General features: G+C 68.3%; 103 protein-coding genes and 2 pseudogenes (2 of these 105 running past the window's edge). 47 read left to right on the forward strand and 58 right to left on the reverse strand.

All coding sequences use genetic code 11. The features are described 5' to 3' along the window. The 6 genes in view from OIE13_RS19295 to OIE13_RS19320 are tightly spaced (at most 8 nt apart) and all read right to left on the reverse strand, a layout consistent with a single transcriptional unit that may run on beyond the window. Positions 1-978, reverse strand: partial view of a hydantoinase B/oxoprolinase family protein gene (locus OIE13_RS19295; protein ID WP_326637842.1) — the 5' portion only. 699 nt of this gene lie to the left of the window's left edge; the window shows 978 of its 1,677 coding nt (coding positions 1-978); the start codon lies at positions 976-978; the stop codon falls past the left edge of the window. After that, positions 975-3,032, reverse strand: a complete 2,058-nt coding sequence (locus OIE13_RS19300) for a hydantoinase/oxoprolinase family protein (protein ID WP_326637840.1) — start codon at positions 3,030-3,032, stop codon at positions 975-977. The genes OIE13_RS19295 and OIE13_RS19300 overlap by 4 nt, the downstream gene beginning before the upstream one ends. An 8-nt stretch (positions 3,033-3,040) precedes the next feature. After that, positions 3,041-5,245: an ABC transporter ATP-binding protein gene (locus OIE13_RS19305; RefSeq protein WP_326828487.1), complete on the reverse strand. Its 2,205-nt coding sequence runs from the start codon at positions 5,243-5,245 to the stop codon at positions 3,041-3,043. 6 nt (positions 5,246-5,251) lie between these two features. Then, a complete protein-coding gene (locus OIE13_RS19310) occupies positions 5,252-6,103 on the reverse strand; it encodes an ABC transporter permease (RefSeq protein WP_326637836.1) in 852 nt (283 codons plus the stop codon). Continuing rightward, positions 6,103-7,113, reverse strand: coding sequence for an ABC transporter permease (locus tag OIE13_RS19315; RefSeq protein WP_326637834.1), 1,011 nt, complete (start codon positions 7,111-7,113; stop codon positions 6,103-6,105). Before OIE13_RS19315 ends, OIE13_RS19310 begins: the two co-directional genes overlap by 1 nt. Positions 7,114-7,116: 3 nt before the next feature. Then, the gene (locus tag OIE13_RS19320) at positions 7,117-8,793 is read right to left on the reverse strand and encodes an ABC transporter substrate-binding protein (RefSeq protein ID WP_326637832.1); all 1,677 of its coding nucleotides are present in this window, start codon (positions 8,791-8,793) and stop codon (positions 7,117-7,119) included. A 349-nt stretch (positions 8,794-9,142) separates the two neighbouring features. On the opposite strand from OIE13_RS19320, the gene OIE13_RS19325 reads away from it, so the two are divergent. Both OIE13_RS19325 and OIE13_RS19330 read left to right on the forward strand, forming a co-directional pair. Then, positions 9,143-9,514: a hypothetical protein gene (locus OIE13_RS19325; RefSeq protein WP_442811539.1), complete on the forward strand. Its 372-nt coding sequence runs from the start codon at positions 9,143-9,145 to the stop codon at positions 9,512-9,514. A 111-nt stretch (positions 9,515-9,625) separates the two neighbouring features. Next, entirely contained in the window at positions 9,626-10,663 is a 1,038-nt protein-coding gene (locus OIE13_RS19330) for a TerC family protein (RefSeq protein WP_326637830.1), read from the forward strand. A gap of 13 nt (positions 10,664-10,676) precedes the next feature. Here the strand turns inward: OIE13_RS19330 and OIE13_RS19335 are convergent, their stop codons facing one another. Then, positions 10,677-11,405, reverse strand: a complete 729-nt coding sequence (locus OIE13_RS19335) for a maleylpyruvate isomerase family mycothiol-dependent enzyme (protein WP_326637828.1) — start codon at positions 11,403-11,405, stop codon at positions 10,677-10,679. Positions 11,406-11,758: 353 nt separating this feature from the next. On the opposite strand from OIE13_RS19335, the gene OIE13_RS19340 reads away from it, so the two are divergent. Continuing rightward, the gene (locus tag OIE13_RS19340; RefSeq protein WP_326637826.1) at positions 11,759-11,956 is read left to right on the forward strand and encodes a hypothetical protein; all 198 of its coding nucleotides are present in this window, start codon (positions 11,759-11,761) and stop codon (positions 11,954-11,956) included. 484 nt (positions 11,957-12,440) lie between these two features. On the opposite strand, the gene OIE13_RS19345 is transcribed toward OIE13_RS19340, so the two are convergent. Then, the gene (locus OIE13_RS19345) at positions 12,441-13,214 is read right to left on the reverse strand and encodes a helix-turn-helix transcriptional regulator (RefSeq protein WP_326637825.1); all 774 of its coding nucleotides are present in this window, start codon (positions 13,212-13,214) and stop codon (positions 12,441-12,443) included. Positions 13,215-13,481: 267 nt separating this feature from the next. On the opposite strand from OIE13_RS19345, the gene OIE13_RS19350 reads away from it, so the two are divergent. Beyond that, positions 13,482-14,309, forward strand: a complete 828-nt coding sequence (locus OIE13_RS19350) for a hypothetical protein (RefSeq protein WP_326637824.1) — start codon at positions 13,482-13,484, stop codon at positions 14,307-14,309. Between the two features lie 298 nt (positions 14,310-14,607). Next, positions 14,608-14,889: a hypothetical protein gene (locus OIE13_RS19355; RefSeq protein WP_326637822.1), complete on the forward strand. Its 282-nt coding sequence runs from the start codon at positions 14,608-14,610 to the stop codon at positions 14,887-14,889. Between the two features lie 243 nt (positions 14,890-15,132). Here OIE13_RS19355 and OIE13_RS19360 read toward each other — a convergent pair. Both OIE13_RS19360 and OIE13_RS19365 read right to left on the reverse strand, forming a co-directional pair. Beyond that, positions 15,133-15,728: pseudogene (locus OIE13_RS19360) on the reverse strand (hypothetical protein). A 54-nt stretch (positions 15,729-15,782) separates the two neighbouring features. Continuing rightward, complete coding sequence (locus tag OIE13_RS19365) at positions 15,783-17,312, reverse strand: serine/threonine-protein kinase (RefSeq protein ID WP_326828488.1); 1,530 nt, start codon at positions 17,310-17,312, stop codon at positions 15,783-15,785. 249 nt (positions 17,313-17,561) lie between these two features. Here OIE13_RS19365 and tnpB point away from each other — a divergent pair, with 249 nt between their 5' ends. Then, positions 17,562-18,929: an IS607 family element RNA-guided endonuclease TnpB gene (tnpB, locus tag OIE13_RS19370; RefSeq protein WP_326637818.1), complete on the forward strand. Its 1,368-nt coding sequence runs from the start codon at positions 17,562-17,564 to the stop codon at positions 18,927-18,929. A gap of 304 nt (positions 18,930-19,233) precedes the next feature. After that, on the forward strand, positions 19,234-21,195 hold the full coding sequence (locus tag OIE13_RS19375; RefSeq protein WP_326828489.1) for an ATP-binding protein: 1,962 nt from the start codon (positions 19,234-19,236) through the stop codon (positions 21,193-21,195). 26 nt (positions 21,196-21,221) lie between these two features. On the opposite strand, the gene OIE13_RS19380 is transcribed toward OIE13_RS19375, so the two are convergent. The 24 genes from OIE13_RS19380 to fabG form a co-directional block, all read right to left on the reverse strand. Beyond that, entirely contained in the window at positions 21,222-21,353 is a 132-nt protein-coding gene (locus OIE13_RS19380) for a hypothetical protein (protein WP_326828490.1), read from the reverse strand. Next, entirely contained in the window at positions 21,332-21,946 is a 615-nt protein-coding gene (locus OIE13_RS19385) for a hypothetical protein (RefSeq protein ID WP_326828491.1), read from the reverse strand. Before OIE13_RS19385 ends, OIE13_RS19380 begins: the two co-directional genes overlap by 22 nt. A gap of 147 nt (positions 21,947-22,093) precedes the next feature. After that, positions 22,094-22,768, reverse strand: a complete 675-nt coding sequence (locus OIE13_RS19390) for an ArsR/SmtB family transcription factor (protein ID WP_326637812.1) — start codon at positions 22,766-22,768, stop codon at positions 22,094-22,096. A 5-nt stretch (positions 22,769-22,773) separates the two neighbouring features. Then, the gene (locus OIE13_RS19395) at positions 22,774-23,289 is read right to left on the reverse strand and encodes a cupin domain-containing protein (RefSeq protein WP_326828492.1); all 516 of its coding nucleotides are present in this window, start codon (positions 23,287-23,289) and stop codon (positions 22,774-22,776) included. Between the two features lie 406 nt (positions 23,290-23,695). Continuing rightward, positions 23,696-24,337: a protein-L-isoaspartate O-methyltransferase family protein gene (locus OIE13_RS19400; RefSeq protein ID WP_326828493.1), complete on the reverse strand. Its 642-nt coding sequence runs from the start codon at positions 24,335-24,337 to the stop codon at positions 23,696-23,698. Between the two features lie 12 nt (positions 24,338-24,349). After that, a complete protein-coding gene (locus tag OIE13_RS19405) occupies positions 24,350-25,462 on the reverse strand; it encodes a CapA family protein (RefSeq protein WP_326828494.1) in 1,113 nt (370 codons plus the stop codon). A gap of 95 nt (positions 25,463-25,557) precedes the next feature. Then, complete coding sequence (gene rfbA, locus OIE13_RS19410; protein WP_326637805.1) at positions 25,558-26,433, reverse strand: glucose-1-phosphate thymidylyltransferase RfbA; 876 nt, start codon at positions 26,431-26,433, stop codon at positions 25,558-25,560. After that, positions 26,430-27,578 carry an ABC transporter permease gene (locus OIE13_RS19415; RefSeq protein ID WP_326637803.1) on the reverse strand — a complete coding sequence of 383 codons (1,149 nt, stop codon included), beginning with the start codon at positions 27,576-27,578 and terminating at the stop codon, positions 26,430-26,432. The genes rfbA and OIE13_RS19415 overlap by 4 nt, the downstream gene beginning before the upstream one ends. After that, a complete protein-coding gene (locus OIE13_RS19420) occupies positions 27,575-28,753 on the reverse strand; it encodes an ABC transporter permease (protein WP_326637801.1) in 1,179 nt (392 codons plus the stop codon). Before OIE13_RS19420 ends, OIE13_RS19415 begins: the two co-directional genes overlap by 4 nt. 2 nt (positions 28,754-28,755) lie before the next feature. Next, a complete protein-coding gene (locus OIE13_RS19425; protein WP_326637799.1) occupies positions 28,756-29,700 on the reverse strand; it encodes an ABC transporter ATP-binding protein in 945 nt (314 codons plus the stop codon). Continuing rightward, on the reverse strand, positions 29,697-30,833 hold the full coding sequence (locus tag OIE13_RS19430; RefSeq protein ID WP_326828495.1) for a right-handed parallel beta-helix repeat-containing protein: 1,137 nt from the start codon (positions 30,831-30,833) through the stop codon (positions 29,697-29,699). The genes OIE13_RS19425 and OIE13_RS19430 overlap by 4 nt, the downstream gene beginning before the upstream one ends. Then, a complete protein-coding gene (locus OIE13_RS19435) occupies positions 30,833-31,345 on the reverse strand; it encodes a 4'-phosphopantetheinyl transferase superfamily protein (protein ID WP_326637795.1) in 513 nt (170 codons plus the stop codon). Before OIE13_RS19435 ends, OIE13_RS19430 begins: the two co-directional genes overlap by 1 nt. Next, positions 31,342-32,169, reverse strand: a complete 828-nt coding sequence (locus OIE13_RS19440) for an alpha/beta fold hydrolase (protein ID WP_326637793.1) — start codon at positions 32,167-32,169, stop codon at positions 31,342-31,344. The genes OIE13_RS19435 and OIE13_RS19440 overlap by 4 nt, the downstream gene beginning before the upstream one ends. A 13-nt stretch (positions 32,170-32,182) precedes the next feature. Beyond that, positions 32,183-33,031 (reverse strand): ester cyclase, encoded by an 849-nt coding sequence (locus OIE13_RS19445; RefSeq protein ID WP_326828496.1) that lies wholly within the window; start codon positions 33,029-33,031, stop codon positions 32,183-32,185. A gap of 38 nt (positions 33,032-33,069) precedes the next feature. Continuing rightward, positions 33,070-33,501: a phosphopantetheinyl transferase gene (locus tag OIE13_RS19450; RefSeq protein WP_326637790.1), complete on the reverse strand. Its 432-nt coding sequence runs from the start codon at positions 33,499-33,501 to the stop codon at positions 33,070-33,072. Next, complete coding sequence (locus OIE13_RS19455) at positions 33,498-34,403, reverse strand: ACP S-malonyltransferase (protein WP_326637788.1); 906 nt, start codon at positions 34,401-34,403, stop codon at positions 33,498-33,500. The genes OIE13_RS19450 and OIE13_RS19455 overlap by 4 nt, the downstream gene beginning before the upstream one ends. 27 nt (positions 34,404-34,430) lie before the next feature. Next, positions 34,431-35,312: an alpha/beta fold hydrolase gene (locus OIE13_RS19460; RefSeq protein ID WP_326637786.1), complete on the reverse strand. Its 882-nt coding sequence runs from the start codon at positions 35,310-35,312 to the stop codon at positions 34,431-34,433. Further along, positions 35,309-36,550, reverse strand: a complete 1,242-nt coding sequence (locus tag OIE13_RS19465; RefSeq protein WP_326637784.1) for an FAD-dependent oxidoreductase — start codon at positions 36,548-36,550, stop codon at positions 35,309-35,311. The genes OIE13_RS19460 and OIE13_RS19465 overlap by 4 nt, the downstream gene beginning before the upstream one ends. Then, positions 36,547-37,290, reverse strand: coding sequence for a nitroreductase family protein (locus OIE13_RS19470; protein ID WP_326637781.1), 744 nt, complete (start codon positions 37,288-37,290; stop codon positions 36,547-36,549). The genes OIE13_RS19465 and OIE13_RS19470 overlap by 4 nt, the downstream gene beginning before the upstream one ends. Beyond that, positions 37,287-39,563: a beta-ketoacyl-[acyl-carrier-protein] synthase family protein gene (locus OIE13_RS19475; protein ID WP_326637779.1), complete on the reverse strand. Its 2,277-nt coding sequence runs from the start codon at positions 39,561-39,563 to the stop codon at positions 37,287-37,289. The genes OIE13_RS19470 and OIE13_RS19475 overlap by 4 nt, the downstream gene beginning before the upstream one ends. A gap of 28 nt (positions 39,564-39,591) precedes the next feature. Beyond that, positions 39,592-40,656, reverse strand: a complete 1,065-nt coding sequence (locus OIE13_RS19480; RefSeq protein ID WP_326637777.1) for an aminomethyltransferase family protein — start codon at positions 40,654-40,656, stop codon at positions 39,592-39,594. Between the two features lie 3 nt (positions 40,657-40,659). Then, entirely contained in the window at positions 40,660-41,136 is a 477-nt protein-coding gene (fabZ, locus tag OIE13_RS19485; RefSeq protein WP_326637776.1) for a 3-hydroxyacyl-ACP dehydratase FabZ, read from the reverse strand. Next, positions 41,133-41,429: an acyl carrier protein gene (locus OIE13_RS19490; RefSeq protein ID WP_326637773.1), complete on the reverse strand. Its 297-nt coding sequence runs from the start codon at positions 41,427-41,429 to the stop codon at positions 41,133-41,135. Before OIE13_RS19490 ends, fabZ begins: the two co-directional genes overlap by 4 nt. Before the next feature lie 48 nt (positions 41,430-41,477). Further along, positions 41,478-42,206 (reverse strand): 3-oxoacyl-ACP reductase FabG, encoded by a 729-nt coding sequence (gene fabG / locus OIE13_RS19495; protein WP_326637771.1) that lies wholly within the window; start codon positions 42,204-42,206, stop codon positions 41,478-41,480. 179 nt (positions 42,207-42,385) lie between these two features. Here fabG and OIE13_RS19500 point away from each other — a divergent pair, with 179 nt between their 5' ends. After that, the gene (locus OIE13_RS19500; RefSeq protein ID WP_326828497.1) at positions 42,386-43,999 is read left to right on the forward strand and encodes an FAD-dependent monooxygenase; all 1,614 of its coding nucleotides are present in this window, start codon (positions 42,386-42,388) and stop codon (positions 43,997-43,999) included. Here OIE13_RS19500 and OIE13_RS19505 read toward each other — a convergent pair. Together OIE13_RS19505 and OIE13_RS19510 are read right to left on the reverse strand one after the other, a co-directional pair. Further along, positions 43,915-45,501, reverse strand: coding sequence for an AfsR/SARP family transcriptional regulator (locus OIE13_RS19505; RefSeq protein WP_326828498.1), 1,587 nt, complete (start codon positions 45,499-45,501; stop codon positions 43,915-43,917). The genes OIE13_RS19500 and OIE13_RS19505 overlap by 85 nt on opposite strands. Further along, positions 45,501-46,694: a macrolide family glycosyltransferase gene (locus OIE13_RS19510; RefSeq protein WP_326828499.1), complete on the reverse strand. Its 1,194-nt coding sequence runs from the start codon at positions 46,692-46,694 to the stop codon at positions 45,501-45,503. Before OIE13_RS19510 ends, OIE13_RS19505 begins: the two co-directional genes overlap by 1 nt. A gap of 820 nt (positions 46,695-47,514) precedes the next feature. On the opposite strand from OIE13_RS19510, the gene OIE13_RS19515 reads away from it, so the two are divergent. From OIE13_RS19515 to OIE13_RS19545, 7 genes are all read left to right on the forward strand, one after another. Beyond that, positions 47,515-49,239 carry an ABC transporter ATP-binding protein gene (locus OIE13_RS19515; protein WP_326828500.1) on the forward strand — a complete coding sequence of 575 codons (1,725 nt, stop codon included), beginning with the start codon at positions 47,515-47,517 and terminating at the stop codon, positions 49,237-49,239. After that, positions 49,236-50,996: an ABC transporter ATP-binding protein gene (locus OIE13_RS19520; RefSeq protein WP_326637763.1), complete on the forward strand. Its 1,761-nt coding sequence runs from the start codon at positions 49,236-49,238 to the stop codon at positions 50,994-50,996. The genes OIE13_RS19515 and OIE13_RS19520 overlap by 4 nt, the downstream gene beginning before the upstream one ends. Positions 50,997-51,201: 205 nt before the next feature. Next, positions 51,202-52,242 (forward strand): ABC transporter substrate-binding protein, encoded by a 1,041-nt coding sequence (locus OIE13_RS19525; protein ID WP_326637761.1) that lies wholly within the window; start codon positions 51,202-51,204, stop codon positions 52,240-52,242. A gap of 9 nt (positions 52,243-52,251) precedes the next feature. After that, positions 52,252-53,277: a FecCD family ABC transporter permease gene (locus OIE13_RS19530; RefSeq protein WP_326828501.1), complete on the forward strand. Its 1,026-nt coding sequence runs from the start codon at positions 52,252-52,254 to the stop codon at positions 53,275-53,277. A gap of 5 nt (positions 53,278-53,282) precedes the next feature. Next, positions 53,283-54,338, forward strand: coding sequence for a FecCD family ABC transporter permease (locus OIE13_RS19535; protein ID WP_326828502.1), 1,056 nt, complete (start codon positions 53,283-53,285; stop codon positions 54,336-54,338). Continuing rightward, positions 54,335-55,108, forward strand: coding sequence for an ABC transporter ATP-binding protein (locus tag OIE13_RS19540; RefSeq protein ID WP_326637758.1), 774 nt, complete (start codon positions 54,335-54,337; stop codon positions 55,106-55,108). Before OIE13_RS19535 ends, OIE13_RS19540 begins: the two co-directional genes overlap by 4 nt. A 141-nt stretch (positions 55,109-55,249) precedes the next feature. Next, complete coding sequence (locus OIE13_RS19545) at positions 55,250-56,359, forward strand: DegT/DnrJ/EryC1/StrS family aminotransferase (protein WP_326637757.1); 1,110 nt, start codon at positions 55,250-55,252, stop codon at positions 56,357-56,359. Here OIE13_RS19545 and OIE13_RS19550 read toward each other — a convergent pair. The 6 genes from OIE13_RS19550 to OIE13_RS19575 all read right to left on the reverse strand — a co-directional run bounded on the left by OIE13_RS19550 (position 56,325) and on the right by OIE13_RS19575 (position 64,764). Continuing rightward, the gene (locus tag OIE13_RS19550; protein WP_326828503.1) at positions 56,325-58,010 is read right to left on the reverse strand and encodes an NDP-hexose 2,3-dehydratase family protein; all 1,686 of its coding nucleotides are present in this window, start codon (positions 58,008-58,010) and stop codon (positions 56,325-56,327) included. The two genes, OIE13_RS19545 and OIE13_RS19550, sit on opposite strands and share 35 nt — an antisense overlap. 235 nt (positions 58,011-58,245) lie before the next feature. Continuing rightward, a complete protein-coding gene (locus tag OIE13_RS19555) occupies positions 58,246-58,851 on the reverse strand; it encodes a dTDP-4-dehydrorhamnose 3,5-epimerase family protein (RefSeq protein ID WP_326637753.1) in 606 nt (201 codons plus the stop codon). A gap of 159 nt (positions 58,852-59,010) precedes the next feature. Next, positions 59,011-60,027 carry an NAD-dependent epimerase/dehydratase family protein gene (locus OIE13_RS19560; protein ID WP_326637751.1) on the reverse strand — a complete coding sequence of 339 codons (1,017 nt, stop codon included), beginning with the start codon at positions 60,025-60,027 and terminating at the stop codon, positions 59,011-59,013. Then, positions 60,020-61,246, reverse strand: coding sequence for a class I SAM-dependent methyltransferase (locus OIE13_RS19565; protein ID WP_326637750.1), 1,227 nt, complete (start codon positions 61,244-61,246; stop codon positions 60,020-60,022). Before OIE13_RS19565 ends, OIE13_RS19560 begins: the two co-directional genes overlap by 8 nt. 28 nt (positions 61,247-61,274) lie before the next feature. Further along, positions 61,275-64,061: a LuxR C-terminal-related transcriptional regulator gene (locus tag OIE13_RS19570; RefSeq protein WP_326828504.1), complete on the reverse strand. Its 2,787-nt coding sequence runs from the start codon at positions 64,059-64,061 to the stop codon at positions 61,275-61,277. A 538-nt stretch (positions 64,062-64,599) separates the two neighbouring features. Then, positions 64,600-64,764, reverse strand: a complete 165-nt coding sequence (locus OIE13_RS19575; RefSeq protein WP_326828505.1) for a hypothetical protein — start codon at positions 64,762-64,764, stop codon at positions 64,600-64,602. Positions 64,765-64,937: 173 nt separating this feature from the next. Here OIE13_RS19575 and OIE13_RS19580 point away from each other — a divergent pair, with 173 nt between their 5' ends. Both OIE13_RS19580 and OIE13_RS19585 read left to right on the forward strand, forming a co-directional pair. Continuing rightward, positions 64,938-65,840, forward strand: coding sequence for a putative sugar O-methyltransferase (locus OIE13_RS19580; RefSeq protein WP_326637744.1), 903 nt, complete (start codon positions 64,938-64,940; stop codon positions 65,838-65,840). A gap of 356 nt (positions 65,841-66,196) precedes the next feature. Continuing rightward, positions 66,197-68,281: a hypothetical protein gene (locus tag OIE13_RS19585; protein WP_326828506.1), complete on the forward strand. Its 2,085-nt coding sequence runs from the start codon at positions 66,197-66,199 to the stop codon at positions 68,279-68,281. Positions 68,282-68,315: 34 nt separating this feature from the next. On the opposite strand, the gene OIE13_RS19590 is transcribed toward OIE13_RS19585, so the two are convergent. Next, complete coding sequence (locus OIE13_RS19590; RefSeq protein ID WP_326828507.1) at positions 68,316-69,290, reverse strand: GNAT family N-acetyltransferase; 975 nt, start codon at positions 69,288-69,290, stop codon at positions 68,316-68,318. Between the two features lie 334 nt (positions 69,291-69,624). On the opposite strand from OIE13_RS19590, the gene OIE13_RS19595 reads away from it, so the two are divergent. Continuing rightward, entirely contained in the window at positions 69,625-70,947 is a 1,323-nt protein-coding gene (locus tag OIE13_RS19595) for a hypothetical protein (RefSeq protein ID WP_326637740.1), read from the forward strand. Positions 70,948-71,163: 216 nt separating this feature from the next. After that, a complete protein-coding gene (locus OIE13_RS19600; protein WP_326828508.1) occupies positions 71,164-71,793 on the forward strand; it encodes a 3'-5' exonuclease in 630 nt (209 codons plus the stop codon). Positions 71,794-72,075: 282 nt separating this feature from the next. On the opposite strand, the gene OIE13_RS19605 is transcribed toward OIE13_RS19600, so the two are convergent. Then, positions 72,076-72,375, reverse strand: a complete 300-nt coding sequence (locus OIE13_RS19605; protein ID WP_326637736.1) for a nucleoside triphosphate pyrophosphohydrolase — start codon at positions 72,373-72,375, stop codon at positions 72,076-72,078. A 139-nt stretch (positions 72,376-72,514) separates the two neighbouring features. Between OIE13_RS19605 and OIE13_RS19610 the strand changes: the two genes are divergently transcribed. Next, positions 72,515-73,528, forward strand: coding sequence for a hypothetical protein (locus OIE13_RS19610; RefSeq protein WP_326828509.1), 1,014 nt, complete (start codon positions 72,515-72,517; stop codon positions 73,526-73,528). Positions 73,529-73,587: 59 nt separating this feature from the next. Here the strand turns inward: OIE13_RS19610 and OIE13_RS19615 are convergent, their stop codons facing one another. After that, complete coding sequence (locus OIE13_RS19615; RefSeq protein WP_326637732.1) at positions 73,588-74,760, reverse strand: hypothetical protein; 1,173 nt, start codon at positions 74,758-74,760, stop codon at positions 73,588-73,590. A 493-nt stretch (positions 74,761-75,253) separates the two neighbouring features. Here OIE13_RS19615 and OIE13_RS19620 point away from each other — a divergent pair, with 493 nt between their 5' ends. The 7 genes from OIE13_RS19620 to OIE13_RS19650 all read left to right on the forward strand — a co-directional run bounded on the left by OIE13_RS19620 (position 75,254) and on the right by OIE13_RS19650 (position 80,790). After that, positions 75,254-75,754, forward strand: coding sequence for an ATP-binding protein (locus OIE13_RS19620; RefSeq protein ID WP_326637731.1), 501 nt, complete (start codon positions 75,254-75,256; stop codon positions 75,752-75,754). A 460-nt stretch (positions 75,755-76,214) separates the two neighbouring features. Next, positions 76,215-76,502 carry a transposase gene (locus tag OIE13_RS19625; protein ID WP_326828510.1) on the forward strand — a complete coding sequence of 96 codons (288 nt, stop codon included), beginning with the start codon at positions 76,215-76,217 and terminating at the stop codon, positions 76,500-76,502. 47 nt (positions 76,503-76,549) lie between these two features. After that, the gene (locus OIE13_RS19630) at positions 76,550-77,179 is read left to right on the forward strand and encodes an IS3 family transposase (protein ID WP_326828511.1); all 630 of its coding nucleotides are present in this window, start codon (positions 76,550-76,552) and stop codon (positions 77,177-77,179) included. Between the two features lie 84 nt (positions 77,180-77,263). Then, entirely contained in the window at positions 77,264-78,349 is a 1,086-nt protein-coding gene (locus OIE13_RS19635) for a tyrosine-type recombinase/integrase (RefSeq protein WP_326828512.1), read from the forward strand. Continuing rightward, a complete protein-coding gene (locus OIE13_RS19640; RefSeq protein WP_326828513.1) occupies positions 78,324-80,234 on the forward strand; it encodes a tyrosine-type recombinase/integrase in 1,911 nt (636 codons plus the stop codon). The genes OIE13_RS19635 and OIE13_RS19640 overlap by 26 nt, the downstream gene beginning before the upstream one ends. After that, a complete protein-coding gene (locus OIE13_RS19645) occupies positions 80,231-80,530 on the forward strand; it encodes a DUF6262 family protein (RefSeq protein ID WP_326828514.1) in 300 nt (99 codons plus the stop codon). Before OIE13_RS19640 ends, OIE13_RS19645 begins: the two co-directional genes overlap by 4 nt. A 62-nt stretch (positions 80,531-80,592) precedes the next feature. Beyond that, positions 80,593-80,790, forward strand: coding sequence for an IS3 family transposase (locus OIE13_RS19650; protein ID WP_442815983.1), 198 nt, complete (start codon positions 80,593-80,595; stop codon positions 80,788-80,790). A 202-nt stretch (positions 80,791-80,992) separates the two neighbouring features. Here the strand turns inward: OIE13_RS19650 and OIE13_RS19655 are convergent, their stop codons facing one another. Continuing rightward, entirely contained in the window at positions 80,993-82,159 is a 1,167-nt protein-coding gene (locus OIE13_RS19655; RefSeq protein ID WP_326637729.1) for an HNH endonuclease, read from the reverse strand. Positions 82,160-82,348: 189 nt separating this feature from the next. On the opposite strand from OIE13_RS19655, the gene OIE13_RS19660 reads away from it, so the two are divergent. From OIE13_RS19660 to OIE13_RS19680, 5 genes are read left to right on the forward strand one after another with little or no spacing between them, the layout of a single operon-like run. Continuing rightward, a complete protein-coding gene (locus tag OIE13_RS19660) occupies positions 82,349-83,098 on the forward strand; it encodes a class I SAM-dependent DNA methyltransferase (RefSeq protein ID WP_326637727.1) in 750 nt (249 codons plus the stop codon). Continuing rightward, entirely contained in the window at positions 83,095-85,722 is a 2,628-nt protein-coding gene (locus OIE13_RS19665) for an SUMF1/EgtB/PvdO family nonheme iron enzyme (RefSeq protein ID WP_326828515.1), read from the forward strand. The genes OIE13_RS19660 and OIE13_RS19665 overlap by 4 nt, the downstream gene beginning before the upstream one ends. Further along, a complete protein-coding gene (locus OIE13_RS19670) occupies positions 85,722-85,985 on the forward strand; it encodes a hypothetical protein (protein WP_326637723.1) in 264 nt (87 codons plus the stop codon). The genes OIE13_RS19665 and OIE13_RS19670 overlap by 1 nt, the downstream gene beginning before the upstream one ends. Beyond that, positions 85,982-87,199 (forward strand): hypothetical protein, encoded by a 1,218-nt coding sequence (locus OIE13_RS19675; RefSeq protein WP_326828516.1) that lies wholly within the window; start codon positions 85,982-85,984, stop codon positions 87,197-87,199. The genes OIE13_RS19670 and OIE13_RS19675 overlap by 4 nt, the downstream gene beginning before the upstream one ends. Positions 87,200-87,256: 57 nt before the next feature. After that, positions 87,257-88,174, forward strand: a complete 918-nt coding sequence (locus OIE13_RS19680) for a phosphotransferase enzyme family protein (RefSeq protein WP_326637719.1) — start codon at positions 87,257-87,259, stop codon at positions 88,172-88,174. On the opposite strand, the gene OIE13_RS19685 is transcribed toward OIE13_RS19680, so the two are convergent. After that, positions 88,168-89,547 carry a hypothetical protein gene (locus OIE13_RS19685; RefSeq protein WP_326637718.1) on the reverse strand — a complete coding sequence of 460 codons (1,380 nt, stop codon included), beginning with the start codon at positions 89,545-89,547 and terminating at the stop codon, positions 88,168-88,170. The two genes, OIE13_RS19680 and OIE13_RS19685, sit on opposite strands and share 7 nt — an antisense overlap. A gap of 207 nt (positions 89,548-89,754) precedes the next feature. Here OIE13_RS19685 and OIE13_RS19690 point away from each other — a divergent pair, with 207 nt between their 5' ends. After that, a complete protein-coding gene (locus tag OIE13_RS19690; RefSeq protein ID WP_326637717.1) occupies positions 89,755-90,243 on the forward strand; it encodes an ATP-binding protein in 489 nt (162 codons plus the stop codon). Positions 90,244-90,791: 548 nt separating this feature from the next. Here OIE13_RS19690 and OIE13_RS19695 read toward each other — a convergent pair. Both OIE13_RS19695 and OIE13_RS19700 read right to left on the reverse strand, forming a co-directional pair. Beyond that, on the reverse strand, positions 90,792-91,271 hold the full coding sequence (locus OIE13_RS19695) for a pyridoxamine 5'-phosphate oxidase family protein (protein WP_326637715.1): 480 nt from the start codon (positions 91,269-91,271) through the stop codon (positions 90,792-90,794). 2 nt (positions 91,272-91,273) lie between these two features. Beyond that, complete coding sequence (locus tag OIE13_RS19700) at positions 91,274-92,278, reverse strand: hypothetical protein (protein WP_326828517.1); 1,005 nt, start codon at positions 92,276-92,278, stop codon at positions 91,274-91,276. A 588-nt stretch (positions 92,279-92,866) separates the two neighbouring features. On the opposite strand from OIE13_RS19700, the gene OIE13_RS19705 reads away from it, so the two are divergent. Genes OIE13_RS19705 through OIE13_RS19715 form a run of 3 tightly spaced genes read left to right on the forward strand, consistent with a single transcriptional unit; the run spans position 92,867 to position 95,375 of the window. After that, positions 92,867-93,202 (forward strand): hypothetical protein, encoded by a 336-nt coding sequence (locus OIE13_RS19705; RefSeq protein ID WP_326637711.1) that lies wholly within the window; start codon positions 92,867-92,869, stop codon positions 93,200-93,202. Continuing rightward, entirely contained in the window at positions 93,202-94,170 is a 969-nt protein-coding gene (gene tgmB, locus OIE13_RS19710) for an ATP-grasp ribosomal peptide maturase (protein WP_326637709.1), read from the forward strand. The genes OIE13_RS19705 and tgmB overlap by 1 nt, the downstream gene beginning before the upstream one ends. Further along, on the forward strand, positions 94,167-95,375 hold the full coding sequence (locus OIE13_RS19715) for a methyltransferase domain-containing protein (protein WP_326637707.1): 1,209 nt from the start codon (positions 94,167-94,169) through the stop codon (positions 95,373-95,375). The genes tgmB and OIE13_RS19715 overlap by 4 nt, the downstream gene beginning before the upstream one ends. A 52-nt stretch (positions 95,376-95,427) precedes the next feature. Here the strand turns inward: OIE13_RS19715 and OIE13_RS19720 are convergent, their stop codons facing one another. Then, positions 95,428-95,715 carry an HNH endonuclease gene (locus OIE13_RS19720; RefSeq protein WP_326647013.1) on the reverse strand — a complete coding sequence of 96 codons (288 nt, stop codon included), beginning with the start codon at positions 95,713-95,715 and terminating at the stop codon, positions 95,428-95,430. Between the two features lie 164 nt (positions 95,716-95,879). After that, positions 95,880-96,497, reverse strand: coding sequence for a DUF6461 domain-containing protein (locus tag OIE13_RS19725; RefSeq protein ID WP_326637706.1), 618 nt, complete (start codon positions 96,495-96,497; stop codon positions 95,880-95,882). A 165-nt stretch (positions 96,498-96,662) separates the two neighbouring features. Here OIE13_RS19725 and OIE13_RS19730 point away from each other — a divergent pair, with 165 nt between their 5' ends. Continuing rightward, entirely contained in the window at positions 96,663-96,881 is a 219-nt protein-coding gene (locus tag OIE13_RS19730; RefSeq protein ID WP_326637704.1) for a hypothetical protein, read from the forward strand. Positions 96,882-97,153: 272 nt separating this feature from the next. Then, positions 97,154-97,366 carry a hypothetical protein gene (locus OIE13_RS19735; protein ID WP_326828518.1) on the forward strand — a complete coding sequence of 71 codons (213 nt, stop codon included), beginning with the start codon at positions 97,154-97,156 and terminating at the stop codon, positions 97,364-97,366. Between the two features lie 66 nt (positions 97,367-97,432). Here the strand turns inward: OIE13_RS19735 and OIE13_RS19740 are convergent, their stop codons facing one another. Then, positions 97,433-99,154, reverse strand: a complete 1,722-nt coding sequence (locus tag OIE13_RS19740) for an IS1634 family transposase (protein ID WP_326828440.1) — start codon at positions 99,152-99,154, stop codon at positions 97,433-97,435. A 279-nt stretch (positions 99,155-99,433) separates the two neighbouring features. Here OIE13_RS19740 and OIE13_RS19745 point away from each other — a divergent pair, with 279 nt between their 5' ends. From OIE13_RS19745 to OIE13_RS19760, 4 genes are all read left to right on the forward strand, one after another. Then, positions 99,434-100,396, forward strand: coding sequence for a hypothetical protein (locus OIE13_RS19745; protein WP_326828519.1), 963 nt, complete (start codon positions 99,434-99,436; stop codon positions 100,394-100,396). A 255-nt stretch (positions 100,397-100,651) separates the two neighbouring features. Beyond that, complete coding sequence (locus OIE13_RS19750) at positions 100,652-100,957, forward strand: hypothetical protein (RefSeq protein ID WP_326637700.1); 306 nt, start codon at positions 100,652-100,654, stop codon at positions 100,955-100,957. A 23-nt stretch (positions 100,958-100,980) separates the two neighbouring features. After that, the gene (locus tag OIE13_RS19755; protein ID WP_326637698.1) at positions 100,981-101,403 is read left to right on the forward strand and encodes a helix-turn-helix domain-containing protein; all 423 of its coding nucleotides are present in this window, start codon (positions 100,981-100,983) and stop codon (positions 101,401-101,403) included. Beyond that, positions 101,403-101,846: a DUF6941 family protein gene (locus OIE13_RS19760; RefSeq protein WP_326637697.1), complete on the forward strand. Its 444-nt coding sequence runs from the start codon at positions 101,403-101,405 to the stop codon at positions 101,844-101,846. The genes OIE13_RS19755 and OIE13_RS19760 overlap by 1 nt, the downstream gene beginning before the upstream one ends. A 191-nt stretch (positions 101,847-102,037) precedes the next feature. On the opposite strand, the pseudogene OIE13_RS19765 reads toward OIE13_RS19760, so the two are convergent. After that, positions 102,038-102,259: pseudogene (locus tag OIE13_RS19765) on the reverse strand (transposase); the annotation flags it as partial. A gap of 618 nt (positions 102,260-102,877) precedes the next feature. Between OIE13_RS19765 and OIE13_RS19770 the strand changes: the two are divergent. From OIE13_RS19770 to OIE13_RS19780, 3 genes are all read left to right on the forward strand, one after another. Continuing rightward, positions 102,878-104,032 (forward strand): pyridoxal phosphate-dependent aminotransferase, encoded by a 1,155-nt coding sequence (locus tag OIE13_RS19770; protein ID WP_326828520.1) that lies wholly within the window; start codon positions 102,878-102,880, stop codon positions 104,030-104,032. Further along, positions 104,029-104,910: a PhzF family phenazine biosynthesis protein gene (locus OIE13_RS19775; RefSeq protein WP_326828521.1), complete on the forward strand. Its 882-nt coding sequence runs from the start codon at positions 104,029-104,031 to the stop codon at positions 104,908-104,910. The genes OIE13_RS19770 and OIE13_RS19775 overlap by 4 nt, the downstream gene beginning before the upstream one ends. A gap of 92 nt (positions 104,911-105,002) precedes the next feature. Next, complete coding sequence (locus tag OIE13_RS19780) at positions 105,003-106,415, forward strand: aldehyde dehydrogenase family protein (RefSeq protein ID WP_326828522.1); 1,413 nt, start codon at positions 105,003-105,005, stop codon at positions 106,413-106,415. Between the two features lie 110 nt (positions 106,416-106,525). On the opposite strand, the gene OIE13_RS19785 is transcribed toward OIE13_RS19780, so the two are convergent. The 3 genes from OIE13_RS19785 to OIE13_RS19795 form a co-directional block, all read right to left on the reverse strand. Then, complete coding sequence (locus OIE13_RS19785; RefSeq protein WP_326828523.1) at positions 106,526-107,008, reverse strand: hypothetical protein; 483 nt, start codon at positions 107,006-107,008, stop codon at positions 106,526-106,528. A gap of 153 nt (positions 107,009-107,161) precedes the next feature. Next, a complete protein-coding gene (locus OIE13_RS19790) occupies positions 107,162-107,446 on the reverse strand; it encodes a putative quinol monooxygenase (protein WP_326828524.1) in 285 nt (94 codons plus the stop codon). A gap of 165 nt (positions 107,447-107,611) precedes the next feature. After that, positions 107,612-110,059 carry a lamin tail domain-containing protein gene (locus OIE13_RS19795; RefSeq protein WP_326828525.1) on the reverse strand — a complete coding sequence of 816 codons (2,448 nt, stop codon included), beginning with the start codon at positions 110,057-110,059 and terminating at the stop codon, positions 107,612-107,614. Positions 110,060-110,589: 530 nt separating this feature from the next. Between OIE13_RS19795 and OIE13_RS19800 the strand changes: the two genes are divergently transcribed. Next, complete coding sequence (locus OIE13_RS19800) at positions 110,590-111,501, forward strand: helix-turn-helix domain-containing protein (RefSeq protein ID WP_326828526.1); 912 nt, start codon at positions 110,590-110,592, stop codon at positions 111,499-111,501. Positions 111,502-111,691: 190 nt separating this feature from the next. Here the strand turns inward: OIE13_RS19800 and OIE13_RS19805 are convergent, their stop codons facing one another. Continuing rightward, positions 111,692-113,278, reverse strand: a complete 1,587-nt coding sequence (locus OIE13_RS19805) for a plasmid pRiA4b ORF-3 family protein (protein ID WP_326637684.1) — start codon at positions 113,276-113,278, stop codon at positions 111,692-111,694. Positions 113,279-113,908: 630 nt separating this feature from the next. Then, on the reverse strand, positions 113,909-114,871 hold the full coding sequence (locus tag OIE13_RS19810; RefSeq protein ID WP_326828527.1) for a hypothetical protein: 963 nt from the start codon (positions 114,869-114,871) through the stop codon (positions 113,909-113,911). Between the two features lie 433 nt (positions 114,872-115,304). Here OIE13_RS19810 and OIE13_RS19815 point away from each other — a divergent pair, with 433 nt between their 5' ends. Continuing rightward, positions 115,305-115,343, forward strand: the beginning of a protein-coding gene (locus OIE13_RS19815) for an AbrB/MazE/SpoVT family DNA-binding domain-containing protein (RefSeq protein WP_326637681.1). It continues 213 nt past the right edge of the window; 39 of the gene's 252 nt are visible here — the first part of the coding sequence; its start codon is at positions 115,305-115,307; the stop codon falls past the right edge of the window.

Consider the following 115,343-nt stretch of genomic DNA (forward strand, 5'->3'; position numbering starts at 1 on the left):
CGTGCCGGGCTCGGCCCGCACCCGAAGGGGGACGGTCGTGCCGAAGTTGGACGGCTCGTCGGGCGAGGTGAGCGACTTGAGGACGACCTTGCAGATCGCCTCGGTGGCGCCGAACGGCATGTTGATGGGACCGGGCGTGGCCGGTGCGGAACCGTCGAAGTCGACGGTGAACGTGCCGTCGGCGATGGTGACGGTGACCTGCATGCGGACCGGGTCCTCGGTGATGCCGTCGTCGTCGACCCAGTCGACCGCGGTCCACGAGCCCTGCGGCAGTTCGGCGAGGGCGGCACGGGTGCGCGCCTCGCCGTCCTCGATCATCCGCCCGACGGCGGCCTGCACCGTCGGGCGGCCGAACTTCTCCAGGATCTCCAGGAACCGGCGTTCTCCGGTGCGCAACGCGGCGACCTGCGCGTTCAGATCACCGATCACCAGATCCGGCATCCGCGAGTTGAACCGGATCAACTCGATGATCTCCCGGTTCGGCTCACCCCCCGAGAACACCTTCGTCCCGGGAAAGATGATCCCCTCCTGGTGCATGTCCGTGGAATCCAGCACATACCCCGGATCCTTGGCCCCCAGATCCATCCAGTGAGCCCGCACACACAGAAAACCCACCAGCTCCGACCCCAGGAACACCGGCGAGAACAACGTCGCGTCGTAGGAGTGTGCCGCGTTCCAATACGGATAGTTCAGCAGCACCACATCACCCGGACGCAGGTTCTCCCGCCCCACGTACTCCACACCCTTGCGCAGCGAGAAGTCGTTGGCGCCGAGGAAGAAGGTGAGTCCGGTGGCCTCGGCGATCAGCCGCAGGTCGGCGTCGTACATCGACATGCCGAAGTCGTGGACCTCGTAGATGACCGGGTTGAACGACGTACGGATCAGCGTGGCCCGCATCTCCTCCGCCGCGGCGAGCAGGTAGCTGCGCACCACCTCGGCGGTCGCCCCGTCAAGTTTCTCGCCCAGTCGCTCGGTCATGACGACGCCTCCACAATCCTGACCAGCAGATAACCGTGCTCGTCGACCTCGACCCGCTGCCCCGAGGGGACCACGGTGGTCGAGGTGCCCTCGTCGACCAGCGCGGGTCCGTCGAACGCGTCGCCCGGCTCCAGCAGCGCGCGGTCGTAGACGGCGAACGACGCCGTGGCGCGGGTACCGAAGTCGTAGGCGTCCCTGCGGGCGAACAGCGCCCGGCCCGCGTCGCCGTCGCCCGGTGGGCGCACCACCAACTCCGGCCGGTCGGTGCGGCCGACGCCGCGCACCCGCAGATTGAGGATCTGCAGCCGGTTGTCCATGGCGTGGCCGTAGCGCGCCACGTGGGTCTCCTCGAACGCCCGCCTGATCGCGTCCCGGTCGAGGTCGCGGCCGGTGGTGACGATGAGCGAGTGCTCCTGTCCCAGGTAGCGCAGCTCGAACTGGCGCTCCAGGACCATGTGCTCGGCCGCGACCAGCTGCGCCTCCAGGGAGTCGACGGCCTCGGCCTCGATGCCCTTGAAGACCGTCTCCAGCTCGTCGAGGTCGGCGTCGTCCAGGGTGGCCATCACCGTACGGGAGAAGTCGTCGACGATGTCGGCGCTGAGCATGCCCCAGGCGGAGAAACCTGACGGCGCGAACGGCACGATGACCTCGCCGATGCCCATCTCCGCGGCGAGCAGCGGGGCGAGCAGCGGTCCGGCCCCACCGAAGGCGAGCAGTGAGAAACCCCGGGGGTCGTGCCCCCGCTCGACGGTGATCTGCCGGACCGCGCCGACGGTCTTGGCCAGCAGCACGTCGAAGACGCCCGCCGCGGCGGCCTCCGGGCTCAGTCCGAGGGGCCGGGCCACCTGCTCGTCGAGCGCCGCGCGTGCGGCGTCGGCGTGCAGGTCCATCGTCCCGGCCAGGAAACGGCCCGGGTCCACGTAGCCGAGGACCACCGCCGCGTCGGTGACAGTGGGGCGGGTGCCGCCCCGGCCGTAACACACCGGGCCGGGGTCGGCACCCGCGCTGTGCGGACCCACCTTGAGCAATCCCCTCTCCAACCACGCGATCGAGCCCCCTCCGGCCCCTATCGTGCGAATGTCGTAAGTGGGGATCAGCAGCGGAAAGTGCTCCAGCTGCGCCTCGTAGGCGGCCACCGGGGACCCGTGCTCGATCACGCACGCGTCCAGCGAGGTGCCGCCGATGTCGAAGGTGAGAAGATCCCGGCGGCCGAGGGCGGCGGCGAGGTGCGCCGCGCCGACGATGCCGCCCGCCGGGCCCGACAGCACGGTGTGCGTCGGGGAGGTCTTGGCCACGGACGACGTCATGGAGCCGCCGCCGGACCGCATGATCAGGAACCGTCCGCCGAACCCGCGCTCGGCCAGCCCGTGCTCCAGCCTGTCGACGTACCTCTCGAAGATCGGCCGGATGTAGGCGTCGAGGACCGTCGTGCTGGTCCGCTCGTACTCGCGGTACTCCCTGACGATGTCGGTGGAGAGCGAGACCGTCACCTGCGGGTACGCCTCGCGGATGATCCGGGCGGCCTGGCGCTCGTGGGAGGGGTCGAGGAAGGAGTGCAGGAAGCAGACGGCGATCGACACCACGCCCTCCTCCTCGACCAGGACGCGGGCCGCCTCCCTGACGCCCTCGGCGTCGAGTTCCTCGACCACACGGCCCCGATGGTCGAGCCGTCCCCGCACCCCCACGGTGTGGCGGCGCCGCACCAGGCTCTCGGGGCGCTCGTACTGGAAGTCGTACATGTGGTCGGCGGGCACGTTGCCCCGGCCGATCAGGAAGATGTCGCGGAAGCCGTCGTTGGTGATGATCCCCGTCGGCTCGCCGCGCCGTTCCAGGACCGCGTTGAGGCCCAGGGTGGTGCCGTGGATGAACAGCTCCACCTCCGACAGGTCGGTGCCGAGCGCGGTGACCGCGTCGAGCACGCCCTCCCAGGGACGGGCCGGGGTGGTCGAGGCCTTCCTGAAACGCACCTCATGAGTGCGGGTGTTCAGCTCCATCGCGTCGACGAAGGTGCCGCCGATGTCGACGGCCAGACGAATGTGCTTCGGGTCGGGCATTCGGGATGTCACCTTTCGATCAGCGCGGGGATCTCGGCGGCGCGGCGGCAGGCGACCAGGCTCGCGTCGTACGGGCGGAGCTCCTGCTCCTGCTCCCTGCATTCGTCGGTCGCGAAGGGGCAGCGCGGCGCGAGGGCGCAGCCTCCGGCGGCGTCCGCCTCCTGTAGATCCTTGGTCAACTCGACCTGCGGGCCGCCGTAACCGGCGCCGAGGCTGGGGGCGCTGGACAGCAGCGCCCTGGTGTAGGGGTGCCTGGGGTTGCCGAAGACCTCTTCCACCGGCCCCTCCTCGACGATCCGTCCCAGATAGAGCACCACGACGCGGTCGCAGAACCCTCGCACGGTGGCCAGGTCGTGGGAGATGAAGACCGAGCCACGCGAACTGTCGCCGCTCACCTCTGCGATCACCTTCAGGATCTGCGCCTGTACCGTGACGTCAAGTGCCGAGGTCGGCTCGTCGAAGACGATCAGGTCGGGTTCGCCGACGAGCGCGCGGGCGATGCCGACGCGCTGCGCCTGCCCGCCGGACAGCTCGTGCGGGCGCCGCCCCAGGATCGACGGGTCCAGTTCCATCCGCTCCAGGACGCGGGCGACGCGCGAGACGCGCTCCGCGGCGGGCACCCCGGCGGCGAGCAGCGGCTCACCGATCGCGTCCTGTACGGTCCGCCGGGGGCTCAGCGACCCGACGGGGTCCTGGAAGACCAGCTGGGCGCGGGTACGTAGCCGGCGCAGCCGCCTGCCGCGCAGCTCGGACAGGGCGTGCCCGGCCACCTCGACCCTGCCCCGCGAGGGCTGCACCAGGCCGAGCATCAGCCTGGCCAGGGTGCTCTTGCCGCAGCCGCTCTCCCCGACGACGCCCAGGGTCTCGCCCGCGGCGACGCTGAGGCTGACCCCGCGCAGCGCGTGGTGCCCCCCGCCGCCGAAGCGGCTGCGGTAGACGACGTGCGCGTCCTCGATGCGCAGCACCTCCCCGCGCTCCTTCGCGACGTCCCTCGCACCGTCCTTCGCGACGTCCCTCGCACCGTCCTTCGCGACGTCCCTCGCACCGTCCTTCGCGACGTCCCTCGCACCGTCCTTCGCGACGTCCCTCGCACCGTCCTTCGCGACGTCCCTTGCGCCGTCCTCGGCACTGTCCTTCGCACTGTCCTTCGCACTGTCCTTCGCACTGTCCTTCGCACCACTGTCCTTCACGCCGTCCTTCACGCCGGACGGCGCCGTACGGACCGGGGGCACGGGCACCTCGGCGGGGTCGGTGAGGGGACCCGAGCGGGGGTGGAAGCAGGCGACGCTCCAGTCGAGGGCCAGCGGCCCCGCGATGGGGAGGTCCGCCGTGCACAGCCGCGTCGCGTGCGCGCAGCGCGGCGCGAACGGGCAGGAGGACGGCGCCTCGGTCAGCAGCGGCATCGCTCCGGGGGTCGCGGTCACCGGACGCCCGCCGATGTCGGGCACCGAGCGCAGCAGCGCCCGCGTGTAGGGGTGGGCGGGCTCGTCGAGCACCTGCGGGCCGGGGCCGCTCTCCACCACCGTCCCCGCGTAGAGCACCACGACGCGGTCGCAGACCTCGGCGATCGACGCCAGATCGTGGGAGATCAGCAGGACACCGCGCCGCTCGGCGTTCGCGGCGAGCCGGAACCGGTTGAGGATCTCCCTGGTGAGGGTGACGTCCAGCCCGGTGGTGGGCTCGTCCGCGATCAGCAGGCCGGGTGCGCACCCGGTGGCCAGCGAGATCATGACGCGCTGCGCCATGCCTCCGGAGAGCTCGTGCGGGTAGGCGTCCAGGCGACGCCTCGGGCTGCGGATGCCGACCGACTCGAACAGCTCGGCGGCGACCTCCCTGGCCGGAGCCGGGGCCAGCGACCGGTGGGTGACCAGCCGGTCGACGAGCTGGCGGCCGACGGTACGGGTGGGGCTGAGCGCGCCGCGCGGGTTCTGGAAGCAGATCGCGGCGCCGTGCCCGCGGAAGGCCTCCAGCTCGGCGGTGCCCATCGTCAGCACGTCGGCGCCGTCGAACATGACCCGTCCGCTCGTCTGGGAGCCGCCGGGCAGCAGGCCCACGATCGAGCGGGCCACCATGCTCTTGCCGCCGCCGCTCTCGCCGACCAGGCCGACCACCTCACCCGGCTCGACCCTCAGGTTCACCCCGCTCAGCGCGGCGACCCGGCGTCCCGGTCGGCGGATCACGACGGAGAGGTCCTCGATCGACAGGAGTGTCATCGTCTGTCACCTCCTCGTGGAGTCGGCGCGTTCCTGCAGGCCCTCACCGAGGAGGCTGAAGCCCAGGACGCAGATCAGCAGGAAGAGGCCGGGCGGGACCGAGGTCCACCACCGGCCCGCGACGACGTCGCCGGAGCCGAGGCTGATCATGGCGCCCCACTCCGCGGTGGGCACCGGCACGCCGAGTCCCAGAAAGGACAGCCCGGCCAGCGTGAGCATGGCCCAGCCGCAGTTCAGCGGGGCGATGACGCGTACCGGCGTCAGGCTGTTGGGCAGTACGTGCCGCCAGAGCACCCCCCAGAAGGAGGAGCCCGAGGTGCGGGACGCCTCCACGAAGGGCAGCTCCCTGATGGAGCGCACCTCGGCGCGGACCAGCCGGGCGTAGGCGGGCGCGTTCACCAGGGCGATGACCGCGACCAGGTTGGCCGTGCCGCCGCCGAGCAGCGCGGCCACCGCCAGGGCCAGGATGAAGGTGGGGAACGCCTGGAAGACGTCGAGCACCCGCATCAGCACGTCGTCGGCCCAACCGCCCCGGTATCCGGCGACCAGGCCGACGAGGCTGCCCGCGACCACGGCCAGGGCGACCGCGGCGACGGCGATGCCGACGTCGAGCCGGGCGGCGTGCAGGACCCGGCTCCACACGTCCATGCCGTTGAGGTCGGTGCCCAGCAGGTGCGCACCGCCGGGCGGGGTGAGAGAGGCGAGGGGGTCGATCTCCTCTGGGCCCCAGGAGCTCAGCAGCGGCGCGAACACGACGGCCACCGCGACCAGGGCCAGGATGGCGGAGCCCACCGTGATCAGGGACGATGCGAAGCGGCGGTCCGCGCCCGCCTCCCGGACTCCTGAAGCTTCGGCCATCAGATCCTCACTCTCGGGTCGAGGATCGCGTGGACGACGTCGGCGATGAGGAAGACCACCACGTAGAACAGCGCGATCACGAGCACCGACGCCTGAACCACCGGGTAGTCCCGGTAGAGCAGGCCGCGCAGCGCCCACTGCCCGAAGCCCTGCCAGGAGAAGACGTACTCCACGAGGACCGTCGAGCCGATGGAGAAGCCGAACACCAGGGCCGCCAGCGCGGGGAGCCGCACCAGCGTGGCCCGCACCAGGTAGCCGCGGAGCAGCAGCCGGTCCTTCAGGCCGTGCGCGGCGGCGGCCGTGTACGCCTCGGAGGCCAGTACCTCAAGCGCGGAGGCCCGGACGCTGCGCAGCAGCGGCGCGACGATGACGATGACGAGCGTGGCCACCGGCAGCGCGAGGTGCTCCAGTGCGGAGACGAACGCGGGGCCGTTGGCGGTCAGCGCCGCGTCGAGCAGGTCGGCGCCGGTGATCAGGCTCAGCTCGGTGTCGGGATCCACCCGGCCGCTGGGTGCCGGGAACCAGCCCAGCACGCTGTAGCCCACCAGGACCAGCACCAGTCCGAGCCAGAACTCCGGCACCGAGTTGCCGATGAGCGCCGCGACACGGACCGTGTGGTCGCCGAACCGGCCCGCGTTCCTGGCCGACCAGATGCCGAGCACCACCGCCAGCACCAGCGCCACGGCCAGCGCGATCAGCACGAGTTCCATGGTCGGCCCGACCCGCAGGGCCATCTCCGAGCCCACCGGGGCACCGCTCTGGATGGAGGTGCCGAAGTCACCGGTGAACAGTCCCCCGACGTAGTCGAGGAACTGCTGCCACAGGGGCCGGTCCAGCCCGAACCTGGCCCGCGCCGCGGCGGCGTCCGCCTCCGTGGCGTTGGGGCCGAGGATGGTACGGATCGGGTCACCCGGCAGGACTCTGACGAGCAGGAAGGTCAGTACGACCACCCCGAGGAGCACCGGGACGAGCTGGAACAGCCGCCTGAGGACGAACCGGAGGATACGCATGGATCAGGAGGAGATGCTCAGGTAGCGCAGCCGGGCCAGGCCGTCCATCGGCTGGACCCATCCCGCCACCTCTTCCCGGACGGGGAGGTTGAAGTTGGGCTGGCAGATGACGGCCCACGGCACGTCCTCGGCCAGGATCTCCTGCACGCGCAGCCAGAGCTTGGCGCGCTCGGCCGCGTCGACGACGGTGTGGGACTCCTCGAAGATCTTCTCGATCTCGGGGTTGACGTAGTTGGAGTAGTTGAGGCTGGCGCCCTTGGTGAGGCTGGTGCCGAGCATGTACTCCACGTCGTTGACCCAGAGCTGGCCCAGAGTGACCTGCAGGGGGATGTTCTTCTTCTCCCTGCGCTCGGCGAGCGTGGCGGGGTCGAGCGGGGTGAGCTTCAGCTCGATGCCCGCCTTCCTGGCCTCGCTCTGCACGAGTACGGCGATCTGCTGCTGCTCCTCGCTGTCGGTCTGGAAGACCAGCTCGGAGGTGATCGAGGTCTTGCCCGCCGCGGCCAGTGTCTCCTTGGCCTTGGCGACGTCGTAGGCGTAGGGGTAGCCGGTCTCGGAGTAGCCGGGCATGTCCAGCGGGACGACGCTCTTGGCCGCCCGCGCGTCGCCGCCGTAGACGTTGGCGATGATCTGCTCGTACGGCACCGCGTGGGCGAGCGCCCTGCGCACCGCGGGGTCGTCGAAGGGGGCGGTGGTCACCGACATCTGGATGACGAGCTGGTTGTTGCTCGGCGCGGAGATGACCTTGATGCCCTTCGTGGACTTGAGGTCCTTGATGTCGCGCTGGCCGATGCCGAAGGCGACGTCGATGTCGCCGTTCTGCAGCTGCAGGCGCTGGTTTGAGGCCGCGGGCACCACGCTCAGCCTGATCTCCGAGCTCTTGGCGCCGTCGGGGCCGGGGTAGCCGGCGTTGGCGGTGAGCACGATCTCCTGGCCCTGGACCGCCTTCTCCACGTTGAAGTAGCCGCCGGTCGGGGGGTTCTTGGCGAACCACTCCTTGGCCCAGGGGTCGGCGTCGGTGGCGTGCTTCTTCGCCTCCTCGGAGTCGAAGACGTACAGCGAGATGGCCTGGATCTGCCGGGTCAGGGCACTGGGGAAGGCCTGGGTGAACGTCACCGTGTAGTCGTCGACCACCTCGACCTGGTCGGCCTTGGTGAGCCCGATCAGCCGGTAGACGCCGGCGACGTTGGCCTTCGCGGCGAACGCGCGGTCCTTGGACCACTTGACGTCCTTGGCGGTCATCTCGTTGCCACTGGCGAACTTGACGCCCTTGCGCAGCTTGAGGGTCCAGACCTTGTTGTCGGCGTCGGGCTCGAAGGACTCGGCGAAGGTCGGGGCGATGGCCTCGGTGTCGAGGATCTGGCCGTCGCCGACCGAGGTGACCCCGTAGTCGATCATGTAGGGGAAGACGTTCTTGTAGAGCATCAGCGCGGTCAGGTCGAACCCGACGAAGTCCTGGTCCCAGCTGCTCAGGTAGCTGCTCACGGCGATCCGCAGCTTCGAGGCGGCGGGGGTCCCGCCGGGGGCGGTGCTCGCTGCGGGGGTGGCGGATCCGCCGCCCGCCGTGGTGCCCGCGGCGCATCCGGTCGCCAGGAGGAGGGCGACCCCGCTGCCGAGCTGCAGGACCGAGCGGCGGGACAGCGCCGGGGATCCCGGACCGTTGAGACGAGAGAAGCCGGGCACGGCAGTCCTCCAGGGGGCCACGAGGGATAGGCCGCGCGGGGAGCCGTCCACCCGACCTACATGTGGCATTTGTTCTATCAGACATGAGTTTAGTGAACAAGTGACCAATGCCTGTTCACAAACAGAGCCGATGTCCAAAGAAGTCCCAGGACAGCCTAAAGATCACACCTAGCGGCCGTGTTCACCGAATTTCACAAGAACGTCACCCACACGTGACGGCACTCCGTACCGTATCGACAGAATCGCCTCCGCCCGGCGGGCCGGCCCGACCCGGGGCGGCGACAGGACCACTTCGCAGCCGACACCTCGACCAGCGGAAAAGATCTTAGTGCGGTACTACCGCGCCACTATGGCGGCAAAGGAGACCATCAGGGTAACCGTCGATCACGATCCGCTCGATCGCAAGTCCGTCACGTTCTGGATCTTCGTCAACATGGGGGCGCTCGCCGGGATCGTCTTCGCCGGGCGGCTGAACCAGGCCGGCCCGACGGCGGGCAACGGCTTCGAGCTGGACGCCATCGCGGCCGCCTTCATCGGCGGCGCCGCGGTCCAGAGCGGGGTGGGCAAGGCGGTCGGCGGCCTCGTCATGGCTGTGATCAACAACGGCATGTCCCTGATCGGCGCGCCCAGCGAGCGGGTCATGCTCTTCAAGGGCCTGGTCCTGCTCGCCGCCGTGGCCCTGGACATCTGGACCAAACACCGGGCCCGCTCGGCCCGCTGACCCGCGCTCCCTTCACCATCCCGTGTCCGTCGCGTGGGGCGGTAGCCTCCGGGTGTGGATCCCCTTACCTGAGGGTAAGCGAGGATTCTCAACCGGCAGGAGGGTGCACGGGTGGCGATCGATTCGATAGGTGTGTGGATCGCGGTCGTCGCGCTGGTGATCGCGCTGCTCGTCCTCGACTTCGTGGTGGCGGCGCGCCGGCCGCACGCCGTGGGCATCCGCGAGGCCACCGCCTGGAGCGTCTTCTACATCGGCGTGGCCATCGCCTTCGGCCTGGTCCTGTGGTGGCTGGCCGGGTCGACGCTGGCGGCCGAGTACTTCGCCGGGTGGCTGGTGGAGAAGAGCCTCTCCGTCGACAACCTCTTCGTCTTCGTCATCATCATGGCGCGCTTCTCGGTGCCCCCGGAGAACCAGCAGAAGGTGCTGCTCTTCGGGATCGCCACCGCCCTCGTGCTGCGCGCCGTCCTCATCGCGGTCGGCGCGGCGGCCATCAGCCTCTTCTCCTTCACATTCCTGCTCTTCGGCCTGCTGCTGATCTGGACGGCGATCCAGCTCGTCCGGCACCGGAACGAGGAGCCCGACATCGAGAGCAACCCCCTGATCCGCTTCATCTCGAAGGCGCTCCCGGTCACCGAGAACCTGCACGACGGCAAGCTCGTCGTCCGCGAGGACGGAAAGCGGATGGTCACCCCGCTGTTCGTGGTCTTCCTCGCGATCGGAAGCACCGACCTGCTGTTCGCCCTCGACTCCATTCCGGCGGTCTTCGGCGTCACCACGCACCCGCTCATCGTCTTCGCCGCCAACGCCTTCGCGCTGCTGGGGCTGCGTGCCCTGTACTTTCTGATCGAGGGCCTGCTGGAGCGCCTGGTCTACCTGTCGATCGGCCTTGCGGTCATTCTCGGCTTCATCGGCCTGAAGCTCATCCTGGCCTTCCTGCACGAGGACGTCTCCCGGTCCTTCCCCGAGATCCCGACCCCGCTCTCGCTGATAGTGATCTTCCTGGTGCTGCTGGTCACCGTCGTCTTCAGCCTGCGCAGGGTACGCGCCCACCCCGAGGAGCGCGCGCGGGCGGGCACCCCGCACCGGATGCGCCGCAAGGACGGGGACGAGGGCCAGGGCCAGGGGCGACAGGGGCAGAACGACCGCTGAGGCCTCGAAAAGCTCAGGCCAGGCAGCGCAGGGCGGCCCTGAGCCTGCGGTCGAGGGGATGGTCGACGGGGTGGTCGTCCGGCAGGCGGCCGACGGTCGCCGCCACGAACGCCGGGGGCCCCAGTTGCTCGCTCATGTCGTAGGCGTGCACCCAGATCCCGTCGGCGGTCAGCTCGACCTGGACCTTCGCCCCCTGCTCCGCGAGCACGAACGCGCCCACCCTCGCCCGCCACCAGACCCGCTCGTCCTCCTCGTCCTCCGCGACGGGCGCGCCGACGTCGTCGGCGTGGGTGGCGTACTCCGAGTCGTAGTGGAAGGTCTGCGACCCCACCGGGTACGGCCCCGCGAGGGTCGGCAGCAAGGCGTCGCGGCCGAGCTCGCGCATCCGCTCGCGCGTCTCCCCGTTCTCGCGCCGCCACTCCTGGAGCACCTCCTCGACCGGAACGTCACGGCGGCGCTGCACGCACCAGGCGTTGAAGGCATTGAAACCGCCCTCCACTCCCTCGCTCCCGAGCATCGCGACGAACCCGTCGATGTCGTCGTCCAGACAGGCGTGGTTGTACAGCTCCTCCCCCGCCAGGTGCCCGAGCACGTCGCGGACCGACCAGCCCGCCGCCCGCGAGGGACGCCGCCAGCCCTCCGCGTCGAGCCCGGAGAAGAAACGGTCGAGGCGGAGGGCCTCGGTGTCGAATATGTCGAACGGGTTGAGATCCGCCAGCGGATCCTTCGATTCTGCGGTCATACCTCAGCACTACCCGGGAACGACGGGCATCCCCGTCTCGCACTAGGGCGCGTATTTGGTTGTGATCAAGGGATGGTCCGGGTGAGGTCTTTAAACCAGATCATCGCGGCGCGAAGGTGGAGACCGGCGAGGTAGCTCTCAGGAGTCTTGTCATAAGTCGACAAGATCCGCGATGCTGCCCACCTCACCAGCTCGCACAGTTCTGGTCGGCTCGCCGACTCCGTACGTCAGGCGCGTGCCCGGCTCCAGCCGTGGGCGGGCAACAAGCACGTCCGCCGCCTCGACGAGGAACTCCGCTCCCTGGGGATCGTTTCCCGTGGCGAGGGGTGAGCTGAACTGCCAGCCGTCGCTTCATGTCTAAATTGATCAACGGGCTCGATCAGTTCTTCAACTACAAAGACAGCGGGCGGTTCGGGGCCACGTTCGAGCAGCACGTGAACTGGCCGCTTGGTGACGACTCCGACGAGGGCGGCGACGTGCGGCCCTCGGTGGCACGGCTGCGCATCGGGGAAGCCGGCATGCTCAAGACCGCCCCAAGGCCGGGAACGTGACCTTCGAGACCCACGCCGACAGGTGGCTGACGGCGCGGATCACCCTGGCCCCCAGCACCGCCACCGGCTACGCCGTCTCCCTGAAGAACCGCATCAACCCCCCACGTCGGGCACATGCCGTTGAACGCGGTCACCCGGCCGATGGTCAAGGACCTGATTGGAGGGCTGAGCGCGGCCGGGTACGCGCCCGGCACCGTCCACAACACCTACCTGGTGCTGGCCCTAGCCCGGCCAGAAGGCGGTCGGCGACCATTCCTGAGCACCGCTGGTGGAACCCCTCGCGCGGAAGGATCTCGGTGGGTGCGATGTACGCCTGGTTGGGCTCCAGGCAAATCGGTTGCGGCACGGTAGAAAAGTTCGACGAGCGAGAGCCGCACTCCCCGTGCGGCTACCTCTATTGATCACCCGCGATGTCCGGGGTCGTCACGGTCACCTTGTACAAGAAAGGACTTGGGTACAGCGTCGCCCCGGTGGAAACATCCCGTCAAGAACGCTGGAAGAATCCCAGGTTTTGGGCCTTCAGAACAGTGCTGGTGCGATCACGAGTGTCAAACTTCCGATAGATGTGCTGGATGTGCTTGTCCAGCGTCCTTGGTGACATGTCGAGGCGGCGGGCTATCGCAGCCGGGATCAGGTCGCTGCTCAGGAAGCCGAGTACGACGAGTTCTCTCTCCGTGAGCCGGATATCCAGGTCATCGTCAAAAAGACCGGCTGGGTTGAGGGCTCTTGGCCTGCCGGGGGCATCGCTGACCTGAAGTGCATAGATACCAGCGACGATCGGCTGAAGTCGCTGGGCCATAAGCATGTCCCGGGTGGCGAAGTCGCGGCCGGAACGCATGATGGCAATCACGCTGATGCGTAGTGCCGAGACGGCCAGGGGAATGGTGATTACTCGACTGATGCCCGGCACGAGTTGGAGAAAGCGAAGAGCGTCACGATCGTCCGACGAGTCTGAGACGTCGCTCAGCCGTAATGGTGTCGTCTCTTGGCTGCGACGGTAAGCGCCCAAGATCGGATGGTGGATGGCGAGCTCGTGAAACCCCACAGATCCCAGATCAACCGGGGCCGGATTGGTGGCCCAGCGCCGACTGGAGGTGCCCAGCAGGTCGACGGTCCCGGCCCCGACGACATCAGCCTCGAAAAGTTCACGAAGGCATGCGTTCATCGTGACACTGGGAAAGTGCGGTCTCACATCATCTATCGCCAGGGTTACGAACTTCAACAGTCTGCGATAGTCCTCGCCGGACAGTGATGGCACGGCTCTCACCCCCCTCGCCTGACCTTTGCCGGAGTGGGCATAGAATGGGCGATAAGTCAATACTCATTGTTCTCCATGGTCAAGCCGTCTCAAAGCGCCATATTTTGGAGTGCACACTCGCCAAGGAAGCGTACTTCCTACATGGGCCTTATGAACGAAAGCGCGTGACCAACATTCCTGGGCACGGCCTACTTCATGGGTACGCATGTCATCTTACTTGCGTGATTGATGACATTGACAAGCGAGTACATACCCAGAATCGAACGAATGTGGGGGCGGCAGGAAATGGGCGAATACGTGGGTGAACTGATCGGCAGATCACTGGCCACAGGCGAAGTCCTGCGATCGCCGAACAGACTGTACGGCCTCATTATGCAAGGCGACGGCAACCTCGTTCTATACGCTGACGGACAGAATCTCACCACTCCGGTGTGGGCCACGAACACGTGGACGCTCCCCCTATCGCTACGTCCCAACAGAGCTGACATGCAGGGCGATGGCAATCTCGTTCTCTACAACGGCGTGAACTACCCATCATGGGCCTCTGGCACCGATGGCAACCCCGGAGCGCGGCTTGTACTACAGGACGACCGGAACCTGGTGATCTACACCGGCGACGGCCGGCCGGTCTGGGCTTCTGGCACTCATGTAGCGCAGCCTGACACCCCCCAGCCAACGCGCGCCTATGAAGAGCAGTACATCGGCTGGAACAAGTTCGTGCAGACCAAAGCCACCCTGTGGCGCAACGGCCTGCTGACCGTTGAGTCCACTACCCGCAACCGAGTTCCCTGGGGAGCTTTGCGCTGTCGGACCCTGATCGTCGTGCAGGACGCGATGGGCCGGGCAATCTGGGTGAGCAACGAGTTTGCGGACCCAACCCGATGCGGTTGGTTCGATTTCTCCTGCGCCTCGGACGGAGTGGCGACACACACCCAGCAACTGCCCGAGCCGGTAGGCCGATTCGCGGCTTCCGTGGACATTCTTGTTGCCGATGAGGAGTCGTTTGTCGACTTGCGGAACCGGTTCATCGACATCCTCAAGTTGGCGAATCACTTAGCGCCAGAGATCAAGGCACTCATAGGACTTCTGGTTTAGATGCTCTGAAGCAGGCTTCCCCTGTCGCAGGCTATGAGTATCGACAAGGAGGACTGAAGCAATCCAGCCCGCCCCCGAGTCGGCCATGGTACAGCCCATCCAGGCAGTCCGAATCAGTCACATCCTGCTTGGCGTCCTCGATCCGTGCAACACTCGTCGGTCGCCATCCATGGAATGCCCTTCACACCTAGAGTTGGTCCAGTAGCGCTCTATGTGTTCCCGGTAGGCTCCCGCCGCTAGTTGTTGTACAGGTGATTATAACCTGTTTTCTGGAATACCCTAAAAGAAGGGGCTGTTTATGACCGAAGACGAATCACAAGATCGATCACCTCGATCGAAGTTGTCGCCCTTCGAGAGTCGCCTCCTCGAAAATCTAGCCGCGAGCGCCGTCTTCGCCTACCTGGCATGGGCATGGACCAAAGATCCGATCGCACTGATCGTTATCGGTATCGGTTCTGTCATATTCAACTTTTTCGTGTTGCGATTTCTGCCGTCGAACGGGGTTGGCTGCTTGATCTACCTCCTCCTTCTAGGAGGACTCATGATCCTTGCCTACTTCGTAGGCTTCGCCTCCGCTTGATCGGTGAGGTAATCCCGGCAAGCGTAGCGGTGTCATATGAGGCCACCCGACGTAAGAAAGGGATCCACAACTGAGATCGCCGTGGCCTGGTCGGCGTCCAGGTTGCACATGGTGATCGGGGGCCGAACCAGCGGTCGAATTCTGATCGCCGGTTCATCTCACGCCCTCGTCGGACGGGAGTAACTGGCATTCGCCGCCTTCCGCAGCGTGCAGCTTCTCCTCGACGAGTCTTTCCGAATACGGTCAGTGGTCGTAGGCGGTCAGTGAACGGCTGACCGCCTGTCCGGTCTGGAAGTTGTGCCATATCGCGGCGGCCAGGGTGAGCACGCGCTGTGCGATGCGCACGGCCACGCCCCCGGCGGTTCTTCCACCGTGTTGTTCCAGGTCGAGTTGACCTTTGAGGGTGTCGTTCACGGACTCGATGAGCTGGCGCACCTTCTTCAGCATCGGCTCGCCGGCTCCGAACGTTTGACGGTAGGCCGGGACATGCCGCAGGGCACCGGCGTCGAATCGGTGATCCACACCGTGTCGTGCCAGAAGTCGGTGTCCTTGGCGAGCATTCGGATCACCCGCTTGATCTGTGGTAGCGCGGCTCGCAGCCGTTTGTTGTAGCCCGCGTCCTGCGGAAGGAAGGGGAACAGGTGGCGGTAGTGCTCGCGGGCGTGCCGCAGCCGGCGGGCCTCGCTGTGGAAGCCGAGCATCGCCTGCATCACCGCCAGGCACAGCAACTCCGAGTGACTGAGCTTCGGAGGCCGTCCCGGTAGGCGTGCGATACCCGCCCACTCGTCGTCGATCTTCACGTAAAGTGCGGTCACGAGGGTGTCCAGGTTCGTCGTCACAAACGATCGTGGACACCCTCTCTTCGCGCCCGCAGGCATTTGGAAAGACGTGCCCTAGTCATCGTCGTCGTCATCGCTGCTGTGATGACGCGGCCCGGACTCGTAGCCGTCCACCTGGCCGTCCCCCTGGAGGGTGAGCCCCGAGGTTCGAAGGAAGTCGGGGAGCGGCCCCGCCGAGGCGATCCTGCCCTTCCGCTGCGCCTCGCTCAGCTCACGGCCGAGCCTGCGCAGTTCGTCACGGGCCTTCTCGTTCTTGCCCTCCTGGATGTTCCTGGCGAGTTTGACGATCGTCTCGCGGACCTTGCGGGCCGTCTTGGGGTCGATTCCCCTCTGCAGCTCCTGCGCGGTGACCGCCTGTCCCAGGGCCGCCAGGCGCGCCTGCCATCCGCCCGCCGCCGGCGCGGTCCGGCTGGGCACGGGGGCCGGCGCCGCGGACGCGCTCCGCGAGACGGCCGGTGTGGGCGACGCGGGCGCGGACCGCTCCGGGGGCGCCGCCGACGTGATCGCGGATGGCACCGCCGCGGTGCCCTGTCCCACCGGATCCGGCGAGGCCGACGCCCACAGGGCCACCAGCACCGGCACGGTCACCACGCCCAGCAGGATCGCGACGAACATGCCGGGTGGGCTCTCCCGCAGGAACCTCGTCGTCCGCCCCGCCCACGCCCGCACCGGTGAGCCCTCCTGCCCTGCGGGAGCGGGAGGCACCGAGGGCAGCACGGAGGTCGGCGCCGGGGGCCCGGACGCGTGCGGCGCCCGGCGGGGCGCCGCGGCCAGGAGCCCGCGGACGACCTCCGCGCCGGTGGGCCGCGCGCCGGGATCCTTCTCCAGCAGGGCCAGGACGAGTCTCTCCAGCTCCGCGGGGATGCCGGGCCGGTAGCGGCCGGGCGGGTCCGGCCGGGCGCCGACATGCTGGGAGAGCACCTCTGTCGCCGTGCCGACGAACGGGGGGCGCCCGCAGAGCAGCTCGTAGCAGACGCAGCCGAGCGCGTACAGATCGGCGGCCGCGGCTCCGGCCTCACCTCGGATCTGCTCGGGAGACAGGTAGGCGGCCGTGCCGATGACGGTTCCCACCGAGGTCAGTCGCATCGCGGCCTCGGTCGCGACCCTGGCCGTACCGAAGTCGACGACCTTGAGCACGCCGCCCGCGCCCAGATGCAGGTTCGCCGGTTTGACGTCGCGGTGCACGACCCCCGCCTGGTGCGCGGCGTCCAGCCCGAGCGCGACCTGCCCCGCCAGACGGCACGTCTCGGACACGCTCAGCGGTCCGCGCTCGGCCAGCTCGGCGGCGAGATCCCGGCCGGCCAGCAACTCCATCACCAGGTACGGGCGGCCCTCGTGCGCGCCCATGTCGAGCACGGTCACCACGTTGGGGTGGACGATGCGCGCGGCGGTCCTGGCCTCCCTGGCGAACCTCTCGCGCACCGCGGCGTCGGCCACCCGCGGTGACAGGATCTTGACCGCCACCGGCCAGCCAGGGCGCAGGTCGTAACCGCGCCACACCTCGCCCGTACCGCCCCGGCCGATCAGCTCGTCCAGCCGATACCGGCCGGCGAGCACGGCCGCCGTCCCTTCCGAAACGCCCACGATCCCCGCCATCGATTCCGAGCCCGACAATTGGCACACAACTGTAGGGGGCTATGGGCTGCTGATTGCCTCATTTGACCTTCTCTGTCCGGTGGGCTGAGGTGCGGGAGGAGACGGTACGCGCTGTCGGGGTTCGGTCCCGTGCCGGTGGCGGGCTTTCCTGCTGATTGGGGAACTGTCGATCATCCCTGAGAGTAAGCTCACCGTCATCATTCGACAGCGGTGAGTAAATGACGGGAGGGGTGGGTGATGCGGGTTCAGCAGGCCTACCGCTACGCTCTCGACCCCGCTCCGGCCCAGGCCGGTGCGTTGTTCTCGCACGGTGGGGCAGCGCGGTTCGCGTTCAACTGGGCGCTGGGCCTGGTCAAGGCGGCGCTGTCGCAGCGGGAGGCGGAGAAGACCTACGGGGTGCCCACCGAGCTGCTGACCGAGGTTCCCTGGTCGCTGTATGAGCTGCGCAAACTCTGGAACGCGGCCAAGGACACCGTCGCGCCCTGGTGGGCGGAGAACTCCAAGGAGGCCTACAACAGCGGCCTGGAGGCCCTGGCCCGGGCGCTGAGGAACTGGTCGGACTCCCGTAAGGGTAAGCGCAAGGGGAGGAAGATCGGGTTTCCCCGGTTCAGGTCCAAGCACCGCACCGTCCCCGCCTGCCGGTTCACCACCGGCACCATCCGCGTCGAACCCGACCGCCGGCACGTCACGCTGCCACGGCTGGGCACGATCCGCACCTGTGAGTCCACCCGCAAGCTGGCCCGTCATCTGGAGCGGGGCACGGGCCGGGTCCTGTCGGCGACGGTCCGGTTGGAGGGGGGCCGGTGGTTCGTGTCGTTCACCTGCGAGATCGACCGCGCCGAAAGCGCCCTGGCCCGGCCGGAGGCGGTGGTGGGAGTGGATCTGGGGGTCAAGGCGCTGGCGGTGCTGTCCACCGGTGAAGTGGTTGACAACCCCAAACACCACCGAACGGCTCTGAAACGGTTGCGGCGGCTGAACAAGCAGCTGGCCCGCCGGACCGGCCCACGCACCCCAGGTGGCGGCAGGCACGAGCCGTCGGCGCGCTGGCGTAAGACCAAGGCCGCGCTGGGGAAGGCGCACGCGAGGGTGGCCCGGCAGCGGCGCGACGGCCTACACCGGCTGACGAGCAAGCTGGCGGCCGTCTACGGCACGGTCGTGGTCGAGGACCTGAACGTGTCGGGGATGCTCGCCAACCGGCGCCTGTCTCGCGCGGTCGCTGATGTGGGGATGGGTGAGGTGCGCCGTCAGCTCGCCTATAAGACCGGCTGGAGTGGTGGGCGGCTGGTGATGGCGAGCCGCTGGTATCCCAGTAGTAAGACATGTTCGGGTTGTGGTGTGGTGAAAGCCAAGCTCGCCCTGTCCGAACGCACCTACACCTGCGATGGGTGTGATCTGGTCCTGGATCGGGATCTGAACGCCGCCCGTAATCTGGCCGCGCTCGCGGCCGACGTCGCCCAGAGTTGCGGGGAGACGTTAAACGCCCGCCGAGGAGCGGTAGGACCCGGCATTCGTGCCGGGCGCGCACCGGTGAAACGGGAACCCCGGCCACGGGGAACGCCGCTGCGGCAACGCGGGGGCTCGCTGGTCCTCACTGACAAACACTGAGAATCAGCGAACGGGTTGTCGATGTAGCCGTCGACCGTGGTGTGGGTCATGGCGATGATCTTCCGCATGGTTTTCTCCGTGTCGTTCGCGCTGGACAAAACTTGATGGAGCTTGATGGAAACAGGGCTCAGGTGGCGTACGGGCTCCTGGCTCGGGCGTCCCGCAGGGCGCGGGCCCACCAGGCCAGCCGGTCGAGCGTGGTCTTCACCGCGGTGTTGCACTCCGCGGTGGCCTTGGGCCAGGTGCCGACCGGGCCGCCGACGACATCTCCGCGCTGGAGCGGACGGGTTCGGTACGGCTGTTCGTGGCACGCGCGTCCGCCGCGGCCCGGGGGTTCGTCCTCGACGCGGACACCGCCCCGGCGGTCGTGTCGCTGTGCCGCCGGCTGGACGGCATCCCGCTGGCGCTGGAGCTGGCCGCGACGAGGGTCCCCGCCCTCGGGGTACACGGCCTCGTCGCCCGCCTGGACGACCGGTTCAGGCTGCTGGCCACCGGGCACCGGGGCGTCCCGCCGCGCCAGCAGACCCTGACGGCGATGATCGACTGGAGCTGGGAGCTGCTGACCGGCGCCGAGCGCGCCGTCCTGCGCCGGCTCGCCGTGCACGCCGACGGCTGCACCATGGAGGCCGCCGAGGCCGTCTGCGCGGAGGACGACATCCCGTCCGCGGACGTGCTCGACCTGGTGGCGCGGCTGGTGAACCGGTCGCTGGTGGTCATGGTGGACGGTGCCGACGGGCCGCGATACCGGTTGCTGGAGTCGGTGGCGGCGTACTGCGTCGAGCGCCTCCAGCGGGCCGGGGAGTACGAGCGGGTGCGGCGGCGGCACCTGCGCCACTACACCGGCCTCGCCGAGCGGGCCGAGCCGCGCCTCTACGAGGCGGACCAGCGGCGCTGGCTGCGGCGTCTCGACTCCGACGCCGCGAACCTCCGCGCCGCGCTGAACGCGGCCGTCAGGAACGGCGACGCGGACGGCGCGCTGCGCCTCGTCGGCGCGCTGGCCTGGTACTGGTTCCTGCGTGGCCGCCTGACCGAGGCCCACCGATCCCTGACGGCGGCACTGGCCGTCCCCGGCGAACCTCCCGGCGCCGTCCCCCGGGACCATGCGCCGGACACCGCCGGCGGCTCCGGAGGCGTCTCGTTCGCCGCGCTCCGGGCCAAGGCCCTCACCTGGGAGGCCGTGATCGGGTTCCTCCGCGGTGATGTCGCCGTCACCGACCGGGAGAAACTCCGCCGGGCGGCGCTGGAGGCGTACGAGGACGCGGGCGATCCCGGCGGGCGAGCCAGGGCATGGTGGATCCTCGCCTACGCGGGGGTCGACCTCGGCGACCTGTCCACCGCCGGAGAGCTGCTGGACCGGGCACTACCCGCCTTCGAGGCGCTCGGCGACCGATGGGGGACGGCCGCGGCCCTCGCCCTCCGGGCCAAGCTCGCGCACGTACGCGGCGACCTGGACGGGCTCGAACGCGACGGTGAGCGCAGCGCGCGGATCTTCGGCGAGCTCGGGGAGCGCTGGGGGCAACTGGAGGCCGGCGGCTGGCTCGGCGCGCTGGCCGAGATGACCGGTGACCTCGACCGGGCCGAACGGCTGCAGCACGACGGCATGCGCCTGGCCGAGGAGCTCGGACTGTGGACGGAGTTCGCCGGGCGGCTGGGCTGGCTGGGCTGGATCGCGCTGCAGCGCGGCGACTACGCGCGGGCGGCGGAGTCGAGCGAGAGGTCGCTGCGGCTCACCGTGGAGCAGGGCCACCAGGCCGGGCAGACCTTCGCCCGGATGGGACTGGCCTTCGCCGCGCGCAGGGACGGCCGCCTCGACATCGCGGAGACCCACCTGCGCGACGTGCTGGACCGTACCCCGCGCGACGCCGAGGAGCCGCCGCCGTACCTCCCGATGATCGTGACCGAGCTCGGCTTCGTCGCCGAGCAGCGCGGCGACGCGGCGGCGGCCCTCGCTCTGCACCTGCGGGCCCTCGATCTCATCGCCAGGTTCGACGGGACCCGGGAGATGACGGTCGCCGTCTACGGCCTGGCCGGGGCCCTGACCGTCGCCGGACACCACGACCGCGCCGCCCGGCTCCTGGGCGCGGGTGCCGTGGCCCTCGCGTCGAGCTCCGTGCCCCTGACCCCCTTGGAAAGCGGCGACATCGGCCGGATCACCGCGCGGATCCGTGACGCGCTGGGCGAGGAGCGCTTCGCCACCGAATCCGAACGCGGCACCGCGCTCACCCCCGAGCAGATCAGGTCCCTGGCCGTCATATCCGACCCCTGACCGGCCTTCCCGGCCAGGCCCGTACGTCAGAACCCGGTGAGCGAGGGCATCAGATCGGACGATCCCGCACGGAAGATTCTGCCGAGCACGGTCCGTAGCCGCTCCGTCTCGACGGGACTCAGGTTCAGGTCGACGGTCAGGACGGTCTCGGTCTCCATGTTGTCCGCCGCCTCGGGAGTGAGGTGCAGAACGAGGCGCCGATCGTCGAGCACGCAGGCGACAATGCCACCCCCGGTGCCCCGCATACCCTCGCGGGCCACCCAGTAGGGCTGCTCTCTCTCCCCTCTTTCGTGGCCATGAAGAGGAGGTGGTCGCCTCCGGCCTGGGCGCAGCGGACCGTGGCACCGTTCCAGCCGGGAGACGCGGTGGCACGGACCAGGTCGCCGATCGCCAGCACGAGCCGCCCGGCCAGGTCGGCCCGCCACTCCGCCGGCCGGGTCGCGAGAATCGCCATGATCCGCTCGGTGTCCCCGTACGGCGAACTCCAGCGGGAGGTGAAATCCCGGCGGTTCAGCCAGGTCGCCACGGCGGCCGCACCGGTGAGGACCCCGGCCCCGGCGGCGCGGAGCACCTCGGCGTAGTCGTCGAGCCCCTCCCAGGATTCGCGTCGGCCGCGCAGCGTCTTCAGGTATCCCGGAAGAAGGCCGGCGACCTCCTTGCGCGCCTCCTCGTCCAACTCGACGATCCGGGCCGCGACGGCGTGGGCGTCCCGGCGGGCGATGAGTCCGCGGATCTCCTCCCAGGCGGTCATGCGCCGGCCTCTTCGCGGCGGGTGATCCGAGGGAGTTCGCCGGGCGCGGAGACCTCCGTCCCGGTAGTCGACAGAGCAGCCTGCTGCTGCGAACTGAACATGCCGGGAACGGTAGTGATCCACTCCGACAATTCGGCCGCAGGCCCGTTACGTGGCCGTGGCGGAACCGGTCTGCAGTCGTCTCCCCGTGCGTCGCCAGCGGGCGAGCCCGCCGTCCAGCGGGCGCGCTGGAAAGCCGTGGTCGCGGAGCAGGCGCACCGCCTCCGGGGAGACCACGCAGTAGGGGCCGCCGCAGTAGGCCACGATCTCGATGTCCCTGGGCAGCTCGTCCAGACGGTCCCGCAGTTCGGCCAGGGGAATCGACACCGACCCCGGCACATGGCCGCGGGCGTGGTCGGCGGCCGAGCGGACGTCGACGATCACGATGTCGGGGTCGTTGAGACGTCCGGCGAGCTCGTCGGCGGTCACCGCCTCCAGGACCGCGACCTCGCCAAGGTGCTCGGACACCGCCTCCCGCAGATCGGCGAGCCTTTCCGCGGCGAAGTCCTGCAGCTCGCCCAGGAACCGCGAGACCCGCTCGTCGGCCAGCCGGTAGTAGACCCGGGTACCGGCCTTGCGGCTCGTCACCAGGTGAGCCGCGCGCAGCTGCTGCAGCTGGGCCGAGGTGTTCTTCAGCGGAATGTCCGCCTCCTCGGACAGCTGCTCGACGGTGCGCTCTCCCTGGTCGAGCACGTCGAGCAGCCTCAGCCGCACCGGACTGGCCAGCGTCCTGCCGACCCGCGCCAGCTGCCGGTAGATCGGTTCCTCCGGAAACTCCGCCATGGCCGTCAGACCATGTACTGGTCGTGGCGGAGGTAGACGTCCGCCCACTCCGCGTCGCTGAGCCTGCGCCCACTGGCCGCGATCTCGGCGAGCTCCTCGAAGTAGCCCTCGCGGGGTGCCCCCGGTGCGAAGAGCAGCAGCATCGAGGCCGGTTCGCCGGACTCGTTGCGGAAACTGTGCACCCCGCCCTCCGGGACGTACAGGAAGTCTCCCGCCGTCGCGTCGGTCCAGGTCTTCCCGTTGAACAGCCGCACGGTCCCGGAGAGCACGAAGAAGGACTCGGAGATCGTCCGGTGAAAGTGCGGGTCCGGGCCGGACGGCTTCGCTCCCATGTCCCAGCGGTACAGACCGAACTGCCCGTTCGTCGAGGCGCCGGTGGCCAGGTGGTGCACCTCCGTCCCGCCCTCACCGATCACCAGATCCGGCCCCGCGCTCGCCGGCCGGAAGACCCCACTGCTCTCGCCCGCCTCGCCCAGGTAACGAGGCTCCGGGTACGACATCGCGCCCTCCATCTGAACCATTGCAGCTTATATTCTAAAGAACTATAGGATATGGGAAAGATTAAGGACACCCCCGCCACGATGTCCACGGTGAACGGGCACCGGTCAGCGGAGCAGGAGGTTGAGCAAGACCGTCAGGAGGACAGAGAGCAGCACGGAGACGAGGATCATAGCCAGCCATCAAGCACTCACCAGAGCCGGATAACGGACGGCCGCCGGAACGACTCCTGCCCTTCGGCCGGATTCCACAAGCGGACGAGATACAGACCATCCCCGCGGGCGCGGGGCCGACTTGAGTACGCCGATCTCCCAGAGTCGTTCATCGGAACCATCCCCGCGGGCGCCTGCGGGGATGGTCCGTAGTGACAGAGATCAACGGTCGTGGAGGCCGTCCTCCCGATCACCATCCGGGGAGACGGGCACCCGCTCAGGGCGGATAGCCGTACCTTCCATGAAGGCGGACAAAGCTGGCCAGCGTGAGGACCTGCCGACGTTCAAGCCCGGTCACGGTGCGCTGGAACAGGACGACCTCCTCCCGCCCGCCCGGTCCGATGGGCTGTACCAGACGGCCGCCGAGCCGGAGCTGTTCGACCAGCGGCGGGGGGACCTCCGGGAACGCGGCCGACACGACGATGCCGTCGTACGGAGCACGGTCCGGCACGCCGCGGCCGCCGTCTCCGACGAGCAGCTCGACATTGCCGATCCCCTGCCGGGCGAGGTTCCGGCGCGCCTGCCGGACCAGATCCGCCCACAGGTCGACGGTCACCACATCGGCGGCCAGGCGAGCGAGCAGCGCGGTCTGGAAACCGAGGCCGGTGCCGATCTCAAGCACGTGTTCCGTCCCGCCGAGACCGATACCTTCGATCATCCTTGCCGACAGCGAGGGCTGCGTGGTCACCAGTCCGTGCCCGATCGGGATGGGCTCGTCGTGGTAGGCGATCGCGACACGGTCCGCGGGGACGAATCCCGCTCGCGGCGTCGCGCGCACGGCCTCCAGCAGGCGCTCGTCGCGGACGCCCATCGCCCGGACGGCCCGGATGAGGTCTTCGGGAGAGACGCCTGCGGTCATGTCCGACCTCGCCTACGTCCGCCGGAGCGCGAGGGCACCGTCCGGCTCCAGGTCGACTCGTGACCCGAGGTCACGGCCGACCCGGTCGAGAACCGCCTGAAGCCACTCGGAGTCCTCGCTTGAGGCGTGCTGGAGACGCATCTGACGAGCCCGCATGGGCACCATCCGTAAACCGGCCAGCTTTCCCGACTCCGGCTCCACCGACACGAAGTACAGCAGCCGGAGATCGTCTCGGTACTCCTCATAGCCGGTGATGCCCTCGTAGTCGTCGATGAGGTCACCGCAGCCGTACAGGATGAGCCTGCCGCGGTAGACCTCGACGGGCCGGGGATGGTGCGAGGAGTGCCCGTGCACCACGTCGACACCGCCGTCGACCAGGCGGTGCGCGAAGCGTCTCTGCTCTCGGGAGACCTGGTAGCCCCAGTTGGAACCCCAATGGATGGAGACAACCGCGACGTCACCGGGGCGCTTCACCTGCCGCACCCGGCCGGCCACCTCGGCCGCGGCGGCATCCGACAGTTCCGGGACGAAATCGACACCCGCACGATCCGGGGTCGCCGCCCATCCCGGCGGAACGCCGCTGGACTCCGTCCCGCAGGAGAGGATCAGGACCTGCCCGCCGCCTGCGACGGTGACGGTCGCGGGTCGCCGCGCCTCGTCCGCCTCCCGGCCCGCCCCCGCCGCCCGCAGCCTCGCACCGGCCAGAACGCCGAGCGTCTCCCGCAGACCTCGCCGGCCGAAGTCCATGACATGGTTGTTCGCCAGCACGCAGACGTCGGGCCGGGCAACCGCCAGGCAGGGAAGATTATCTGGATTCATCCGGTAATGGACGGCCTTCCCCATGGCGAAATCATCACTCCGGGTGATGCTCGTCTCCAGGTTCACCACCCGGACATCGGGCGCACCCTCTTCCAGCACCCGCAGGGCATCCCCCCATGGCCAGGAGAAGTCGACCGGTTGAGGAATCAGGCCGTTCGCCGCCTCCGCCAGATCAACATATGTCCGGGCGTCCAAGACATGCTGCTCCTGCAGCGTCGGGTCACCGGGGTACGGAAGGATCTGATCGACGCCGCGGCCGAGCATGACGTCACCGCAGAGGAACAACGTCACCGGATCGGTGCGCATACCTCCATGCTAGGCGTGCCCCAATCGCCGGTCGGCGGAGCCCGGTCGAAAACCGTGGCCCCCGGCCGCGGAAGCGGGCGACTTCCGGGAACCGCTCAGATGGAGGCCTCCAGCACCCGGACCAGGTAGCGCCCCTCCTCCGTCACGGGTCCGACGTGGCCGATCAGCTCACGGAGCCCTCGATCGTCGATGTAGCCCATCCGGTAGGCCACCTCTTCCAGGCAGGCGATCTGCACGCCCTGCCGTTTTTCGAGCACCTGCACGAAGACCCCGGCCTCCAGCAGGCTGTCCGGCGTGCCGGTGTCCAGCCAGGCCGTCCCCCGGCCCAGGTTGACCAGCCGGGCGCGGCCCTCGGCGAGGAAACGCCGGTTGAGGTCGGTGATCTCCAGTTCACCCCTCGCCGAAGGGGTCAGCTCGGTGGCGTAACGCAGCGCGATGTTGTCGTAGAGGTAGAGGCCGGTGACGGCGAGGTTGCTCCGGGGCCGGGCCGGTTTCTCCTCGATGTCGACCAGCCGGCCCTCCTCGCCGAGAACCGCCACCCCGTACCGTTCGGGATCGGCGACCGGGTAGCCGAACACCGTGCAGCCGTCGAGCTTGCCGACCTCCTCCCGGAGCACCGAGGGGAGTTCGTGGCCGTAGAAGATGTTGTCACCGAGGATGAGGGCCAGCCGGTCGTCACCCACGAACTCCCCGCCGACGACCAGGGCGTCGGCCAGCCCTCGGGGTACGGCCTGGGCGGCGTAGCTCAGGCGCAGGCCCAGCCGGGAGCCGTCGCCGAGCAGCGCCCGGAACCCCGGCAGATGCTCGGGGGTGCTGATCAGCAGGATCTCCCGGATTCCGGCCAGCATCAGCACCGAGAGCGGGTAGTAGACCATCGGCTTGTTGTAGACCGGCAGCAGGTGCTTGGAGGTGATCGCGGTCAGTGGCCGGAGCCGGGTGCCTGAGCCCCCGGCCAGCACGACACCCTTCATGTGGACGTGCGCATGCGCCTGCGGAACACCACGAGCGAGATGCCCAGCAGGAGCACCGCCATCCCGAGCAGTACGGCCACCTCGACCAGGACCGAACCCAGCCCCTTGCCGGGTTTGGTCAGCGTGATCAGCGCGTCCATCCCCCAGCCGTGCGGAACCAGGTAGCCGATCATGTTCAGAGTCTCGCCGGCCACCTCTCGCGGCCACAGGCAGCCACCCAGCATGCCGAGCACGATGCCCAGCGGAGGTCCGATCGCGGGGGCCTGGGAGGGCGACCGCACCAGGCTGCCGACCAGCACCGCGGCACCGGTGGACACCAGGCAGAACGAGCCGACGACCGCCGCGACGCCCAGCGGGTCCCCCCAGGTCACGCCGAACGCCAGGGTACTCACCACCATGATCAGGCAGGCCTGCGCGATGGCGACGAGGAGCCTGCTCAGCACCTCGCCGAGCAGCACCGAGCGCTCCCGCACCGGCCCGGCGAGGGACCTGCGGATCATGCCCAGCCTGCGGCTCTCGGCCAGTGCCGAGGCGACGGCCATGGAGTTGACGAATGTGAACAGCAGCACGTTGGCGGGCGCGGTGTAGGCGAATCCACGGGGCGTGGAACTCTCCGTACCGCTGGTGCTCACCGCCACCTGGGCCGACTCGGTCTGTGCCTTGCGCACCAGGGCCTCGGCCTCGGCCGGGGACGCGCCCGCCGCCTGGGCCGCCCGCACGGCCTCCAGCACCGCGGCCACCTTGCCTACCGCGACGTCGATGATGCTCCGTGCCGCCAGGCCGCTGCCGTTGGTCTGGGTCATGACCAGCTCCAGCTCGGTGGACCCCGGCGGGATCAGCAGACCGGCCGCGAGAGCACCGGTCCGCACCCCGGAGCGCACCCGCTCCTCGGTCTCCATCCGCTCGATCGCGAGGTCGGGGCTGGTCTCCAGCCGGCGCAGCACGGCCGCCGCGACCGGGTCGGAGTCCTGCGCGACCACCCCGATCGGCATCCGGTCCTGTCCCGACGCGCCTCCGCCCAGCGCCAGCCCGACGAAGGCGATGGTCACGAACGGCATGACCACCATGAAGAACAGGCCCACCTTGTCGCGGGAGTGACGGCGCAGGTTGGCCGCCACCAGGGCTCTGACGGGGCTCGGGCTCAACCGAGTAGTCCTTTCCTGAAGCCGAGGGCGGCGATGCCGCCGGCCACGAGTGCCATCCCGCAGAGTGCGGCGATCGGGGCGGCGACCGCCGCCAGGCCCCCACCGCCACCGGCGAGCTCGGTCAGTCCCGTCGACGTCCAGCCGTTCGGGGTGAACAGCGCCACCTTCTGCAGGAAGTCCGGCAGGTTGTACATCGGCACCAGGCTGCCGCCCAGGAACGCGAAGACGAAGGAGACGCCCATGATCAGCCCGTCGGCCTGGGAGTCGGTCTTCGCCCTGCTGGCCACCAGCATGGTGATCGCGGCGGCGGCCAGCACGTGCGCGGTCCAGAGCGCGAACACCGCGAGCGGATCACCCCAGCTGGACCCGAACAGCAGCACCGAGGAGGCCCAGACGGCGCAGACGCTGACCAGTGCCAGCAGGAAGCCGACCACCCCCTTGCCCACGATCGGGATCCACGGCCGGATGGGCGCGGCACGCATCCGGTTGAGCGTGCCGAGGTTGCGCTCGGTGAGCAGGCTCCTGACCGAGGTGCCCACCACGAAGAAGGCGAAGAGCGCGGCCATGCCGGAGCCGTAGTAGACCGACAGGTCGACCTTCCCGCCCGCCATGGGGTCGCTCTCCAGGGTCAGCGCCGGGCCGCTCGCGCCGTTGCGCTCGACGAACTCCTTGACCTTGTCGGCGGGGACGCCGGCGTCGAGGGACGCCTTGACCGCGAGGGTGCGGGCGTCCACCAGGGCGGAGATCCGGTCGACGATGCTGCTCGCGACCACTCCGGCCAGTGGCGTCTCCGGGGAGGTGAGCACGGTGACCTTCCCCCCTCGTCCGGCGCCGACGTCCTGGCTGAACCCCGGGGGGAACACGATCGCCGCACCGATGTCCCCGTCGTCGAGGGTCTGCTGCGCGTCCTTCTCCGCTTTGAAATCGCGCAGGGTCAGCATGCCGTCGAGTTCCTTGGCCGACAGCACCTCCCGGCGCACGCTGGAGGGGAACTCCCCGCCGTCGAGATCGACGAAGCCCACGGTGGCGCGCAACGGCGGATCGTCTCCGCCGAGGGCGAACCCGAACAGCGAGGCCAGCACGATGGGGGCGAGCAGCGCGGTCAGCACCGCCGTACCGTCCATGAACCTGGCGCGCAGTTCGAGACGGCTCACCACGAAAAGAGCTCTCAGCATCGTCAGTCCCGCAGCTTGTTGCCGGTGAGGTGCAGGAACGCGGCCTCAAGGTCGGGTTCGACGACCTCGACGGCCGTCACGACGGCGATGCCCCGCACCGCGGCGATGAGGGTGGGCAGCAGGTGACTTCCCTCGTTGACGATCAGCCGGATGGACGAGGTACCCGTCCGCACCGCCTCGGTGACCCCCTCCACCTCGCGCAGCTTGCCGGTCGCGACATCCAGGTCGCCGTCGAGGACGAGCTCGACCCGGTCCGCGCTACCGAGGGTGGAGACGAGTTCCTTGCGGGTGCCCTCGGCGATGACCTTGCCGTGGTCGATGATCCCGACGCGCTTGCAGACCCGCTCGACCTCCTCCATGTAGTGCGAGGTGTACAGCAGGCTCATGCCGTCGGCCACCAGTTGCTCGACCCCGTCCAGGATGGCCTTGCGGCTCTGCGGGTCCACCCCGACGGTCGGCTCGTCCAGGATGAGCACCTCGGGCCGGTGCAGCAGGGCGGCACCGATGTTGATCCGGCGCTTCATCCCGCCCGAGTAGGTGTCGATCTTTCCGTCCGCCCGATCCGACAGGCCGACGAAGTCGAGCACCTCGTCGATCCGCTTCGCCAGCTCCCGCCGGGGCAGCCCGTAGAGCCTGCCGAAGAAGCGCAGGTTCTCCCTGCCGGTCAGGTCGGGGTAGAGCGCGATCTCCTGCGGGACGTAACCGATCTTCGCCTTCGCCGCGAGCGGATCGGTCGCGAGATCGTGGCCACAGACCCGTACGCTTCCCGCATCAGGCTGCAGCAGGCCCACCAGCATGGAGATCGCGGTGGTCTTACCCGCCCCGTTGGGACCGAGCAGGCCGTATGCCTCGCCCTTCTCGATGAAGAAGCCGACGTCCTGTACGGCGAGGATGTCGCCGTACCGCTTGCTCAGACCCGCACAGCTCAGGGTGGCCGTGGCCGTCATCGGGTCTCCCCGGCGGCGCAGCCCTCGATCAAGTCGGGCACGGCGGCACAGCCCTCGATCAAGTCGGGCACGGCGGCACAGCCCTCGATCAAGTCGGGCACGGTGGCACAGCCCTCGATCGAGTCGGGCGCGGTGGTGTTCGCCACGTTGTTGGCGAAACCCTGCCGGGTGAAGTCGGCGTCGACCTGGACGTCGAGCGGGGTGTTGCCGGTGATCCGGTTCCAGGAGATGTGGTTGTCCAGGGACTCGTCGCCTCCCCAGTCCTTGGACGATCCCAGGACGAACGCCCCGCCCATGACCGAGGGGCCGCTCGGGTGGTTGTCGTGGATCCGGTTTCCCACCACGGTGACGCGGTGGGCGCCGATCACGGCGAGGCCCACCCCGGAGATCGGCGGGCCCGCGTCGCCGAGGCCGTTCGGGTTGCCCTCCCCGCTGAGCAGCCCGTTGCCGCGGAGCTCGTTCTCCGAGACGAGGCAGTCGTTCACCCCGCCCGGCAGCTCGCCCTCGTAGGTCTGGTTGAGCAGGAGCAGCCCGGCGGAGTTGCCGTGGCAGGTGTTGCGCACCATCCGCGCCTTCGAGGAGTTGTCGACGAAGATCCCGAAGGCGTTGGCGGAGGTCTCGTTCTCCGCGACCAGCGCGTTCGCCTCGGGGCAGAAGCTCAGCGCGATGCCCGCGTACTGGCTCCCCGAGGTCCGGCAGCGCAGCACCTCGACGCCGCCGCACTCGCGGACGTAGATACCCCAGAAGTCGTTGTCCCGCGCCTCGACGTCCTCGACGACGAGGCCCTGGACCGTGTGCGCGTAGACGCCGGATCCGGAGAAACCGTGCACCGCCAGCCCGCGTACGGTGACGTCGCGGATGCCGTCGCCGTGCACGCTGATGCCGCTGACGACGTCTTCCGACGCGTCGTGCAGTTGCGGGATGCCCGCGGCCACCACGTCACCGGGAACCAGCCGGGTCAGCTCCGGCCCCTCACCGACCAGGGTGACCCCGCTGTACCTGATCCACAGGCTCTCGGCGTAGCCGCCCTCCGTCAGGCGGATGGTCGCGCCCGGCCCCGCCTCGTCGAGCGCCCGCTGGATCGACTCTCCGGGTTTGACGAAGGTCTCCCCCTTCGCCTGGACAAGCGACATCACAATGCTCCCTTGGAATCGACGGTCACTATCGCCAGCGCGACGAGCAGTCCCGCGCCGAGGCCCCACCGGGCCGCACCGGCCACCGGGGCGTCGTTCTCCTGCGGCGCCAGCCGGGCCAGGGCTGCGCGGCGGCTGGCGCCCCTGATGGTGTACGACGCGCCCGTGGTCAGCGTCAGCTCGATGGACGCGCCCGTGGTCAGCGTCAGCTCGATGGACGCGCCCAGGGCCGACGCCGCCTCGGCCAGCAGCGGGGCGGCCCACCGCTGCTCCTCGCCCCGCTCCTCGAAGTCGTGCCAGTCGAAGCCGGCCGCCCTGCCGCCCACCGCCTTGATGAAGCTCTCCTTGACCGCGAACGAGGCGGCGTCCGCGAGGGGCGAGCCCGCGTGCAGTTCCCGCTCGGCGGGTGTGGTGACCCGCCTGCCGTAGGCGGCGCCGCCGTCGGAGACGGTCCTGCCGATCCGGTCCGCCTCCACGATGTCCACGCCCACCAGGACCGCGGAACGGGTCACGCGGGCGCCCCGGCCGCTGCGGCCGCCGCGTCGAAGGGTGCCAGGAAGCGGTCGAGGTGGACCGAGTACTCGTCGGCGCGCTCGACCATGGGGATGTGCCCGCACTCCCCGACCAGCACCATCTCGTGCTGCGGGTAGTCGGCGAGGGCCCTCACCCAGGCGCCGGCCGGGGTCATCCGGTCGTACTCCCCCCACACGTACATCGACGGGCAGGTCACCTTGTCCATGGCCGGCAGCACCTTGTAGACGCGGGTGGCCTTGATGCTGCGGGCCATGCTCACCATCGCGGGTGGGTGCCGCAGCAGGGTGGCGGTGTCCTCCAGTTGCTCCTCGGTGAAGAGCGGCTCGCCGTGGAACAGGGCGCCCAGCATGCGGTCGCGGAACTCCTCGCCCGCGGGTTGCACGCTGGCCCTGCGGTCGAAGCTCAGGCCGACGTCGGGGTCGGGGGTCAGCCCCGGGGCCCCGCTCACCACGATGCCGCGCACCCGCTCGGGGAAGCGGCCCGCCAGGTCGATCGCCACCAGGCCGCCGAGGGAGTTGGCGCAGATGATGACGTCCTTGACCCCCACGGCGTCACAGACATCGAGCAGCACGTCCCCAAGTCGTTCGATCGAGCCGACCACCTTGCTGTCGAGCGCGCAGATGGGCTCGTTGGTACGCAGCACCGGCCAGCCCGCGCTCTCCAGCCGCCGGTAGGGATGATCCCAGATCCAGCCTCCGGCGAACAGGGCGGACATGAACACGATCGTTGGCCGGTCGCCGTCGTCAAGCCGGTGCTCGGCGGTGAAGGGGGACCAGGGGCCCGGAGAGGATGGGGTGGACACGATAGAACTCCAGTCACAATAGGGATTCGCGCTCGGGTACCCAGCCGCATCCGCAGGCCGCGCCCTCGTCCGTGGAGAAGACGGTCTCGCAGTCGGGACAGCGAGCGTATTCGCGGACGGCGGCCGGCAGCCAGATGCTGGTGAGCACCCGGGTGCACAGCCCGCCCTTGAAGAAGCGCCGCATCGCCCGCTGGTGGGGCCTGCCGTGCACGGCGCGGACGGACTCCGGGCGGTCGAAGGCGCTCAGGGTGAACTTGCGCCTGCCGATGTCGAAGGTCGAGGCGCCGAGGAATCCCTTCGAGGCGCGCAACGCCTTGACGACCTCCGCGCTGAGCAGGTCGGCCTCGGCCGCCTGCGCGCCGTCGTCGATCTCCAGCCAGGTCAGTGCCAGGGCGCCGGGGCGTGCGGTACGCCCCAGGGTGGTCCGCGAGCTCACCCCGAACTGCCGGCCCTCGTCGGCCTCGGGCACGAACCTCGCCTCGAATCCCAGCGCGGCGGCGACGGCCAGCCGGTCGAAGCACCGCTGGACGCGCACGGTCTCACCATCCCTGACCAGCAGGTCGGTCCCGGTGACGCGGACGGATCGGCCGACGGCGGGCATGGCCAGGTAGGGGGCACGGTGGTCGGCCTCCAGCGTCCAGGAGAGCACGGCCGTCTCCTCGGTGACGGCCAGGTGCTCGATGTGAAACCGCAGGTTGCCGAACCGGGCCAGCACCTCGCCGGCGTGGGCGGCCAGCGCGTCCCCGCTCAGCGGGCCCGCCGTGTCCGGATCGTCGAAGGCGTCCACCGACGCGGCCACGGCCTCGGCGTCCCCGCTCTGCCAGGCCTTCAGGTGGCTTTCCGTGATCTGTCGCATGTCCATGTCAGGCCTCATCGTCAAACCCATCGTCAAACCCATCGTCAAACCCCATCGAGGTGGTCGTCTTCGGGGAGCCGCGCCGAGATCAGCGCGACCGCCAGCGCGTGGGCGGCGGTGTGACTGATGGATATCCGGATCCGCTCCCTGTCCCCCGCCGCGTCGGCGAGGGCACCGCTCAGCCGTACGGCGGGCGGGTGCCCGTGCAGGCAGACGGCACTCCGGGAGCACATCGGGGTGGGCCGGGGCAGCACCTCCGCCTGGCCGAGATGCTCGGCGGTCTCCGCGACGTCCAGCAGGCGCAGCACCGCCCGCTTGGCGGCGAGGCGCCCCGCCCAGTGCTGGAGGGTGCGGCCGGTCCCCGACCGGAGCCGCTCGCCGCGGGTGTAGACCTCCTCCAGCCGCATCTCGCCGAGGAGTTCCTTCGGCCGGGAGAGTCCGGCGAAGGTGACCATGGCGCAGCCCCACCGGCTCACGCGCCCCGCTCCTGGGCCAGCCGGCGCGGCGTTCCGGGGTCGGTCATGCTCAGGCAGCGGGCGCCGACGCCGCGGGACAGCCCGGTGAGCACCTTGCTGTCGCCCACCTCGACGCAGAGGGTGGTCGTGGTGGTCCTCCGCACGGTCTCGGTCCACCGCACCCGCTCGGTGAGCTGGGTGATCAGCGCCTCCCTGATCAGGTCCAGGTCCATCGTGGGTTCGGCGGTGACGTTGGGGACGAGTGGGACGCGGGGAGGCGCCATCGGCGCGGCGCGCACCGCCTCCCGCCAGCCGGGTACGGCCGGGGCCATCAGCGGGGAGTGGAAGGCGTTGCCGACCTGGAGCGGCACGATCTTGCGGGCGCCGCTCGCCAGCTTGCCCAGCCGCTCGATCGCGGGCAGGGCACCGGAGACCACCACGTGGCCCGGCGCGTTCTCCAGTCCCACGACGAGCGGCTCGTCCGCGGTGGCCGCCTCGGCTGCCAGCGCCTCGACCTCCTCGACCGCCAGCCCCATGACCGCGCTCATCCCGCCCGTCACCCCGACCTCGGCCATCAACCGGGAACGGATCTCCACCAGCCGGAGCGTGCCCGCCAGGTCGAGCACGCCGGCCGCGTACAGCGCGCTGAGCTCGCCGACGCTGTGCCCCGCGACCAGGCCGGGTTCGTGCCCGTCGGCGCGCAGCACGGCCAGCGCCGCCAGGTTGCACACGGTCACCGCCGGCTGGGCGTGCTCGGTGGCGACCAGGCGGTCCAGCGGTCCCTTGGCGCAGAGCGGTGAGATCGGCTGCTCAAGCGACTCGTCCGCCTGGGCGAACACCTCCGCGGCCACCGGCTTGCGGCGCAGCCAGGCGCCCATGCCGACGCGGACCGTGCCCTGTCCGGGAAACAGGAACCCGAGCATGAGATCCCCCTTCTCCGACTCCCTCGGCTAGAGCCGCCGCCTGCGGCGGTTGGCCGCCTCGGCCGGCTTCTCGGTGCCCAGGAAGCCGATCAGCAGCTTGTTGACCTGCTCGGGGGCGTCGAGGGGGATCCAGTGGCCGGCGTCCTCGATCCGCTCGTAGCGCCAGGGGCCCTTGACGTACTTGGCGGAGCCGGTCATGCCCTCCTCCATCATGGCCTTGTCACCGGCCGACCAGATGCCCAGCGTGGGGGCGAGCACCGGCGGGAAGGGCCGCTCGGGGCGGAGTTCGGACTCCGGTGAGCGGTTGGCCCGGTACCAGTTCAGGCCGGCGGTCAGCGCGCCCGGGCGGGCGAGGTCGCGCAGGTAGCGGGTGTGGTCGCCGTCGCGGCCCATGATCTGCTTGAACAGCCGCCACCCGTTGCGGCGCAGCAGCGCCTCGCTCACCCCGGGGAACTGGTAGAAGAGCATGTACCAGGAGGCCGCCCGCTGCTCCAGCGTCGGGGTGGAGAACACCCCCGGGTGGCCGACCGACAGCACGGCCAGGTGGTCGACCCTGCGGGGCATCAGGAACGAGTACATCCACGCGATGGCCGCGCCCCAGTCGTGGCCGACCAGGTGCGCCTTGCGGATGCCCAGTGCCAGGGTCAGCTCGACGACGTCGTTGACGATCGTCTGCATGTCGTAGGCTTCGACCTCCTGCGGCTTGCCGGACTCGCCGAACCCTCTCAGGTCCGGTGCGATGACCCGGAAGCCCGCCTCGACCAGCGCCGGGATCTGGTGGCGCCACAGGTAGGAGGAGTCCGGGAATCCGTGCAGCAGGACCACCGGATCGCCCTCGCCCTGGTCGGCGAACGCGATGTCGACGCCGTTGACGTGCAGCGTCCTGTTGACCAACGATTCCATGCTCATGCGGTCTCCCTAAACAGCCGTTCGGCGAAGAACTCACTGAAGCCGAACTCCGGCACATCCTCCGGGGGCACCATGTTCAACAGCCCCGTCACCTGCAGTGCGATGTTCTGCGACATCAACCGGCGGGCGCGCCTGCGCCGCTCGGTGGCCTCGGGCCCGAACTCCGCGTACAGCTTGCCGATGATGGCCGCGCCGAAGTTCAGGCGCTCCATCCGCGCGTTGCGCTCCTTCAGGTAGGGGTCGAAGGCGCCCACCGACCAGTCGTCGTTCTGCAGCAGGATGTCGGCGACGGTCCTGGCGTCGCGCATGCTGCACGACAGGCCGGTGCCCAGCACGGTGTCGCCGTTTCCCGCCTCGTCGCCGATCAGCACGACGCCCTCGGTCAGCGGCGGCCCGTCGGGGATGAGCGTCATCGACGGCCAGATCGCCAGCGGCCCCGCGGGGATCGCCTGGGTCACCATCTTGCCCCGGTCGGGCAGGCAGTTGAGCTCGAAGGCGTTCAGGAAGTTCCGCACCGCGTCGGGCCCGCGGTAGCGGTGCCGGATGCCGGTCGCGAGGTTGAGATAGAGCCGCGCCCGGCCGAAGCCCTGCGGGAACACCATGAACATGACATCGCCCTCGGTGCCCATCGCCTGCACGTCGGAGGGCCAGTCGTCCAGTCCCTCGACCGTCATGCCGCCGCCCCAGTGGTGCACGGAGCCGCTCATCGAGACACCGATCTGCCGGCCGACGATGCCGACCCGCCCGGTGGCGCCGAGCACCATCCTGGTCCTGATCTCGTGCTCGGTGCCGTCGCCCCAGTAGGTGACCCTCGGCTCCGCGCCGGGGGTGACCTTGATCCGGCCCGCGTCCATCACCAGCCTGGCGCCGTGGTCCGCCGCCTGCGCCGCCATCAGCTCGCACACCGTGTGGTGCGGGAACGACTGCGGGCCGCCGATCTCGGGCATCGACCTGGTCATGTCGACGGCCTCGACCTCGTCCGCGGGCACGGCCTCGTCCCAGGTCATCCACTCGCGGATCTCCCAGGCGCCGCCCGCCGCGAAGCAGTCGGCGACACCGAGCAGCTGGGCCTCCCTGACGCCCCAGGGCGCCAGCCACTCGCCGCGCACCAGGTCCTGGTAGACCTTCTGCTTCTCCAGCAAGACGACCGACAGGCCACCCGCGGCCAGCTTGCTGGCCGCGGACGCGCCCGCGATTCCGCCACCGACGACAACGACGTCGGCGTACTCAACGGTCATGCCTGCCACCCCTCCCAATACGTACGTTCTCTGGCTCGGTACCGCTTCGCCGGTCGGAAGTCGGTACCGATCGTGTAGGCGACCGGCACCATGCACACCTGGGTGACCCCGGACGGGATGTTGAGCAGTTCGCCCACCTGCCGCTCGAACGGCACGTGCATGCAGGTGATCGTGCTGCCAAGGCCCCGGCTGCGCAGCGCCAGCTGGAAGGACCAGATCGCCGGGAAGATCGAGCCGTAGAAGGTGCTCGCCCGCATGGCGCCGAGGCGGACGTCGTACCCGCCGTCGTCCGCGGGCTTGGCCGCCACCCGCCGCTCCCACTCGGCGTCGATGGCGGCGATGTCCGGCGGCCGGCCGAGCACGCAGGGGATGACCAGGACGGGCACCCTGGCGATCCCCTCGGCCAGCGCGGTCACCGAGGCGTTGTTCCGCCGCGCCGCCTCGCTGTTCCTTCTGCGGCCGGCACTGGTCCATACGTCGTTGCGGTGGAAGTTCCAGGAGACCCGCATCATCTCGGCGAGCTTCTCCTTGATGGCGGGCTCGGTGACCACCAGCCAGCGCCAGTGCTGCTGGTTGTTGGCGGTCGGGGCTTGGACGGCGACCTCCAGGGCCTCCTCCACCACCTCGCGCGGCACCGGCCGGTCAAGGTCGAGCCGCCGCCGGACGGACCGGGTGGTGGTCAGCAGCCGATCGGTCTCCAGGACGTCGAACGGCGTGCCGGCCTCCTGGTCCGGTCTCATGTCATCGCCCCCAGCAGGACGGCTCCGCGCACCGAGTCGGCCGCCGCGGTCAGCACCAGCGCTTGACCGACCGGTTCCGACAGGTGCGGCTTCCTGACGTAGGACTCCACCCCGCCCGCGTACGGCCGCTCAAGGCCGTGCAGCGCGGGGGCGATCCCGTCGCGGATCGCCAGGGCCGCCACGGCGAGGTTCATCGCGCCCGACGCCGCCTGGCAGTCACCGGTCTGCCCGACCGAGGTGGTGAGCAGGCCGTCCGGCACCAGTTCGAGCAGGACCGACGCCTCGTCGGCGTCGTACCGGCCACCGGTGCCCGCGCCGACGACCAGACCGACCCGCTCCGCGGGCACACCCGCCAGGCTGCGCCTGATCGACTCCCGCTCGCCCTGCTCCCCGGTGCCGGCGTGGCCGCTGCCCAGGATTCGCGCGTACCCGCGTCCCCCGCGTGCGGCGCAGTGCTCGGCCGACTCCACCAGGACGGCCACGGCCGCGGATCCGGGAACGGACCCCGTGCGCTCCCGGTCGTAGGGGGTGACCACCGTGTCTCCGGCGTCCCCGGCGGCCGTCGCCGTCGTCTCGTCCGCCGCCACCACCAGCACCACGTCCGCCTTGCCGGCCTTGATCATCTCGACCGCGCAGTCCAGCGCGATCGAGGCCGAGGCCTCGCCGTTGCAGATCGTGGTGGTCGGGCCGCGCAGTCCCAGGGTCTGGCAGACCGCGCCGCCGGTGGCGTTCAGCACGACGTTGGAGAAGCTCAGCACGGCCGGCTTGTTCGGGTCGACCGCGACGCTCTCGTCGAATCCGCCGGTGCTCTCCACCGAGCCCGCCGCGGTCGCGAAGATCAGCCCGACGTTGTCCAGCGCCGCCCTGGGCAGCTTGATCCCGGCGTCCTCCCAGGCCAGCCGGGAGGCCGCGATCGCCATCCTGGACAGGTGGTTCATGTGCCGCCAGAGCGAGCGGGGCGCGAACGTCCGCCCCTCCAGCGAGGGCGCCCGGCCGGCGGCCTGGCGGCCTTCCGCGATGGCCTCGGCCAGTTCGGCGATCCCGGTGCCCAGCCCGCTGACCGGGCCCAGCCCGCTGATCACGACCGGCCGGTCGGGGAACTCCTCGTACTCGCGCTCGCCACCCGGGACGGTCAGCGCGAGCGCGACGTTGTTGCCGCCGAAGGCGTAGTTGTTGGAGACCACGGTCTCGATCGGCAGCTGCCTGGCCACGTTGGGCACGAAGTCCAGGTCCGTCGTGACCTCGGTGTCGAAGCCGATGGTCGGCGGCGCCATGCCGTGCTGGAGTGCCAGCACGCCGGCGACCGCCTCGACCGCGCCGGCCGCGCCCAGGGTGTGGCCGATGAAGGACTTGATGCTGCTGGTGGGCACCTGCGGCGCGCGGTCACCGAAGACCGCCCGCATCACCTTGACCTCCATCGCGTCGTTGGCCGGCGTCCCGGTGCCGTGACCGCTGACGTAACTCACGTCGCCGGTGCTCATGCCCGCGTCGGCCAGCGCCCGGCGTACCGCGCTCGCGCCGCCTCGCCCGGTGGGGTCGGGCGCGGTCGCGTGGTAGGCGTCCGCGGACAGCCCGTACCCGGCGACCTCGGCCAGTGGGGTCGCCCCCCTGGCCAGCGCCCGGTCCAGCGGTTCGAGCAGCAGGAAGGCCGCGCCCTCGCCGAGGTTGAGACCGTCGGAGCGGCTGTAGGGCGCGCAGGGGCCGGTGCTGAGCGCCTGCAGCCCGGCGAATCCGGCGTAGGTCCCGAACAGCAGCGGGTCTACGCCACCGGCCAGCACCACGTCCGCCTCGCCGGTGAGGATCTTGTCCTTGGCCAGGCCGACGGCGTTGCCGCCGGCCGCGCACGCGGTCGACACCAGGATGCGCGGCCCGCGCATGCCCAGCCGCCCGGCCACCACGTCGCCGGTGCGGTGCATGGGCTGGTAGCGGCCCGCCGCGTCGGGGGTCGCCTGGCACTTGCCGAGCACCAGCCCGAACCGGTCGGCCTCGATGTCGTCCGCCGACAGCCCCGCCTGGCCGATGGCCTGACGTGCCGCGATGAGGGCCAGCTGGGCGGTGCGGTCCAGGGCGGCGTCGGAGTCCGGCAGTTGCCCGGTGATCCACTCCGCGGGGACCTGGCCCGCGTACCTGGCGGTGAACACGGCGAACGCCTCGTCGTCTACCGGGGTGACACCACCCTGGCCGGACATGAGCCGCAGCCAGAACTCGGTCGGGTCACGGCCGATGGCGCAGATGACACCCAGACCGGTGATGACGACGGGGCGCGACGCCATGCTTACTCCTTCTCCGGCGATCAACCGATCAGATGATCGGGATGCTCCAGCTCTTGGGCGTGATGTAGGGGCTGGTCAGCGTGGTGACCTCGGCGTCGCCGATGGTGAACGGCAGGCCCGCCGCGGCGAACTCCGCGTCCACCCGCACCAGGCCGAGCGTGGTGTCCAGCCCGAGGCTGTGCACCGCGTACACCACCTCGCCGATGTCCTGACCGGCGGCCAGGACCCGGGTGCCCGGCTCGGGGATCGACTCGCCACCGCTGAAGCCGAGGGTCCGGCGGCCGACGGGGCCGTTGAACGCCTCCAGCACCGCGTCCCTGCCGATGAACGACTCCTTGGTGATGTCGACGAGCCAGTTGGCGCCGCCCTCGATGATGCCGACCCCGTCGTTCGCCTCGTGACGGATCACCGGCTGCCGGACCTCCAGCATGGCGATCTCCAGCACCTCGTGACCGGCGGGCACCGCCTGCTCCAGCGACTGCCTCCACAGCTCGGCGGCCGACTCGGCGGGCACGATCATCTGGTAGCCGTACTCGCTGGTGAACCCGGTCCGACCGAACACGATGTCCACGCCGTTCCAGGTCGTGTCCGCCACGGCCTCGAACGGCAGCGAGGCCAGCTCGCTGTCGATCAGCCGGCCCACCACGCCCCAGGCGTAGGGGCCCTCCAGACCCAGGATCGTCAGCTCGGCGGAGCGGTCGACGATGTCGACGCCCTCGTCGTTGTGCTTCTGCAGGTGCTCCAGCAGGCGCGGTCCGGCACCGCAGGAGCTCTCCAGGAACATCCCGTTCTCCCGGCCCCACACGACCACCTGGTCGACGATCTGCCCCGACTCGTCCAGGACGAGGCTCATCATGCAGCGCTCGGAGGTCAGGTACTCGACGTCGCGGGCGAGAACCCGCTGCGCGAAGTCGACGGCGCCGTCACCGCTGATCTCGATCAGGCCGAACCCGCTCAGGTCGAGCAGTGCGGCCCGCTCCCTGATGGCCTTGTACTCCTCGGCCGGCGTCGAGAAGCGCAGCGGAACCGTCGCGTCCCGCACCTCGCCGAAGACGGTCTCCTCCGGATGCGCGTTCGCAAGCACGGATTCCATTTCTCACACCTCTCCATGAGTGCTGCCGGCCGCCGGGTCGGCGATCGTGATGATTCCTTCGGCGGCGACGTTTCCGTCCACTCGCGCCGAGACCCGGTACTCCCCGAAGCCTCTGCCGCCCGCGCTTCGCTCCGCGGTCAGGACCAGCTGGTCACCGGGGACGATCCGGCGGCGGAAGCGCATCGACCTGACCCCCGCCAAATAACTGATCTTGCTTGTCCCGGTGAGCGAGAAGACCACTCCGGCGAGCTGGGCCATCGCCTCGATGACCACGACGCCCGGCAGGATCGCCTCGTCGGGGAAATGCCCCTGGAACCAGATCTCGGTCCCGGTGACGTTCTTGATCGCCGTGCCTTTGACGCCCGGCTCGACCTTGTCGACGCGGTCGAGCAGCAGCATCGGCCAGCGATGCGGGATCAGCTCCCTGATCTGGTCGTTGTTCAGGCTGAGCGATTCCCGTGACGACTGGGCAACGGTCATACCGCGGCTGCCGCTCGCAGTTCGGGCTTGATCGTCTCCGCGAGCCGGGACACCGAGCCGAAGACCGCCATCTCGCTGTCGTAGAGGGCCACCCCGAACTCCGCCTCGATGGCGACGTAGAGCTCAAGGATGTCCAGGCTGTCCAGCTCAAGGCCGCGGCCGAACAGGGGCTGGTCGTCGGTGATCCAGTTCGGCTCGATCTCCAGATCCAGCCGGGTCACGATCATCTTCTTGATCTGGTCACACGCCTGCTGACGCTGGGCAGCCCTGGCGCGCAGCTCGTCGATGGTCATCTTTCCTCCGTGCTCGTGCTGTCGAAGCTCGTGCTGTGGATGACAGGCTCACCCCAGGCCGCCGCCGTGGGCGACGATCACCTCGCCGGTGACGTACGACGCCTTCTCCGAGGCGAGGAAGCTCACGATCGACGCGATCTCATCGGGCCGCCCCATCCGGCCTATCCGGATGCGGGACTCGTACTGCTTCCTGATCTGGGCCGGCACGCTGCGGGTCATGTCGGTGGCGACGAACCCGGGTGCCACGATGTTGACCCGGACGCCGTGCGGCGCCGCCTCCTTGGACAGCGCCTTGCTGAAGGCGATGATCGCCCCCTTCGACGCCACGTAGTTCGTCTGGCCGGGGAAACCACCGTCGAGCCCGCTGACCGACGACAGCGTCACGATCGAGCCGCGGCGCTGGTGCTGCATGATCCGGAGGGCCTCCCTGCAGCTCAGGAAGGTGCCTGTGACGTTGACGTCCATCGGCTCGCGGAACTGCTCAAGGCTCATGGCGATGAGATGCCGGTCGCGGGTGATGCCGGCGCTGGTCACCAGCACGTCCAGGCGGCCGTGTTCCGACCGCAGGTCGCGGAAGAGTCGCTGGACCTCCTCCTCCTTGGTGACGTCGGCCCGCACGGCCGTCGCGCTGCCACCCTCCTGCTCGATCTGGGCGACGACGTCCTTGGCGTCCTGTTCGGAGCTCAGGTAGTTGACCACGACGTGAGCGCCTTCCCTGGCCAGATCGAGCGCCACAGCCCGCCCGATTCCGCGCGACCCGCCTGTTACCAGGGCCACGGAGCCTTCGGTAAAGAGCATCCTCGTCTCCAGGGTGTCAGTGGTTCAGTGGTGAGGTGAAATGGAGCCGACCTGTCGTCCGCTTGCAAGGGAAAGGCTACTGAAGGCGGTTTTCACCCCGATATCATCCGGATATCCGGCTATTGACGCTGATGACAGCGGTACGGAACGCTGACGCCATGGACGAGCTCGATGTCGAGGTGTTGATTGTCGGAGGCGGCCCGGTCGGCCTGTCCGCCTCGATCGAGCTTTCGAGGTACGGGATATCCTCACTGCTCGTCGAAAGGCACCAGGGCACCTCCCTATTTCCCAAGGCCCGCCTCATTTCCACCAGGACAATGGAATTGGTCCGGGCGTGGGGAATTCAGGACGAGGTCGAACGCGCGGGACTGCCCCGCGAGGAGACCCTGGCGGTGGGCGTCGGAACGTCGCTGACCGACGACGACTTCCTGCGGGCGGTCGCGCCCCTGCACGAGGACGCCCCGCAGAGCCCGACCTACACCTACATCTGCGCTCAGGACCGTTTCGAGGTGATCCTGCGCGCGCTCGCCGAGGCGCAGCCGGGCGCCGACGTCCGTTTCGACACGACCATGACGGAGATGCGGAAGACCGCCGACGGCGTCGAGGCGGTGGTCGAGTCCGCGGGGGCCCGCCGCCTCGTCCGCGCCCGCTACCTGGTGGCCGCCGACGGCGGCCGGAGCACCACGAGGGACGCGCTCGGCATCGCCATGACCGGTCCTCCCCCGCTGGGCAACATGATCAGCGTCATGTTCGACGCCGACCTGGGGCCGCTGCTCCGCGATCGCCAGGCCGCGCTGTACTTCCTGCTCAGCAACCCGCCGTGCGCGGTGGAGGCGGTGGACAACCGGCGCCGGTGGATGATCCAGACCGGGTACGACCCGGCGCACGGCGGCAGCCCCGACGACTTCACCGAGGAGGTATGCGTCGCGGCGGTGCGGTCCGCGGCGGGCATCCCCGACCTGGCGGTGGACATCGTGGGCATCATGCCCTGGCTCCAGCAGGCCGTGGTCGCCGACGAGTTCCGCAGCGGCCCGGTCTTCCTCGCGGGGGACGCGGCACACGTGGCCACCCCGCAGGGCGGGTTCGGCATGAACTGCGGCATCCAGGACGCGCACAACCTCGGCTGGAAGCTCGCCGCCGTGCTCCGCGGCACCGCGGGGGAGGCGCTGCTCGACACCTACACGCCCGAGCGGCGCCCGATCTCCGACCGTACGGTCACCGAGAGCCTGAACAACGCGCTGATCACCTTCCAGATGATGGAGGGCCGCCTCACCATGCAGGAGTCGATCGACCGGCAGGCGGGCCGGCGCAGCTCGGAGGGCCTGGTGCTCGGCTTCCACTACGACTCCGCCGCCGTCGTCGCGGACGGGACGCCCGCGCCCGAGCCGGCCGACCCCTACCGGACCTACCTGCCGACCGCCCGCCCCGGTCACCGCATGCCCCACGTCTGGCTGTCGCGGCGGGGCGGTCAGGTCTCCACCCTGGACCTGCTGGGCGGCTCGTTCACCCTGATGACGTCCGCGGGCACCGGCTGGGCACAGGCCGCCAAGCAGGCGGCCCAGGACACCGGGGTCGCCGTCACCACCTTGGAGATCTCCGCCGACAACTCGACGGAGCTCACCTCACCGACGTGGGCGGAGGAGTTCGGCGTGGGCACCGCCGGAGCCGTACTCGTCCGCCCCGACGGTCACATCGGCTGGCGCTCCCCCGGCGCGGAGGCGTCGGCGAACGCGCTGACCGACGCCCTGGGCACCATCCTGGCCAGGTCGTAGCCGTCGTGGCCGGCATGGCCGGCATGGCCGGCGAGCTCGTCGAAGGATCCCCGGTAGGACCCCGAGCAGAGCCGCGCCGCCGCCATCCGCAGGGTCAGCGGGCATCCCGAGGAGCTGACCGCGAGCCTGGTCATCGCCTCCTGCCCGGCCTCCATCCTGGCGGTGCCGACCAGCATCACCGCCAGCGCCCTGGACTCCTCGAACCCCAGCGGCCGGACGAACTCCCGGTGTGCGCCCTGGCGGGCCACGAACTCGTCGAGCGGATCCCGGCTCGTGACGATCACCCGGCAGTGCGCGCCGCCCGGCAGCAGGGGGATGACCTGGGCGCTGTCACGGGCGTTGTCCAGCACGACGAGCAGCCGCCGGTGCGCCGTCCTGCTGCGGTACAGGGCCAGCTTCTCGCTGAGATCCTCCGGGATGGCATGGCCGGCCACGCCGAGCGCGCGCAGGAAACGGTCGGCGACGACACCGGGGGCCAAGGCCGCCGCGCCCTCGTCCCCCTGCAGGTCGGCGAAGAGCTGCCCGTCGGGAAACTGAGCGATCCTGCGGTGCGCCCACCGCAGGGCCAGCGCGGTCTTCCCGAAACCGCCCAGTCCCGTCACGACCACCGTTCCCGGACCGGTCGCCTCCGGGGAGAAGCGGAGCGCGTCGTCCAGGACGGCGAGCTCCGCGACGCGCCCGGCGAACGGCAGGGCCTGCGGCGGAAGCTGGGAGGGGACGACGAACTCCTCCGCCCGCCGCGCCACCGGCACCTCCATCAGCGCGGACTCGTCCCGCAGGATCTGGTCGTGCAACCGCCTCAGCTCCGGGCCGGGTTCGAGCCCGACCTGTTCCACCAGGTGTCGCCGGCCCTCCTGGTAGGTCCGCAGTGACTCGGCGCGACGCCCCGAACGGTACTGGGCCAGCATCAGCTGCGCCCGGGCGCGCTCCCTGAGCGGGTGCTCCTCCACCACGGGAACCAGTTCCGCGATCACCTTGAGGTGGTTGCCGAGTTCGAGCTCCAGCTCCAGGCACGCCTCGATCGCCTCCAGCCGCGACTCCCGCAGCCGGGCCGCGTCGTAGCGCATGCTGTGGATGTCCTCGAACGGGGTTCCCCGCCACAGGGAGAGCGCGTCCCGCAGCACGGCGATCGCGCCCTCCCGATCGCCCCCGGCGGCCTGCCGGCGCGCCCGCGCCACGAGGTCGTCGAAGCGGAGCCTGTCGATCTGCTCGGGGGCCGCCCTGAGCAGGTAGCCGGGGCTCGACGTCATGATGTCGTCCGCCCGGTCCCCCAGCGCCCTGCGCAGCCGCGACACGCAGATGGCGATCTGCCCGCGGGCGCTCTGCGGGGCGTGCCCGCCCCACACCGCCTCGATCAGCCGGTCCACCCCGACGACGCGGCCCGCGTTCAGCACCAGGCTGGCCAGGATCGCGCGCTCCCGGGGGCCGCCGATCCGGAGCTCCTCGCCCTTCCTGAACACCCCGAGCGGCCCCATGATCCGAAACTCGAGTGGTTCACCCATCACTTGATCCGCAGCAGGTACTTCTCAAGCTCGTCGGCGGCCCGCAGAGTGCCGCCCGCGGCATGCAGATCCTTCTGCATCTCCCCCGTGCACCGCTGGATGACCTCGCTGCCCGCCACCTCCAGCACCGCCTGGAGCAGCAGTTCCCCGGTGACCTCCTCCGGCGGGATGGCCCGGCCGAGGTTCAGCTCCTCGATCCGCCGGGCGGCCACCGCGTCGATGGACGACGTCGGGACGACCACCATGGGGCAGCCGGAGTGCAGCGCCTCCATCACGGTGCCCATGCCCCCGTGGGTGACGGCCACCGAGGCGTGCTGGAGCACCTTGTGGTGCGGCATCCACCGGTGCGCCTCGATGTTGGGGGGCAGCGGCCCCAGGTCGGCGGGGTCCATCCCGTCCGCGACCGTGATCACCACGTGCCACGGAACGTCGGTGAAGGTCCGTACGCACATCTGGAAGAAGTCCGGATACTCGTTGAAGACCGCGCCGAACGAGACGAGCGCGACCGGAAGCCCACTGGCCGGCGGCTGCCACTCGCCCAGGAAGTTCCGCTCGCCCAGGCACGGCCCCACGAACGCGAACCGCTCGTCGAAGCTGTCACCGACGTACTGGAAGGACCGCGGCATGTTGACGATGCTGAAGTCCTGGATCTCCCACCACAGCTCCGCGGGCGGGACGTCGACCCCGTGCACGCCGGCCAGGGCGCTGATCCGGGCGAACATGTCGTCCACCCAGCCCGGCATGGACTGCTCGGCCCCGTCGGAGTTGTAGATCGCGTTCAGGTACGAGAAGTTCGCGTTCGACGCGAACATCGGGATGAGCTGGGTCGCGGGCCGGTTCCACTTCCTGGCCAGGATGCGCCCGGCGTAGAGGATGGAGGTGTCGTAGACGATCATGTCGGGGAGGTCGTCGGCCGGGTAGGACTCCAGCGCCGCCAGCATGTCCGCGCTCTCGTCGAGCAGGACCGAGAGCAGGTACAGCGGGTCGCGCGCCAGCTCCAGGAAGTCCGAGTCCCGGTACTTCGAGTCGTAGCGCAGCGCGGTGGCGCCGGCCTCCTCCACGATGCCCACCATCATGTCTCCGGTCAGATAGGAGACGCGGTTTCCTCTGCGGACCAGCTCCGTCACCACGGCCAGATTGGGGATCACGTGGCCGTGGTCGGGATGAACCATGAAGAGGAAATGTTTCGCCATCTGGGAGAATCCTATCTCTGGGATGTCCGACCTGATAAGCACTGATTTCGCGGCAAAAAAACTAGCCCGTCGGCGATAAATCAGTCACTGCGATCTGTCGGCAATGCTAGTTAGGGCCAATTTGGGGCAACACCCCTAACCGTCTTCCGCAGGTGCGTCCGCCCGGGATCGCGTTCACAGCGCGAAAACGGAAAAAGAGCGGCACCCTAGCCGGGTCGCCATTCGCCCGCAACGAACGGCGGCGGAGACTGGGGTGCCGAGCGGAGTTTTAGGGGCACCCCTAGCCTCGATGATTGACGAAGAAGGGCATCCATTCCGCCGCCGGCCCGCCGGCCTCCGCGATCCCGGCGCGGACTTCGCGTTCCTCGCATGCTCCACGATCACGGACGGCAAGACGATCGAGTGGGCCGACGGCGAGTGGGCCAACGGCGATCGGGTTCGGCGTACAGCCGGTCATGACATCTTGATCCGATATCGTGCCCCCCGGCCGCGGGATATCTGGCTTGTCGAAATCGACCGGACCCGGCTAGGCTCCCCTAATTAGGATAGGCTAACCTATCCATTCCGGGTGAGCCATCCGCCCATCCGTCCAGAGCCGCCATGAAAGAACCCCCCATGCCCCCGGCGTCCCCAGTCCTACCCACGCACCGTACAGGGTGGCTCCGGGCCTGCCTGGGCATGCCGGTCGCCGCGTGTGCGCCGAGCCTCGCCCTCGGCACCGGGACCGTCGGCTCTCTCCGACAGAACCACCGGTGGGGGTGGTGACCGTGAGCCTGGGCGGAGTCTGTTTCGCATGGCTGCCGGCCGGAAAGGCGCGCGCGTGACCGGGGCGAGCATCCTGCGCAGGACCATGAGGCGTAACGCCGCGCGCCTGAGCGCGGGCACCCTGCTGACCAGCCTGCACCAGGTGTGCGAGGCGAGCGTGCCGATCCTCATCGGTGTGATCGTCGACCGCGCGATCGGCCTGGGCGACACCGGATCGCTGCTGTGGTGGCTGACCGCGCTGGCCGCGCTGTTCACCGTCCTGAGCCTGGCCTACCGCTACGGCGCGCGGACCCTCATGCGCGCCATCGCCCACGAGGCCCATCTGTTGCGCCTGGAGTTCGCCGCGAAGATCATCGACCCGCGCGGTCTGGACACCGACCTGCGCGCGGGCGAACTGCTGACGATCTCCTCCAACGACGCCGACAACACCTCCGAACTCCTGGACTACCTGCCACGCGCGGTCGGGGCGCTGGTCGCGGCAGCGGTGTGCGCCGTGACGCTGCTGCTCATCGACACGCCCCTCGGCGTGGCCGTCCTGGTGGCCACGCCTTTGACACTGCTGGCGCTGCACGTCGGCACGCCGTACATCACCCGGCACGTCGCCGCCCAGCAGGAGCTGGCCGGTCAGGCCGCGGCGCTGGCGACCGACCTGGTCAGCGGCGTGCGACCGCTGCGGGGCATCGGCGCCGAGGCGGCGGCCTCCCAACGGTACGCGCGGATCAGCCGGCTCTCGCTGGCGGCCGCGCTGCGGGCCGGCCGTACCCAGGCGATCTACACGGCCGTCTCCGGCACGGGTGGTGCGCTGCTGGCGTGCGGGGTCGCGGTGCTCGCCGGGTGGTTCGCGTTGCGCGGCCAGATCTCTGCCGGCGAGTTCCTGACGGTGATCGGGCTGGCGCAGTTCCTGATGGAACCCGTGGGCACGCTGACGATGGTGCCCGGCTGGGTGGCCGAGGCGCGCGCCTCGGCCGACCGGGTGGCGCGCGTGGCCGGCGCGCCCGTGCTGCTGCCCGCCGACACCGACCTCAACACCGACATCAACACCGACCTCAATGCCGACCTCAATGCCGACACCGGCGAGGCGGGCCCGCCGGACGGCGGGCCGGGCGGGCTGGAGGTGTCCGGGGTGAGCTACGACGCGCTCGCCGGGCTGAACCTGGTGGCCGGGCCAGGAGAGTTCGTCGGGGTCATGGCCCACCGCCCCGCCGATGCCGACGCGCTGGTGCGGGTGCTGTCCGGGCGGGTGAACCCTGCCGAGTACAGCGGAAGCGTGCGGGTCGGCGGCCGGATCCTCGTCGAACCCCACCATACCGACCTGTTCGAAGGCACCCTCGCCACCAACCTGGCCGTAGGCGGCCGGCCGGGAAACCCCGAGGAGCTCGCGACGGTCCTGGCCGCCTCAGCAGCCGACGACGTGGTCGCCGCCCATCCCGACGGCCTGGAACGCCAGGTGGTGGAGCGGGGGGCGAGCCTGTCGGGCGGCCAGCGCCAGCGAGTGGCCCTGGCCAGGGCACTGCTGGCCCGCCCCCCGATCCTGGTGCTGCACGACCCGACCACGGCCGTGGACGCGGTCACCGAACAGGGCATCGCCTGGGGCCTGCGCTCCCTGCGCCACCCCGAGGGCGGCGGCACCTTCACCACCGTGGTCGTGACCAGCAGTCCCGCCCTGCTCGCCGCCACCGACCGGGTGTTCGTGCTGGACGGCGGCAAGGTGGTCGCCAAGGGATCACACGCCGACCTGGGCGCCACCGACGACGACTACAGGCGGGCGGTACAGCGATGAGCGCGCCACCGGAACGGGACCTGCTGCCGGTGGCGAGCGGCGGCGAGACCTGGCGCTGGTTGCGCGCCCACCTGCGCGAGCGCCGTGGCACGGTGGTCGTGACGCTGCTCGTGGGCGTGCTCGGCGCGACGGCGTCGGTCATCCCCGCGTACGTGATGGGCATCCTCGTCGACCGCGTGCTCGAGCAGTCGGGCAGCACGGTGATCGTCGCGGTCGCCGTGGCCATCGCGCTGTCGGCTCTCGTCGGCGGCGCGGCCACCGGGCTGACGTCCTATCTGGTGGCCAGGCTGGGAGGCCGGATCCTGGCCGTCCTTCGCGAGCGTACGGTCGCCCGCGCCCTCACACTCCCGCTCGCCAGGCTGGAACGCGCGGGCAAGGGCGACCTGCTGTCGCGCGTCAGCGCGGACGCCGCCGAGGTCACCAAGGCCGTCTCCGACGTCGTCCCCGGCGTGATCGCCTCAGTCCTGCTCGGCACCCTGAGCCTGGCCGCGATGGTCGGCCTCGACTGGCGGCTCGGCCTGGCCGGAGCCGTCTCGGTGCCGCTGTACGCGCTGGCGCTGCGCTGGTATCTCCCCCGGGCCGCCCCTTACTACGCGAAACAGCGCACCGCGGTCGCACGCTCGTCACAGCGGCTGGTGGAGAGCATGCAGGGCGTGCGCACGGTCCACGCCTACCGCGTGGAGGAAGGTCACCTGCGCGCCATCGAGGCCGCCTCACACGACTCAAGGGAGGTGTCGGTGGGGGTGCTGGACCTGTTCACCCGTTTCGTGGGCAGGGTCAACAGGGCCGAGTTCTTCGGTCTGACCACCATTCTGGTCGCCGGCTTCCTGCTGGTCCGCGCGGACGCCGTCACCGTCGGCGAGGCCGCCGCCGCGGCCGTGCTGTTCCACCGGCTGTTCAACCCGATCGGCATGTTGCTGTTCGTCTTCGACGAGGTGCAGGCGGCCGGGGCGAGCCTGGCCAGGCTGGTCGGCGTCGTCCAGCTGGAGTCCGACCCGGAACCCGAGGGGGGAGCGTCACCGGCCGACGCCTCACTCGACCTGGTCGACGTACGCTTCGGCTACGACGGCTCCACCGAGGTCCTGCACGGCGTTACCCTGCGCATCCCCGCCGGGGCCCGGGTGGCCCTGGTCGGCTCGACGGGCGCGGGCAAATCGACCCTGGCCGCCATCGCGGCCGGGTCGCTGCGCCCGAGCGGCGGCAGCGTGCTGATCGGCGGGGTCGCGCCCTCCTCGCTGGACACCGCGAGGCTGCGCGGACACGTCGCGATCATCACGCAGGAGACCCACGTCTTCGCCGGCCCCCTCGTCGAGGACCTGCGCCTGGCCCGCCCCGGGGCGACGGCCGAGCAGGTCACCTCGGCGCTGGAGGTGGTCGGGGCGCTGGCCTGGGCACAGGCGTTGCCCGAGGGCCTCGACACCGTGGTCGGGGAGGGCGGCCACGAGGTGTCCCCCGCCCAGGCGCAGCAGCTCGCCCTGGCCCGCCTGGTACTGGCCGACCCGGCCGTCGCCGTACTGGACGAGGCCACCGCGGAGGCGGGCAGCCTGGGCGCGCGCGTGCTGGAGGACTCGGCCGCCGCGGCCACCCGCGGCAGGACCACCCTGATCGTGGCGCACCGCCTGACCCAGGCCGTCTCCGCCGATCGCGTCGTCGTCCTGGAACACGGGCGGATCGTCGAGGAGGGGCCCCACGAACGGCTGGTCGCCGCCGGGGGCCGTTACGCCCACCTCTGGAAGGCCTGGGAGTCGCGCCGGTAGACCCGGCCGTCGCCGTGCTTCTCGACGGCTGATGCGGGCGAACACGCCCCGGGAGACCCATCCGGGGTCACGCCCGGCCCGAACCGCGTGGGCAGAAGGCATCCGGCGGGAAAGGTGAGATCGGCTACACCGCCCAGGGGTTGAAAATTTGGATAGGCTAACCTAACTTGGTAGCAAGTTTACCTTTGCAAGATAGGAACACCGCATGCGCACGTTGCGTCGGGTTCTCGTCGTGGCGGCGTTGGGCCCTGTGCTCATCGGTTGCGGTGCGCAGAACTCCCCGGACACACAGAGCTCCCCGGACACACAGAATTCCCCGAACACACAGCCCTCGTCCTCCAGCTCGTGGTCGTTCACCGACGGCTCCGGTGAGACGGTCAAGACCGACAAGATCCCTACCCGGATCATCGCGCACGCGGGTGAGGCGGCCGCGCTGATGTCATTCGGCATCAAACCGGTCGGCATCTACGCCGACGAGTCGATCAAGACCGACCTCAACCTGAAGAGCCTCGACCTTTCCGGGATCGAGATCCTCGGCCAGGAGTGGGGGAAGATCGACGTGGAAAAGGCGGCCGCGTTGCGGCCGGATCTGATCGTCGCGGACTGGTGGCCGGCGGAGAAGGCGCACAGCGGCCTGGAGGAAGGGGTCGACGAGAAGAGCAAGAAGCTCGCCGAGCTGGCTCCGGTGGTGGGCGTCGCTCAGGGCAAGTCCATCGAGGACCTGGCCGAGGGGTACGAGAGCCTCGCCAAGAGCCTGGGCGCCAAGGTGGACGCTCCCGAGATCGCCGCGAACAAGAAGCGTTTCGAAGAGTCCGTCGAGAAGTTCAAGGCGGCGGTCGCGGGCAAGCCCGGACTGACGGTCCTCGGCATGTCGCCCGCCGACGACAAGCTGTACGTCGCCAACCCCGAGTACGCGCCCGAACTGCTGGACTTCCAGCGCTGGGGCCTGAAGGTGATCAATCCGGCCAAGCCGGACCCGGGTTTCCCGTACTGGGAGAACCTCAGCTGGGAGAACGCCGACAAGTACCAGCCGGACCTGATCTTGTGGGACGGCAGGTCCTTCACGCCCACGGTCAACGCCGAGTGGGGCAAGAAACAGCCCACCTGGTTCAAGATCAAGGCGGCCAAGGCCGGTGCGGTGGCGGCCTGGCCGGCGTACTGGCTGCACACGTTCGGCGATTTCGCCACCGAGGTGGACAAGCTCACCGAAGCGATCAAGGTCGCTGACGAGAACCTCGGCGACTGACCCCTTTTGATGTCCAGCACGCTTTCACTACGGCGGGCCCCGGTCCTCGGGCTCGGGCTCGCCGCGCTCTGCGTCCTGCTCGCCGCGGTGGCGTTCCTCAGCGTGACCCTCGGCTCGCGTGACATCGGGCTGCCCGACGTTCTGCGGGCATTGGGCGGCCTCGACGCCGATGAGTCGATCACCAGTACGGTGACCCTGGAGCTGCGCGTGCCGCGCACGCTCCTGGGCATCCTGGTGGGTGCCGCCCTGGGCCTCGCAGGCGCGATCCTGCAGGGCGTCACGCGCAATCCGCTGGCCGATGCCGGGATCATGGGGATCAACTCCGGCGCGGCCGTCCTCGTGGTCTTCGCGTTCACGGTTCTGGGAATCCGGGGCGTGGGCGTGTACATATGGTTCGCCTTCGCGGGCGCGATCGTCGCGACCCTGCTGGTGTACGCGATCGCGTCGCTGGGCCGCGAAGGTGCCACCCCCGTCAAACTGGCCCTGGCCGGCGCAGCGGTCACCGCCGGCCTCGGCTCCGTCACCTCGGGCATCATCATGACCAACGTCGACGCACTGAACGAGCTGCGTTTCTGGCAGGTCGGGTCGCTCGCCGGCCGGTACGCGCCGATCCTGACCGGGGTCGCGCCGTTCCTGCTCGCGGGCCTGGTCGCGGCACTGTGCCTGGGCAGGGCGCTCAACGGGCTCGCGCTCGGCGAGGACGTCGCGCGAGTGCTCGGCCGGCGGGTCGGCCTCACCAGAGCCGTCGCCTTCGGGGTCGTCGCGATACTCGCCGGCGCGGCCACGGCGGCCTGCGGGCCGATCGTCTTCATCGGACTGGTGGTGCCGCACCTCGCGCGGGTGCTCTGCGGTCCGGACCACCGATGGATCCTGCCGTACTCGATGCTGCTGGCGCCGATCGTGCTGCTGCTGGCCGACGTGCTCGGCCGGGTCGCGGGCGCCCCCGGGGAACTACAGGCCGGCGTGGTCCTCGGGGTGCTCGGCGCGCCGGTCTTCGTCGTGATCGTGCGCTACGGCCGGCTGTCGGAGGTGTGACCGGCATGACCACGGCTCACGACGCCTCCATGACCGTCTCCGACGCCGTCCGCGCCACCCGGCGCCGCCGTACGGCCCGGATCGTGGTGGTGACCTTCGCGTTGGCCGCGACCGTCGCCACCCTGTTCGTGGTGACCATGATGGTGGGCAGTTTCCGTCTCTCCGCCGCCGAGGTGATCGGGTCGTTGCTGGGCACGATCGACGACCCGAGCCTCGACTTCGTCGTCCTGGGCCTGCGGCTCCCGACCGCCGCGACCGCGCTTTCGGTCGGGCTCGCCCTCGGCGCGTCCGGGACGATCTTCCAGCACCTGCTCCGCAATCCCCTCGCCTCACCCGACTTCGTGGGCATCTCCGCCGGCGCCAGTCTGGCCGCGGTCACCGGCATCGTGTTCCTGAACGTCAGCGGAATCGCCATAGCCGGGCTCGCGCTGGGCGGGGCCGTCGTGGCCGCGCTGCTGATGTATCTGCTCGCCTGGCGCGACGGCGTGAGCGGCTACCGCTTCATCCTGATCGGCATCGGCGTGGCGGCCTGCTTCGAGGGCTTCACCGGGTTCGTGCTGACCCGCGCCCAGCTGTTCGAGGCGCGCCAGGCGATTCACTGGCTGACCGGCTCGGTCGGGCAGGCCGGCGACACCGAGCTGCGGCTCCTGCTCGGCGCACTGGTCGTCCTGCTGCCCCTGGCCATGCTGCTGCAACGGCAGCTTCGCGCGCTCGAACTCGGCGACGACGCCGCGCGAGGACTGGGCGTGACCACCGAGCTCGCCCGCGCCGGTCTGCTGGCCACCGCCGTGGTCCTGGTCGCGCTGGCCGTCGCGGCGGCCGGGCCCCTCGTCTTCGTCGCGCTCGTCGCGGGACCGATCGCCAATCGGCTGCTGGGCCCCGCCACCGGCGGCGTGGTCGCCGCGGCCCTGGTGGGGGCGGTGGTCCTGCTGACCGCCGACCTGGTCGCCGTGCATCTGCTGCCGGCAGCGCTGCCCACCGGTGTGGTCACCGGCGCGGTCGGCGCGCCGTACCTGTTGTGGCTGCTCGCCACCACGAACCGACAAGGAGCAGGCGGATGAGCCGTCTTCGCGCCGAAGGCCTGTCCCTGGGCTACGACGATCGAGCTGTCATCACCGATCTCGACGTCTCCATACTCGACGGAAAGATCACCGCGATCGTCGGCGCCAACGCCTGCGGCAAGTCGACGCTGCTGCGCGGCCTGGCCCGGCTCCTCAAGCCACGCCGGGGAGCCGTGTATCTCGACGACAGGACGCTCACCGAACTGAGCACTCTCGACGTGGCCAAGATGCTCGGCCTGCTGCCGCAGACCCCCGTGGCGCCCGACGGCATCACGGTCGCCGACCTGGTCTCCCGCGGCCGCTACCCGCACCAGGGCTGGTTTCGCCGGTGGACCGACCGTGACCATGAGGCGGTGACCCGGGCGCTGGCCGCGACCGACACGGCCGGCCTGCTCGACCGCCCGCTGCGCGCGCTCTCCGGCGGACAGCGGCAGCGGGTCTGGGTCGCCATGGCGCTGGCCCAGGACACCGACCTGCTGCTGCTCGACGAACCCACCACGTTCTTGGACATCAACCATCAGGTGGAGTTGCTACGGCTGTTGCGCAGGCTCAACGCCGAGTCCGGCAAGACCATCGTCGCGGTGCTGCACGACCTCAACCTCGCCTGCCGCTTCTGCGATCACATCATCGCCATGGCCGACGGCGCCGTCGTCGCCGAGGGGCCCCCGACCGCGGTGGTCACCGCCGAACTGGTCGAGAAGGTGTTCGGCCTCTCCTGCCTGATCGTCCCCGACCCGGTCGCCGGAACTCCCATCGTGGTGCCCGCCTAGACCTTGTCAGGAGGCGTTGTACGCCGGGCAGTCGAACTGATCGGCCTTCGGACGCCACCGCCTCACGGCACCGGGGCAGGGGGCTCCCCCCGCTTCTCGTGGATCATTATGCTGGGCCGAGCCTTCGAGAAAGGGACTGCCATGACCACGCGTGTCTGGGACTATCTGCTGGAATACGACAACGAGCAGAAGGACATCATGGACGCCGTCGAGACGGTGTTCCGGTCAGGGCAGCTGGTCCTCGGCGAAAGTGTCCGCTCCTTCGAGGCGGAGTTCGCCGGCTACCACGGGGTGGGGCACTGCGTCGGCGTCGACAACGGCACCAACGCGATCAAGCTGGGGTTGCAGGCCGTGGGGGTCGGCCCCGGCGACGAGGTGATCACGGTCTCCAACACCGCGGCGCCGACGGTGGTCGCGATCGACGCCATCGGCGCGAGGCCGGTCTTCGTGGACGTGCACCCGGAGAACCACCTGATGGACACCGCCCAGGTGGAGGCCGCCGTCACCGAGCGGACCCGGTGCCTGCTGCCGGTCCACCTGTACGGCCAGTGCGTCGAGATGGAGCCGCTGGAGCGGCTCGCGGCCAGGCACGACCTGATGATCTTCGAGGACTGCGCACAGGCGCACGGCGCCCGCCACCACGGGCGCGTCGCGGGATCGATGGGGAAGGCGGCCGGGTTCTCCTTCTACCCGACCAAGGTGCTCGGCGCCTACGGGGACGGCGGCGCGACGCTCACCTCCGACGACGAGGTCGAGCGGAACCTGCGCAGGCTGCGCTACTACGGCATGGAGAAGACCTACTACGTCGTCGAGACCCCCGGCCACAACAGCAGGCTGGACGAGTTGCAGGCCGAGATCCTGCGCCGCAAGCTGGGCCGGCTCGACCGGTACATCGCCGACCGGCGCGCCGTGGCGGCCCGCTACGCCGACGGCCTCGGCGACACCGAACTCGTCCTTCCCGCGCTCGCCGAGGGCAACGACCACGTCTACTACGTCTACGTGGTGCGCCATCCTCGCCGCGACGACATCATCGAGGCGCTGAAGGCGTACGACATCCAGCTGAACATCAGCTACCCGTGGCCGGTCCACACCATGACCGGGTTCGCCCACCTCGGCTACGGCAGGGGCAGCCTGCCCGTCACCGAGAAGCTGGCCGGTGAGATCTTCTCGCTTCCGATGTACCCGTCACTGCCCGGCGACGTCCAGGACAGGGTGATCAGCGCGCTGCGAGAGGTGCTGGCGTCGTTGTAGTCAGGCTGATCAGCCTCGTCAGGCCCGTCAGGCCCGTCAGGCCCGTCAGGCCCGTCAGGCTCGTCAGGCAGAACAGGAGACTGCGCGCCTGGATGTTGAGGTAGAAGCTGTGCCGCAGCAGCTCCCCGAGCTGGGACACGCTCAGCCAGCGGTACTCGGGATGGTCGATCCCGGCGGCCCCGTCGGTGTGCACGATGAGATAGCGGTTGCGGGCGTTGTGGAAGCGCCCGCCCTCCTCCGACAGGATCGTCTCGAACCGGACGCGCTCAGGGCCGGCCTCCAGCACCTCGTCGAGAAAGGGCGGGCGCGCCCCGGCGGGCAGGTGGTCGTAGTTCTCCGGGGTGCACTGCACGGTCGGCCCCAGCTCCACCACGTCGGCGTAGCCCGGCTCGACCCGCGCGTGCACCAGGGCGTGCAGCACCCCGTCGATCTCCCCGACCAGGAACGCGATGACCCCGGTCCCGAAGGGTTCGATCATGGGCTGGTCCCAGCGGCCGACCTCGCGCCCGCCCGCCTCCACGCTCACCCCGACGACGTCGAAGTAGCGGCCGGTCTCGTGGGAGATCAGCTCGTCCGTCCGCCGCCATCCCCGCACCTCGTCGAGGGGGATCAGCCTGACCTGCGGGTCGGTCCTGGTGCGCATGTCGGTGATCCAGCTCAGCACCTCCCCCATGGTGTGCGGACCGGCCTCGCCCGGATCGCAGGAGCGGACGAGCGCGGCACGGAACTCGCCGTCCGCCTCACCCGCCGGCGTCGCGGCCGGTGCCGTGGCCAGCGTCGCGGCCTGTGTCATAGCCAGTGCTGCGGCCGACGCCGCGGCCGGTGTCATAGCCAGTGCTGCGGCCGACGCCGCGGCCGGTGTCATAGCCAGTGCTGCGGCCGGCGCCGTAGCCGGCGCCGTAGCCAGTGCCGTGGCCAGCACCGAGGTCAGCTCGGCTCCTGAGAACGGCATGCAGGCCAGTACGGTCCGCGCGTCCATGTTCACCAGATCCGGCACCGACATCAGAGTGTGCAGCTGGCCGAGGGTCAGCCAGCAGAAGCCGTCGGCGACCTCGATCTCCCCGGCGATCTCGACGACCATGTTCCGGTTGCGTTTCCGGTAGAACCAGGCGCCCTGCTCGGACTGGCGGATGTCCGCGATCACCTCGTGGCCGGAGGTGTCGAGGAAGTAGTCCAGATAGGGGACCGGCCTGCCCCGGTGCACCCGGGTGTAGTTGCTCCGGGTGGCCTGCACGGTGGGAGAGAGCTGCAGGCCGTTGTGGTTGCCCGGTTCGTGCTTGGCCTGCATGAGGCAGTGCAGGACTCCGTCGATCTCCTTGACCAGGATGCCCAGGATGCCGATCTCCGGCTGGTTGATGATCGGCTGTGACCAGTGGGAGACAGGTCGATCGGGAACGTGGACATCCAGGCCCTCGACGCTGAAGAACTTTCCCGTCCGGTGCCGGATGTTGCCGGTGTGCCGCTCCACCTCCCAGCCGGACAGCCCGGTCAACGGGACCTTCCGCACGTTCATGTACGTACGGTTCGCCGCCTCGGACAGCCACCGGTGGAACTCGTCGAGTGTCGCGAACCACCCTCCCGGGGAGAGCACGGATTCCGCGAGCCGCACCTGCAACGGTGAACGAGTCTGCCGCCGGGAGGGTACGGCCATGCTGGCTCCTTTAATACGAATTTTCATCTTCCGATGGCCGCGACTTTTTATGGCCGCGACTTCCTACGGTCACGGCTTTTTATGGCCGCGACTTCCTATGGCTGTGGCTCGGGGCTCCTCCGAGCCCAGAGCAGCTCCCCTGAACCCAGACGGGGCTCCCCTGAGCCCAGAACTGCTCCCCGCCCCTGGGCCCAGAGCCGCCCCCCGGGCCGCGACCGGCTCCCGCACGCCGTCGTCACACCTGCCGGAAGGTGTCCTCGATCCGCAGGCACTCCTTGTGGTCGGGCAGCATGCCGAGCGCCCGCGCCTTCGCCAGCGTGGGCGCCTCCCGGTCCCGCTCCGACTGGATCAGCGCCAGTCCCTCGGGCAGCCGCAGCCCGAGCTCCGGGTCGAAGGCCGAGAGCGCCAACTCGTTCTCCTTCCGGTACCGCTGCGAGAGCAGGTAAGACATCACGGTGTCGTCCTCAAGCGCGACGAAGGCGTGGCCGAGCCCCGGCGGGAGGTACACCGAGCGGAAGCTCTCACCGGTCAGCATCACCTGGTCCCACACGCCGAACGTCGGGGAGCCGACCCGGAGATCGACGACGATGTCCAGTGCGCTCCCCCGTGTGCAGTGCACGTACTTGGCGGTCCCCGGCGGAGCGAGGGTGAAGTGGATCCCGCGGAGCACGCCGCGTACGGAACCGCTCTGGCTGGTCTGCGCGACCGGGAAGAGCGGGTGTCCGACCGCCTCGACGAACGCCGCCTCCTGGAACGGGGAGACGAAGAGACCCCGCTCGTCGGGGAACACCTCGGGAGTGAATTCGAAAGCGCCGGTGACGGCGAGCGCGCGGGATTCCATTACGGCCGCGCCGCCGGGGGGTGTTCGGTCACAGCAGTCACCAATCGGTCGAGGATGACGGACGGTCACGGAGTGCGGTCCAGCATGCTCGGACCGCCGGTGCGGGGTCAACCAGGTAGGGGTCGCCCGCGCGCAAGATAGGGGTCGCCGAGAACCTCGTCAGGGCGGCGGACCGTCCGGCACCCCGTCCTCACAGGTCAGCGAGGAGACGGTGCGCTCCAGCGCCTCGCGGAACGGCACCCGGGCCTGCCATCCGGTGACCGTGTGGAAGGCGACCGGGTCGGCGACGACGCTGTGGAAGTCCATACCGGTGGCGTCCGGCGGCGCCGGCACCGAGACGACCGGGACCGCGGGCGCCCCGGTTCGGGCGGCCACGGTCTCCGCGATGGTCGTGAAGATGTCGCGCACGCTGCGACCGCCGCCGGTACCGATGAGCCAGTGCCGGCCCGCGAGGGAGTCGGCGTGGTCGAGCGCGGCCAGGAAGGCGCCGGCCACGTCCTCGACGTAGAGCAGGTCGCGCTCGGCCGTTCCGTCGTTCCACACGGTCAGCGGCTCACCCGCCAGCGCGCGGCGCGCCATGGTGGTCACCACCCCCCGGTCGGTGGCGGTCGGGGAGACCCGGCCGCCGAACACCGTGCCGAGCCGGAGCGTGACCCCGCGCAGCAGGCCCTCCTTTGTGGCGGCCTTCAGCTCCCGCTCGGCGGCCAGCTTCTGCCGGTCGTAGGCGGTCACCGGGGCGTCCGGTTCGGTGCCGTCGATCCTGGCCTCCGCCCGCGGGCCGACCTGGGAGGTCGATCCGGGGAAGAGGACCACGGGGGGTGGGCCGTCCCGGCGTTCCGCCCGGATGGCCGTGACGATGTCGCGTACCACGCCGACGTTCACCCGCTCCCCCGGCGACTCGTCCTCCGCCGCCCGCCAGGTCCCGCCGCCGCCGGTGTAGAGCAGCAGGTTGATCACCGCGTCCGCACCGGCGATCGCCTCGGCGACCTGACCCGCGACGGTGAGATCCGCGGTACGAACCTCGACCTCGGCCTCAGCCGCGTGGCCCGGGGGGACCACGGCGGGCCTCCGCGCCACCAGCCTCAGCCGGACGTCCCGCCGGACCAGCTCCGCCACCAGGGCGGAGCCCACGAAACCCGAGGCGCCCAGGACCACGACCAGCGGCCGGTCAGACAACGCGCACCTCGGGAACGTAGAGGATCCACTTGCCGCCCGCCTCGCGGAACTCCTTCTCCTTCTCCATGATCTCCTGCGCGTGGTTCCAGGCGAAGAGCAGCGCGTACGCCGGGTAGGGGTCACAGAACGCCTCGGGGCTCCGTACCGGGATGTGCGCCCCCGGTGTGAGCCTGCCCTGCTTGCCCGCGGTCGTGTCACAGACGAAGGGGACCAGCTCCGGGCCGATGCCGCAGTAGTTCGTCACCGTCGCGCTCTTGGCGGTGGCACCGTATCCGACGACCCGCTCACCCCGCTCCCGCAGCTCGCCCAGCAGCGCCGGCAACCGCTCGCGGATGAGCCCGACCCGGGAGGCGAAGCCCTCCAGCGTCGCCGGATCGGTGACCCCGGCCGCGCTCTCCTCGGCCAGCAGGTCGGTCACCGCCTGACTCACCGGTCTCGCCCCCGGACGCGCCAGGGTGTAGCGGACCTCGCCGCCGTGCACGGAGAGCCTCTCCGCGTCGACGAGCTCGAATCCGAATCTCCGCGCCATCTCCTGGACCGAGCGGACCGTGAAGAAGAAGAAGTGCTCGTCGTAGATCTGGTCGAACGACGTGCGCTCCAGGATGTCGGCGAAGTACGGGTCCTCGAACACGAAGATCCCTGCGTGCGCCAGCAGCGTGTCGACCCCGCGGAGGATCGACTCCATGTACGGGATGTGGCACAGGGTGTTGGCGGCGTAGATGACGTCGGCCGGTCCCTCGTCGGCGAGGATGTCGGCGGCGGTCTCCTCCTCGAAGAAGTCCTTGCGCACCTGGACGCCCTTGGCCGCGGCCAGATCCGCCACCCCGCCGGACGGCTCCACCCCCAGGTGGCGGACGCCCGACTCGGCGATCACCTGGAGCATGGTGCCGTCGTTCGAGCCGAGCTCGACGATGAACGGGTCGGGGCCGGTGAACTCGGTGGCCAGGAAACGCTTGGCGACGGCCTGGAAGTGCTCGCGCATGACGGCCGAGCCCGAGGAGAGGTACGGATAGCTCTCGTGGAACATGCGGTCACGCGGCACCTCCTCCATGAGCTGCACCATCGTGCACGATTCACAGATCCCCACGGCGAGGGTGAAGAAGAACTCCCGGTCGAAGTCCTCCGGCGTCACGAACGCGTCGGAGAGAGGCTGCCTTCCGAAATCGAGGAACTCGCGAACCGTGCCCGAGCAGATCCGGCACGACGACGTGACTGGCATAGATGACTCCTGGGATTGGGCGGACTGTTCACTTTGCGATTCCGCGCATGCCCGACTTGGCTCTCGATCCCGCCTCGGGCGGTCCGGCGGACGCCCGCCGGTCGGGGGGCGCGAGTTCCGGAGGCAGATCGGCCCGGCTCTTCACGCCCAGTTTCCGGTAGACGCGGGTCAGATGCTGTTCGACGGTGCTCACCGTGATGTGCAGCGTCCGGCTTATCTCCCGGTTGGTGTGCCCGAGCGCGGCCAGCTCCGCCACCCTGCACTCCGAGTCGCTGAGCGCCAGCGGGTTGCTCTCCTCGGCGGTCTCCCCTGGGTCCGGCAGGACGGGGCCGGTGCTCCAGCTCCGGCTGAGCCGCAGGGGCAGCACGCCGGAGTAGCAGATCGCGGCCTCCCGCATCGCCCGGCAGTTCAGCGGCTGGGCCTCGTCGCTCTCACCGAGTTGCTGGAGGGCCGCGCCCAGATCGGTCAGCGCCCGGGACAGCAGCAGCCGGTCGCCCGCCGTCCGCAGGCAGTCCACCGCCTCGCGCAGCAGCGCGGGGCGCTGCGCGAGCCCGCTGGCGGCGGCCAGGATCAGCAGGGAGATGCCCCGGGTCCGCAGGTCGATGGGTTTCAGCCGGTCGATCTGCTCCCCCACCAGGTCGCGGGCCACCCCCCAGCGGCTGAGCCGGAGATTCGCCTCGGCCAGATCGCTGCGCCAGGGGACCAGCATCGGCCGGTCGAGCTCCCAGTCCTGCATGAGCCTGCCGCAGGTCTGGAAGTCGCTGATCGCGGCGAGCACCCGATCGGTGGCCAGATAGTAGTGACCGCGCGCGTGCAGGTAGAGCAGGCCGATCAGGGTCGCGAACATCTCGTCGGGCACCCGCTGCTGCAGCAGTTCGGCTCCCTCCTGGTACCGCCCCATCGCCGTGTTGGCCAGCAGCAGCGTCGTCCTCGGGTAGCCGATCAGGATGCCCCAGCTCTGCACCTGCATCAGCTCCAGGGCGGCCTGCGCCCTGGCCGCGGCGACCACCACCTCCCCCTGCCGCAGCGCGATATCGGCCCGGACGGCGCCGAGCACGGCCTGCCAGGTGAGCGTGCCGCTGCGGACCGCCTCGTCGATCAGCTCGTCACACCAGTGGATGGCCCGCTCCATCCTGCCCCCGTACATCAGGGTCAGCATGGCGATGGCCACCACCTCCAGGGTGGTCTCGCCGAGCCGGCAGCTCTGCAGGATGTTCTCGGCGCTCACCAGCGCCGCCTCGTTGTCGCCGTGCGTCCAGATCGTGGTCATCCTCCGGGCCTCGTCGCCCCAGGCGGAGGCGGTGTCGAACCTCCCGTGCGGACCCCGCGACGTCCCGTAGAACCACTGGTAGGTGAGGTGGAGCTCGGCGGCGGTCTGGACGTTCAGCAGATCGGGGGTCGCGGTCAGCGCCTCCATCGCCCTCGACGCCGTCTGCACGTCGCCGTTCCACAGCGAGTGCCGCACCACGGCCGCCGCGTCCTGGCCGAACAGGCAGCCCTGCTGCAGGGCCTCCCGCAGCAGCGGCAGATGCAGCGCGGCCGCCGAGGGGTTGACCCGCCACAGCGCCCGGACCAGCACCTTCGTTATCGCCAGACGCTCGCCCTCGTCGCGGACCGAGCGCAGGGCCAGCTCCAGGCACTGCACGGCCACGGCCACCTCGTTGCCGGCCAGCGCCTGCTCGGCCGCGTCCCGCAGCACCCCGGTCGCCCAGTCCTCCGGCGCCCTGTCCGCGGCGACGAAATGCGCCGCGATCTTCGTGGTGGACATCCCTCGCCGGTACAGCAGCCCGGCCGCGCGAACGTGCAGGCACGAACGCTCCTCGGCACCGATGCCGTCCAGCACCGCCGCGGCGGCCACCGGGTGCCGGAACCAGCCGCCGGCCAGCAGGCCCGCCTCGGTCATGGCCTCCACCGCCCGCTCGGCGGCCTTCGGGTTGATCTTCGCCAGGCCGCCGGTCAGCCCGGCGGAGCTCGGCTCCCCCAGGACCGCCAGTGCCCGGGCCACCCCGAGCAGTTCCGGCTCCCACCGGTGCAGACACGCCATCACTGCCTGGGCGTACGCCACCCCGACCGCCGGCCGCGCCGTACCGTCGGCGGCGGTCCTGCCGCCCGGATCGGCGTGGTGATCATCGATCAGGGCGTTGACCAGCATCGGGTTCCCACCGCTCAGCCGGTGGAGTGCGGTGGCGAGAGCCGGATCCACCGGTGCGGGCAGCACCTCGGCGATGTCGCAGGCCGAGAGCGGGGTCAGCCAGATCCGGCGATGGAACCCCCGGGTGACCTCGGCGTAGAAGGACGGGATCGTGGACTGCGGCAGATCCCACTCGTTCATGATCAGCAGAATGCGGGCGGAGCTTATCCTGCGGCACAGATAGAGGAGCAGCCGGAGCGAGAGGCCGTCCACGAGATGGACGGCGTCGACGCCGATGACCACCGGGCGCTCCCTGGACAGCTCCAGCAGGACATCGCCGATCTCGCGGACGACCTCGGCCTCCGCCTGCCGGGTGGCGTCGGTCGTCACGGTGTGCCGCCGGATCAGCCGTGACACCTGGTCCGAGACCTCCGGCGGCAGCCCCGCGCCGTGGAACAACTGGTCGATCATGCCCGCCTGGAGGGTGTTCTCCCCCACGGACCCGGTGGCGCTGAGCAGCAACGCGCCGGAATCGGCCGCGACCCGCGAGAACTCGTGCAGCAACTCGGTCTTCCCGCTCGCCAGCCCCCCGCTGACCAACACCAACCGGCCGTTTCCCGCGCTGCTCTCGGCGAGCAACCCCTTCAAGACATCAAGTACGCTGCGATGCTGCGATGCCAGCATTTACTACATCCTCGTTTAGTCTGGCGACCCGGGTCTTGCACAGCGGCAGAGTGATGCGCGTCCATTTGATGTGAACCACTCCCCCACTTCGTGGAATCTTCAGACGGGGGTCGTTCTCGACGGGGCTGTGGTGGGAGAACGGAGCGGGCGGCCTGCTATTCGTGGAGAACTGGCGGTTTCATCGGGTCCGGCACCACGGAAAACTCGGCGACCCAACGGCAAAAGCATCGACAATCCCGAATTCCTTCACGTTCCGAACCGGTCAGCGAGCGTCTTGTTCAGCGACACCATTCCTAGCTCACCGAGCCCCACCGTGTCAGCGGGCAACCGTGCGTAACCACCCGGTCGGCACCTCGACGACCGGATTCCCACGTCACGGCCAAGCCGATGGTCCGCCCGACACAGGGAGGTTCGTGATCATGAAACGTGATCTTATAGTTGATATGTCACAATCGGATAAATTTATTGACAACAACTCGTGGAACTGTGAGTACATCCCGCCGTCGTACAGGTAACACCCCCGTACCGACCTGGGCGTTCAGCCGCGCCACCGGCAACCCCCTGTCAGGATCGCACCCGCGATCGGCGCCGGAACCGCGATCGGCGCCGGAACCGCGATCAATGTCGGGACCACGGTCGGCACCGGGGCCGCAATCAACACCGGCACCGCGATCGACACCGGCACCGCGATCAGCGTCGACACCGGGATCGGCGAACGCCGCCGCCCGCTCCAGAGAGCCCCGGAACGCCGGGGTTCCCGTCCCCGAGTGAGCCGGGAAGCGATCTAGGCGCGACCACGCTCGGTGCGCGATACTCGTGCGAACGTGGGGTGACGCCCCGCGTAGCGTGAGTCGCCCCCCTGAGAAAGAGCAGAAAATGAGCCATAAATATGGCCAGAGCCCCCAGTGGGCACATATCAACAAGACTAATCTCACACTGGGCGACGCCCCCGATCTGAGCCGTTTCAAATCCAGCCAGATAAACTACAAAATCGCACTCTGGAACCCAGAGGTCAACGGGCAGAGATATCTGAAGACGCTCATCCACAACCTTGGCCGCCAGCTGTCGCCGGAAAACTGGGAGTGCCTGCTCCGGATCCGGAACCGCCAGGTGGGAGAGCCCATCGCGGTCACCCTGAAGGGCGAGTCGATCTGCCTGGACTATCTGCAGGCGGTTCTTGAGCTCGATTTCATGGCACGATCCGTGAAAATGGACGGCGCCCGGATCCTGGAGATCGGCACCGGATACGGCCGGTCCTGCCACACCATCCTGTCGAACCACGATGTCGCGGAATACCTCATCATCGACCTGGAGAACTGCCTGAGGCTCTCCCGTGAGTATCTGCGCACCGTCCTGAGCGGCGAGCAGTTCGAGAAGATCAGGTTCCTGGGGATCGACGAGGTGGACACCCTCTCCGGCGGTGAGCCCTTCGACCTGTGCGTCAACATCGACTCGTTCGCCGAGATGCCCGCGAACACGGTCCGGAACTACCTGTCCCTCATCGACGACATCACCACGCACTTCTACACGAAGAACCCGGTCGGCAAGTACCTGGACCCGGACCTGGACGGACACTACGAGGGGCAGGCCGTGGTCCGGCAGGCCCTCGAATCCGGTCTGCTCCGCGAGATCATCGACATCCACGACAGCGAGGCGGTCCAGGCCCAGTCCAAGCGTTTCGTCGAGGTCTACCGGCCCGGCGACGACTGGCGACTCGTCGCGGACGGCTGGGGAACCCCGTGGAGCCACTACTGGCAGGCCCTGTACGCGAAGTCTTGACATCCTCCCCATCACGAGCGTGGGGACGTTCAGCAGATCGCCCGTGGACAGTGCGGCCGAACTCCTCACTTCCGGGAGACGACGGAAGCGCTGGAGAAAACGGGACGACTGCCTCAGCGGTTCCCCTACCGGCCGCCCGTACCGGCTCCGTTGGATCCCGCGCTGTCAGCGGTGATGGCACGATAGGTCCGTGCGTGCCGAAGGGAACGTGTCCTCAACGACCTCCTGGCCGGCCTGGCCACCGACCCGCACACACCGTCCCGGCGGAAAGGAACGTCCGGGACATGACACGGACAGCGAGAGCGGTCGAGAACGAGCGACTCGACCTGGTCACGGCAACATGAGTACGGGGGTTCATGGTGCGGACGCATTTCGATCCGGATGAGGCCGAGGAGTTCGAGTCGGCGAAGGACCTGCTGGTCCGCCGCTGCCTCGCCTGGGCGGATGAGCACGGCCTGCGGGCCGACGAGGCGATGCTGATGGCGGCCCTGGACGCGCGGCACCGCAGCCGCGACGGGCGGCTGGCCTGCTGGAACGCGCGACAGGTGCGGCGTTTCCTGCTGGAATGGATTCCCCGGCACCTGATGGCCGAGCGGGATGTCCTCGCCACCGCGCCGGAAAGCCTGCTGACGCTCCTGCGCTACCTCGCCGCGTCCGGCCTGCGCGACCCTCGGGGCGCCTCCCCGGCGGAGCTGGAGGCGGCCGTGGCCGAGGCCTCGGCGGAATATCCGGCGGCGCTGGCCGACCCGACCCGGCAGGGCATCGGGAAGTTCTGGGCGCAGACCGCCCTCGACAACGGCATCGTCCTCGACAGTGAAAGGGCCCTGGCCGGATTCCAGCGCGATGTCAACGCGGGCCGGATACAGGTCGACGCCGACGTGCTCGACAAACTTCTCGAGGCCGAGTTCACCGGCGCCGGACCCCACGACGAGCGGGCCTTCCCCCAGAATCCCGTCGCCCTCCCGTCCGCCGCCGAACTCGCCGCCGAGGCCGCCCGGAGCGAGGTCGTACGACAGCTGGCCGCCCTGACCGGCTGGGTGGGGGCGGGCGGGCAGCCCCTCACCAAGACCGGAAACCTGCGGCTGGCCGACGCCCGCGAGCTGGCAGCGCTGCTGGGCACCGGGGAGCAGGATCTGCGGGTACGCAGCTCCGCCGAGATGCCCCGGGTGAGCCTCCTGCTGGCGTGGGCGAAGAAGACCGGCCTGGTGCGAGTGCGCAAGGGCCGCCTGGTCTCGGTGGCCAAGGCCGCCCCCGTCCTGCGTGACCCGGAGGCGCTGTGGCGGCGCGCGTTCGAGGCGGTCTTCGAGCTGGGCCCCGCGATCTGCACGCCCATCTTCGGGTGGTCCGGCTCCTCGATGCTCGTCACGGCGTTCGACCTGCTGCTGCCCGACGTGCTGAACACGATGTACGGCATGCCGATCCCGATGCCCGTGGCCCGGCTGCAGGAGACCGTATGGCTGGCCTGCCAGGAGTACTTCCTGCTCGACTCCGAGGAGGACGACTTCCGTCAGGACCTCTGGCGTCGTGGGGTCGAGAGGGATCTGCTCGCGGTGTTCGACGTCCTTGCCGGCCTCGGTGCCGTCGAGCCGAGCCACGGCGTGCCCGACGAGCTGTACTCCAGCGACCTGCGTCCCGGCGTTCTCGCCGAGTTCGCCGAGTTCGCCGAGCTCACCGAACTCACCGAACTCACCGAACTCACCGAGGACGATCTGCCGTTGCCGCCCGAGGCACGCGCCCGGCTCCTGCCACGCCTGGCGGAGCCCGGCCCGCTGGTGCGGCTGACACCCCTGGGCACCCGAGCCGTACGGGAGCGGCTGCTCGCCGACGGGCGGGACGCCCCGCTGCTCGGGGAGCTGGCGGACGCCACGGCAGGCGAACTGCTGGGGGTGCTCGCCCAGCACTACACCCAGGAGACGGCGGCGGCCGAGCTTGAAGGCTGGCTGGCGGCGCACGGAGGTGACGTCGAGCCGCTTCTGAACGCCATACGCGCCTGCCCCTTCCGTACCCGCGCCTCCGCCATGCTCTCCACCCTGGTGGAGACGCTCCCCGACGGCCGGTCGATGCAGGCGAGGCTCCGACATGATCCGGTGCTGGGGCCCGTCGTCCTGACCGCCCTCCTGGAGGCGGGAAAGCTACACCCCGAGGATCTCAGCACCGACGAGCACTCACTGCTACTCGCCGAGGGGTTGATCCTCCTGCTGGAGCTGGGCGGCCCCGAGGCCGTCATGGGGCAGCTCCGCGAGTCGGCCGGCAGGGACGCGACCGAACTCATCGCGGAGGTGCTGGATTCGGGGCATCCCGCGCGAGCGGCCCTGGAGGAGCTGCGCGCGCTGGTGTACGAGCCGATGCTGGCCCGGAGCGGCCGGCTCCGCCTCGTGCCAAGCCCCGCACCCGGCGCGCGTGGCCGCCCCAGTGGCCGCGGCAGGAAACGCAAGCACTGAGACCCCGGTTGTCACGTCACCGAGACCCCGGTTGTCACGTCACCGCCGGGACCAGCGGGAGCCCGTAGTCGACCGTGCGGTGCGCGATCTCGAACCCGGCGCGGGTGTAGATGCCGAGGGCCCCGGTCGGGTTGTCCGCGTCCACCCCCAGCCCGGCCTTGTCGTACCCCTGCGCGCGGAACTCGCCCAGCGCGTGCGCGAGCAGCGCGCTCGCCACCCCACGCCCCCGCCACTCGCGCAGGGTACCGATGATCTGGATCCACGCCTCGCGGACCCCGGTCGCCTCGGTGTCGGCTTCGAAACAGTGGGTGAGCAGAATGCCCACGCTCTCCCCCGACGCGTCCAGCGCGACGAAGGACCCCTCCGGCCGGAACACCTTCACCCCGACGATGGTGTTCCGCCAGGACTCCGCGGTGTGCCGGACACTCCCCCAGTGGTCGACGAACGAGCGGTTGCGCACCTCCCGGACGGCATCCTCCAGCTCGTCCCGATAGGTGATGATCCGGAGCCCATCCGGCGGTGAGACCTCCGGCAACTCGGCGCCCAGGTCGAGGGTCATCCCGTAGAACCACCGGGCCGGCTCCATCCCGGCCCCGGCGACCAGCGCCCGCAGGCCCTCGTTGCGGGTGTCCACCTCGACATGGAGTTCCAGCGGCTGCCCGGGAAAACGGCGCTCGTGCAGCACCGGGGTGTTGCCGATCGCCCACTCCAGCAGATGACCCCCCAGCCCCCGGCGCCGGTACTCCGGATGGACCCCGCCCCACAGGCTCACCCGATGAACCGGGTCGGCCGCGGCCCGAGCCATGGTCACCCCGTACCCGACCAGCCGGCCGGACTCCCACGCCCCCAGCGTGCCCTCGACGGGATCGAGCAACGGGTTGGCGAGATCCTCGGCGAGGTCGTCCGCGTCGGCTCTCCCCCCGACCTGATCGACCGCATCGATCGCCACCAGCAACTCCGCCCACGCCCCGACGTCGCCCTTGCCCAGCGGAGCCCACTCGAAGGTCATGGTTGTTGAGCGTAGAAGCAGCCCACCTCGCACAGCGACCGGTTTTTCAGCGGCCGACTCAGCTTTCCCCCACGTCGGAGGTGCAGGCCGGTCCCTGACGAGCGAGTGGCCATGCGCCACCGGCTGTGGGCACCCGGCTGCCATCACCCCGCGCACCTGCGCCCTACGGCGCAGCGCACAGTGTGAAGCCGCCGTCACCGGTAACGGCGATCCACTGGGTGATGACGTCTGCGACACCCACGACGGCATCTCGGTTACTTTCCGCCGCGAGACAACGACTCACTGAAATGTCGTGGCGGCCCGGCACACTGGCGTCCGACACGGGAGGTGGGCCATGGCACGGGGCCTGGGCAGGAACGCGGTCCGGCAGTCGCTCGGGCTCAGCGTCTGGGAGATCGAGCTCGCGGCCACGACCGGCCTGCTCCGGCGCCTTCCCGACCGGACCTTCGATCCCGTCTCCGTCAGGGCGGCCGAAGCCGACATCGAGCACTTCCGGCGACTACTCGCCGCGGAGCGCCGCTGCACCATTACCGAGGCGTCGGCCAGGCTCGGCGTCTCTGCCGACCGCTTCAAACGGATCACCGCCGCCGCCGGTCTGGCACCCGTGGCCACCGAGGAGATCCGGAAGTACGGCCGGACCCTCACCGTCCGCTACTACCGTGCCGCTGACGTGGACGCTCTGGCCGACCACGTCCGCGCGGACGCCGAGCTACGCGCCGCTGCGCGGGCGGTCTCCCGCTCCGAGGCCGCCAGGAAGGCCGTTCAGACCCGCAAGCTGAACCTCGCACGCGCCGTCGTGGCCCGCGCGGAGATAGAGACGATCAAGCCCGCCCTCGACGCGGACTGCGTGCGGGTCCTCCTGTGGACCGCTGCGCTGATGGCCGCCGCCGGCGTCTGGCCGGGGCCTCTCAGACCCCTTCAGCGCATGGCGGCCCCCCGTGTCCCACCGCTCACCGAGATCCTGCGCGATGCCCGCCTCTCTCGTACCGAACTGGAGGCGATGCTCGCCGAACTCACCCCGAGATCAGTGGAGCTCATGCGTCTCCTGGTCTCGCCACGGGACGCAGAACGGGAGCTGGGTGTGCCCATTGAGATGGTCCCAGCCGAGCTGCCCCAGTTCGGCGGCCACCTACTGGCTCCCCTCCTCCGCGAGGCGGTCTCCTCATCTCCTCCCTGGCTACTGCGGGCGCGGGCGGAGGTGGAGTTGCAACGAGCCGTCCACACGGAGGAACGGCGTGCCGCCGAAGAAGTCTCCCAGCGGCACCGAGCCGAGCGAGCCGCCGTCGACCAGGCCGCCCGAGTGGCCTCCCGGCTGTCCGACGAGTCTGTGGCCGAGATGTTCGGCATACCCGCCGACGTGATCCGGCGGCTCCGTCCGGCAAGCGGCCGTTGGGCCGCCGACCACGTCGCGGGGCTGCTCCGGAAAACCCCGCCGTGGCTGCGGGACGAGTCCGCGGCCCGGGCGGAGGTCGACCGTCGCCGTCACCGCGCCGAGCGGAAAGCCGCCCGGCGGCTCTCCTGGCGCGACCTCTGGGCTGAGGCACTCGGCATCCCCCTCGACCGGGTCCCCGAGTCGGTCGGACGTCCCACCCGCGCGGCGATCGAAGCCGCCAGGCGAGAGCCACCCCGGTGGACACGCGAGACACCACCCGGGTGAAACGTACCTGGCTCTCCGCTTCATGGCCCGCCGCAGCCGTCCGGAGCGACCGAGAACCGTGGCCACCCGTCGGTGAGGCTCAGGTCCAGCGGTGCGAGGCCGCGCTCTGCAAGGCTACGAGTTAAGCCCCGAGGAGCAGGCGCAACTTAACCAGGCGCGGGACCGGCTCACCGCCGCAGCCCGTCACGAAGACGATTGACGCAGGAGAGCCACACCATGCACGACCAGCCATGGAACACCGCGCCTCTGGTCGCCTTCGACCTTGAGGGCAGCGGCAGCCAGGACCATGAGCACGAGGCGATCCTGGAGGTCGGAGTCGTCCCGCTGGTCGATGGGCGCCCAAATATGCAGAGCGCCTACGACTCGATGGTGAACCCGGGGCGGCGCATCCACCGCCGCCCCTGGTCCTCGCCCGGCCTGACCAACGACGTGCTTGGCCTGGCCCCACCACTGGATGCCATTGAACCGGAGCTGGCCGGCCGACTGAACGGGACGACCATCGTCGGCCACAACGTCAACGTGGACTGGCGGCTGCTGTCACTGCGCTGCCCCGACATCCACCCGGCCTTCCTCGTCGACACGCTCAAACTCGCCCGCCTCATCCACGGAGGCGCTCAGCGGCGATCCTTGACCGCACTCCTCGCTTACTACGAACTCAGCGACGAGGTGACCAAACTGACCGGCGGACAATCGCACCGCGCCCTGTGGGACGCGGTCGGCGCCGGGCTCCTTCTTGGCATGCTCATTCATGAACTGCCCCACGGGGATGCATTGACTGTTGCCGGGCTGCATAACGTGGCGGGTGTGCCCTTGGGCGACGCTGAGCAGACATTGCCGCTGTTCTAGCCACTCCAGTTGATGACCACCGCTTGAACTCGGCTCGGAGGGCCTACGTCGGGGGGAGGTTACCCGCCGGGCGCTGTGCGCTGGCCACGTTACTTTCCGACGAGGCTCTCGGCACCAGGCGTTGGGGGCTCCACGATGCTCGCCACCCAGTCGGCCGAACTGCCGGAAGCACACGACGGCCGCCGCCAGATCCTGCCAAAGCCCCAGTACGGCTAACCACCGCCCCCGGCCCTGACCCTCGCCTGTCTCTCCTGAGACCAGAGGGCCGGCTCGGCGGCACTCTCAGTCGAGGTAGAGCCGTTCGAGGAACGCCCCCCGCCCTGCTCGTTTGGCCTCCGCGACCTTCTCGATGTCCATCCACTCATGCCCGTGGACCTTGGCGATGGCCCGCAGCACTTCGAGCACGTCGGCGATCTCCTCCGCCACCTCGGTCACCGCGGCCTCGCGCAGCTCCGTCGACTCCTCGAACAGCTTCTCCAGCAGAGCCTCGCGGTAGTCCGCCTCCCCGAGGACGGTCACCACCGGCTCCCTGCCCTGCTCCCGAATGATCTCCGGAATCCTGTCCCGCACGAGTTTCCCCATCTCAGAGCACTCCTTCGCGCACGTACGGCTTCCTTCGGAAAACCCAGAGACTACCGGGCTCCTCCGTCGTGCGCGTTCCCCGGCACGAGCAGTGAAAATGGTGTGTATTTCGGCAAATACACACCCAGGGTGACGGCCTATGGATTTCTCTCATTGGGAACAGAGCCCACGCTCCTCGTGGCGCATGGCCGTACTGGTAGGGGCGAACACCCGCACCTACAAGTTCGCCCTCGGCGCCGCGCTCCTGGACGCCGCCGCCGAAGGCCGCTCGGAGATCCTGCTCCGAGACCTGGCGGTGCCGTACGCGATGGGGCTGGTACGGCATCTCGGCCAGGCACCGCAGGTATCCCAGAAGGGCGAACGGGGAGAGAAGGATTTCCTCTCGGTAGCCGAGCGAGAGGCCGCGGAGTCACTCAGGCTCGGAAGCCCCACCGAAGAACTACTGGCGGCGGCTATCGACTCCATGCCCAGGATGGTGATGCGGAAGTTCCACAACCTGCGCGGCGAAGGAGCGGAGGTGCCACATCGCTTCTACGAGGTGACCGGCCGCTCCCACGAACGGGTCGTCCGGCTGAGCAGGGAACTCCGCGACATCGCCCTGTCGGAGCAGGCCACGAGCCTGCGAGGTGAACTGTCAGCCCGCTGGAGCATCGTGGAGACGTCCTTCGCCATCGGGATCGGCCAGAGCCTGATCCGTGAGGGTGTTGTCGTGGACATGACCACCCTGCAGATCACCGACCGGCAGCGACGCCGATCGGTCGCCGGCGTTACGGACGCGGTCATCGGCTTCCAGCGCGGCCTCTGCCTGATCTGCACGGACCCCATCACGCTGGGCATCGACAGCATCGCCGTCGACCACGTGTTTCCCCTCTCGTTCAGGAGGCTCCTTCCCTCCGGCGGCAAGGGGACGGCACCCGACCTGGACGCGATCTGGAACCTGGCTCCCACGCACGCGGGGTGCAACGGCCAGAAGAGCAACCGGCTCCCCACGGAGCAGGAGATGTTCAGACTCGCGGAGCGGAACGAAGCCATCATGCAGTCGCCTCGCCCGCTCAGAAAAACCCTGGAGCTGACCTTGAAGCACAGCGGGTACAAGAGCACGCGACCAGGCGAGTGGCACACTTTCATCCGGCACGTACGCGACCTCCTGTGACCGACCTGGGCCGCAGTTGGCTTCAGTGACGACGGCGACGTGCCGGAGTTCGGGAACGGTCACACTGTCAGAGTGGACAGCCGTTGGTCGAGGTCGCTTCGGCGGGTGTCGTTGGGGAGGCGATCGCGAACAGCGAGCAGTTTGCCGATGTTGCGTTGGGAGGGGGCCTGCTCGATCAGTGGAACCGCCTGGTGGAGTAGGTCACCGGCCTGGTCGGCGTTGCCGAGGTCGTTCTGGACATGGGCACGCCTGATCAGGTAGGTGGCATAGTCTCTGCGTCTGTTCGGGGAGAAACCTTCCTGTGCCTTGTCCAAGTACGACTCCGCACGCCGCAGATTACCCAGATGGAGATAACACGCGCCGACATTGTCGTGGAAAGCTCCTTCGTCGAACCACCCCACCCATGAGGGGTCGTCGTCGCGCGTACCGCGACCGAACTGGGTGTCGGCGATTCCTATGAGGCGATGGGATTCAGTCGTGTCGCCCACGGTCGCGTAAGCCGAGGCCAGACGTACGGCCAGCATGCTGGCGGTACGCGGTGTGACGTCCCCGGCGCTCTCGTAAGCGGTTCGGGCGATGGCTAGGAAATCGGCAAACTTACCGAAGTCGTAGCACTGCAGGGCCATCGACTTGAGGATGTTCGCGCCCGTGGCGCGGTCGCCGGCCGCGTGCGCGGAGTGGACGGCTGCGACCCAGTAGCGCTGAGCCGCGGAATGCAGGCCCGCGTCGAAGGAGGCGAAACCGGCCAGGCGTCCGAGTTCTGCGGCCAGTCCGTGAAGGCGCTGGGCAATAGCCGGGGTGTAGGAGGACTTCTCCAGCACCTCGACGACCATGCCGAGCTCGGCGTCGAGGAGCTTGCGGGCTCGTTGGCCGCCGTAGTTGTCTCCCAGCAGGCGCAGGCGGGGCAGGCCCGCCTCGATCTGGGCCACGAACTCTTCGGTGATCCGGCCACCGCGCAGCACGGACATGAGCTGGGTCGGTTCGACGTTGAGCCAGTCGGTCGCGAACGCCGTCAGGCTCATTCCGGTCAGTTGCATGAAGCCGCGTCGGTCCATCATCGCCTTCTCCAGTGCTTGGTTGAGAGCGAGCATGCTGCCCGCCTGGTCCCAGGAGAAGTCGACGCCGATGGGGTCGCCGACCGGCAACCACTCTGGCCAGGGATGCGTGATGAGCAGCTCCTCGCTGACACCGAGCTCGGCTGCCAGCGCGAGTTGCGTATCACGATCGGGCATAGTGCCCCAATGCTCCCAGCGCCACGCCTTCTCTCTTCTTCGCGCCATATTGCCGACTCGCCTGGCGATTATGGTCACCAGGTCCTGGTAGGTCCATCCGCGTTCGGCGCGGACGTAACTCAAAGGATGAACGAAAACTCCGCCGGGTTGCGGGGGCACTCGTCCGGACATTCGCATCTCCTCCTTTCTTGGACTGTAAATCTGATTAATCCACCTGCACAGGCCGCACTGGACCTCCCATCGGCTTGGACAACCTTGGACAACGAGAATCGTCTGTTCGTGAGGTGAGTGACGGGGTTTTCTTGAGGCCGTCGGGTTCAACCCGCCACCATCACGCTACTCTCTGCAATCACTTCATTACAACCGGATGAGCAGAAAAGACACTCCGCGAACGCACCAATAAGAAGCGCCCCATCCCGCCATGGGTGACCTACCGAAGCCGGTTCCCGTCCGCCGGTGAAACGTCTCCATTTCCCACCCGTTAGGAGCGACGATGCTCACCGAGCACGTTCCCGTCCCGGACCCCGGCGGGCACGGCAGATCTCATGGTCACTTCCGAATGACCGCTTGGTGTCTGCCTCCCACCAGTGCGGCCCGGCGGGCCCGGGAGCTGTTCCGTGACCAGCTGGCCAAGCTGCCCCTGGCCGCCGACGTGCTCGACGAGCTGGAGATCGTGGTCTCCGAGCTGGTCACCAACGCCACCCGCTACGCCCCCGGCCCCTACGAACTGCGCCTGCTGCACGACCACGGCCTGCCCGTCCGCGCCGAAGTCGTCGACGCCGGAGCCGGAACCACCCTCATCGACCACCTGTTGAACCGCCCCCCGCACATCCCCGAACGCATCGACGACCTCGAACTCGGCGGCCGGGGCCTGCGCATCGTCACCGAACTCACCCACGGACGCTGCGGCACCCAATGGACCCGGCTGTGCGGCACCGGCCAACTCGGCACCGGCGTCTGGTTCGACCTCCCCACCCAGCCCCAGCAGCCCTAACCCCCCCAGACCTCCGGGCAGACGGGATCCCCCCGATCCCCGCTCACCCCGGAGCCGGTCCACGCCGACTCCCCCGTGCCAGGCGTGGACCGTACAAAAGGCCGGCGTCCACGGACCTGATCCCACCCTCGTCCGGGACGCCGGCCTCCCCCACCCCAGCCACCACGGAAAGTGACGGTTCCCGTGGCCACACCGGCAAGTCCCAAAGGCCGCCGCCGTCGCGGAGCAGATCTCGTACCTACCGGACCCCAGGCGGCAAGCACGGACAACGCCACCGACCTGGCTCGCGACCTGGAAGCCCGCCACCCCGGCTGGGTCATCCTCTGGCGCCGCTGGGCCCGCCGCTACTGGGCCTTCCCTCGCTGGCTTGCCAATGCCCCCGGACCCATCGTGAGCTTCCCCCCGTAGCACGGCCACCTCACCTGAGTTGACCCTGTGTCGGCTGGGAAGGAAGTGCTTCGTGCCTGCACCTCACCCGATCGAGTTCCGTCAGCGTGCCGTCGAGCTTGCCCGTAAGGGTGATAAACCGGTCTCTGTCCTTGCTAAAGACCTGGGTATCAGCGATTCCTGTCTGCGGAGTTGGATGCGCCAGGCCGACACCGATGACAACGGCGGCGCGAAGCTGACCAGCGCGGAGAAGAAGGAACTCTCCGATCTGCGGCGTCGAACCCGGCAGCTTGAGCTGGAGAATGAGACCCTCAAGCGGGCTGCTGCGTATTTCGCCCGGGAGAACGTGCTCCCAAAATAGGGTACGCGCTGGTCCGTGAACTCGCCGATGATGACTTTCCTGTCGCGGTGGCCTGCCGGGTGTTGAACATTTCCAGATCGGGTTACAAAGACTGGGTTGGCCGGCCGCAGTCTCCACGCGACCAAAGAAACACCGAACTATTGAAGCTGATCCGTGACATCCATAAGACGTCACGTTACAGCTACGGCTCACCGCGGGTCCACGCGGAGCTGACGCTCGGCCTGGACCTGGAGATCAACCGCAAGCACGTCGAACGGCTCATGCGCGAGGCCGGCATCCAGGGCATCTACCGGCGCAAGGGCCGCCGCAACCTCGTCAACGCCGCCACCGAGGAGGATCTGGTCCGCCGGGCCTTCACCGTGGAAGCGCCGGACCGGCTGTGGGTCAGCGACATCACCGAGCACCCCACTGACGAAGGGAAACTGTATTGCGCCGCTGTCATGGACGCCTATTCTCGTCGCATCATCGGCCATTCTATCGACATAAGCCAGACTAGCGCTCTGGTCGTCGACGCGATGGTCATGGCCGTCGCCCGCCGTAACCCGCCCAGCAAGAAGACGGTCCTGCATTCTGACCACGGAACACAGTACACATCGTTCTCGTATGGGAAACGGCTCCGCGATGCTGAACTCCTCGGCTCGATGGGAACCGTCGGAGATTCCCTCTTAACCGGCTAACTCTTGCGTTTCCCCAGGTCAGCGACACGCCGAAGCGTGGTTCTTGCTGGCTTGCTGTGGTCATCGCCGGTACATCTGTTTCTCGTGATCACAGAGTCCGGACTTCGGCTTGAGGAACGAGACGGCGGCTGGGAGCTGGCTGGGCCGACCGCCGCGCGGTTCGTGCTGGTGGATGAGTACCTGGCGCATCTGGCCGACCGGAACTACTCGCCGAAGACAGTCCGTGCCTACGGGTATGACCTGCTGGCGTTCTGCCGGTGGCTCGCCGCCGAGGACCTGCCGTTGCCCGAGGTGACGACGGAGGTGCTGCTGAAGTTCCTGCGGGCCTGCCGGGAGGCGAAGGTCCCCGGCCGTCCCGGTCCGAACGTGGTCGCGTTGTCGGGCCGCCGGATGGATCAGTACGCCGCCACGACGATCAACCGCCGGTTGGCGGCGATCTCGGGGCTGTTCGCGTTCGCCTCGATGCGCGACCCGGAGGCCAAAAACCCGGTCCCGAAGGGCCGGGAGGCCCGCTGGCGGGTGCCCGGTGAGCGGTCGGGGATGCTCGCGCACACGGTCCGCCGGCCGAAGAACCGTTCCTCGCTGCGGCTTCGCGAACCACGCCGCCTGCCCAAGGCGTTGTCTCAGTCCGACGCGGCCGCGCTGTTGGCGAGCTTTCACACCTGGCGGGATAAGGCGATCGCGGGACTGATGCTGTATTGCGGACTGCGCTCTGCCGAGGTGCTCAGCCTGGATGCCGCCGATGCCGACATCGGCGGCCGGTGGCTGAAGGTGGTCGGCAAGGGGGAGCGGGAGCGGCGGGTCCCGCTGGACGCCGACGTCGCCTCGGTGATCCAGGTCTATCTGCTGGCCGAACGCCCCGACTCCGACAACGCCAGACTGTTCCTGGTGGCCAAGGGCCCCAGCCGAGGCAGGCCGCTGACCGCGGCGGGCCTGCGCACGATCTTCCGCTATCACCGCGAGCTCACCGGGATCGTCGGCGGGCACCCACACGCGCTGCGGCACACGTTCGGCACGGCCCTGGCCGAAGCCGGGGTTGATCTCGCGGTGATGCAGGCCCTGCTCGGCCACGCGCACGTCGACACCACCGCCCGTTACATCCATCTGGCTCCCGCCCACGTGAAAGCCGAGTTCGATGCCGCCCGTGACCGCATGCGCGCCCAACCCTGACCAGCAGTGCCCTGACCTGCACGCCGCCTATCTGGAGTATCTGCGGCAGACCGGACGGGGGAACGTCTCCTACGAAAGAGCCTCTCGCGCGTTCTTCCGGCGCTGGCCCGCTCCTGAGCGTTGGACGGCCGAGCCGCTGGCGGTCCGGCTTGCCGCCAACAGCGCGACCCGGCCGCTGATCACGTTCCTGATGCTGCACGGCGGGCTGCGGCCGGGCTATGACTATCTGCTGGAACGCAAGCTCTCCAGTATCTGGCGGGAGGTCACCGACTCGCCGATCGGCGCGGATCTGGATCGGTTCATGACGGGGGCGGCCGAGTTGGGGTTCACCGCACGGGTCCGGTTCGCCACCGGCTCCCAGGTGCCGGCCCGGCTGCTCATCCAAGCAGGCCGCCGGCTGGAGGAGCTCACACTGGCCGACCTGGCCGAGTTCACCACGGCCTGCACCGACCGGCAGGACCGCACCGGCAAGGGCCACCACCACTACCTCGCCGCGGTCAGCAATGCCCAGCGCGTCCTGTTCCACCTCGGGATCGTCGACGAGCTGCCCCGCTCGGGCGGGCCGGTCCCATTCGAGCAACGACTGGCCGAAGTACGGGCCCCGATCCGCGAGACGATGATCGCCTACCTGGAACGCAAACGTGCGACCTGCCAGCCCAAGACGGTCTCGGCGATCGCGACCCGGCTCAAACACTTCGGGGTGTTCCTCGCCCAGACCGACCCCGCCCTGGACTCGATCTCCTCACTGGAGCGGCGCAAGCATATCGAGCCCTACCTGACGTCGCTGGTCGACGCGGTCAACTCCAAGAACGACGAGCTGATCACCGTCGCGGACCGGTCCCGGCGGGTGCTCGCGGTGATGGGGTTCTTGACCGACATCACCGAGTGGGGCTGGGCCGAGGCCCCCGCCCGCAAGCTGGTGTTCCGCGACGACAACCCAAAGCTTCCGCAGGTCCTGCCCCGCTACCTGCCCGTCGATGCCGACCGTCGCCTGGCCGAGGTTCTCCGGGACCGCCCCGGCAACGAACTGGCCGCCTGCGCCCTGCGGCTGCAACGCGCCTGCGGACTGCGGATCGGGGAACTGCTCGATCTGGAGCTGGACTGTGTCCACGAGGTTCCCGGCCACGGCAGCTGGTTGAAGATCCCGCTCGGGAAGCTGGAGACCGAGCGGATGGTCCCCCTTGATGAGGAGATCCTCGACCTGATCGATCAGATCATCGACCTGCGCTCGCACGGCAGACCGATGCCGCATCCCCGCTATCGGCGTCCGGCTCAGTTCTTGTTCACCCACCTGGGACGGCGTCTGGGACAGCAAGCGGTGCGTGCCGAACTCCATCGCGCCGCCCAAGAGGCCGGGCTCGGTCACATCACCTCCCACCAGCTCCGGCACACCTACGCCACCGCTCTGGTGAACGCCGGAGTCTCGCTGCAAGCACTGATGGCGCTGCTGGGACACGCCTCCGCCGAGATGAGCCTGCGCTACGGACGACTATTCGACACCACCGTCCGCGCCGAATACGAGCGCGCCCTCGACCTGGCCAAACAGCAGGCCCGAATCCCGGCTACCGGCCGCATCAGCCTGCCTCTGGCCGACATCACCGGCGGAGCGGGCTGGAAGGACACCCCGCTGATCAAGTCCAGGATGTCCGGCGGGTTCTGTCTCCGCGCGCCGGCCCAGGGCGCCTGCACCTACGCCAACATTTGCGAGCACTGCCCCAGCTTCCACGCCAAACCCAGCTCACTGCCCATCCTCGCCGCTCAGCGCGTTGATGCCGAAGCTCTCGCCCAAGACGCCGAGAATCGAGGCTGGATCACCGAAGCCGAACGGCACCGCCGACTCATCACCCGACTCGACAACCTGATCAGCGAGGCCCAAACCGGATGACCAGCAGCAACACCCTCAACCGGGTCGAGAGAGCCTGCGCCCGACTCCACCACGACGGCCACCCCGTCACCTTCACCGCCGTCGCCGCCCTCACCGGACTCGGCCGCACCACCCTCTACCGCAACCCCACCCTCCGGGCCGTCATCGACGAGCACCGGCACCGCACCACCACCAGCGGAACCCTCACCGGCCTCACCGACGAGATCGCCACTCTCCGAGCCGCTCTCGATGCCATCGCTGCCCGCGTCCGGCATCACGAAGAACAACTCCGCCGGCTCACCGCCCGCACGAGCTGAAAGCGTTAACCGGCCAACACCAGAACGCGAGATCATTAGCCGGATAATGCTACGACAATGCCATGATGGAATCGTTCTGGGGAACGATGCAGCTCGAACTGCTCGACGTTAATAAATGGTCAACAAGAGCCGAGTTGGCCAGAGCGATGTTTGAATGGATCGAGTGCTGGTATAACCCGTATAGGCGTCATTCCAGCATCGACATGAACAGTCCAATCGCGTTCGAAGAGCTCTACAAGCCCTCAGACGCAACCTCGTGATCCCACACCATCGGTGGCTGTCGTACGGGGGGAACCTCATCGAAGCCAGAAACGTCCAGGATCTACTGACCCAGATAAACGACGTCGAACTCCAGCACTCACGGCCAGGTATTAACGGCTGACCTGCGCCGAATGAGGTCCACATCCTAGATCGGTCACTTCACCCGAGGCCGGCCTACAGATTCTCAGGCTCGCTGCCGGTTCAGCTCTGCTCGGTGATGACCTTCCGGTGGTAGGCCAGGTGCTCCGGGTTGATGTCATGGTTCGGGGCGAGTCGCAGGGGGCCAAGTGAGACGCCCGAGGCCATGTTCATCACCGCGAGGTCGGCCTGGATGGCGATCGCGCCCCGGTCAAACAGAACATGGTGGTTGGGGCAGAGGCAGAGCAGGTTGCCGGGCTCGTCGGGACCGTTGTGCGGTTTTCCGAGCGGGCGAATGTGTGCTCCCTCGGCGTAGAAGCCCTGCTGGAGAGTAAGACGGTCGCCGCAGATCTGGCAGTGGTGGCCGTGCGCGCGCTTGATCTGCTCGGCGAGCAGGGAGTCGCGGATGACGCGCTCCATAATGGACTCGCTACGGCCAGGCGTGGAGGACCCACTGCGAATGACAGCTGGATTCAACCCGATCCTGGCGAGAAGTGCGTTGTGGTCAGCGCCGTGGAAGTACGCGCTGAGCAGCCTCACGACGATCTGGGCACGGACGCCCTCCTGGTCGGTGACGATCTCATGCGCCCATGGCCGCAGGCCGCTGTTCGGTCGCTGCTCCTTCATCCATCGCTGCGCGGGCGAGCCGCTGGCGCGTGGCACGTCGGTGTGGCCGGGCAGGTCCCACAGGCCATGGTGATAGAGCCACAGCATGGGGAACTCCGGGCTGGGCCGGTCCTCCTCAAGGCCGAACTCCTCGATGAGCTGCCCGAGTTCGCGGTGGGTGCTCTCCCACGGTGTGAGGCGTGGCTCGCCCTGGGCCGCGCGGCCGATCGCCCACAACAGTGTTAACGGCTGGTGCCGTTTCTGCGCGCCGGTCGTGGGAGACACGGCGGGCTTGAGCGAGTCGACCTTCTGCAGGAGGTCTTCGACGGAGGGCACTTCGGCAGCCTGCCCCGGTTTCGTCACCTCGAAGCCCAGGTCGCCGAGCACCCGGGCAACGGTGGCGTTCCCGCCGGAGAACTCGCCAGGGTGCAGGGGGCTGCCGCTGACTCCTCGGTAGGCGACTCCGGCGATCGCCTTGGAGTCGTACCGCTTGTCGTCGTAGACGAGAAAGTAGCCGATGGCCCTGCGGTAGCCGTACTCCTCAAGAAAGGCGTCACGGCCCAACCGGTCGAACTCGGCGATGGCATCGAGCACCATCTCACGTCGAAGATCGGAAAGCGCCACCACACGAGCCTATACGCGGGTGTCGCTTGAATTCCTGTCGATTTCCGGCGGAATCGGACTTCATGGCAAGCGGTGAGATCTCTGGGGCACCGACCGAAACCCCTACCTGAGCGCCCCTTCCTTGACTGGTGTTGTCGCTCGTCGGATGCTGAGGCTTGCCCTGATGCCGTGGCTTGGAGGGAATGTCTCGTGCGGAGCGATGTCACGCGGGCTCACTACGACCGCCTGGCGGACAGGTACGACGAGAACTGGGCCTACAGTCCGGAGTTCATCCGCTGGATGACCGGCGACATCCTCGACCGCCTGCGCCTCGGCCCCGGTGATCTGGCGATGGATCTCGGGTGCGGGACCGGCCTCTACTCCCGCGGTCTGGCCGGGCACGCGAGCACGTTGGTCTGCGCCGACCCCTCCCTCGCGATGCTGGAGCGACTCCCCGCCGACGAGCGGCTGATCCCGCTGCACGCGGGAGCCGAAGACCTCGCCGGAGGGCGGATCGCGCCGCCGCACGATGGCTACGACGCCATCCTGCTCAAGGAGGTGCTCCACCACCTCGCCGATCCTCCAGAGATCCTGACCGGTCTGGCTCGCCTGCTGCGGCCCGGTGGGCGGATGCTCGTGGTCATGCTGCCGACGAGCATCGACTACCCGCTGTTCGGCGCGGCGCTGAGGCTCTTCGAGGAGAGACAGCCCGATCCCGCCGGCATCGCCACCGCAATGGGCCGCAGTGGCCTGGCCACCGAGCTGAGCTACGACGAGTTCCCGCTCGCGTTCACCGTCGAGCACTACACCCAGATGGTCCGCAACCGGTACATGTCGCTGCTGTCCAGCTTTGATGACGCCGAGCTGGAAGCGGGAATCTCCGAGATCCGCCGCGAGCACCCCGGCCCCGAGGTACGGTTCCCGGACCGGTTCGCCTTCGTACTCGGGGTGAAAGCGTGAGCATCGAGCTCGACACTCGTCTGTTCCAGCTCAGGAACGAGCTGGACGACCACTCCCGGGTCGCCCGCCATCTCGGCCTGGACTTCGAGCGGCCGATCAAGTCGCTCGGCGACGGCTATCCGGAGAATGCGATCGCCCTGGTCGGAAAGATCACCGAGCGGATCCTCAAACAGCTCTGGCGGCACCACAACGTACCCGGCGACCCCGGAGGGAAGACCCTGAGCGAGCTGATCAAGGGCGCGCAGCCTCACATCCGCAGCAGCGGCGTCCTCGACTCCCTGCGCGACATCCAGCGGCTGCGCAACCGGTCCGCCCACGATGGCTACGAGATCGCCGAGGAGGACGGGCTCACCGCGGTGCGCCGTCTGCTGGACGTGCTGGCCTGGTTCAGCAGCACCGGCAGCGGCATCCTGAGCGGGGACGTGCCCAAGCTCGCTCCCGAGGTAGCGGCCAAGGCCGAGTTTCTGGCGGGGCTGTATCTGACGCTCGGTTTCCAGCCGGTCAAGCGTTTCGAGCTGTCCCGCAACACCGTCTACCAGCTCTTCTTCCGCGAGCGGGGCCTGCGCAGCGAGTACGTCGAACTGCTGCTGAGCAGGAACGTCGACGATGTGGCCCAGGTCCTGGCGGCCACCGACGGCGAGCTGTTGCAGACCCGGCTGCCGAAGCTCACCCGGTTCCTGATCCTGGAGGAGAACGGGATCGCTCAGGCGCCGAGCCCGCTGGGCGGCGACTACCGGGTTCTCACCTACGACCGGTTCATGGACGCGTTCGTCGATCTGGACCGGCATCTGGCCGATGTCGTCGGCACCTACCCTCAACTGCTGGACGCCGGGCGGCTGACGGTCGCCGGTGATCTGCTCACCACCGACGAGCGTACGGGCGAGCAGCGGGTCTCCCAGGTCGGCGCTGCCGATCAGCTGCTGGACGAGGTGGCGGCCTCGGGCGGGAACCTGCTCATCGTCGGCCGGTCGGGCAGCGGCAAGACGACGCTGCTCAAGCAGTTGGTCGCCCGGTCGGCCACGGCGAGCCTGCGCCGGTACCGCTTCTACTTCGACATGAGCCTCAAACGGCCGGGCGAGGAGTTTCGCGCGTTCGTCACGCGCGTGCTGACCCCGTACATGGCCGTGGAGAGCACCTACGTCTTTGAGGTGTTCCACTACTTCGCCCGCTCCGGTTCGGTGCTGTGCGCGCTGGATGGCATCGACGAGGCGGTGCCGTCGGCGACCCAGGCCGGTTTCCTGGAGCTGTTCACCGAGATCGCCCAGGTCCTGTCGGCCGAATCGGCGGTCGTCACCACCTCCCGCGTCTCCTTCCTGGAGGACTCCCCGCAGGTGCGGCGGCTGCTGGACGGCACCGCTCTGGTGTCGGAGAAGCTGGTCCAGCAGCTCCACGCCCAAGGGGTGAACCCGCTGCTCGTGCCGCGTTTCTCGGCGCTGCGCCTGCATGATGTCACCGCCTCCGCCTCGCCCCTGGAACTGCGCCTGGCCGACGACCTGGATCTCGACGGGGCCCAAGGTCTTCCTCACCTGGCCGAGCTGACCTGGCAGCACATCACCCGGGTCACGGACCCGGCGGACCTGCCGTCGATCACGGCGTATTTCGGGTCGGCCTTCCTGCAGGGCCGTACGTTCTTCACCTTCGTCGACCTGGTCAACGACCTGGGCATTGTGCTGTTCGACGGTGGCCGACTCACCTACGATGCCTTCCGGCTTCGGGCGTTGTTCCGGCTCGCGGGGCCGTCCGCGGTGGCTTTCGTCCACGGCGCCTACCAGGAGCTGCTGGCCGCCGAGTTTCTCCGCGAGCCCGCCAACCGGGAAGTCATCCTTGACGCGAGTCCGCGCCTGACCGAGCAGGTTCGCGAGTTCCTCCACCGGCGTTCCGCCCTCGCCTCCACCGACGACCTCGTTCTCCCCGCAGGCAGCTACCTGGTCGGGCCGAGCCACCACCTGATGCTGCGGCGCATCGAGCGGCCGGTCCGCTTCGATCGATTTCCCGTCACCGTCGGCCGCTACAACCGCTTTCTGGAAGCGGTTCGCTTGCATGGCTCCCAGCAGTGGGATCACCCTGACAAGCCGCCGGAGTTCTCCCACGAACCGTGGCAGGAGCGGCTCAAGGTCCAGGCTTACTTCACCGACCCGGTGTACGAGAACCACCCGGCGGTCTGCGTCAACTACTGGAGCGCCTACGCCTTCGCCCGCTTCGAGGGCAAACGCCTGCCCACCTCCCTGGAGTGGGAGGCCGCCGCGCGGGGAGCCGACGGCCGCCTGTTCCCCTGGGGCGACGACATCGACCTGAACGTGGTCAACAGCGCGGACTCCTGGAGCGGCCGTCCGCTGATCACCTACGAGGCGTGGCGGGAGGAGCTCGATCGCGGTCGGCTGAGCCAGGCCATGCCCGGCCCGGTCGACGCGCACCCCGGCAACGTCTCCCCCTTCGGGATCCGGGAGATGGCCGGGAACGTCTGGGAGATCACCGGCACCGTACTGGAGAACCTGAACGAGGTGGTCATCTGCGGCGGCTCCTATGACAATCCCTACCGTGCGCTGCAGACCTCCTTCAAGGGGTTGTCCCGGCGGCGGGGATGCAGCAACGCCGTCGGTTTCCGATGCGTCGAGGAGCTGTGATGAGCAGCGACCAGCGGTTCGGTTACATCGTCGACCGCATGCCGCATGGCAGTGGGGACGGCGGGCGTCAGGGCACCTACATCGTCCGCGACGCCGACACCGAGGCCCACCACTCCTTCATGTACGCCGACATCGTGACCGAGGGATTCCGTACCATCAGGACCGGCGAACGGGTGCGGTTCCTGGTGGACCCGGAGGACTCCGAACGCGCGCGCTACGTCATCCGACTGGACCTGCCGGACGTCGAGGACTACTACCGGTGACCCGTCTGGCGCGGCAGGTCGTTGTCGTCGTCTACGAGGCCCGTTTCCCCGCCGCGCCCACCTGGGAGCCGGGGCCGCTGGTCCTGCGGCACGGCCAGGTCCACTCCACTACCGAGGCGCGTGGCGAGTACTACAGTGCGAAGACCGCCCGCGTGCTGTACGGCGACGCGACGCATCCGAGACGCTGGCATGCCCCCTCTCATCGCATCGTCGGCGACGCCGAGATCACCGGTGTCGAAGCACTCCGGGTGACCGGCGAGCCGGAGGCCCGTGGGCTGGTGGCGATCCATCTGCGGCCCCGACGAGAAACGCCCATCGCGTTGCTGCGTACGCTGGCCGGCCGTAGGGATGCCCCGCCCGCTGATTTCGACCCGCAGGAACTCGTCGGCGACCAGGCCGTCATCGAACCGGGCAGCCGTCCCTTCACCGTCTCCTTCGTCACCCCGGCCAGGCAGGGCCTGCCACGCCTGTACCGGCAGCCTCGCTACTGGCGATGGGCGCCTGCCCTCCAGTGGCTGTGGGCTCTGGCCTCCCGGACCAGCCTGGCCGACTATCCCCCCGATCCCAAGAACCTCGAACCGGCGAACAACGAGATCATCCGGCTCTCCAGCGACTGGCACGCCGTCGTCCTACGCGACGGGATGGGCGTCATCGGTCTGCGCACCGATCAGGGACGGGACGACCCGTTCTTCGGCTACGCGGAGCTGTACCTGCGCTCGATCTATCTGGACGCGGTCCTGCTCGGCATGCTGCAGAAGCAGGAGCTCACCCGTCTGGAGGAGCGCATGGCCGGCGCGCTGGACTCCTCGCTGGCCGCGACGATGGCCAAGCTCGAACGCGAGGTCAGCTCCTTCCGGCATCGGCTGTGGGCACAGCACCTGACCCCGCACGGAATCCCGAACCGCCTCCTGAGCGCCTACCAGCGCCAGCACGCACTCCGCGAACGCTTCGAGCAACTTCTCACCGAGATCGGCGACTTCAACCGGCTCACCCGCGACGACGAGAACCGGCACGTCAACAGTGCCGTGGTCGTGTTCACCCTAATCACCGTCCCAGCCGGAATCGCCCTCGCCCTCCTTCAGGTCCTGGAAACCGATGAGCCCTGGCTGCTCACCACCGTGGCCGTCACCTGCGTCGCCCTCACCGCACTCTTGCTACGCACCCGCTCCGCCCGAACGGCCCTCCGCGCGTTGCGCCGCCGCTTCACCCCCTGAAGAACACCTCTGCGTTAGGACACCTCGGTTCCCAAGGCAGGGGATAGCGTTCGGTGCATGAGCGAGAGTCGAACGGCTGTATCGCCCACTTCTCCCTTCACCGTTGAGAGCACCCAGGCCACCCTTCTGCGGGCCTGCGCCCAAGTCGGGCTTGATCCGTCGAACGCCCGGTTGATCCGGCTCGGGGAGAACGCGGTCTACCGCCTGGCCTCACCCGTCGTCGCGCGCATCGGCCGGACGACGGCGTACGCGGATGACGCCCGAAAGGAGGTCGCGGTAGCCGGTTGGCTGGCCACCGAAGGTTTCCCCTCCGTCCGTGTGCTCCCCCTCGATCAGCCTCTCATCGTGGACGGGCGCGTTGTCACGTTCTGGGAGTCGATCTCCGAGGCCGAGGACTACGCCTCGCCCGCCGAGTTGGGCACTCTGCTCACCAGACTCCACACGATGGAGGCACCGGCCAGACTACGGCTCCCCCCACTGGAGCCCTTCGCGCGGGCGGAACATCGGATCGCGGGCAACGACTGGTTCAGCCCCGAGGACGCCTTGTTCCTGCGCGAGCGACTGGCCCAACTCCGCGAGGAGTACGCGGCGCTGAGTTTCGAGCTTCCCCAGGGTGTGATCCATGGGGACGCGAGCGTGGGCAACGTCATCCGCGACTGTACGGGCCGCCCGGTGCTGCTCGATCTGGACGGCTTCGCACTGGGGCCTCGCGAGTGGGACCTGGTCCTCACCGCGATCTACTACGAACGCTTCGGCTGGCACACCGCCCAGGAGTACGACACCTACACCAACGCCTACGGCTTCGATGTGATGCGCTGGCCCGGCTATCGGGTCCTGGGCGACGTCCGGGAATACCTCATGGTCACCTGGCTCGGCCAGAAGGCGGGCCAGGACGAGCGCGCCGCCGCCGAGGTGCGCAAGCGGATCCGGGCGCTGAGGACCGGCGCCGGACGAGATGATTGGGAGCCCTACTGAGCCGTCATCACCTGCTGCCACAGGGAGAAATCTGCGGCCTGATCATAGAAGTCGCCGAGTTCCGCGGAGGTGACCGTTGGCATGAGCCGCACCGAGAACTCACGAAGGTAGCTCGCACAGCGAGCCGAGCGTAACTGCTCACCGGCTCTTAGCGCGTCCAGGGCGACCAGGCACGCCTGTTCTACTTCTCCCGCGCCGAGGTGTGCGTCCGCGAGAACCATCGTGGCGAAGAAGTCGCTGCGCAGATACTCGCCGTCCTTGCCGGTCCTGACGCACGGGGTCACGTACTGGCTGGCCGCCACCGGGCGTCCCAGGTCGCGAAAGCAGTGTCCGAACTCGGCGGCGAGTTCGGCCTCGTCGAAGTAGCCGATCCAGTCCGGGTCGTCGTCGGGGTTTCGCCGCTCGAACTCCCGTGCGGCCTGAGTCAGAGCACGATCACAGGCAGGGGCATCGCCCAGGCGTGCCAGCGCTCGGGCCTCCATCGTGTGGAAGTGCGCTGTCAGCGTCGGGGAGGCCGCCCCTGCTGTTCCTTGGCGTGCTGCTCGGGCCAGGTTGACGGCTTCGCGGTATCGGCCGACGAAGGTGGCCTGGTGGCTCATGGCATCGAGAACACCGGCGGCCAGCAGCCGGTCGTCTGCTGCCTGGGCCAGGCCGAGGGCTTGGATGAAGTAGCGCTGAGCCAGGGCATGCAGGCCACTGTCGTATGACATCCAGGCGGCCAGAAGAGTGGCTTCAGCCACCACGGAGACGAGACGAGGGCTCGTCTTCTCCGAAGTCCGACCACGCAGAAGGCGGGTGGCGTCCGTATTCAGATAGTGAATGAAAGAACGTCTCGCATGCTCCCCGCCGAACCGGTTGTCCATCTGCGCGAACAGATCAACCGTGGCGCGGAATCGCGCGATGTCGGCTTCGCCTATCCGAGATTCTCTTTCATCGACGAACAACGGCATCGCGAGGAGCCAGGTCAGAGAAGCGTCGTTCCATGCTCGTGCGTTGATTTGTCCGTTGAGTGCGACCGATGCCTCGTCGAGGTCGGCCTGCCACAGTTGCGTGACTGTCTCCATCCCTTCGGCTAGCGCTTCGGGATAGGCCAGCCCCAGGTCCACCGGCAGCTTGGCCGAGGATGCCAGACCGGCGTCGGAGAGGGTGATCGTACGTCCCAGGGCTCGGCCCAACGTCGCGGTGATCAGCCCTGCGGTGTCGCCGCGAGGCCGCATGCCGTTCAGCCATCGACTCACCGACGTGTGATCACAGTTGATGGGAGTTCCGGCGTTCTCCGAGGCGCCCCGGACCGCGCGAGCAAACGATTTACGAGAAAACCCGGCTTCTTTGATAAGTCGGGCCAATCGGTCATTGGGTGCCTGCTCCGCCATTACCCCTCCTCCTGAGTGCACATTTGCGCCCCCTTGCGCGCGCTGCGGCAGGCCCTCAGAAAAGTGCACTCTTGTGCCGTCCAGTCAAGCGGGAATTACCGGCCCGGTCTACGGCAATGCGAAAAGAAGGGGTGGCATGAACCAGTGAATTCTTCGAATTTTCGGCCGTCCATGGATGGATCTCTGAACAAAGATCCTCTTACCTCGATGAGACGCCCCCGCCCCTTCGACGAACACGACAAACCGTTGGGACGCTTCCGGGTGACCGCCTGGTGCCTGCCTCGCTGTAATGCCGCCCGGCGGGCCCGGGAGCTGTTCCGTGACCAGCTGGCCAAGCTGCCCATGGCCGCCGACGTGCTCGACGAGCTGGAGATCGTGGTCTCCGAGCTGGTCACCAACGCCACCCGCTACGCCCCAGGACCCTACGAACTGCGCCTGCTGCACGACCACGGCCTGCCCGTCCGCGCCGAGGTCGTCGACGCCGGAGCCGGAACCACCCTCATCGACCACCTGTTGAACCGCCCCCCGCACATCCCCGAACGCATCGACGACCTCGAACTCGGCGGCCGGGGCCTGCGCATCGTCACCGAACTCACCCACGGACGCTGCGGCACCCAATGGACCCGGCTGTGCGGCACCGGCCAACTCGGCACCGGCGTCTGGTTCGACCTCCCCACCCAGCCCCAGCAGCCCTAACCCCCCCAGACCTCCGGGCAGACGGGATCCCCCCGATCCCCGCTCACCCCGGAGCCGGTCCACGCCGACTCCCCCGTGCCAGGCGTGGACCGTACAAAAGGCCGGCGTCCACGGACCTGATCCCACCCTCGTCCGGGACGCCGGCCTCCCCCACCCCAGCCACCACGGAAAGTGACGGTTTCCATGGCCACACCGGCAAGTCCCAAAGGCCGCCGCCGTCGCGGAGCAGATCTCGTACCTACCGGACCCCAGGCGGCAAGCACGGACAACGCAACCGATCTGGCTCGCGACCTGGAAGCCCGCCACCCCGGCTGGGTCATCCTCTGGCGCCGCTGGGCCCGCCGCTACTGGGCCTTCCCCACCTGGCTCCCCAACGCCCCCGGCCCCATCGAAGCCAGAAACGTCCAGGATCTACTGACCCAGATGAACGACCTCGGACTCCAGCACTCACCACCAGGTACTAACGGCTGACCTGCCCTCCGAGGCCCGATGCCAAAGAATCACACCACCACGCGGGACGCCTTTTCAGGTATGCGATGACTCCTCCGTCAAATACCGGTGGCGGCCACTGTCTGGCGAGGCTCCCAGGGGAAGTTCTCCTCGTCGAACAGCACCCACTCGGTGACCGCGACCTCGTACAACCGTGTCGGAGTCTGCCCGGCCGCGAGTTTCGTCAGATCCAGGGCATCAGCCGCAGCGGGCCAGCGGGCGACGAACCGCGCGACCTGCTGGTCAATGCCCGTTACAGGAAGCTCCTGTGCCCTCCCGATGAAAGACACGCCGCGTGCCGTCTGGCCGAGCCCGTCCAGCGGAATCGCGACGATCGCTCCGGCGACCCGCGGATCACATCCGATGTTGACACTGTGGGCACGATCGTGGCGGGAGATCCATCGCAGTAGGTCAGGAGCGAAGTGGGGGTCGTACCAGACGCTGCACGCCAGTGGCGCCCCATCTGCACCGAGGGTGGCTATCTGCATGAGCTTCCCCGCCGTGACGTACTTCTCCAGCAGGGTGCGGGCTTCGGTCATGGTCAGGTCCTCGGTACGGGGGAAAGTGCGGAGATAGAGGCGTCGGGAGCTGACAGGCCGGCGAGTACTTCCCGCCATTCAGGCACGATCTGGCCTGCCGGGTCGAGCAGGGTTCCGAATTCGTGGGCACGGGTCACCACGCTGACGCTGTGAAAGGTGTGCGGGTCGGTGATGGCTCCGACAGCGATCCGGTATGCCTCTTCGATCTCTCCTGCCTGGGCGAGCGCGGAGGCATGTTCGAAACGCACCAGTGCGGGTTCGGTGGTGTCGGTCAGATCGTAGGTCGCCAGTGCCCTGGCCGCCGCTGCGGCGGCCCCCTCGGTGTCTCGCAGGTCCACCCGGCCACGCGCTTCGTAGAAGGCGTGCTTCTCCGGCAGGAAAGAGAAGATTCCCGGCTGGACCGTGTCCGGGGAGGATCGCTCCAGGAAAAGCCGGGATGCCTCGATCGCGCGCTCGAACGCGGGCTGATCCCCGAGAGCCGCGTACGCCTTGGCCGCGAACCCCCACAGCCAGGCGATCGCCGGACTGGGTGACGGTCCCTGCTCCAGGCGGGGAAGGATGTGGGCGAGCACCTCTCGTGGCTCGCCCGCGTACGTGGGCAGATAAGCCGCGCCGGCCAGAACGATGTCTCCGAGGTAACCGTCCTCCGCCTCGCGGGCTGCTCGTGCCGCGGCGAGATACCAGCGCCGGGCGAGGGGGAACTGGTTGGAGTTGAACAGGATCTCACCAACCACGGTGGCGAGTTGGGCGCCGACCCTTGCCAGGCGCCGCTGGACATCGACCGGCTGTCTCTGTCCGAGCAGGCCCCGTACACCTGACAGGTGAAGCAACGCCTCCTGCAGCAGGCTCGTCGGGGGAACCTTTACGACCCGCTGCCCGAGTCGTTCGCTCTCCTGCTCCAGCAGTAGCAGGCGGCCTTCACCGACATTGCCCGAGTCAAGGACTTGTTCGAGGAGATCAGGGCCGTTCCATACGTTCTCGACGAGCCCTGCGGCCATCGTCGCCATGCCGAATCTAAACACTTCTCGCCGGTTCGTGTCCGTCTCCCCTTCTTTGCAAGAGTTGGTATTCACATCCGTAAAAGCTACAACTGGATCGTAGGGTGCTAAGAGCGCATCTACTTCATATCCGGGAAACATTCGCTCCAGCACACGGCAGTGATCGGAACGAGGCCGTGTTTTGACTCCGCATGACAGCCATCTGGTGAACTGCTCTCTGCTGGGGGCGGTTCCGACCAGAGCCTTGCTGAGCTGCCGAGCGACCCTGTCATACTCTGCGGCGAACGCTGCGCGTGACGTCAGGCGCCGTTTTACCAGGAGAACTTTGAGAAGGCTCTGCCGATTTGGCATGGATTGCACCTGTTCTTCATCGAAAGATATGGGATGACTACATTCTTCCCTAAAGCAATGAGCCAGAAGGCTTGCTCTTTTTATACCTCTCACTCGCGCTGTTCCATTGCTCATGGCGTACTAACGACGCACCCGTGACGCGTTGCGACGCATCCGCGCCCTTGCCGCAGGCACCGCTGATTCCTAATGTCAGATCCAGGTTTCCTCAGACCACTGCACCATTTCCCGAAGATGGAAAGGAAAGCGATGACCGTACTCGATCCCACGACATCGGTGGAGCAGCCTGGAACGACCATCGCGAGCGTCCGCGAGATGTTCCCGATGGTCCCGGCGCAGGGGCAGGTCCTCCCGAGCGGCGAGCAACCTTCCATAACCGGGTCTCGGCCGTGGATCCTGAGGCTCGCCCGTGTTCCCGACCGCACACAGGCCACGCATATCTCCGAGACGTTCTACGACGACGAGCGGCAGATCTCCCTCCAACTCGGTGGCGGCCTGCTGCCCTACATGGCCACGAACAAGCCGACCGTCGTCGACGGGGACCCGAACAACCCACCGAGCCTGGACGAAGGCCCGAAGGACTGATGCCGAACCCCATCCTGGTGCTGGCCGACCGGGGAGACTGGCCGACCGACCGTGTGGTGCAGACCCTCACCGAGCGGGGGGCAGAGGTATTCCGGATGGACACCGCGGAGTTTCCCCAGGACATGGCGTTGGACGCGCGGATCGGTGCTGCCCACTCCTGGGCGGGCTCGCTGGTCACCGCTCACCGTGGCGCCGACCTCGGCCGTGTGCGGGCGGTTTATTACCGCACCCCCACGGCGTTCCGGTTCGAGGCCGGGATGAGCGGGCCTGAGCGACGGTTCGCCGCCGCTCAGGCCCGGTCGGGTTTCGGCGGGGTTCTCACCGCGCTGGAATGCCGATGGGTTTCCCATCCGGTCGCGATGTCCCGGGCGGAGTACAAACCCGTGCAGCTTGACATGGCCCGCCGAGCCGGCCTCCGCATCCCCGAAACACTCATCACCAACCGGCCTGACGCAGTACGTTCCTTCGCCGAGCACGTCGGCGGCCCGATCGTGACCAAGCCGGTCGCCTCACCAATGCTGATCGAAGGCGACTGTCTCAAGACCGTCTACACCCGTCGCCTGACCCCCCTGATGCTGGAGGACCTGACGGGCATCGAGACCACCGCCCACCTGTTCCAGGCGTGGGTGCCCAAGTCCCACGAGGTACGGCTGACCGTCGTCGGGGAACGCCTGCTCGCCGCCGAGATCCACGCGGGCAGCACCACCGCCCATGAGGACTGGCGGGCCGACTACGGGTCGCTTCGGTACGAGGTCACCGAGGTCCCGGCCGAGGTCCGCACCGGTGTCCTCGCACTGATGAACCTGCTGGGGTTACGCTTCGGAGCACTGGACTTCATCGTGGATCCGTACGGGCAGTACTGGTTCCTGGAGGTGAACCCGTGCGGCCAGTGGGATTGGATCCAGCACGCCACCGGCCTGCCGATCTCCGAAGCCATCGCCGACGAGCTCCAGGGAGTCACCCCATGAACACCCACCAGTCGCCCTCCCCCGAGATACGGCGCAGACTCGACGCGATGGCCGCAGGTCTGGAGCAAGCCGGGGCGTTGATCTCCCCGCGCTGGATGGACGCGTTCACCCACGTTCCCCGGCACGTGTTCGTGCCGCGCCTGTTCACCCAAGGGACCGACGCACGCGGGATCACGGTGTGGTGCCCGCTGGACCACGGCGACCGCGAGGCATGGCTGGACGCCGCCTACAGCGACACCACCCTGGTCACCGCCCTGGACGAGGACACCGTCGCGCCAACGGACGGCGGCGGGATGACCGGGATCGCCACCTCTTCCAGCACCGCGCCGTCACTGATGGCGCGCATGCTCGAAGACCTCCGGGTGGAGGACGGACAGCGGGTCCTGGAGGTGGGCACCGGCACCGGTTACAACGCCGCGCTGCTCAGCCACGTACTGGGCGACCGGCGGGTGCACTCCGTTGACATCCACCCCGCCCTGGTCGAGGCCGCCCGGGAACGACTGGCGTCGATCGGCTTCAAGCCCGCTCTCATCTCCGGCGACGGACGCCACGGCTTCCCCGAGCACGCTCCGTACGACCGGATCATCGCGACCTGTTCGGTGACGGCCATCCCCCGGGCCTGGCTGGAACAGACCCGCCCAGGCGGGGTGATCCTCACCGACGTCACGTCCGGCATCGAGGGTGGTCTAGCTCGTCTGACCGTCGGCGAGGGCCTGCGTGCCGAAGGCCGCTTCACCTCAACCACCGGCCGCTTCATGGCCTCCCGCCATAGCGAACGCACCTACGAGCAGCCGCGACGGCCCACGTACGCACCTGTCTCGGGGACCAGGGACAGCACGGTAAGCGCGACCGACATCCAGGCCAACTACGCCTTCCGTCTACTCCTGGGAGGACTGCTTCCCGGCCTCGAACTGGTCTACCACCACGACGACGCCACCGGCGCACTCGCCGTACAACTTCAGCGACCCGACGGGGCGGTTTGGGCCCGCATCCCGCTGCCCGGACACCCCGGAGAGGGCACCGTCACCTGGGGCGGCACCCAGAACATCTGGCATCGAGTGGAAGGTGCCTGGTGGTGGTGGGCCGACCGGGGCAAGCCGGACCACACCCGGTTCGGAATCACCGCCGACATTCGCACCACCGGCATGTGGTGGCAGCTCCGCGACGAAGACGAACGCATTCCGATCGGCAACCTGGCTCTCTAGACCGGTCACTTCGACAGAGAGCGGCCGACAGATTCTCAGGCTCGTTGCCGGTTCAGCCCCGCTCTGCGATGACCTTCCGGTGGTACGCCAGATGCTCCGGGTTGATCTCGTGGTTCGAAGCAAGCCTGAGTAGGCCCAGCGGAGTGCCGGACATCATGTCCATCACCGTGAGGTCAGCCTGGATGGTGAGCATTCCCCAGTCGAACAGAACATGGTGGTTAGGGCAGAGGCAGAGCAGGTTGTCGGGCTCGTCAGGGCCGTTGTGCGGCTTTCCGAGCGGGCGGATATGGGCTCCCTCGGCGTAGAAGTCTCGGTGGAGCGTGAGACGGTCGCCGCAGATCTGGCAGTGGTGGGTGAGACCTCTCGGACACCGACCGAAACCCTTACCTGGGCTACCCCTTCCTTGACTGGTGCGGTCAGTTGTCCTCCCGCCTCCAGCAGGTCACGGCAGAGGTCCTCCAGGACGGCCGGCCAACGGTGCACTCCTGCCCTGGGCGCGAGCCGTCAGGAGGTGGGTCTGATGCGTGAGTGCTGTGCCAGGAACCAGTCGGCGGCGATGTCGGTTTCCGTGATGCGTCCGATCAGCGCCAAGGCCGAGCTGATGCTCTCTGGATCCTCCACGGGATTGTCGAGGACGTCATCATCGCTGATCTGGAAGCGCAGTCCGTCCATCAGGTGATCGAGCGCGTGCGGGTCGTCGCCGGACCGCTTCCAGTTCTCGGGCGAGAGCGGGTCGAAGGAGACGACCGTGCGCCCGTCGCGGGCGTAGTCGAAGTAGGCGTTGTAGTTGATGTCCATGAGGAGGCCGAGAGCCTGACGGCCACCTTCGGTGACGGAGCGCAGGAACTCGCCGTGGCCATGCGCCGGCACGATGCCGATCCAGCCGTTGACCTCGGCCACCCAGCGGGATTCGTCGTCGATGGCGTGGTCGAGGATCTCGCTCAGGTAGCACGGGGTCCGAGTGGCGAGGTCCAGGTGGAAGGGCCGGGCGAGGGCGTTGAGGTCCGCGCCCTTGATCCACATGGCGCTGAATCCCAGCGCCCACAGGTCCATCTCGGCATCGAGTCCCTCGGTGAAGATGGTCGAGACCAGAAGGTCGTGCAGGTAGGTCGGTGACTGCATGGCCGCCTCTCGGAGGAGGGGGGATCTCGCAGGACACCCCGCACTGCGTGTCCGGACCCGCGTCCGGGGAGCATACATCTTGACCACCTGGGCGCACCGCGGCAAGGACAAGCCTCACCCAGGTCGGTCGACTGAGCTTGGTGCGGGCAGGCGGTTGGGATCGACATGATCGGCAAGATGGATCATGACGGCTTCGGGGTGCATTCCGAACGCTGTGGCGACGAGTTTGGCGTCCATGGTGTTGACCAGGTCGATCAGCCGGGTGGAGCTCGGGAGCTGTTCCGCGACCAGCCGGCCAAACTGCCCTTGGCCACCGACGTGCTCGACGAGCTGGAGATCGTGGTCTCCGAGCTGGTCACCAACGCCACCGCCTCCCCCCGGTAATGTCCCCGCTGTTCCGTGCGGCTTCCTTCAACCGGCGCTTGCGACTCGTACGGCTAACGGCGACTGAGTCAAAAAGAGCCAGCCCTTCTCCCTCGAATGTGGCTCTTCACGATCCAGGGGTAGCGTCAGGCACGTCGAGGTCTTCCGAATGGCGAGCGTGGGAACTTCCATCCTGGAAGACTCCGACGTGCCTACCCGCGAACCGCCACCTTCACTACGAAGAGTCCCCATCCATCGCAGGGCTCTCCCTGCCCACGCTTCAGGAGCCAACGATGGACAGCGAGATTCAGCTGATCAGTGACGGCGATGGCCTGGCTGTCATCGGGAGTCCGACGGCTGTCGAACGCTTCCTCGTCTCCGAGGGACTGCCGTCGAAGGACCTGGGGCTGCAACGGCTCACGCCTACCCTCAGTGCCGCGGCTGGAGCCGCACGGGCCTGCATTCCGCGTAATTCGGAGCGGCTAGAGCTCGAAAATGGCATCTGACCTGGGAAAACATACGGAGACACGCCGAGTGGGCGTGTCTCTAGGAGTTCGAGCACGGGTCCGAGGTCAGAAGGGGGTGGCTAGCTCGATGATCTGCTGAGGCGGGGTGATGCCGAGCTTGGCCAGCAGGTCACGTTGGACCTTGGTGGGCTCGGTGCGCTGACGGAAGCGGCCCGCGGGACCGTGGAAGGTACCGATCTGCAGACGGTTGAGGTGACGGCGGATGCCCATCCAGGTCTCACCGACGGTGTTTTCGATGATGCGGACCAGCAACAGGGCCAGCCAGCACAAGATGACGTGGGCGCGGATACGTTCCTCACGACGGTGGTAGACGGGCCGCAGATCGATGATCGACTTCATGTCACGCCAGCCGCGCTCGACCTCCAGAAGCTGCTTGTAGCCGACCGCGATGTCTTCGGCCGGCAGATGCGGGTCCGAGCAGCGCAGCAGGTACTTGCCGTCCAGGTTGGCCTCGGCGTTGATCGCGCGGGCGTTGATCCGCAGGCGTCCGCCGGGGGTGGTGCGCAGGTAACGGTTCAGCGCGGGCCTGGTGCTGATCTTCCCGCGTAGCTCGGCCCGTTTGATCGCGCTCAGCGTGTCGGAGCCGTCGATCAGCTCATGCAGTTGGGTGATGAGTTGCTCACGGACGTGGGCGTCGCGGGCGGCGGCCTCGGGGTTGTGGCAGATCACGAACCGTTCGTGTTCGCTGACCTTGACCTCTTTGATGCGCATGTTCGCGGCGATGTCGGCGTAGCGGCCCTGCCGCGACAACGCGGTGGTGATCTCAGGGGAGTCTGAGCGGAGTTTTTCGCCGATGATGTAGTGATGATCGCCTTGGCGTAGGTAGCGGCGATTGGCCGCGGAGGCGAATCCCCTGTCGGCCACCCACACAATTTTGGACAGGGTCCAGTCCCGCATGTCGTCCTTGACCTGCCGGATCAACGCTGAATCGGAGGTGTTGCCGGGCCATGACCATACCCGGACCGGGATGCCGGAGCGGGTGACGGCCATGCCGATGACGATCTGCGGCAGGTCATCGCGGGAGTCCTTGGACTTGCCGTAGGTGCGAAACCCGGTCCTGTCCTGCTCGTCGTTGAACTCGGATTCGGATTCGGCTCCGGGAAGGGGCAGGCCGCGCTCGTCACGAGCAATCGGCTCGTCGGCCTCGTCGAGTTCGAAGTAGGTGCTGGTGGTGTCGAAGAACAGCAGGTCCACCTCCAGATTGAGCAGGTTGGCGACCTGGTTGTAGACCTCGGCCTCCATTCGTTCGCGGACGTCGTGCAGCCAGTCCATGGCCCGGTAGCAGGCGTCGTCGCTGGTGGCTGCCAGGCCGTCGATGTGCACGTCGTTGCTGATCCAGTCGGCGGCGGCCAGTTTGGACGACGGCGCCAGGGCGCGGTTGGCGACCAGGGCGAACAACACCCGCTCGGCCGAGATGTCACGGGGCCGGCCGCGGCGGCCCTGCAGGAGCCGGATGAGGATCTGGTCGATGCCCAGTCGGTGCCATATCCGGTCCAGTGCGTAGGTGCCGCCGTAAGGGCGTGATTCTAGGAACGCCAGGTCCGAAGGTGTGGTGGTGGTCAGTGCTTCGGCCGGGTTCAGCAGGTTGGATAGAGACGCGACCAGCCGGGTGATCGCGGCCCGGTCGAGTCGGTCTTCCCGGCCGAAGCTGTGCAGGATTTTGGGCACGGAGCGGCCTGCGACCGGGTCCCACTCGTTGTGGGCCAGGTGCAGGTAGCGGACAGCCGTGCCGTTCTTGGTCTTCCGGCTGGTGGTCTTCACATACATCGTCTCTAGACGATACCCGCCCAAACCGGGATCTAACGGGGCAATTCACGTGGGCGTTTCTCTAGGCGATTTCGGGCTCCGACTCTAGCCTCACCCTTCTGAGCTGGAAGTTCATCCGTTCGGAGTCTCCAGTAGCCGCGAATTACGCGGAACTCAGGACGGGCAGGTTCCGAGATTGCCGCCAACTCGGGGCGCTGGGTAAAGCTGACCAGGGAGTCAGCACAGCTTGTCGACAAGTACGGGCTGAGGACGAGCTCGAAGACGGGTCTCAGCTCAGGTGTGCTGAAGGGGAACAATGGTCAGATCAAGGGATTCGTCGAATTCGTGAAGAGGCCTGGATCGCTTCCGACCAACCCGGCCCTTCTGGCTGGTGCCGCGGGGATCATGGCGCAACTTGCGATGCAACAGGCCATGGACGAGATCACCAACTATCTCGCCACGATCGATGAGAAAGTCGACGACGTGCTCCGCGCCCAGAAGGACGCTGTGTTGGCGGACATGGTCGGAGTGGACTTCGTCATCGAGGAGGCCACGACCGTCCGAGAGCATGTGGGCCGGGTCTCCGAGGTCACATGGTCGAAGGTTCAGGCCACGTCGATGACCATCGCGCGGACCCAGGCGTACGCGTTGCGTCAACTCGACGCACTCGCGGAGAAGGTGGAGCACAAGGCCAAGATCGGTGATCTCGCCAAGACGTCCAAGGAAGCCGAGTCCAAGGTTCAGGAGTGGCTCGCCGTTCTGGCTCGTTGTATCCAGCTGCAGGATGCGATCGCGGTGCTGGAACTCGACCGCGTGCTGGACGCGTCTCCGGAGGAGCTTGACCGGCATCGCCTCGGACTGAGGGCTGCCCGACAGAACCGGCTGGAACGCATCTCACGGAGCACCGAGCATCTGATGGCCCGCATGAATGCGGCCGCCGGCACGGCCAACACCAAAGTGCTGCTGCACCCGACCGCGTCCCGGACTGTGGTGCATTCGAGCAACCATGTCGCGACCGCCGTCGTTGACTTTCAAGGGCGGCTCGGGATCGAGCGCGGTCGGCAGTCATTGGAGGCGAGACGATGGGTGGACGCGGCTGCGGAGGTGAGGGACAAGGTGCTCGAAACAGGAACAGCGGGCGTCGATGCCGCCAGGCGCGTCGGTAACGAGACCCTCGACCGGGCCAGATCGGTGACGGACAAGCTTTCCAGCGGGATTGCCGAGCGAGCGCTCCGTCGGCGCGGGGACGATGAGGAAGGCTGAGTGAGCGGCGGCTGTCAGCCATGTGGGCTCTCCGGTTGGACTGGAGCAGGCGTAGAAACGGTCCCTCACCCAGACCGGGAAGTTCCGCTATTCAGGCGCTTCATGCCGGTGTGCGTCTGGTGCTGGAACTCCTGGTACATGGAGTGGATCGACCGAAGGGTGGCGATCAGATCCGGGATCTGCCCTCGGTGTCGCAGATCCGGCACCAGATCCGGATCTCTTCCTCGGTTCTATACCACAGCTTCTGGATCTGATGTGGTCAGCAAGGAGATCCGCGAGGTCTTGCAGGGCAAGCCGCCGAGGCTGGAGCTGGGGAGCCTCATGCAACGCATCGCGGATGGCGCGACGCTTCGACGCGACACCAAGCACCTGGGCAGAGGGCTACACGAGGCTCGGCTCAGCTACGAGACGAACGAGTACCGCCTGTACTACGCCGTCAACCCCCGGGGAGAACATGTCCTTCTCGGCCTCAAGTTCCACATGAAGGGAAGCTCTGGAGCTCAAGACCGAGCCATGGAAGTCGCTCGGGATCGGCTAGCCGAGTGGCGGGGCAGGATATAAGGTGAACCCGATATGAGGAGGTCATGATGGATCAGCACATCGCCGATCTGCTGGGCATCAATCTAGATGACCCTGCCGTGCGCCGGGAGAGCGCTGCCATTGAGCGTGACATGCAGCTGATCGAAGCCCTTGTTACGACGCGCAAGCAGCTCGGCCTCTCTCAGTCGGATGTGGCGAGCCGCATGGGGCGCAGCCAGCCGTCCGTTTCCGACTTCGAGCGCATCGGGGGAGATCCACATCTTTCCACGATTCGCCGGTACGCCCTGGCCGTCGGAGCCGAAGTTCGCCACACGGTCTGCGTGACCACTGCCAAGGAGCCCGCGACTCAGGCGCCTTCCTCACTCATAGTTCGCATGAAGGATGCCGGAGGAGAAACATCGACGGCAGCAGCGCAAAGTGGCACAACAGGCATCATGGCCGTCAATCTTACGCGAAGGAGCGCATAGTGCAGGCGTTCCTTCTACTATGCGATTCCGCTCAACCCGACCCGGTCACCGGAAAAATCCATATGCTTGGCGCAGGATGGTCGGTAACCGGTCCCGTTATTCCAGCCATGACGATTGCCGTCTTCCTTCGACTGTCCTGGAATGAAGCAAGTTCGCCGCACGAATTCAGCCTTTACCTGGTCGACGAGGACGGTAAACCAGTTACGACACCGTCCCCGGAAGGGGGCAGGCCAATTCAGTTCGGTGGGAGTGTCGGCCTGGACAAGGCAGCACAGACGGAAGTCGATGAAGTCCTACAGAAGACGGGCTTGCAAACCAGCTTTACGGTGAGCGTGCCGCCCCCGCCCTTGAATCCAGGCCATCACTACAAATGGATCTTCACCGTGAACGACGAAGAGCTATCCAGCGTTCCTTTCAGCGTACGACCGCTTCCAGAAGACTGATATCGCATCACAGGCCCGCCTACCCCACCCTGACCGCTTGCGGCACCCTGGCATGTTGCACTTCACCCGACATCGACGGCTGACCCGACTCGATTTGTGGTCAACGCCGGGGGAAGTAGGCGCTGAGCAACCTCGCGACGATCAGGGCACCGTGACAGCCTGCCTGAGGTTCCCCCCGTACGACAGCCACCGATGGCGTAAGCGCGTACGTCGTCGCGGACGGCCTCGGCGTCCCGGCGAGTGGTGCGCAGCAGGCGCTGCAGGGCTTGCGGGCCGCGCAGTCCGGCGTGTTCGGCGTGTTCGGCCAGGTTCCAGCAGTTCTTGCGGTCGATGTCGGCCGGCAAACCGCGGACGTAGGCGGTTACGGTACGGCGTGGCTCGATACGGCCGAAGCGGTGTGCGATCCGGTTCATCAGGTCGTTGAAGGTGGCCAGCCACCGGTCAGGATCTACGCTGTCGGCCACGGCCATCACGCGATCTTCAGGTGTCTTCACAAACTCTGAATGATCACGTGATGGCCGTCTTCATGTGACCTCAGCCAGGAAGATCGCGAAGTGTCACCGGAGTATTGGCCGGGTCGCGGGAGCACATCACCGACAGCTCCAAGCCGAGGCCTTCAACTCTGATCGTTGTCCGTAATACCTGCCGACCCCTGGGCCAGGTTTGTAGCGCAAGAACCGGCCTACCGGCCTTCCGGGGAAGGCTGCGGTGCACAGTCACGTCACGATGGAGACGCTGGAGCCAACACAGGATTGAGCACAAAATTGCGTGTGCTGACTATCTAGCACATTCCTACTGCTCTAACCGCACGCAATAGGCTGTCTTTCTCCGCCCTGACTCTTGCGGTTGCCATCGCTGCCGCACGACGCTGGCCAGGTAACGACGTACTTGGTGAGGAATGTTGTGGTGAGGGCCTTGTTGCGTAGCCGCACAGAGGTAAGCGTGGACCCATGGATGGCGGTCATGCGGTCGCGAAATCGAATCGCCGCGGCGGCAGGCGCCCCGGTCTGCGCGTGCTGGAGGCCACGTCCATGAGCGTCACGACCGGGAGATTCCCGCACAGCCAGATCATCTCGCTACTCGACGTCAATCGGCCGCTCAATCTGGCCGAGAGCACATCGCAGGACCTGACGGTCGGCGAACTCCTTGACCTGGCCGACATGGAGGCTATCCGAGGCTTGAAGCTCGGGTACGGCACCTCCGCAGGCGCCCTCGAACTTCGCGAGGCCATCGCCAAGGCGTGCCAAATCCCCGCCGAGCAGGTCCTCACGACACAAGGCACCGGGCACGGGCTCTTCCTGCTGGCGTTCGAGGCCTGCCGGCCGGGCGACGAGGCCGTCCTCACGACACCGTGCTTCCCGCCCAGCCGGGACTCCCTCATCGGCGCCGGAGTCAGCGTGCGCGAGGTCAAACTGTCGTTCGAGCGCGGATACCGGCTCGACCTGGACCAGATCGCAGCGGTCCTGTCGCCCAAGACCGCCATGGTGAGCATCGCCTCTCCGCAGAATCCGAGCGGAGTGCAGACCTCGCGGACCGAGGTCGAAGACCTCCTCGAGCTGATGGAGACACGCTCACCCGAAGCGGTGCTGTTCATCGACGAGACCTATCGGGAGGCGACCTACGGCGACCAGGTAGCCATGGACAGCTTCGCGGCGGTTGATCCTCGCATCATCACCGGGGCGTCGGTCTCCAAGGCGCTTGGTGCACCAGGGCTGCGGACCGGCTGGCTCACCGTGGCCGATCCCGGGCTGCGTTCGCGCCTGATCACGGCCAAGATGAACACCGTGATCTCGGGTGCGGTGCTCGACGAGGCACTTGCGTCCGCGCTCCTGCGCAACCGGGACAGGGTCCTGGCGCGGCGGCGCCCACTACTGGCCGGCGCCCTGGAAGAGCTGGCGACGTGGTGCGCCGGCGAACGCCACCGCATCGAGTGGGTGCGCCCGGACACCGGTGCACTGTGCTGCGTGCGCCTTCGAGCGGACGCGTTCAACGAGGCGGCGGTCTCTCGCTTCTGGGAGTTGTTGCCCGAACATGACCTGCAACTGGCATCGGGCACCTGGTTCGGCGAGAGCAGCCGCGTATTCCGGCTGGGCTTCGGCTACCTGCCGCCGCAGAAGCTGACCGCTGCGTTGACGGCTCTCACCACGGTTTTGAACGTTGTCACTGCCGAATCGAAACAGAAATGACAACGGCCTACGGCTACAAAGTGGTCGATGTCTTCACTCACGAACCGTTCCTTGGCAATCCCGTGGCGGTGGTGTTGAATGCCGACGACTTGACCACGGAAGCAATGCAGGACATTGCGAACTGGACCAACCTGTCCGAGACGGCATTCGTGCTCCAACCAACAACGGCGGAAGCAGACTATCGGCTGCGAATTTTCACACCGCGCAGCGAGCTTCCCTTTGCCGGACATCCCACTCTCGGCAGCGCGCACGCCGTCCTGGAAACCGGGCTCATCACTCCTCGACGAGAGGGCAGGCTGACCCAGGAATGCCTCATCGGCCGAGTTGAGCTGTCGGTCGCCGAGCAGGACGGGAACCGCTACCTTGCTTTTGCGCTGCCACCGGCCACGATCGAGCCGCTGCCCACGCCGGACTCCGCTGAGCTGGAACTCATCCTCGGCGGCAAGACGAGCACCAGGTGCGAGCCCGCGATCGTCAACGTCGGCCCCAGGTGGGTGATCGCGGACCTGAGCGACGCCGCAGCGGTACTCGACCTGCGGCCGGACCTCACCAGGCTGGCAGCCTTCGAACGCCGTCTCGGCATCACCGGCGTGACAGTCTTCGGTGCCCGCGACCACGAGGACGCGGCCATTGAGGTACGGACCTTCGCACCATCGTGCGGGGTACCCGAAGACCCTGTCTGTGGCAGTGGAAACGGCAGCGTCGCGGCCTTCCGATGGGAACGGGGGCTACTCCCACCGCAGGGAGTGGAATACGTCGCACATCAGGGCCGCCGCGTCGGTCGTGACGGGCTCGTCCGGGTGAGCGTTGATGCGCACGGAGGCATCCGCGTCGGCGGGGAATGTGTCACCTGCGTGGACGGCTCCCTGCGGGCATAACCCGCGAATGTCTTGGCGAATCCGAATTCTCAACTCTCAACACGCACGGAACTCCGCGCGCGAAACAACTGATCTGCCAAGGAGTTTCCGACATGGGAATGCGCCCATCCGATCCGGCTTCCTCGGAATCGATCCTGGTCACGAATCCATTCGATGGCAGCGAAGTCGGATCCGTCCCCTGTATCCATCCCGATGGAGCGCCCGAACTGATCTCCTCCGCACGGAATGGCGCACGGATCTGTCGCAGCCTGTCCCGGCAGGAAAGAGCCGGCATCCTACAGAACTGCGCATCGTTGATCGCCCGGGACGAGGAGGACTTTGCCCGGCTCATCGTCGCAGAAGCCGGAAAGACGATCAGACAAGCACGCAAGGAGGCTCAGCGTTGCGTCACCACGCTGGAGCTGTCGGCCGAGGAGGCCCGCCGCAACGTCGGCGAGCTGGTGCCTTTCCACGCCTACCCAGGCGGCCGGGGCCGACAGGGGTGGTTCACCCGTGAACCGCTGGGGATCATCGCCGCGATCACCCCGTACAATGACCCGCTCAACCTCGCCGCGCACAAGCTCGGGCCCGCGATCGCCGGCGGCAACGCGGTGCTTCTCAAGCCATCGGACCTTACTCCCCTTTCCGCCACCAAACTCGTAGAGTACCTGTACCAAGCCGGACTGCCATCCAGCGTCGTCACCCTCGCGACCGGTGGCCCGGCGTTGGGCGAGGCGCTCGTCTCATCGCGCGACGTCCGGATGGTCTCCTTCACCGGCGGCTTCGCCACCGGCGAGAAGATCGCCCGGACCGCCGGGCTGAAACGACTCGCGATGGATCTCGGCGGGAACGCACCCGTCATCGTCCTGGACGACTGCGACCTCGACGTGGCCGTCGAGTCGTGTGTCTCGGGGTCGTTCTGGGCGTCAGGACAGAACTGCGTCGGCACCCAACGCATTCTGATCCAGTCGTCCATCTACGAGCCGTTCAAGGAGAGGTTCGTAGCGGCCACCGAAGCCCTCACGGTGGGTGATCCGACCTCACCACTCACTGACGTCGGACCGATGATCACAAGACACGCAGCCGATCGAGCCAGAGCAGCGGTTGACGCAGCCCTCCGAGATGGCGCGAGGGTGCTGTGCGGCCACAGACAAGACGGCTCGATCTACGCCCCGACCGTGCTCGAAGGCGTGCGCCTGGACTGCGACCTGTGGCAGCAAGAAGCCTTCAGCCCCGTGGTCCTCCTGCAACCGGTCGACACACTCCAAGAAGCCATTTCACTTGCGAACATGCCCGATTACAGCCTGCACGCAGGCATTTTCACCAATGACCTGAGCGCAGCACTTCGCGCCGCCGACGAGCTCGAAGTCAGCGGCATCATGATCAACGATTCCTCCGACTACCGATTCGACGGTATGCCCTTCGGGGGCTTCAAGTACGGCAGCCTCGGCCGTGAAGGCGTGCGCTTCGCCTACGAGGAGATGACGCAGCCAAAAGTGGTGTGCATCCGGACGGACCACCAATGACAACGGCCAATCTCCACGACCCCTCATCCCCCGTTCACAACCACCCGGGAAGTGCATCTAGCTGAACCCCGCAGTCTTCGATGCGCCGAGCAGCTTGAGACCACCGCACCCTAGGGATCGCAGGGTTGGTCACGAGAGGGGCGACGAGCTTGAAGGACGAGGAAGCTTTCTGGGGCCTGGTGGAGGCGGCCTGGGCGCCGCTGGGAGTGGACGTCAATCAGGCACGACAGGCGCTGACACATCGGACGCCTGCCCCCGACGAGGACCTTCACGGCACGCCGCCGCTTGTCGTGGTCGAAGCCGCTCTGGAGGAGTTCCTGAGCAACCTCGGCTCCCTCAGCGAGGGGTTGTCGGCGGACGAACCGACGGACCTCGATCGGGTGGTCGAGACCAAGCTCTATGACATCGACCGCGCGGACATCCAAGCAGTCGCCGACGGTTCCGATGACGGTTTCCTCTATGCACGCGGCTTCATCGTCGCGCTGGGCCGCGACTTCTACGCCGCGGTGGCCGAGGATCCGAAGAAGGCGGTGCTGGATGCCGAGTGTGAGGAGATGTGTTACTTCTTCGCCCACCTGCACCACGAGCGCCATGGAGCTTTTCCGGACACCGGATCGAAAATCTCACGCGAGTCATGTTCGAACCCGGCCGGCCTAGCTGACCCGCCACCCGCGAGGCTCGCGTACGACATGGAGCCGCGCTCCGAAAAACCGAGCGACACCCGGCTCCTGCCGTCGACGGCCGGATCAGGCGGGGCCGGCTCCGGAGATCTGGTAGCGGGCCACCTCGGCGTCGCGAATCATCGCCGTCTGGTCGTCGCTCGGCCCGGAGGCTCGAAAGGCGCCGAGACTCTCCTCGGACTCCCAGCGCTCGTAGACGTTGATCCGATCGGCTTCGACGAGGTCGGCGCTGAGCGCGAAGTCGAGGCAGCCGACCGAGGCACGCGCCTGCTCGACCACGCCGACGCAGCCCCGCAGATAGGCGTCACGAGCACCGGGATCGACACTGATCCAACCCGAGATGATGATCACGCCGTCACTGTACGACCCGCCACCGACAGAATCGCCATCGCACAAGGTCAAGTGATCAGCACTCGACATCCTCACCGCTTTCCTGCCCTCGGTGGTTCGGGCGATGGAATGGGAAAAGCGCCCGTCCCCTTGAAACCGCCCAGGGGGCGGGCGCTTTTTGTGAGGTTACTCGTCTACCACCGGGCTGCCGGGGAGGCAGCGGGTGGGGAGGGGGTCCGCGCTGCAGCCGGTGAGGATGCGGATGATTTGGGGGTCGTGGTCGCTGGCCTGGTCGGAGAATTCGGCGTTGATGTGGACGACGCCGTAGGAGTAGCCCTTGATGGCGGGGCTGATGAGGATGTGGTCGAGGACCTGGGAGTTGCCGTCGAAGATGTAGCTGTAGCGCTGGTCGGCGGGGAGGGTGTCGATCAGGGTCTTGAGGAGGGTGCCGTTGCCGGTGATGGTCTGGATGGCAGGGCTGAACTGGTAGTCATTGAGGTCGCCAAGGACGACGACCCGGGCCTGGCCGGCGCTCTTGTCGGAGAGGTCCTTGACGAAGTCGTGGACCTCGGTGGCCTGCTTGACGCGCTGGACCTCGGAGCTCCGGACCGGGGGCTGCACGGCCGAGGTCAGCGGGGCGTCGCCGCCCTTGGAGTTGAAGTGGTTGGCGACGACGAACAGCTGCTTGTTGCCGTCGTAGAGGAACTCGCCGACGAGCGGCTTGCGGCTGGAGGCCCAGGCGTCGCTGGTCGGGTCGATCCGGCCGGGTGAGACCGACAGGGAGACCTGGTTGCTGGTCGGCCGCTCGCGGACGACGGAGACGGCCGTATCGGCGTCGCCGCCGGGACGGTCGACGAACGTCACGCGCGCGGGGTTGAACAGGAACACCTGGCGGATGTTGCCGCCGGGCTCGCCGCCGTCGGTGCCGTTGTTCGGGTCGATGGAGCGCCAGTCGTACGTGGGGCCGCCCGCGGCCTGGATCGCCGCGATGAACTTCGCGACGGTCTCGTCGGCCGCGACGACGCCGTTGTTGGTGGCGCCGTTGTTGTCCTGGATCTCCTCCAGGGCGAGGATGTCGGGCTTGCCGAGGTTGGTGACGACCGCCTCGGCCAGCCGCGCGAACTTGGCGGCCGGGTTGGTGGCGGCGAGGTTCTCGACGTTGTAGGTCGCGACGGACAGGTCACCCTGCTTCTTCGGCGGGAGCACCTTCTGGCGCTTGAGGCCGCCCTCGGTGATCGCGCCGAGCTCGGTGGCCTGCAGGACGTAACCGCCGAACGACTGGTAGTCGAGCGGTCCGGTGGTGCCGGCGGCCAGCGTGGAGCCGACGTTGGCGGCGGGCGCGCCGTTCAGTGAGAGGATCATCAGCCGGCCGCTGCTCAGGGCGTCGTAGCCCGGGTAGATGGAACCGCCGCGCGGGGTCGGGTTCTGGCCCGGCTTGAGCGTCACCCACAGCTCGGAGAACGCCGTGTTGACCGGGCTGATCAGGCGGGTGTCCTCGGCGACGGTGATCCGCATGCCCTCGTGGATCTCAAGCCAGTCCAGCACGTACGAGGACGGCTCCAGGGGCTGGGCCTCCAGGCTGCCGCTCTTGGTGTAGGCGTCGGGGAAGGCGACCGGGACGGCCGCCGGCAGCGCGTTGCCGCCGGTGAGCCTGATGGTGTTGATCGGGCCGCCGAGCTCGGTGAGGGTCTGCGCGCCGGCGGCCGGGCGGTACTCGGTGACGCGGCCGGTGACCAGGACGGAGTCCCCGATGACGACCGTCGGCGACGTCGATCCGGTGAAGACGAACAGGCCCTCGCTGGTCAGGGGGTCGGCGTCGGCGCTCGGGTCCTGGAACCAGAAACCGCGCGAGTTGCCCGTCACCCGGACGGCGGTGACGATGCCCGGGACGTTCGTGACGCTCTGCCCGACGATCGGGGAGATCCGGCCCGCGCCCTGGATGTCGTGGATGCGGGTGGTGCCGGGGGTCGGGTCGACGGGGCCGCCCGGGTCGCTCGCGCTCACCGTGGTGCCCGCGGAGTTGGTGGCCTTCGGCACGCCGGAGGTGAAGTCGACGGCGTTGTTGTCGGTGTCGGTCAGCGATCCGGAGCGGGCGATGGCCGTGGTGTTGGTGAGCGCGGGGGCGGCGAGCGTCTCGACGTTCGCGGTCGCGCCGTAACCGACCAGGTCCTTGACGTTCGGAGCGGTTGCGCAGGCGGTGCCGCAGCCCACCAGCGAGTACTGGGCCGTGACCAGGGCGACGACGCCGGAGGTGGCCGACATCGGGACCGTGCCAATGGCATCCGGAGTCGGCAGCGAGACGCTGCCGGCGGCGCCCGCGGCCTGCTGGATCAGGTACCTGCCGTGCGCGGGGATGCTCCCGGTCAGACTGGTGACCTGAAAGACGACGCCCGCGGCCGAGGCGTACTGGACGCTCCAGGCCGAGACGTCGATGGCGTTGTCGGTGAGGTTGGCCAGTTCGATGTAGTCGTTCTTGAAGATCGCTCCGGAGTTGCCGCCGCCGCCGTACACAGCGGAGATGACGACGTCGGAGGAGAGGGCGTTCGCGGTGCTGGGCAGTGCTGTCATGGTCGCCGCGACCACCAGCGGCAGACTCGCGGCCGCGATCAGCCGACGTATTCGGGGGGTTGCCACAGACGTTTACTCCTAGATCGATGGGGTCTACCCAGGAGCATGGTGCTACGTATGATCGCTGGAAAAGTAGCGTTATCGCCTATTTGCCTATTTGACGGAAATGTTCATTGACTCTTTCCGCGAGGTGTCAGCGCGATCCGGCCCTGGAAGAACGCCTTCCTGACCTGCCGGCAGCGCCTATGCGCGGGCTGACCAGCACCGAAGAACCTCAGCGAGCAAGAAGGGGTTGACGCGCCACCCCAGCGGCCGGTGAAAGCCGACGCCCACCCGAGCGCCTCGGAGGTTCACGCCATTCCGTTGGGCAGGGGGCCGCCCCTCGCCGAATACCAGTCAGGAGATGGGGCTGAACCGGATCGTGCGCTGAATCCTGTCCGGGCAGGCCAGCGCGGTACGGTGTCGCGATGGGCCTCTTCGGGACCTCGACCTGGCTCGGTGACCGTCAGAGGTTCGCGGCGACCAATGGCCATTGACCCGGGGAACCGCGCAATTCGGCTTGACTCTCCAGTGACTGGAGGGCTGATGCTGCTGTGGTGAACGACCGCGACCGACTGCTCACCATCGGACAGCTCGCTGACCGCACGGGCCTGTCGGTGCGTACGATCCGCTTCTGGTCCGACATCGGTGTCATCCCGCCGACGTGCCGGTCGGCGGGCGGCTTCCGCCTGTACGACATGGAGGCGGTGGCCCGGCTTGACCTGGTGCGAACGCTACGCGAACTGGGACTGGACCTCGACACCGTCCGACAGGTCCTTACCAGGCAGTGCACGGTGGCCGACGTCGCGCGAGCATATGTACGGGCGCTGGACACCCAGATCCGCTCCCTCCATCTGCGCCGGGCAGTGCTGCGGTCGATCGCCCAACAAGAAAGCACGACCGAGGAGATGATGCTCATGCACAAGTTGATCCGCCTGTCCGCTCAGGAACGGCAGCGAATGATCGACGACTTCGTCGACCGCACGTTCGACGGCATCGACCCACAGTCGCCAGGGGCCCACATCGCGACCTCGATGCGCCAGATCCCGGCAGAGCTGCCGGACGACCCCAGCCCGGAGCAGGTGGAGGCCTGGCTGGAGCTCGCCGAACTCGTGGGTGACGCCGGCTTCCAGGAACGCGTACGGCAGATGGCGGTGGCCGGTGCCACACCCGGCGACGAATCCGGGCCGCAGCCGTACGACCCCGCGCTGGTCCTTGAGCACGCCGGGAGAGCGGTGGCCGCCGGCATCAGCCCCGAGTCGGCCGAGGGCAGGGCGATCCTGGATCAGATCGTGGATCCGGCACTGCCCGCCGGAGACCGTGCCCGGGTGGCCGACCATATGGAGACGTTCACCGACCGCCGGGTGGAGCGTTACTGGCAGCTCGTGGGCGTGCTCAACGGCAGGCCGCCTTTTCCGCCCAGGGTCCCCGCCTTCGAATGGTTCATCGCCGCGCTGCGCGTATCCTGACCCGACCCCGACTTCAGCCGGACCACCCCAGGGGGGCGGGCTCCGTCCCGCCCCCGAGCGATTGCCGAAGATTGGTGGACGTGTCCGGCAACATGGCACCGCTACTGACGATCAAAGGTGAACGTTACCCGAAGGCTATCTATCGCTGCAGGTCAGCGGCATGATCGAGCGTCACGCCGAGCTTTCAGATTCAGTACGCGACTTCGGTCGACTCCAAACGCGCCGCCAGTCGCTTGTTGACGGCGTCCTGATCGAAAGGAACGGGGTCTTCGGGGTATTCGGGATTGTAGTCCTCGATCGGGTTGTCCCCCCTGCCGCCCACGCAGACCGGGCGGGTGACTTCGTCATGGATCTTCTCCAGGACGATCTCGTGCTTCCAGCAGTCACCGAGGTCGTAAATATAGGTGATCTTCGAGCGGAGTGACGGAAGCGCCCGGTTGATCCGGTAGGCGTACTCGTCGCCGCACTCCTCCAGCCCGTGGAAGGGATCGGCGTACCTGCGTTTGGCGGTCTCGAACACGTGCAGGTGATCGTCACCCCAGCCGAACAGGACACGGATCACTTCGTGCAGGTCTCCCAGGGTGAGGTTCTCGGGGACCAGAACGCGCCGCCACAACCCGCCGTACAGAGAGATCTTGAGCTGGTGGGCGGGAATCGGCGGCGGGGTGGGCGGCAGCGCGGCCAGCAGCCCGGCGGCATCGGGATGGCCGCTGTCGCGTACGGCGTCGCGGGCGTCTCCGTCGGCCACGTCACGAAGGATGTACCAGGCGTCGGTCACGCCGTGGCGCTCCAGCGCGGCCAGGGCATGGTCGATCGCGATCCACCACAGGTCCCTCTGCGCGAGGACGGGTCCATCGTCCAGGTCGGCGAGAGCGGACCGGGCATGCGCGCCGAGCACGGGATGCTCGCGCACTTCGCGCCAGAGTGGCAGGGCGTACTCGCCGCGTTCGCCGATCACCTCGACGGCGCTGATCCGTCCGGCAGGGGTGGCGTCCGCGGCGGCCCACAGCAGCTCCCGAAAGGCGTCACGCGTGGAATCGGCCCGGAACGGGTCGATGTCGAGCCAGCGCCACACCGGTTCCCAGATCTCCTCCTCGGGCAGGGCGGCCAGCAAGCGCAGCACCTCAGCGGCGGGCAGGTCCTTGGTGATCGGCGGCGGGACCCGACGGCCGAGTTCGGCCCGCGCGTACTCCCCCAGAGGTGTGAGCGCCATGTGCCGGTCGAGCGCGCCGAAGTCGCGCAGGATCTCGACGATCCGATCAACGGGATGCACCATGACCTCTTCGGCCAGGTAGGGGGCGTACCTGTCCCAGTCACCGCGCTGCACCATCACCTCGGCGATCACCTGGCGCAACGCCTGTCCGAACGGCGGCGGCTCGGTGGCCATCGCGGTGAGCGTCGCCTGGCAGACGATGCGCGAGTCGGCGTCACATGGATCGGTCACCTGCGCCTGGAGCACCCGTTCCAGCGCCACGAACCACGACTGCGGGGTCGGCTCCGCCGGTGTCTCCACTCGTACGGCGCGGCTGCCAGAGATCGTGATGAGTCCGGCGGCCAGTGCGGTCACCCACGGACGATGGACTGCGGCGATGTCGCCGGCCCGCCGGACCTTGGCCGGGCACGGCACACCCAGAGTCTTGGCGGCCTGCGGGACCAGTGCGGGTTTGAGCGCACCACCAGGGGTGACCGCCCGTCCGGCCCCCACCCAGACGGAAAGCGCGCGGGCGGCGGCGAACGCGTCGCAATGACAGATATCAAGAGGGAGCTGCGCCGCCATACGCGTCAGCTTATAAGGCCAAGCCCCGTCCATGATGGGCGTATCCGGCCAGGTGGCGATGTGAACCGCGACGAGTCCACATCTCGCCGGCGACACCTCCGGCCGCGCCGGCGTGCTCCCCGCTGCCGTGCCACTCGACGAAACCGTGCACGCGTAGTATCCGGTCGATCCGCCGGCGCAGCCCCGCACTCGGGTGCGGCAGCGGCGCCGGACTTTTAATCCGTAGGTTCAGGGTTCGAATCTCTGGCGCCCCACCACTTATGACCCGATTTGACCGGGGACTTTGTCCCGGTTTGGGGCCTCGGCGGCGAGGCGAGATCGGCCGTGGTTGCTCGGCGGTTGCTCATTGGCACATCCCGGCGCTGGGTGAAGATCGCTAAGGACGCTCACGTCAAGCCGGACCCATCTGACCACCACGAAGCACTCCCAAAAAGCGGCCTACGAGCTCTGCTCACTCCCGAACGGGCCGTCTAACGGCCAAGTCTTGGTCAATACGCCGAGGTCGGGGGGAACTTCGTCCAGGCTGGCAGCCGCTCATCGGCTGCCCGGCCCGAGGACCCGGTCGTACGGCGGGCCGTTCCCGGCAACGGGCACAACTGCTCCAGCCGGGGCGCCGCCTCTCTCAGCTGACTATGCTCGCACCCGCTCGACCAGCGCCTTGTGGAGGAGGATCTCTTCGAAGGTGGCCCAGCGATATCCGGGACGGATGACGCTCACCGGCGTTCCGGGCTCCGGTGCGCCGACCAGAGGGGCGTGCAGCGCGGGGTCGAAGCCGTATTCCTCGCCCACCGTGCCGATGGGGTGCAGCGCCTGTCCCGCGACGAGGCTTCGCACCCGCTCGACAACGATCTCCGGGGCGGTCCTGCCGATCACCATTTCCTCGATCTCGGCTGCGAGATCGGCAAGCGCGCGCACGACATCGATCTGAAGCTGACGCTTCTGGGCGGTGCGGAGTTCGATCGCCCTGTCGTTCGCGCTCCGCAGGTCCCGTTCCAGACGTTCGCAACGCTCGGCGAGCACCCGTACCCGGTCTTCTGCCGCCTCTGCCAAGTCGGCCGCAGCCTCGTCGTCCTTCCGGATCGGCGCAGGCGTCTCCGGCCCGGTCACATCCTCGCCGACTTCGGTCGGAGGAGCCGTGGGAATCTCCGGAACCGCAGAAACCGCAGAAACCGCCTCAGGAGCTGTAGAAGGAACCGCAGGAACCACCAGGGAAGCCTCAGGAGCTGTAGAAGCCGGAGTATCCATCACGTCGACTTCAGCCGGAGGAGCGATCATATCCTCAGTCGGACTCGGCTGCGCCCATCTGTATGTGTTTGCCCTGATGCGCACGTCGTCACGCTTGGACAGTTTCGCCTGCACGCTCTTCCACGTTCGGTCCACGACCGCCGGCTCCAGGCCAAGCTCGACGAGAAGCTCCTTGATGGCCGGAGCCTTGAGCCCTTTCCGGCTCTCGCGAAGGAGTTCCAAGACCACGGTGACAGGATCGGAGGTGAACCGCTCGATGAGGACGGGCAGGTTCATCAGGAACTGATGCCGCCGGGTGCCGACGACGGCCAGCAGATTCTCACCGCCGAGCCGTACATTCTCCTCCACCACTCCATCGTCGTCCCACTGGACCTTCGCGAGGGTTCCGGTGCGTGAAAGCACTGCCCCGGCACGGAGTCGCTCATCCGGACCCTGCGGCCTGCGCACCACGACTTCAGTTCGATCCACGATAGTCACTGTAGGGGCATCGACTCGGCGTCGCCGTCGCACGGTAGGTCCAACGCTCGAAGGGCTCGCGTGTCGCCCTTGGGTGTTCTGGGTGATCAACCAGAATCGGCCCATCGACGGGGCCTGGCGAGCCCGGGGCCGAGGTCAGGTGGGGGCGGCCCTCCAACAAGATCAAGACGCACCTCATGCCCGTGCTGCTTGACGGCCTTCCGCATCAGAGGCGCCTGACAGACACGCGGTGACTTTCTGAAACCAATCGCATGCCATGCGTCACACCGTTTGGCCTTTACTTGTGATGGCTACAGTAAAGGTTATGGAGCACGGCAAGAGAACACGTGCCAGGCGTACGGGG

The sequence above is a fragment of the Streptosporangium sp. NBC_01810 genome, from assembly GCF_035917355.1.
In the GTDB taxonomy this organism is placed as follows: Bacteria; Actinomycetota; Actinomycetes; order Streptosporangiales; family Streptosporangiaceae; genus Streptosporangium.

Coding starts and splice junctions, on each gene's coding strand:
- OIE13_RS19300 (WP_326637840.1), bottom strand. CDS start 3,032: ATGCCCGACCCGAAGCACATTCGTCTGGCCGTCGACATCGGCGGCACC.
- OIE13_RS19305 (WP_326828487.1), bottom strand. CDS start 5,245: ATGACACTCCTGTCGATCGAGGACCTCTCCGTCGTGATCCGCCGACCG.
- OIE13_RS19310 (WP_326637836.1), bottom strand. CDS start 6,103: ATGGCCGAAGCTTCAGGAGTCCGGGAGGCGGGCGCGGACCGCCGCTTC.
- OIE13_RS19315 (WP_326637834.1), bottom strand. CDS start 7,113: ATGCGTATCCTCCGGTTCGTCCTCAGGCGGCTGTTCCAGCTCGTCCCG.
- OIE13_RS19325 (WP_442811539.1), top strand. CDS start 9,143: ATGGCGGCAAAGGAGACCATCAGGGTAACCGTCGATCACGATCCGCTC.
- OIE13_RS19335 (WP_326637828.1), bottom strand. CDS start 11,405: ATGACCGCAGAATCGAAGGATCCGCTGGCGGATCTCAACCCGTTCGAC.
- OIE13_RS19340 (WP_326637826.1), top strand. CDS start 11,759: ATGTCTAAATTGATCAACGGGCTCGATCAGTTCTTCAACTACAAAGAC.
- OIE13_RS19350 (WP_326637824.1), top strand. CDS start 13,482: ATGTGGGGGCGGCAGGAAATGGGCGAATACGTGGGTGAACTGATCGGC.
- OIE13_RS19355 (WP_326637822.1), top strand. CDS start 14,608: ATGACCGAAGACGAATCACAAGATCGATCACCTCGATCGAAGTTGTCG.
- tnpB (WP_326637818.1), top strand. CDS start 17,562: ATGCGGGTTCAGCAGGCCTACCGCTACGCTCTCGACCCCGCTCCGGCC.
- OIE13_RS19380 (WP_326828490.1), bottom strand. CDS start 21,353: ATGGAGACCGAGACCGTCCTGACCGTCGACCTGAACCTGAGTCCCGTC.
- OIE13_RS19385 (WP_326828491.1), bottom strand. CDS start 21,946: ATGACCGCCTGGGAGGAGATCCGCGGACTCATCGCCCGCCGGGACGCC.
- OIE13_RS19390 (WP_326637812.1), bottom strand. CDS start 22,768: ATGGCGGAGTTTCCGGAGGAACCGATCTACCGGCAGCTGGCGCGGGTC.
- OIE13_RS19395 (WP_326828492.1), bottom strand. CDS start 23,289: ATGGTTCAGATGGAGGGCGCGATGTCGTACCCGGAGCCTCGTTACCTG.
- OIE13_RS19400 (WP_326828493.1), bottom strand. CDS start 24,337: ATGACCGCAGGCGTCTCTCCCGAAGACCTCATCCGGGCCGTCCGGGCG.
- OIE13_RS19405 (WP_326828494.1), bottom strand. CDS start 25,462: ATGCGCACCGATCCGGTGACGTTGTTCCTCTGCGGTGACGTCATGCTC.
- rfbA (WP_326637805.1), bottom strand. CDS start 26,433: ATGAAGGGTGTCGTGCTGGCCGGGGGCTCAGGCACCCGGCTCCGGCCA.
- OIE13_RS19420 (WP_326637801.1), bottom strand. CDS start 28,753: ATGCTGAGAGCTCTTTTCGTGGTGAGCCGTCTCGAACTGCGCGCCAGG.
- OIE13_RS19425 (WP_326637799.1), bottom strand. CDS start 29,700: ATGACGGCCACGGCCACCCTGAGCTGTGCGGGTCTGAGCAAGCGGTAC.
- OIE13_RS19430 (WP_326828495.1), bottom strand. CDS start 30,833: ATGTCGCTTGTCCAGGCGAAGGGGGAGACCTTCGTCAAACCCGGAGAG.
- OIE13_RS19445 (WP_326828496.1), bottom strand. CDS start 33,031: ATGGACATGCGACAGATCACGGAAAGCCACCTGAAGGCCTGGCAGAGC.
- OIE13_RS19455 (WP_326637788.1), bottom strand. CDS start 34,403: ATGCTCGGGTTCCTGTTTCCCGGACAGGGCACGGTCCGCGTCGGCATG.
- OIE13_RS19460 (WP_326637786.1), bottom strand. CDS start 35,312: ATGAGCATGGAATCGTTGGTCAACAGGACGCTGCACGTCAACGGCGTC.
- OIE13_RS19465 (WP_326637784.1), bottom strand. CDS start 36,550: ATGACCGTTGAGTACGCCGACGTCGTTGTCGTCGGTGGCGGAATCGCG.
- OIE13_RS19470 (WP_326637781.1), bottom strand. CDS start 37,290: ATGAGACCGGACCAGGAGGCCGGCACGCCGTTCGACGTCCTGGAGACC.
- OIE13_RS19475 (WP_326637779.1), bottom strand. CDS start 39,563: ATGGCGTCGCGCCCCGTCGTCATCACCGGTCTGGGTGTCATCTGCGCC.
- OIE13_RS19480 (WP_326637777.1), bottom strand. CDS start 40,656: ATGGAATCCGTGCTTGCGAACGCGCATCCGGAGGAGACCGTCTTCGGC.
- fabZ (WP_326637776.1), bottom strand. CDS start 41,136: ATGACCGTTGCCCAGTCGTCACGGGAATCGCTCAGCCTGAACAACGAC.
- OIE13_RS19490 (WP_326637773.1), bottom strand. CDS start 41,429: ATGACCATCGACGAGCTGCGCGCCAGGGCTGCCCAGCGTCAGCAGGCG.
- OIE13_RS19500 (WP_326828497.1), top strand. CDS start 42,386: ATGGACGAGCTCGATGTCGAGGTGTTGATTGTCGGAGGCGGCCCGGTC.
- OIE13_RS19505 (WP_326828498.1), bottom strand. CDS start 45,501: ATGGGTGAACCACTCGAGTTTCGGATCATGGGGCCGCTCGGGGTGTTC.
- OIE13_RS19510 (WP_326828499.1), bottom strand. CDS start 46,694: ATGGCGAAACATTTCCTCTTCATGGTTCATCCCGACCACGGCCACGTG.
- OIE13_RS19520 (WP_326637763.1), top strand. CDS start 49,236: ATGAGCGCGCCACCGGAACGGGACCTGCTGCCGGTGGCGAGCGGCGGC.
- OIE13_RS19525 (WP_326637761.1), top strand. CDS start 51,202: ATGCGCACGTTGCGTCGGGTTCTCGTCGTGGCGGCGTTGGGCCCTGTG.
- OIE13_RS19530 (WP_326828501.1), top strand. CDS start 52,252: ATGTCCAGCACGCTTTCACTACGGCGGGCCCCGGTCCTCGGGCTCGGG.
- OIE13_RS19535 (WP_326828502.1), top strand. CDS start 53,283: ATGACCACGGCTCACGACGCCTCCATGACCGTCTCCGACGCCGTCCGC.
- OIE13_RS19540 (WP_326637758.1), top strand. CDS start 54,335: ATGAGCCGTCTTCGCGCCGAAGGCCTGTCCCTGGGCTACGACGATCGA.
- OIE13_RS19545 (WP_326637757.1), top strand. CDS start 55,250: ATGACCACGCGTGTCTGGGACTATCTGCTGGAATACGACAACGAGCAG.
- OIE13_RS19550 (WP_326828503.1), bottom strand. CDS start 58,010: ATGGCCGTACCCTCCCGGCGGCAGACTCGTTCACCGTTGCAGGTGCGG.
- OIE13_RS19555 (WP_326637753.1), bottom strand. CDS start 58,851: ATGGAATCCCGCGCGCTCGCCGTCACCGGCGCTTTCGAATTCACTCCC.
- OIE13_RS19565 (WP_326637750.1), bottom strand. CDS start 61,246: ATGCCAGTCACGTCGTCGTGCCGGATCTGCTCGGGCACGGTTCGCGAG.
- OIE13_RS19570 (WP_326828504.1), bottom strand. CDS start 64,061: ATGCTGGCATCGCAGCATCGCAGCGTACTTGATGTCTTGAAGGGGTTG.
- OIE13_RS19580 (WP_326637744.1), top strand. CDS start 64,938: ATGAGCCATAAATATGGCCAGAGCCCCCAGTGGGCACATATCAACAAG.
- OIE13_RS19585 (WP_326828506.1), top strand. CDS start 66,197: ATGGTGCGGACGCATTTCGATCCGGATGAGGCCGAGGAGTTCGAGTCG.
- OIE13_RS19590 (WP_326828507.1), bottom strand. CDS start 69,290: ATGACCTTCGAGTGGGCTCCGCTGGGCAAGGGCGACGTCGGGGCGTGG.
- OIE13_RS19595 (WP_326637740.1), top strand. CDS start 69,625: ATGGCACGGGGCCTGGGCAGGAACGCGGTCCGGCAGTCGCTCGGGCTC.
- OIE13_RS19600 (WP_326828508.1), top strand. CDS start 71,164: ATGCACGACCAGCCATGGAACACCGCGCCTCTGGTCGCCTTCGACCTT.
- OIE13_RS19605 (WP_326637736.1), bottom strand. CDS start 72,375: ATGGGGAAACTCGTGCGGGACAGGATTCCGGAGATCATTCGGGAGCAG.
- OIE13_RS19610 (WP_326828509.1), top strand. CDS start 72,515: ATGGATTTCTCTCATTGGGAACAGAGCCCACGCTCCTCGTGGCGCATG.
- OIE13_RS19615 (WP_326637732.1), bottom strand. CDS start 74,760: ATGCCCGATCGTGATACGCAACTCGCGCTGGCAGCCGAGCTCGGTGTC.
- OIE13_RS19620 (WP_326637731.1), top strand. CDS start 75,254: ATGCTCACCGAGCACGTTCCCGTCCCGGACCCCGGCGGGCACGGCAGA.
- OIE13_RS19645 (WP_326828514.1), top strand. CDS start 80,231: ATGACCAGCAGCAACACCCTCAACCGGGTCGAGAGAGCCTGCGCCCGA.
- OIE13_RS19650 (WP_442815983.1), top strand. CDS start 80,593: ATGATGGAATCGTTCTGGGGAACGATGCAGCTCGAACTGCTCGACGTT.
- OIE13_RS19670 (WP_326637723.1), top strand. CDS start 85,722: ATGAGCAGCGACCAGCGGTTCGGTTACATCGTCGACCGCATGCCGCAT.
- OIE13_RS19680 (WP_326637719.1), top strand. CDS start 87,257: ATGAGCGAGAGTCGAACGGCTGTATCGCCCACTTCTCCCTTCACCGTT.
- OIE13_RS19685 (WP_326637718.1), bottom strand. CDS start 89,547: ATGGCGGAGCAGGCACCCAATGACCGATTGGCCCGACTTATCAAAGAA.
- OIE13_RS19690 (WP_326637717.1), top strand. CDS start 89,755: ATGAGACGCCCCCGCCCCTTCGACGAACACGACAAACCGTTGGGACGC.
- OIE13_RS19695 (WP_326637715.1), bottom strand. CDS start 91,271: ATGACCGAAGCCCGCACCCTGCTGGAGAAGTACGTCACGGCGGGGAAG.
- OIE13_RS19700 (WP_326828517.1), bottom strand. CDS start 92,278: ATGGCGACGATGGCCGCAGGGCTCGTCGAGAACGTATGGAACGGCCCT.
- OIE13_RS19705 (WP_326637711.1), top strand. CDS start 92,867: ATGACCGTACTCGATCCCACGACATCGGTGGAGCAGCCTGGAACGACC.
- tgmB (WP_326637709.1), top strand. CDS start 93,202: ATGCCGAACCCCATCCTGGTGCTGGCCGACCGGGGAGACTGGCCGACC.
- OIE13_RS19715 (WP_326637707.1), top strand. CDS start 94,167: ATGAACACCCACCAGTCGCCCTCCCCCGAGATACGGCGCAGACTCGAC.
- OIE13_RS19725 (WP_326637706.1), bottom strand. CDS start 96,497: ATGCAGTCACCGACCTACCTGCACGACCTTCTGGTCTCGACCATCTTC.
- OIE13_RS19730 (WP_326637704.1), top strand. CDS start 96,663: ATGATCGGCAAGATGGATCATGACGGCTTCGGGGTGCATTCCGAACGC.
- OIE13_RS19735 (WP_326828518.1), top strand. CDS start 97,154: ATGGACAGCGAGATTCAGCTGATCAGTGACGGCGATGGCCTGGCTGTC.
- OIE13_RS19740 (WP_326828440.1), bottom strand. CDS start 99,154: ATGTATGTGAAGACCACCAGCCGGAAGACCAAGAACGGCACGGCTGTC.
- OIE13_RS19755 (WP_326637698.1), top strand. CDS start 100,981: ATGATGGATCAGCACATCGCCGATCTGCTGGGCATCAATCTAGATGAC.
- OIE13_RS19770 (WP_326828520.1), top strand. CDS start 102,878: ATGAGCGTCACGACCGGGAGATTCCCGCACAGCCAGATCATCTCGCTA.
- OIE13_RS19775 (WP_326828521.1), top strand. CDS start 104,029: ATGACAACGGCCTACGGCTACAAAGTGGTCGATGTCTTCACTCACGAA.
- OIE13_RS19780 (WP_326828522.1), top strand. CDS start 105,003: ATGGGAATGCGCCCATCCGATCCGGCTTCCTCGGAATCGATCCTGGTC.
- OIE13_RS19785 (WP_326828523.1), bottom strand. CDS start 107,008: ATGGCGCTCGTGGTGCAGGTGGGCGAAGAAGTAACACATCTCCTCACA.
- OIE13_RS19805 (WP_326637684.1), bottom strand. CDS start 113,278: ATGGCGGCGCAGCTCCCTCTTGATATCTGTCATTGCGACGCGTTCGCC.